104 protein-coding genes, 1 tRNA gene and 1 other RNA gene (1 of these 106 running past the window's edge) are annotated in these 115,343 nt (G+C 50.9%); 65 read left to right on the top strand and 41 right to left on the bottom strand.

The genetic code is table 11. From position 1 onward, the window contains the following. The 3 genes from AC5JO6_RS00530 to AC5JO6_RS00520 all read right to left on the bottom strand — a co-directional run. A protein-coding gene (locus AC5JO6_RS00530; RefSeq protein WP_496079075.1) for a hypothetical protein crosses the window boundary here: on the bottom strand, window positions 1-11 show its start. The gene continues 1,015 nt to the left of window position 1, outside the view; 11 of the gene's 1,026 nt are visible here — the first part of the coding sequence; it begins with the start codon at window positions 9-11; its stop codon lies off the left edge, out of view. Window positions 12-53: 42 nt separating this feature from the next. Continuing rightward, a complete protein-coding gene (locus tag AC5JO6_RS00525; protein ID WP_496079074.1) occupies window positions 54-821 on the bottom strand; it encodes a TIR domain-containing protein in 768 nt (255 codons plus the stop codon). Window positions 822-916: 95 nt separating this feature from the next. After that, the gene (locus AC5JO6_RS00520) at window positions 917-2,842 is read right to left on the bottom strand and encodes a DUF3352 domain-containing protein (protein ID WP_496079073.1); all 1,926 of its coding nucleotides are present in this window, start codon (window positions 2,840-2,842) and stop codon (window positions 917-919) included. Window positions 2,843-3,487: 645 nt separating this feature from the next. Here AC5JO6_RS00520 and AC5JO6_RS00515 point away from each other — a divergent pair. Continuing rightward, on the top strand, window positions 3,488-4,240 hold the full coding sequence (locus AC5JO6_RS00515; RefSeq protein ID WP_496079072.1) for an alpha/beta fold hydrolase: 753 nt from the start codon (window positions 3,488-3,490) through the stop codon (window positions 4,238-4,240). Window positions 4,241-4,764: 524 nt separating this feature from the next. Then, window positions 4,765-5,736, top strand: coding sequence for a LysR family transcriptional regulator (locus AC5JO6_RS00510; protein WP_496079071.1), 972 nt, complete (start codon window positions 4,765-4,767; stop codon window positions 5,734-5,736). A gap of 189 nt (window positions 5,737-5,925) precedes the next feature. Here the strand turns inward: AC5JO6_RS00510 and AC5JO6_RS00505 are convergent, their stop codons facing one another. Beyond that, on the bottom strand, window positions 5,926-7,119 hold the full coding sequence (locus AC5JO6_RS00505; RefSeq protein WP_496079135.1) for a Coenzyme F420 hydrogenase/dehydrogenase, beta subunit C-terminal domain: 1,194 nt from the start codon (window positions 7,117-7,119) through the stop codon (window positions 5,926-5,928). Window positions 7,120-7,376: 257 nt separating this feature from the next. Here AC5JO6_RS00505 and AC5JO6_RS00500 point away from each other — a divergent pair, with 257 nt between their 5' ends. Further along, window positions 7,377-8,063 carry a hypothetical protein gene (locus AC5JO6_RS00500; protein ID WP_496079070.1) on the top strand — a complete coding sequence of 229 codons (687 nt, stop codon included), beginning with the start codon at window positions 7,377-7,379 and terminating at the stop codon, window positions 8,061-8,063. A gap of 601 nt (window positions 8,064-8,664) precedes the next feature. Here the strand turns inward: AC5JO6_RS00500 and AC5JO6_RS00495 are convergent. The 3 genes from AC5JO6_RS00495 to AC5JO6_RS00485 all read right to left on the bottom strand — a co-directional run bounded on the left by AC5JO6_RS00495 (window position 8,665) and on the right by AC5JO6_RS00485 (window position 10,155). Next, on the bottom strand, window positions 8,665-8,865 hold the full coding sequence (locus AC5JO6_RS00495) for a hypothetical protein (RefSeq protein ID WP_496079069.1): 201 nt from the start codon (window positions 8,863-8,865) through the stop codon (window positions 8,665-8,667). A 2-nt stretch (window positions 8,866-8,867) separates the two neighbouring features. After that, window positions 8,868-9,056 carry a type II toxin-antitoxin system Phd/YefM family antitoxin gene (locus tag AC5JO6_RS00490; RefSeq protein ID WP_496079134.1) on the bottom strand — a complete coding sequence of 63 codons (189 nt, stop codon included), beginning with the start codon at window positions 9,054-9,056 and terminating at the stop codon, window positions 8,868-8,870. A gap of 460 nt (window positions 9,057-9,516) precedes the next feature. Next, window positions 9,517-10,155: a Uma2 family endonuclease gene (locus tag AC5JO6_RS00485; RefSeq protein WP_496079068.1), complete on the bottom strand. Its 639-nt coding sequence runs from the start codon at window positions 10,153-10,155 to the stop codon at window positions 9,517-9,519. Between the two features lie 988 nt (window positions 10,156-11,143). Between AC5JO6_RS00485 and AC5JO6_RS00480 the strand changes: the two genes are divergently transcribed. From AC5JO6_RS00480 to AC5JO6_RS00465, 4 genes are all read left to right on the top strand, one after another. Beyond that, window positions 11,144-11,692, top strand: a complete 549-nt coding sequence (locus AC5JO6_RS00480; protein ID WP_496079067.1) for a hypothetical protein — start codon at window positions 11,144-11,146, stop codon at window positions 11,690-11,692. Window positions 11,693-11,704: 12 nt separating this feature from the next. Then, window positions 11,705-11,989 carry a hypothetical protein gene (locus tag AC5JO6_RS00475; RefSeq protein WP_496079066.1) on the top strand — a complete coding sequence of 95 codons (285 nt, stop codon included), beginning with the start codon at window positions 11,705-11,707 and terminating at the stop codon, window positions 11,987-11,989. A 68-nt stretch (window positions 11,990-12,057) separates the two neighbouring features. After that, window positions 12,058-12,264 (top strand): type II toxin-antitoxin system HicB family antitoxin, encoded by a 207-nt coding sequence (locus AC5JO6_RS00470; RefSeq protein ID WP_496079065.1) that lies wholly within the window; start codon window positions 12,058-12,060, stop codon window positions 12,262-12,264. Beyond that, window positions 12,264-12,488 (top strand): type II toxin-antitoxin system HicA family toxin, encoded by a 225-nt coding sequence (locus tag AC5JO6_RS00465; protein WP_496079064.1) that lies wholly within the window; start codon window positions 12,264-12,266, stop codon window positions 12,486-12,488. Before AC5JO6_RS00470 ends, AC5JO6_RS00465 begins: the two co-directional genes overlap by 1 nt. Before the next feature lie 209 nt (window positions 12,489-12,697). Here the strand turns inward: AC5JO6_RS00465 and AC5JO6_RS00460 are convergent, their stop codons facing one another. Next, entirely contained in the window at window positions 12,698-13,039 is a 342-nt protein-coding gene (locus tag AC5JO6_RS00460) for a winged helix-turn-helix transcriptional regulator (RefSeq protein WP_496079063.1), read from the bottom strand. Between the two features lie 150 nt (window positions 13,040-13,189). Here AC5JO6_RS00460 and AC5JO6_RS00455 point away from each other — a divergent pair, with 150 nt between their 5' ends. Further along, window positions 13,190-13,966, top strand: coding sequence for an SDR family NAD(P)-dependent oxidoreductase (locus AC5JO6_RS00455; protein WP_496079062.1), 777 nt, complete (start codon window positions 13,190-13,192; stop codon window positions 13,964-13,966). A gap of 152 nt (window positions 13,967-14,118) precedes the next feature. Here AC5JO6_RS00455 and AC5JO6_RS00450 read toward each other — a convergent pair whose 3' ends face one another. From AC5JO6_RS00450 to AC5JO6_RS00440, 3 genes are all read right to left on the bottom strand, one after another. Next, entirely contained in the window at window positions 14,119-14,253 is a 135-nt protein-coding gene (locus AC5JO6_RS00450) for a hypothetical protein (RefSeq protein WP_496079061.1), read from the bottom strand. A 4-nt stretch (window positions 14,254-14,257) separates the two neighbouring features. Further along, window positions 14,258-17,002, bottom strand: a complete 2,745-nt coding sequence (cphA, locus tag AC5JO6_RS00445) for a cyanophycin synthetase (RefSeq protein WP_496079060.1) — start codon at window positions 17,000-17,002, stop codon at window positions 14,258-14,260. 307 nt (window positions 17,003-17,309) lie between these two features. Further along, window positions 17,310-18,134: a cyanophycinase gene (locus tag AC5JO6_RS00440; RefSeq protein ID WP_496079133.1), complete on the bottom strand. Its 825-nt coding sequence runs from the start codon at window positions 18,132-18,134 to the stop codon at window positions 17,310-17,312. Between the two features lie 413 nt (window positions 18,135-18,547). Between AC5JO6_RS00440 and trmD the strand changes: the two genes are divergently transcribed. The 6 genes from trmD to AC5JO6_RS00410 all read left to right on the top strand — a co-directional run bounded on the left by trmD (window position 18,548) and on the right by AC5JO6_RS00410 (window position 22,077). Continuing rightward, window positions 18,548-19,276: a tRNA (guanosine(37)-N1)-methyltransferase TrmD gene (gene trmD, locus AC5JO6_RS00435; RefSeq protein ID WP_496079059.1), complete on the top strand. Its 729-nt coding sequence runs from the start codon at window positions 18,548-18,550 to the stop codon at window positions 19,274-19,276. 66 nt (window positions 19,277-19,342) lie between these two features. Then, window positions 19,343-20,443, top strand: a complete 1,101-nt coding sequence (locus tag AC5JO6_RS00430; RefSeq protein ID WP_496079058.1) for a DUF1517 domain-containing protein — start codon at window positions 19,343-19,345, stop codon at window positions 20,441-20,443. A 73-nt stretch (window positions 20,444-20,516) separates the two neighbouring features. Further along, on the top strand, window positions 20,517-21,155 hold the full coding sequence (locus AC5JO6_RS00425) for a DUF1517 domain-containing protein (protein ID WP_496079057.1): 639 nt from the start codon (window positions 20,517-20,519) through the stop codon (window positions 21,153-21,155). Between the two features lie 203 nt (window positions 21,156-21,358). Beyond that, window positions 21,359-21,553, top strand: a complete 195-nt coding sequence (locus tag AC5JO6_RS00420; protein ID WP_496079056.1) for a hypothetical protein — start codon at window positions 21,359-21,361, stop codon at window positions 21,551-21,553. Continuing rightward, on the top strand, window positions 21,547-21,858 hold the full coding sequence (locus AC5JO6_RS00415; protein WP_496079055.1) for a hypothetical protein: 312 nt from the start codon (window positions 21,547-21,549) through the stop codon (window positions 21,856-21,858). Before AC5JO6_RS00420 ends, AC5JO6_RS00415 begins: the two co-directional genes overlap by 7 nt. Window positions 21,859-21,903: 45 nt before the next feature. Next, window positions 21,904-22,077, top strand: a complete 174-nt coding sequence (locus AC5JO6_RS00410; protein ID WP_496079054.1) for a hypothetical protein — start codon at window positions 21,904-21,906, stop codon at window positions 22,075-22,077. Window positions 22,078-22,301: 224 nt separating this feature from the next. Here AC5JO6_RS00410 and AC5JO6_RS00405 read toward each other — a convergent pair. The 5 genes from AC5JO6_RS00405 to AC5JO6_RS00385 form a co-directional block, all read right to left on the bottom strand. Beyond that, window positions 22,302-22,375, bottom strand: a tRNA-Arg gene (locus AC5JO6_RS00405). Window positions 22,376-22,486: 111 nt separating this feature from the next. Continuing rightward, window positions 22,487-22,984, bottom strand: a complete 498-nt coding sequence (scpB, locus tag AC5JO6_RS00400; RefSeq protein ID WP_496079053.1) for an SMC-Scp complex subunit ScpB — start codon at window positions 22,982-22,984, stop codon at window positions 22,487-22,489. Between the two features lie 218 nt (window positions 22,985-23,202). Beyond that, window positions 23,203-24,054 carry a heme ABC exporter ATP-binding protein CcmA gene (gene ccmA, locus AC5JO6_RS00395; protein WP_496079132.1) on the bottom strand — a complete coding sequence of 284 codons (852 nt, stop codon included), beginning with the start codon at window positions 24,052-24,054 and terminating at the stop codon, window positions 23,203-23,205. Between the two features lie 130 nt (window positions 24,055-24,184). Then, a complete protein-coding gene (locus AC5JO6_RS00390) occupies window positions 24,185-24,928 on the bottom strand; it encodes a phosphatase PAP2 family protein (RefSeq protein ID WP_496079052.1) in 744 nt (247 codons plus the stop codon). A gap of 184 nt (window positions 24,929-25,112) precedes the next feature. After that, window positions 25,113-25,346: a hypothetical protein gene (locus tag AC5JO6_RS00385; RefSeq protein ID WP_496079051.1), complete on the bottom strand. Its 234-nt coding sequence runs from the start codon at window positions 25,344-25,346 to the stop codon at window positions 25,113-25,115. Between the two features lie 157 nt (window positions 25,347-25,503). On the opposite strand from AC5JO6_RS00385, the gene AC5JO6_RS00380 reads away from it, so the two are divergent. Further along, window positions 25,504-27,684: an NAD(P)/FAD-dependent oxidoreductase gene (locus tag AC5JO6_RS00380; RefSeq protein WP_496079050.1), complete on the top strand. Its 2,181-nt coding sequence runs from the start codon at window positions 25,504-25,506 to the stop codon at window positions 27,682-27,684. A 67-nt stretch (window positions 27,685-27,751) separates the two neighbouring features. Here AC5JO6_RS00380 and AC5JO6_RS00375 read toward each other — a convergent pair whose 3' ends face one another. Then, window positions 27,752-29,590, bottom strand: coding sequence for a hypothetical protein (locus AC5JO6_RS00375; RefSeq protein WP_496079049.1), 1,839 nt, complete (start codon window positions 29,588-29,590; stop codon window positions 27,752-27,754). Window positions 29,591-30,004: 414 nt separating this feature from the next. Between AC5JO6_RS00375 and crtA the strand changes: the two genes are divergently transcribed. From crtA to hpsJ-A, 3 genes are all read left to right on the top strand, one after another. Further along, complete coding sequence (crtA, locus tag AC5JO6_RS00370; RefSeq protein WP_496079048.1) at window positions 30,005-30,880, top strand: cyanoexosortase A; 876 nt, start codon at window positions 30,005-30,007, stop codon at window positions 30,878-30,880. After that, the gene (locus AC5JO6_RS00365) at window positions 30,873-31,556 is read left to right on the top strand and encodes a cyanoexosortase A system-associated protein (RefSeq protein ID WP_496079047.1); all 684 of its coding nucleotides are present in this window, start codon (window positions 30,873-30,875) and stop codon (window positions 31,554-31,556) included. Before crtA ends, AC5JO6_RS00365 begins: the two co-directional genes overlap by 8 nt. A gap of 121 nt (window positions 31,557-31,677) precedes the next feature. Further along, the gene (gene hpsJ-A, locus AC5JO6_RS00360) at window positions 31,678-32,355 is read left to right on the top strand and encodes an HpsJ-like protein, cyanoexosortase A-associated (RefSeq protein ID WP_496079046.1); all 678 of its coding nucleotides are present in this window, start codon (window positions 31,678-31,680) and stop codon (window positions 32,353-32,355) included. A gap of 133 nt (window positions 32,356-32,488) precedes the next feature. Here hpsJ-A and AC5JO6_RS00355 read toward each other — a convergent pair whose 3' ends face one another. Continuing rightward, the gene (locus AC5JO6_RS00355) at window positions 32,489-33,493 is read right to left on the bottom strand and encodes a phosphoribulokinase (RefSeq protein ID WP_496079045.1); all 1,005 of its coding nucleotides are present in this window, start codon (window positions 33,491-33,493) and stop codon (window positions 32,489-32,491) included. Between the two features lie 631 nt (window positions 33,494-34,124). Between AC5JO6_RS00355 and cpcD/petH the strand changes: the two genes are divergently transcribed. From cpcD/petH to prmC, 5 genes are all read left to right on the top strand, one after another. Next, window positions 34,125-35,366 carry a bifunctional rod-capping linker CpcD/ferredoxin--NADP reductase PetH gene (gene cpcD/petH, locus AC5JO6_RS00350; RefSeq protein WP_496079044.1) on the top strand — a complete coding sequence of 414 codons (1,242 nt, stop codon included), beginning with the start codon at window positions 34,125-34,127 and terminating at the stop codon, window positions 35,364-35,366. A 543-nt stretch (window positions 35,367-35,909) separates the two neighbouring features. Beyond that, entirely contained in the window at window positions 35,910-36,266 is a 357-nt protein-coding gene (locus AC5JO6_RS00345; protein ID WP_496079131.1) for an HU family DNA-binding protein, read from the top strand. Window positions 36,267-36,592: 326 nt separating this feature from the next. Then, window positions 36,593-36,787 (top strand): hypothetical protein, encoded by a 195-nt coding sequence (locus tag AC5JO6_RS00340; protein ID WP_496079043.1) that lies wholly within the window; start codon window positions 36,593-36,595, stop codon window positions 36,785-36,787. A gap of 347 nt (window positions 36,788-37,134) precedes the next feature. After that, window positions 37,135-37,932, top strand: a complete 798-nt coding sequence (locus tag AC5JO6_RS00335) for a Tic22 family protein (protein ID WP_496079042.1) — start codon at window positions 37,135-37,137, stop codon at window positions 37,930-37,932. A 17-nt stretch (window positions 37,933-37,949) separates the two neighbouring features. Then, window positions 37,950-38,912 carry a peptide chain release factor N(5)-glutamine methyltransferase gene (prmC, locus tag AC5JO6_RS00330; protein ID WP_496079041.1) on the top strand — a complete coding sequence of 321 codons (963 nt, stop codon included), beginning with the start codon at window positions 37,950-37,952 and terminating at the stop codon, window positions 38,910-38,912. A 29-nt stretch (window positions 38,913-38,941) separates the two neighbouring features. On the opposite strand, the gene AC5JO6_RS00325 is transcribed toward prmC, so the two are convergent. Beyond that, a complete protein-coding gene (locus AC5JO6_RS00325; RefSeq protein ID WP_496079040.1) occupies window positions 38,942-41,392 on the bottom strand; it encodes a tetratricopeptide repeat protein in 2,451 nt (816 codons plus the stop codon). A 487-nt stretch (window positions 41,393-41,879) separates the two neighbouring features. Here AC5JO6_RS00325 and AC5JO6_RS00320 point away from each other — a divergent pair, with 487 nt between their 5' ends. The 3 genes from AC5JO6_RS00320 to AC5JO6_RS00310 all read left to right on the top strand — a co-directional run bounded on the left by AC5JO6_RS00320 (window position 41,880) and on the right by AC5JO6_RS00310 (window position 44,210). Next, window positions 41,880-42,932, top strand: a complete 1,053-nt coding sequence (locus tag AC5JO6_RS00320; protein WP_496079039.1) for a cysteine peptidase family C39 domain-containing protein — start codon at window positions 41,880-41,882, stop codon at window positions 42,930-42,932. A gap of 277 nt (window positions 42,933-43,209) precedes the next feature. After that, complete coding sequence (locus AC5JO6_RS00315; RefSeq protein WP_496079038.1) at window positions 43,210-43,617, top strand: response regulator; 408 nt, start codon at window positions 43,210-43,212, stop codon at window positions 43,615-43,617. Between the two features lie 461 nt (window positions 43,618-44,078). Continuing rightward, window positions 44,079-44,210, top strand: coding sequence for a hypothetical protein (locus AC5JO6_RS00310; protein WP_496079037.1), 132 nt, complete (start codon window positions 44,079-44,081; stop codon window positions 44,208-44,210). A gap of 65 nt (window positions 44,211-44,275) precedes the next feature. Here the strand turns inward: AC5JO6_RS00310 and AC5JO6_RS00305 are convergent, their stop codons facing one another. Then, the gene (locus AC5JO6_RS00305; RefSeq protein ID WP_496079036.1) at window positions 44,276-44,401 is read right to left on the bottom strand and encodes a hypothetical protein; all 126 of its coding nucleotides are present in this window, start codon (window positions 44,399-44,401) and stop codon (window positions 44,276-44,278) included. Window positions 44,402-44,421: 20 nt separating this feature from the next. On the opposite strand from AC5JO6_RS00305, the gene AC5JO6_RS00300 reads away from it, so the two are divergent. The 4 genes from AC5JO6_RS00300 to AC5JO6_RS00285 are packed head-to-tail and all read left to right on the top strand — an operon-like array spanning window position 44,422 to window position 46,216. Then, complete coding sequence (locus AC5JO6_RS00300) at window positions 44,422-45,405, top strand: alpha-ketoacid dehydrogenase subunit beta (protein WP_496079035.1); 984 nt, start codon at window positions 44,422-44,424, stop codon at window positions 45,403-45,405. 11 nt (window positions 45,406-45,416) lie between these two features. Then, entirely contained in the window at window positions 45,417-45,641 is a 225-nt protein-coding gene (locus AC5JO6_RS00295) for a hypothetical protein (protein ID WP_496079034.1), read from the top strand. A gap of 31 nt (window positions 45,642-45,672) precedes the next feature. After that, window positions 45,673-46,005, top strand: coding sequence for a DUF4258 domain-containing protein (locus AC5JO6_RS00290; RefSeq protein WP_496079033.1), 333 nt, complete (start codon window positions 45,673-45,675; stop codon window positions 46,003-46,005). Continuing rightward, the gene (locus AC5JO6_RS00285; RefSeq protein WP_496079032.1) at window positions 45,992-46,216 is read left to right on the top strand and encodes a hypothetical protein; all 225 of its coding nucleotides are present in this window, start codon (window positions 45,992-45,994) and stop codon (window positions 46,214-46,216) included. The genes AC5JO6_RS00290 and AC5JO6_RS00285 overlap by 14 nt, the downstream gene beginning before the upstream one ends. A gap of 93 nt (window positions 46,217-46,309) precedes the next feature. Here AC5JO6_RS00285 and AC5JO6_RS00280 read toward each other — a convergent pair whose 3' ends face one another. Continuing rightward, window positions 46,310-49,474 carry an MFS transporter gene (locus AC5JO6_RS00280; protein WP_496079031.1) on the bottom strand — a complete coding sequence of 1,055 codons (3,165 nt, stop codon included), beginning with the start codon at window positions 49,472-49,474 and terminating at the stop codon, window positions 46,310-46,312. A gap of 495 nt (window positions 49,475-49,969) precedes the next feature. Here AC5JO6_RS00280 and AC5JO6_RS00275 point away from each other — a divergent pair, with 495 nt between their 5' ends. The 6 genes from AC5JO6_RS00275 (at window position 49,970) to AC5JO6_RS00250 (ending at window position 56,603) form a co-directional block, all read left to right on the top strand. Continuing rightward, complete coding sequence (locus AC5JO6_RS00275; RefSeq protein WP_496079030.1) at window positions 49,970-51,784, top strand: ABC transporter ATP-binding protein; 1,815 nt, start codon at window positions 49,970-49,972, stop codon at window positions 51,782-51,784. 447 nt (window positions 51,785-52,231) lie between these two features. Continuing rightward, complete coding sequence (locus tag AC5JO6_RS00270) at window positions 52,232-53,434, top strand: acyl-CoA dehydrogenase family protein (RefSeq protein ID WP_496079029.1); 1,203 nt, start codon at window positions 52,232-52,234, stop codon at window positions 53,432-53,434. Beyond that, window positions 53,415-54,167, top strand: a complete 753-nt coding sequence (locus AC5JO6_RS00265) for a PIG-L deacetylase family protein (protein WP_496079028.1) — start codon at window positions 53,415-53,417, stop codon at window positions 54,165-54,167. Before AC5JO6_RS00270 ends, AC5JO6_RS00265 begins: the two co-directional genes overlap by 20 nt. Continuing rightward, the gene (locus AC5JO6_RS00260) at window positions 54,164-54,769 is read left to right on the top strand and encodes a class I SAM-dependent DNA methyltransferase (protein ID WP_496079027.1); all 606 of its coding nucleotides are present in this window, start codon (window positions 54,164-54,166) and stop codon (window positions 54,767-54,769) included. Before AC5JO6_RS00265 ends, AC5JO6_RS00260 begins: the two co-directional genes overlap by 4 nt. A gap of 143 nt (window positions 54,770-54,912) precedes the next feature. After that, window positions 54,913-55,932, top strand: a complete 1,020-nt coding sequence (locus AC5JO6_RS00255; RefSeq protein ID WP_496079026.1) for a DNA-methyltransferase — start codon at window positions 54,913-54,915, stop codon at window positions 55,930-55,932. Window positions 55,933-55,937: 5 nt separating this feature from the next. After that, entirely contained in the window at window positions 55,938-56,603 is a 666-nt protein-coding gene (locus AC5JO6_RS00250; RefSeq protein WP_496079025.1) for a hypothetical protein, read from the top strand. Window positions 56,604-56,909: 306 nt separating this feature from the next. On the opposite strand, the gene AC5JO6_RS00245 is transcribed toward AC5JO6_RS00250, so the two are convergent. Then, entirely contained in the window at window positions 56,910-58,232 is a 1,323-nt protein-coding gene (locus tag AC5JO6_RS00245; RefSeq protein WP_496079024.1) for a glycosyltransferase family 2 protein, read from the bottom strand. Between the two features lie 225 nt (window positions 58,233-58,457). Here AC5JO6_RS00245 and AC5JO6_RS00240 point away from each other — a divergent pair, with 225 nt between their 5' ends. Both AC5JO6_RS00240 and AC5JO6_RS00235 read left to right on the top strand, forming a co-directional pair. Continuing rightward, a complete protein-coding gene (locus tag AC5JO6_RS00240) occupies window positions 58,458-59,684 on the top strand; it encodes an MFS transporter (protein ID WP_496079023.1) in 1,227 nt (408 codons plus the stop codon). 707 nt (window positions 59,685-60,391) lie between these two features. After that, window positions 60,392-62,275: an FAD-dependent oxidoreductase gene (locus tag AC5JO6_RS00235; RefSeq protein WP_496079022.1), complete on the top strand. Its 1,884-nt coding sequence runs from the start codon at window positions 60,392-60,394 to the stop codon at window positions 62,273-62,275. A gap of 47 nt (window positions 62,276-62,322) precedes the next feature. Here AC5JO6_RS00235 and AC5JO6_RS00230 read toward each other — a convergent pair whose 3' ends face one another. The 3 genes from AC5JO6_RS00230 to AC5JO6_RS00220 all read right to left on the bottom strand — a co-directional run bounded on the left by AC5JO6_RS00230 (window position 62,323) and on the right by AC5JO6_RS00220 (window position 64,475). Beyond that, window positions 62,323-62,607 (bottom strand): DUF1816 domain-containing protein, encoded by a 285-nt coding sequence (locus tag AC5JO6_RS00230; RefSeq protein ID WP_496079021.1) that lies wholly within the window; start codon window positions 62,605-62,607, stop codon window positions 62,323-62,325. 100 nt (window positions 62,608-62,707) lie between these two features. Further along, window positions 62,708-63,718 (bottom strand): 23S rRNA (guanosine(2251)-2'-O)-methyltransferase RlmB, encoded by a 1,011-nt coding sequence (gene rlmB, locus AC5JO6_RS00225; RefSeq protein ID WP_496079130.1) that lies wholly within the window; start codon window positions 63,716-63,718, stop codon window positions 62,708-62,710. A gap of 355 nt (window positions 63,719-64,073) precedes the next feature. Next, window positions 64,074-64,475: a Mini-ribonuclease 3 gene (locus AC5JO6_RS00220; protein ID WP_496079129.1), complete on the bottom strand. Its 402-nt coding sequence runs from the start codon at window positions 64,473-64,475 to the stop codon at window positions 64,074-64,076. A gap of 425 nt (window positions 64,476-64,900) precedes the next feature. Here AC5JO6_RS00220 and AC5JO6_RS00215 point away from each other — a divergent pair, with 425 nt between their 5' ends. After that, the gene (locus AC5JO6_RS00215) at window positions 64,901-66,022 is read left to right on the top strand and encodes a hybrid sensor histidine kinase/response regulator (RefSeq protein WP_496079020.1); all 1,122 of its coding nucleotides are present in this window, start codon (window positions 64,901-64,903) and stop codon (window positions 66,020-66,022) included. 80 nt (window positions 66,023-66,102) lie between these two features. On the opposite strand, the gene AC5JO6_RS00210 is transcribed toward AC5JO6_RS00215, so the two are convergent. The 3 genes from AC5JO6_RS00210 to treS form a co-directional block, all read right to left on the bottom strand. Then, window positions 66,103-66,699 carry a sulfite oxidase-like oxidoreductase gene (locus AC5JO6_RS00210; RefSeq protein WP_496079019.1) on the bottom strand — a complete coding sequence of 199 codons (597 nt, stop codon included), beginning with the start codon at window positions 66,697-66,699 and terminating at the stop codon, window positions 66,103-66,105. A 30-nt stretch (window positions 66,700-66,729) separates the two neighbouring features. Beyond that, entirely contained in the window at window positions 66,730-66,909 is a 180-nt protein-coding gene (locus AC5JO6_RS00205; RefSeq protein ID WP_496079018.1) for a 50S ribosomal protein L32, read from the bottom strand. Between the two features lie 135 nt (window positions 66,910-67,044). After that, window positions 67,045-70,539, bottom strand: a complete 3,495-nt coding sequence (treS, locus tag AC5JO6_RS00200; protein ID WP_496079017.1) for a maltose alpha-D-glucosyltransferase — start codon at window positions 70,537-70,539, stop codon at window positions 67,045-67,047. A 362-nt stretch (window positions 70,540-70,901) separates the two neighbouring features. Between treS and malQ the strand changes: the two genes are divergently transcribed. From malQ to AC5JO6_RS00185, 3 genes are all read left to right on the top strand, one after another. Continuing rightward, window positions 70,902-72,410 carry a 4-alpha-glucanotransferase gene (malQ, locus tag AC5JO6_RS00195; RefSeq protein WP_496079016.1) on the top strand — a complete coding sequence of 503 codons (1,509 nt, stop codon included), beginning with the start codon at window positions 70,902-70,904 and terminating at the stop codon, window positions 72,408-72,410. A gap of 602 nt (window positions 72,411-73,012) precedes the next feature. After that, complete coding sequence (locus tag AC5JO6_RS00190) at window positions 73,013-75,487, top strand: FG-GAP-like repeat-containing protein (RefSeq protein WP_496079015.1); 2,475 nt, start codon at window positions 73,013-73,015, stop codon at window positions 75,485-75,487. Window positions 75,488-75,916: 429 nt separating this feature from the next. Beyond that, entirely contained in the window at window positions 75,917-77,206 is a 1,290-nt protein-coding gene (locus AC5JO6_RS00185; protein WP_496079014.1) for an S-layer homology domain-containing protein, read from the top strand. A gap of 129 nt (window positions 77,207-77,335) precedes the next feature. Here the strand turns inward: AC5JO6_RS00185 and prmA are convergent, their stop codons facing one another. Beyond that, complete coding sequence (prmA, locus tag AC5JO6_RS00180) at window positions 77,336-78,226, bottom strand: 50S ribosomal protein L11 methyltransferase (RefSeq protein ID WP_496079013.1); 891 nt, start codon at window positions 78,224-78,226, stop codon at window positions 77,336-77,338. A 109-nt stretch (window positions 78,227-78,335) separates the two neighbouring features. Next, window positions 78,336-79,916, bottom strand: a complete 1,581-nt coding sequence (gene serA / locus AC5JO6_RS00175; protein WP_496079012.1) for a phosphoglycerate dehydrogenase — start codon at window positions 79,914-79,916, stop codon at window positions 78,336-78,338. Window positions 79,917-80,352: 436 nt separating this feature from the next. Between serA and AC5JO6_RS00170 the strand changes: the two genes are divergently transcribed. Next, complete coding sequence (locus AC5JO6_RS00170) at window positions 80,353-80,868, top strand: hypothetical protein (RefSeq protein ID WP_496079011.1); 516 nt, start codon at window positions 80,353-80,355, stop codon at window positions 80,866-80,868. A gap of 195 nt (window positions 80,869-81,063) precedes the next feature. Here AC5JO6_RS00170 and AC5JO6_RS00165 read toward each other — a convergent pair whose 3' ends face one another. Further along, window positions 81,064-81,246 (bottom strand): high light inducible protein, encoded by a 183-nt coding sequence (locus tag AC5JO6_RS00165; RefSeq protein WP_496079010.1) that lies wholly within the window; start codon window positions 81,244-81,246, stop codon window positions 81,064-81,066. A gap of 285 nt (window positions 81,247-81,531) precedes the next feature. Further along, window positions 81,532-83,100: a peroxidase family protein gene (locus tag AC5JO6_RS00160; RefSeq protein ID WP_496079009.1), complete on the bottom strand. Its 1,569-nt coding sequence runs from the start codon at window positions 83,098-83,100 to the stop codon at window positions 81,532-81,534. A gap of 345 nt (window positions 83,101-83,445) precedes the next feature. Between AC5JO6_RS00160 and AC5JO6_RS00155 the strand changes: the two genes are divergently transcribed. The 9 genes from AC5JO6_RS00155 (at window position 83,446) to AC5JO6_RS00115 (ending at window position 89,284) form a co-directional block, all read left to right on the top strand. Continuing rightward, complete coding sequence (locus tag AC5JO6_RS00155; protein WP_496079008.1) at window positions 83,446-83,670, top strand: DUF2997 domain-containing protein; 225 nt, start codon at window positions 83,446-83,448, stop codon at window positions 83,668-83,670. Window positions 83,671-83,679: 9 nt separating this feature from the next. Then, window positions 83,680-84,249 (top strand): nucleotide exchange factor GrpE, encoded by a 570-nt coding sequence (locus AC5JO6_RS00150; protein ID WP_496079007.1) that lies wholly within the window; start codon window positions 83,680-83,682, stop codon window positions 84,247-84,249. Window positions 84,250-84,376: 127 nt separating this feature from the next. Then, window positions 84,377-85,969 (top strand): Hsp70 family protein, encoded by a 1,593-nt coding sequence (locus AC5JO6_RS00145; protein ID WP_496079006.1) that lies wholly within the window; start codon window positions 84,377-84,379, stop codon window positions 85,967-85,969. 28 nt (window positions 85,970-85,997) lie between these two features. Continuing rightward, window positions 85,998-86,132, top strand: coding sequence for a hypothetical protein (locus AC5JO6_RS00140; protein ID WP_496079005.1), 135 nt, complete (start codon window positions 85,998-86,000; stop codon window positions 86,130-86,132). 123 nt (window positions 86,133-86,255) lie between these two features. Next, window positions 86,256-87,218 (top strand): TIR domain-containing protein, encoded by a 963-nt coding sequence (locus AC5JO6_RS00135; protein WP_496079004.1) that lies wholly within the window; start codon window positions 86,256-86,258, stop codon window positions 87,216-87,218. A gap of 284 nt (window positions 87,219-87,502) precedes the next feature. Then, a complete protein-coding gene (locus AC5JO6_RS00130) occupies window positions 87,503-87,754 on the top strand; it encodes a DUF2281 domain-containing protein (RefSeq protein WP_496079003.1) in 252 nt (83 codons plus the stop codon). An 84-nt stretch (window positions 87,755-87,838) separates the two neighbouring features. Beyond that, window positions 87,839-88,483, top strand: coding sequence for a Uma2 family endonuclease (locus AC5JO6_RS00125; protein ID WP_496079002.1), 645 nt, complete (start codon window positions 87,839-87,841; stop codon window positions 88,481-88,483). 126 nt (window positions 88,484-88,609) lie between these two features. Continuing rightward, window positions 88,610-89,101 (top strand): hypothetical protein, encoded by a 492-nt coding sequence (locus AC5JO6_RS00120; RefSeq protein WP_496079001.1) that lies wholly within the window; start codon window positions 88,610-88,612, stop codon window positions 89,099-89,101. 42 nt (window positions 89,102-89,143) lie between these two features. Beyond that, window positions 89,144-89,284 (top strand): hypothetical protein, encoded by a 141-nt coding sequence (locus tag AC5JO6_RS00115; RefSeq protein ID WP_496079000.1) that lies wholly within the window; start codon window positions 89,144-89,146, stop codon window positions 89,282-89,284. Between the two features lie 311 nt (window positions 89,285-89,595). Here the strand turns inward: AC5JO6_RS00115 and AC5JO6_RS00110 are convergent, their stop codons facing one another. Next, window positions 89,596-89,946, bottom strand: a complete 351-nt coding sequence (locus AC5JO6_RS00110) for a cupin domain-containing protein (RefSeq protein WP_496079128.1) — start codon at window positions 89,944-89,946, stop codon at window positions 89,596-89,598. A 78-nt stretch (window positions 89,947-90,024) separates the two neighbouring features. Here AC5JO6_RS00110 and AC5JO6_RS00105 point away from each other — a divergent pair, with 78 nt between their 5' ends. Then, entirely contained in the window at window positions 90,025-90,768 is a 744-nt protein-coding gene (locus tag AC5JO6_RS00105) for a type 1 glutamine amidotransferase (protein WP_496078999.1), read from the top strand. A gap of 82 nt (window positions 90,769-90,850) precedes the next feature. Here AC5JO6_RS00105 and AC5JO6_RS00100 read toward each other — a convergent pair whose 3' ends face one another. After that, on the bottom strand, window positions 90,851-91,684 hold the full coding sequence (locus tag AC5JO6_RS00100) for an ABC transporter permease (protein ID WP_496078998.1): 834 nt from the start codon (window positions 91,682-91,684) through the stop codon (window positions 90,851-90,853). A gap of 131 nt (window positions 91,685-91,815) precedes the next feature. On the opposite strand from AC5JO6_RS00100, the gene AC5JO6_RS00095 reads away from it, so the two are divergent. The 4 genes from AC5JO6_RS00095 to ssrS all read left to right on the top strand — a co-directional run bounded on the left by AC5JO6_RS00095 (window position 91,816) and on the right by ssrS (window position 95,275). Continuing rightward, the gene (locus AC5JO6_RS00095) at window positions 91,816-92,727 is read left to right on the top strand and encodes an ABC transporter ATP-binding protein (protein WP_496078997.1); all 912 of its coding nucleotides are present in this window, start codon (window positions 91,816-91,818) and stop codon (window positions 92,725-92,727) included. Window positions 92,728-92,916: 189 nt separating this feature from the next. Continuing rightward, window positions 92,917-93,933, top strand: coding sequence for a fatty acid desaturase family protein (locus AC5JO6_RS00090; RefSeq protein WP_496078996.1), 1,017 nt, complete (start codon window positions 92,917-92,919; stop codon window positions 93,931-93,933). A gap of 131 nt (window positions 93,934-94,064) precedes the next feature. Beyond that, window positions 94,065-94,964 (top strand): DMT family transporter, encoded by a 900-nt coding sequence (locus tag AC5JO6_RS00085; protein ID WP_496078995.1) that lies wholly within the window; start codon window positions 94,065-94,067, stop codon window positions 94,962-94,964. Window positions 94,965-95,092: 128 nt separating this feature from the next. Beyond that, window positions 95,093-95,275, top strand: a non-coding RNA gene (gene ssrS / locus AC5JO6_RS00080) — 6S RNA. A 362-nt stretch (window positions 95,276-95,637) separates the two neighbouring features. Here the strand turns inward: ssrS and AC5JO6_RS00075 are convergent. The 4 genes from AC5JO6_RS00075 to AC5JO6_RS00060 all read right to left on the bottom strand — a co-directional run bounded on the left by AC5JO6_RS00075 (window position 95,638) and on the right by AC5JO6_RS00060 (window position 102,250). After that, a complete protein-coding gene (locus AC5JO6_RS00075) occupies window positions 95,638-98,310 on the bottom strand; it encodes a DUF3536 domain-containing protein (protein WP_496079127.1) in 2,673 nt (890 codons plus the stop codon). Window positions 98,311-99,223: 913 nt separating this feature from the next. Further along, window positions 99,224-100,129, bottom strand: a complete 906-nt coding sequence (locus AC5JO6_RS00070) for a DMT family transporter (RefSeq protein ID WP_496078994.1) — start codon at window positions 100,127-100,129, stop codon at window positions 99,224-99,226. A gap of 71 nt (window positions 100,130-100,200) precedes the next feature. Next, a complete protein-coding gene (locus AC5JO6_RS00065; RefSeq protein WP_496078993.1) occupies window positions 100,201-100,656 on the bottom strand; it encodes a GNAT family N-acetyltransferase in 456 nt (151 codons plus the stop codon). 55 nt (window positions 100,657-100,711) lie between these two features. Next, a complete protein-coding gene (locus AC5JO6_RS00060; protein WP_496079126.1) occupies window positions 100,712-102,250 on the bottom strand; it encodes a phytoene desaturase family protein in 1,539 nt (512 codons plus the stop codon). 741 nt (window positions 102,251-102,991) lie between these two features. On the opposite strand from AC5JO6_RS00060, the gene AC5JO6_RS00055 reads away from it, so the two are divergent. Next, entirely contained in the window at window positions 102,992-103,432 is a 441-nt protein-coding gene (locus tag AC5JO6_RS00055; protein WP_496078992.1) for a hypothetical protein, read from the top strand. Window positions 103,433-103,472: 40 nt separating this feature from the next. On the opposite strand, the gene AC5JO6_RS00050 is transcribed toward AC5JO6_RS00055, so the two are convergent. Then, window positions 103,473-107,093, bottom strand: coding sequence for a WD40 repeat domain-containing protein (locus tag AC5JO6_RS00050; protein WP_496078991.1), 3,621 nt, complete (start codon window positions 107,091-107,093; stop codon window positions 103,473-103,475). Between the two features lie 337 nt (window positions 107,094-107,430). Between AC5JO6_RS00050 and AC5JO6_RS00045 the strand changes: the two genes are divergently transcribed. The 4 genes from AC5JO6_RS00045 (at window position 107,431) to AC5JO6_RS00030 (ending at window position 110,209) form a co-directional block, all read left to right on the top strand. Then, window positions 107,431-108,072: a hypothetical protein gene (locus tag AC5JO6_RS00045; protein WP_496078990.1), complete on the top strand. Its 642-nt coding sequence runs from the start codon at window positions 107,431-107,433 to the stop codon at window positions 108,070-108,072. 270 nt (window positions 108,073-108,342) lie between these two features. Further along, window positions 108,343-108,999, top strand: a complete 657-nt coding sequence (locus tag AC5JO6_RS00040) for a PTPA-CTERM sorting domain-containing protein (RefSeq protein ID WP_496078989.1) — start codon at window positions 108,343-108,345, stop codon at window positions 108,997-108,999. Window positions 109,000-109,193: 194 nt separating this feature from the next. Next, window positions 109,194-109,529, top strand: a complete 336-nt coding sequence (locus tag AC5JO6_RS00035; protein WP_496078988.1) for an S-layer protein — start codon at window positions 109,194-109,196, stop codon at window positions 109,527-109,529. A 230-nt stretch (window positions 109,530-109,759) separates the two neighbouring features. Continuing rightward, window positions 109,760-110,209: a DUF2127 domain-containing protein gene (locus AC5JO6_RS00030; protein WP_496078987.1), complete on the top strand. Its 450-nt coding sequence runs from the start codon at window positions 109,760-109,762 to the stop codon at window positions 110,207-110,209. A gap of 10 nt (window positions 110,210-110,219) precedes the next feature. Here AC5JO6_RS00030 and AC5JO6_RS00025 read toward each other — a convergent pair whose 3' ends face one another. Next, entirely contained in the window at window positions 110,220-110,819 is a 600-nt protein-coding gene (locus tag AC5JO6_RS00025) for a Uma2 family endonuclease (RefSeq protein WP_496078986.1), read from the bottom strand. Window positions 110,820-110,874: 55 nt separating this feature from the next. Further along, the gene (thrS, locus tag AC5JO6_RS00020) at window positions 110,875-112,713 is read right to left on the bottom strand and encodes a threonine--tRNA ligase (protein WP_496078985.1); all 1,839 of its coding nucleotides are present in this window, start codon (window positions 112,711-112,713) and stop codon (window positions 110,875-110,877) included. Window positions 112,714-112,990: 277 nt separating this feature from the next. On the opposite strand from thrS, the gene AC5JO6_RS00015 reads away from it, so the two are divergent. The 3 genes from AC5JO6_RS00015 (at window position 112,991) to AC5JO6_RS00005 (ending at window position 115,284) form a co-directional block, all read left to right on the top strand. Continuing rightward, entirely contained in the window at window positions 112,991-113,320 is a 330-nt protein-coding gene (locus AC5JO6_RS00015) for a DUF2605 domain-containing protein (RefSeq protein ID WP_496078984.1), read from the top strand. 175 nt (window positions 113,321-113,495) lie between these two features. Then, window positions 113,496-113,828 (top strand): DUF2973 domain-containing protein, encoded by a 333-nt coding sequence (locus AC5JO6_RS00010; protein WP_496079125.1) that lies wholly within the window; start codon window positions 113,496-113,498, stop codon window positions 113,826-113,828. A 112-nt stretch (window positions 113,829-113,940) separates the two neighbouring features. Beyond that, a complete protein-coding gene (locus AC5JO6_RS00005; protein ID WP_496078983.1) occupies window positions 113,941-115,284 on the top strand; it encodes a YcjF family protein in 1,344 nt (447 codons plus the stop codon). Window positions 115,285-115,343 lie beyond the last annotated feature (59 nt).

Genomic DNA, 115,343 nt, shown 5'->3' with positions numbered 1-115,343 from the left:
AGCGTGGGCATTTACAGAAGGGGAGCTATGCTAACGGGGACACAAGTATGAGACTAATGTAACTGGCTTTCAATGTGATCCAATCGCTGTTCCACCACTTCCAGATCAGCGGTGGTTTCTTCAATCTGCATATCTAACTTCAGCTTGACAGCCACATCAGTTTCGATCGCCCGCGCCTGTCGCAGATGCTTGAGCTTGCGATTGAGCAAGTCATACTCTTGTTGTTGCGATGCCAGATCGTCTTCCAGTCTGCGGCGCTGGCGGCTGGTCAACCCACCTGTTGCTGACGGTGATGTTGTTGCTGTAGTAGAAGCCGTGACAGCAGGACTTAAATCTACAACTGACGCGTTTGGTTTTGCTTGCGCGATCGCCTCTACTGCTTTGCGAATACCTTTGGCAACATCCAAAAACGCCTCATCGGGATTTGACCAAGTGGTGACAGGTTGAGCATTCTTGGGCAATGCCTGTAGTTTGCTAAACGGTGCACCGCTCCAATCGACGGGCTTCAAGATAATGGGGATTACGCAAGCGTCTCCGGCTTCATGGCGTTCGATCGCCCGCCTCAATTCAATATCCCAGCAGTAATCTGATGCTAAAAAATCCGCGCTAATGAGTAGTAAGATGACTCGCGCGGAGTTGAGATGATCGTCGATCGCGCCTGCCCATTCGCTTCCTGCCGTGATCTGGCGATCGTGCCACGCCGTAATCACACCCTGACGCTTCAAGATGCTCAGGTGTTTTGCCAGTTCATCACGCAGCGTTTCATCTCGGTGAGAATAGGAAAAGAAAACCTCGATCGCGGTGTTGGGCGCAGTACTCATTCATCAAGCTGAACCGTATTAGCAGATTAGATTCAGTCTCCTGCACGTAAGTTACTCGATCCAACGCGTAAATGCGAGGTCGAATCCGGAAACCCCTACTTCGGCTGCTTCACTGGAGTTAAAACCCAGAGTCCATCCATCCGCTCTGCTTGAGCGGTGGTGGAATTGGACGTGCTGATGCTGCGCACTGACCCAACAATCCGCTGTGCCTCCTGCACATAGGACGCATAGATCTCCGGCACAGACGGGAGGAGGAGGTTATAGAAGAAGGACAGCGTCGCACCCATATTGATGTAGTAGTAGCCCTCATTGGGTATTGGGAAACTGGCAGTGGCAGTTTGAAAAGTGTAGTTGCGATCGAGGGGCAGATACGGCTTGGGGTTAAGCGTTGCCATTGGCTGTACACCTGTTGTTAGGAGCAGCGTTTTGTCATCAACCCAACCATGAGACAAGATGCTGATGACTTTGCCCTTTTCTTTGCCTTCCCAACTGACGATCGGCTGACCCTTAATGCGTCGGGGGACGATCGCCACTTCACCCTTCGCCTGTGCTTTAACAAACTGATCGAGCTTTTTTAACGCCGCTTCGGCAGCGGGGCGATCGCTCGTTTGAATCATTAACCCCACGCCCAGATTGAGCTTGTTGTAAAAATAGTTGAACAGTCCGCCAGTGGTGGGAAAGAAGAACAGTGCATACTCCCCGTCCATCCAGGAAATCACGTCTTTTTCGGGGTCTAACCCGGTAGCCTTGCGGAAGGAATTGCGGAGGCTGGCGATCGCCAACTGGTTAGGCAAGTCATCCTGTACAGAGTCGAGCGCCGTTTGCCACTGCCGCTTAAAGTTGCGGCTGTTTGCCGATAAATAGGTGGTGGCTGGTAACCGCGTCAAAAGTTGGTTTGCATCGGGAGAGAGTATCGTTGCCTTATCAGGCTGAGGCGTGGTGTAGTAAAAGTTTGATTGGCTGCGAAGCCCCTCTGGTTGCAGCCAGATGTGGGCATCAGCGGTATCGTACAGCTTCGTTAAACTACGTAGCTGACCTTCGCTGAAAGTCGGAAAACCAAAGAGTTCGGCGGATGACGGTGCAGCCTTCGCGATCGCAAGGACGAATTTTGCAATTTTTGCGACATCACCGTAACCCATCAGCAGCGAGCGTCCCGTTTGCGAATGCCGTAGTGTTCGCTGAAACAGGGGATTTTGCGCCAGAGGGGTATTCTCAGAACGGGCATCAATCAGGTCTTCTAACGTATCCGCCTGCACCGCGATCGCGATATTACCAGGCAGCAGCGCGATCGCCAGTCCACGCGGCTTGCTAAATTCTGACGGATCAGGGACGGCTGGTTCTGCTTCAGTAGGCGTACTCGGCTCTGGTGGCGTTGCTTTTGGTAGAGGCGCAGGTTTGACGACCTTACCTTGAGAGACGCTGGCTACCGTCCAGGGCAATAACAATGAGTGTGGCTGTGTAGATTGCCCCGTGGGCAGCGGCTGAATGCGACGGGTTGTGGAGTCGGGTTCGGGCTTAGATGGCTTGTCTTCAGCGGGTGCAGTCCATTGCAGAATGGTGATGCCTTTGTACTCCCGCTCTACTTCGGGTTTGCCTCGCGTGGCTTTGAATTTGTTCAGAAAGGTATCGAAGCGATCGCGATCTTTAATGGGTGCCAGCAAAACCGCGCTTGCATCCAGCGTTTGTAAAACAGAACGCTCGATCGATCCCGCCGTTGGTACTAAAGCGATCGCCACTTCGTCCCCCAACCAGGGCTGAATATGTTGTGTGAAGTCAATCTTAGCTGGCAAAAACGGAATTTTGAGGGGCGTTCGGAGCGATTCGGGCAACGGGTTAAAGCGATCGACCTCTGACCACACGGCCGGTGTCGCATTGACGAGCACCAATCCTGGCGTGTTGGCTGGCAGCACAGTCGTGACAGCAGGTGGGGATAGCTGTGGTGCTGGCACTGCACGGACAGGGGCGCAACTGGGTGTGACTGCTACAGCAACGAGAAATGATACAGAAACACGACGGAACAATGCTTTCTCCTCCAACCATTAATTAGTTCAACCGTCAATTAATTAGGAACATGAACCATTCCAGCACCCAATGCTCAGGCAACCCTAGCCTAATTTTGCTACCACTGCCAAGATTTGCGTCGAGTGATTTTAAGATGCCCAATGCGTAAGGACTTGTAGCGTCGATCGCTGGATTGCCTCACTGCAACCGTTGTGATACCAAATCCAAAAACAGGCGCTACAGATCAAGCAACCTAGCCGCCCTCACCCTTACCCTCTCCCTTTCTTGAATGCCCATTGGGCTATAGGGGCGAGGGGACTGGATTTTAGCTCCCTTCTCCTTCGGGAGAAGGGCTGGGGATGAGGGCACTCGAGCGTACGCACACGAATTATTCAACCTGCCTGCTGTTGAAATGGTTGCCTTGGATCACGATTCATCAGAGGTCTAACGCACGATCGCCTGTTGAGAACAATAGCAGTAAAGAATGCGTGTTTGATGGCTGTAGCGATCGCGCAAAACTACTTTTATGCGGTTCCTCCTAGACGGGGTAGTACTGAATTTATATATTTAACAATTCACTATTGATATTTAATCTCAATAGCTGTGATAGGATTATCCCAGCTCTTAGTCCTCCCATACTCACGCACTCACCCTTCAAAACCCCCATGACTCTCTCGTTCGATGTCCTGTGGTTAAACGCCAGCCCCAGCTTGAAACATTTTGACCAGCCGTTGCTGCGATCGCTCTCCCAGCATCATACTGTGGCGCAGTGGGCTTACAGGCAGTCTCTCGATGAAGCCAGTTCACTGGATCATGCCGTATCGCTATTGCACGACTATCTGCAATGCCAGCCGCGCCCTGTCCATCTAGCAGGTCACGGCATCAGCGGCGTTGTGGGATTAATTTACGCACGGCGCTTTCCTGAGCAAGTGCGATCGCTAACATTGCTGGCAGTTGGAGCACAACCCGCGATCACGTGGCAAGCGCACTACTATGTTCAACGTCAACTCATTACCTGTAGCCGTCAGCAGCTACTAGCGTGTACAACCAAAAGCCTTTTGGGTCAGCAGTTTTCTTACCCCACCAAGGCGCTTGTGACATCGCTTGCCCGCGACCTGGAAGAGGCTCCTTCACCGCACTCCTTATTTAGCTTGGCGACCCTGCCCAAAGGCGGCGTGACGATGCCTTTGCTGGTTTGTGGGAGTAAGACTGATCCAGTTGTTCACCCACCCGTACTACAAGAGTGGCTGGCTTACTTCAAGTCAGACGACACGCTTTGGCAGTGCCCCGATGGTCGTCACTTTTTTCATTCTTTTCAGCCTCAGTTGGTTGGAGAGCAGATGATCCGGTTTTGGCGCTGCTTGGAGGCGCAACAGTCTTCAACTCACCGTTTTCCTCTGAAAATCAACCACCATTAAGGCACCCTTATGTTGTTCAATGAGCTTCACGATCGTTTGTTTTGACATCCTGCAAGAAGCGGCGACAGAATGACCATTCTGGGTGCGTTAGTTCTGATTGTTGATGCCACTGATGCCACGATTCAGTAGGCTAGGGGCTGTCATCAATTACGACTACACATGACTTGCAACAAGGGTTCCAGCCCCTAGCCTGGTGTGTTGGGACGGGCGCGACAATGCTGATACCGTAAGGTTTCGGAGCTAAATTGATGACGCGCCTTAGCGGACGTGAGGCAAGAAAACCTGCGAAGAGAAAGGCGTTGCATATCAGCGAGCAACAGTTGCGGTCAGACTATCTCGTCTGCGAGTAGACAGGTCGGCATTTGACCGAGTGAACTCAACTGCTATGCACCTATACAACGCCGTTTGAAGGGAGTATTGAACTCATACCAACGATCATACTGTCGAAACCCATAGACATAAATCACATATTCTTCTTTATAGAATAGAATAGAATCTATGGTCAATTAGACGGGGGAACGCACTTGAACAATGCAACGCTCCATCAGTTGAAAGTGTTTGAGGCAGTCGCGCGCCACAACAGCTTTACTCGGGCGGCTGAAGAACTCTTTCTCACGCAACCGACGGTTTCGATGCAGGTAAAGCAATTGTCAAAATCGGTCGGCTTGCCGCTCTTTGAGCAGGTAGGCAAGCGACTCTACCTGACTGCTGCTGGCAAAGAGCTTTACACCACCTGCCAAGACATTTTTACTCGCTTATCTCAGTTTGAAATTGCGATCGCTGACCTCAAAGGACTCAAGCAAGGCGGGTTGCGGTTAGCCGTTGTAACGACCGCAAAGTATGTGGTGCCTCGCTTACTAGGACCTTTTTGTCAGCGGTATCCTGGTATTGATGTCTCGCTGACAGTGAATAACCACGAGTGGGTTTTAGAAAGTTTGGCAGCTAATCGTGATGACCTTTACATCCTGAGCCAGTTGCCTGAAGACATGGATGTGCAGGTGCATCCGTTTTTGGAGAACCCTCTGGTTGTGCTGGCGCAACGCAATCATCCTCTAGCGCATGAGCGGGATATTTCGCTGGAGCGATTGGCAGAAGAGCCGTTCATTATGCGCGAACCTGGTTCGGGTACCCGTAAAGCGGTTCAAAAACTGTTTGATGATCAGGCGCTGCCACTTAAGGTCAAGCTCGATTTAGGCAGCAACGAGGCAATTAAGCAGGCGATCGCAGGTGGTCTCGGTATTTCTGTGCTGTCACTACATACATTAGCGCTAGAAGGCTCCAACAGCCAACTGACCATTCTGGATGTCAAAGGCTTCCCAATTCAACGCCATTGGTATGTCATCTATCCCTCTGGCAAGCAACTATCAGTCATTGCCCGCACCTTTCATGACTATCTGCTCAACGAAGGCAAACGCGTGGCTGAAGAAACCGCTTTTCAGGGAGTGTTCAGTAAAGGGCTGAAGCCAAGAGGACACGATTTAGAAGGCAAGGGTTAGACGAAAACATAGTTTTAGCCGGGAGTATGTCACCTTTGCGCCCTCACCCTAAATCCCTCTCCCCAGGGAGAGGGACTTTGAATCCTTGCTCCCTTCTCCTGGGGGAGAAGGGTTGGGGATGAGGGCAGAATCTAGCACTTGCGAAAGTGACATGCTGCCGTTTTAGCCTTCTGCCTTCTGCCTTCTGCCTTACTCAGGCAGCTTGTACTGTTGGACGATCCGCTTGGCATATTCAGGCACATGCGCGTCTAGCTTTTCGGGATAGTTGCGCTTGACGTATAGATAGTTGCGGGTGAAGTGGGAGTCGATCGAAAAGCGGGCATATTCTAACCCTTTAGGTCCTGTTTTTTTGATGACAATGCCCAGCAGCTTGGCTACCCACATCGGTAGCGTTACCCCTTTGTCATAGGCAGAAATACTTTGCTGCACAGCATCGTGACGATCGCCCTGCGACATCACGGGTTGCGTCTCAATCTGAGCCTGGACAAGATCGAGCATTTCCTGACCGCGATCGTTCCGCACGACGATCCATTGCCAGCCGAAGGGTGCGCCCATATACCCTACAACCAGATCAGCCAGGGAGTTAACGTAATCAAAACAGCTCATGCAGGACGGTGCAAACACGTCTTTAAGCTGGTTTGTCTTGAGACCAAAGAACGGTACTGTCTCACTGGAACCATCTTCGTGCTTGAAGTGGACGCGGAAGTCCTGCATGAATTCGTAATGCACTACGGTGGCGGGCGATCGGCTAGTAGTATCGAGAAACTTCTGCAACCCAGCGCGAGTCACATTATCGACACAGGGCGTTCCCAGTACGTAGAGCTTCTCTAAACCCAGTTGCTTTTCCACTGCCCGAAGCGCCTGAATTTGGCAACCCACGCCAATCACCAGCAGACGCTTCATGCCCGACTGCTCGATTTCTTCTAGCACGGAGAGGTTGGGCGACAGCGTGGGCTTATTCACTTTTGCCGCCAAAATTTCTTCTGGTGTGCGAGCCAGTATAGGTTTAGGCTGAAAGCGATCGTCCTCCGTGTTTTGCACACAAACGACACCTTCGACCATACCGCGAGTGAGCATTTCAATGGCGATCGTGCTGACAATGCCTGTCCACTGTGCGCCCTCTACAGGCTCTAGCTTGCGTGCCGCCATCATGTCCTGGCTGACCCCAAAGTACCATTCATCCGGATTGTCCAGATTGCGGCTGCGATCGTGGATTTGCGCTTCTAGTTCAGCAATCTGCTGATTCAGGAAGGCACAGGCATCTTTGACGTAGTGAATGTAATAGGTGTCACAGAGTCCGCATTCGCTGCACAGTGCTTTGGCGGGGCGGCGACTGGTGGGCTTAAGAGCTTTCGCCTTTTTGTGGGAGGGCGCTACGGTCATGGCGTGAGGTGTGCAAAGGTCACTGTTGATCACAATAACGTACTGCTGCCCCGTGATGTAGGGTTTTGTCGTTTGATTCCCTAGCCAACTTAGATGAGTGAGCGCTGCGATCGACCAGATTGTAGGGTTGCACGCTTGGGATGCTGACCCTTGACAAACTGCCTTCGGAGAGAGGTCACTTTCTTCGCATCAAGGGCAAACTCTAGGTTAAACGTTCGCAGACCTAGACGATCGCGCACCCATCCCTAAAACAGACCATGAAACGGCTGCTGACTTGCTTTGCTGGGCTTCTAGCGTTAACGACCTCAAGTTGTGCCCTTGCGTCTCTTCTAACTGTCACTCCCAAAACGCTGATTGATCAGACTGTTAATTGCCCAACCGATGAGAACTTAAAAGCAGAGGGCTTCAAAGTTTTGAGTACACAAACATGGTCTCAAGGCGTGATTGTGCTTTACACCGCTCTTTGTCCCACAGATGACTCAAAGACCGCAATGCGTCCAGTCTTTGGTCATAAGGTTGTCAAGCGGAACGGCACGATATGGCAGGTAAGCGGCAGTGGCAGCTACAGAACAGCAAACGAATCAGCCCCATCAGAAGAGTTGGTAGAGTACGGCATTGGTCGCTCTTCAAACCAGCGCAGCGGTAGCGCCCCTTCTCAAAAAGCCCCTTCTCAAAAAGAAGAACCTTACATCATTCTGTATGGTCGAGTGCTCAAGCCAAGCGTTGTCGCTGTAGAAGCCACATTTGATAATGGCAAGATTGTGCGCGATGAGAGCAGCAATGGTGTATTCGCACTGCTTGCTGCTGGAGCCAGCGGAGTCTGTGAAGTGCGCGTCTTAGGAGCAGATAATCAGATCCTGCGACAAGAGGATTTAGCAATGCCGAAGCAACGTACCCGCAGTGAACCGATAATTCGGTGCCTGCCGATGTCGCATCAGTTGTAAGTAGCAAACATAACCAGTTGTAGGATGTGCTAGACGCAGCCGTGACGAATTCGACCTCCGAGCAACACAGATTCCCTAACGTTGAACCGCTATGTATGCCGCTTTGAAAATATTAATCTTCATTTAGATAGCCATGCCAGTCAACAAGGTGCCCTAGCACGGTCATACGCCTGTAGTCCTCCTCGGTAACTATGCAACGATCAAATTTTGCCCTTGACTTTCGTTGCGGTTGCAATTTTTGCTGTTGAGCTTTCGGCTTTTGAGCTTTAGTCGAATGACTTAAAGGGGCAATCGATTTGTTGGACGCGCTTTGATGCTTAGTTTTAGCAACGGAAAAATTTTGGTTGTTAAGAGGACGCTTTAAAAGTCCAGATGCTTGTAGCATTGGCGACTGAAGTCGCGGCTACAGAGGCACTAGCGCAGCCATGCCCGAAGGACTTTACCCTGCCGTTGCAGGTGATAAAACCCTTACTCTGCGGTAGTCCGCACAGGCGGACTTTGTTTACGTGGTCGCAGTTTTAACCGCCAGACACTTTTCAAACAACCTCTTACGTCTACCAATGCCAACCACTAAAACAAGAATTTGCGTTTGCTCAACCCTCTAGACGATTCGATAGCGTTGCCCCACTGCCCTCACGCTGCGAAAGCCTGAAAGATTATCCACCAGTGCTTTCCCCTGTTTCTCAGGCTCAACTTTGAGCTGATCAATGCGCTCACTCAGCTTCTCTTGTTCACGTCGATCGTTAATGGCAGTCAGCGTTTCTAAGGCAAGGGGAGTGAGTTGAATCGTGTATTCAACCATTGCTATAACCCTAGCGTTGTTTTTGCACTCTCCCAGGAGACGGTGTTGCCTTGTTCTGCTTGAAGAAGGCTCTGACGGAGTTTAGCGACGAATTCGGTATCGGTCAGGATGTCGAGGGTTTCGAGTAGCTCAGTGAGGTGCGCGTAGCTGAGGGCGACAATGACCGGCACACCATCTTGAGTGATGATGATGGGTTCGTCGGTCAGTTCATCGGGAAGGTTGGGAAGTTGCTACTGTGCTTGAGCGATCGTCCAGTTGTTTGGGCATACCGCAAGAGAGGAGTCAGGGTGAATTCACTCTAACACCCGCTTTCAGGGAAGCAGCCGCATTCTCAGTTTGGGTTTGCCACACGCGATCGCGATTCTGAGAAGAACAAGAGCGAGTTTATACGCAGGCAGAAAGCAGGATTGTCTGGAAGCGCTTTACGGTAACTTCACCGTAAGTAACCACAGCTTTACCGTTAGTCACCACAGCTTCATCATTACTAACGATCGCTCTAGCGTCAGTAACCACAGCTTGAACGTAAGTAACGACAACTTGTGCAGAAGTAACCACAGCTTGAGCGTAAGTAACCACAGCTTGTGCATAGGTAACGACAGCTTGAACGGACGTTACCAACGCTCGTTCTAAGGCAACATCAACAAGTGTTGTTTAAGGGCGGTGGCGATCGCGGATGCCTTGCCGAAACGCCTTTGCTGCCGCCAGTGGATTGGGATTCTGCACACAGTTACTCAGCAACGTCATGTCCAGGTTGGGGAGCAGTTCACTCTGGTCGATCGCCTCATAGCCAAAGGTTTGCGTCCATTGCTCCTGGTTCTCTGTACGCAAGTGGTAAAGCAGAAAGCCGTTGTTTTGCCAGAACCAGACCTCCTGTACTCCCAAGCGTTGAAACCGTTCCAGCCGATTAATGCTGCCGCTTGTCACCACCACTTCAATTGCCAAATCAGGAACCGCTTTATCGGTGCCGATGCAGTAGCTTTCATCGGGTTCCGTTCCAACCCGTTTGTCTGCATTGCGAAAGGTCGTGGAGCCTGTGGGGAAATATTCGGTATCCGTTTCCAGAAAATAAATTTCTAAGAGCGTCCCAATGCGAGTTTTGCCACTTTCATGCCGACGGCTGGGTGCCACAATTTCCAGGACTCCATCCAAATAATTGATGCGATACGCTAGACTATCTCCCATTCTGGTCAGCAGCGCTTCGTACTGTGACCAGGGGACGTTGGTAATCACGCGCCGTTCTTCCGGGTCATCCAGCTTTAACCATTGAGAGAGGTCTTCCAGCAGCAGCATCGCCCGTTCCTCGTTGCCCTTTCACTGATTCTAATGCGGATTCTAACCTCTGCTCTGATACCTCTCGGTACTGCTACCCTGCTAAACCAACCGCTGGTGTTTTCAGTCACAGGGCAAGGTTGACCGATGGGGTGCAGTCAAGATCAGATTCAGCGGAAGTAACGACAGCTTGTGTAGAAGTGACGATCGATCGTGCCGAGTCAACATCAGGAAGAACCGCCACTATAAAGGTAGAAGAGGAAGTACAGCCCTCGCAACACGTTAAAATCCTTAAGCTTTCGATTTTATCCTTTTCACACGGATAACATGCAGACAAGGTGCTGTCTATTCAGCTTGATCGAGATTTTAGGCTGCAAGATTTTAGCCTAATCGAAATCTGCCTAATATTACAGTTAGTGATTCAAGCCTTTGGGTGAAAGGTGCGTTCAGATTGCTATAGTCCTTTAGGGATTAAGTTATTCTAAGGATATCGGTAGGGGCATCGCTTCAAGGTTATTAGTGAGATGGTTGGTGTAAACGGTGCTTGGAAGCTTAGGCATGAATCTCCTTAGTGACTTGAGTCGATGGTTTTTTATTAATGTTGTTCTGGCTCTATTGCCACTTATCGTAAATTTGGTAGTTATCTCAATGTTTAAGGAGGAAGAACGACGTAAATGGAAATGGGTTAGTCTTTTTAGAGATGGTGAATTGTTTTTCTTTTCAAGCACTATATCTGCGACATCAATGAGTGAGGTGGTTTTAGGGAACAAATCAAATTCGCCCAATTTGGGATATTTGCATACATTTACCTTACTGCCAATAATGTTGGTATTATTACTCTCGACAGTGATATTTGGATGCGCTGCATATACCAAACTACAAAAACAGCTAACAGGGAAAGGAGATTCGCTACTAGATGATTTTCGGTTTTCATATGGATCAGTCGCTTGTGCAATTGCCTCAGTAATTCTCGGCTACGTAGCATTTTTACAATCAAGAATCTAAACTTATGAGTGAGACAAGCAAAAAAGTTGAAATTCTAATGAGAGCATCTTCAGGAATAGCTCTAGGTGCAGCATTGGGATCTTCTCTTGGTTTAGTAATTGGCTCTGCTGTTGGCAGTTTAATTCTTCCAGGCGTAGGGACTTTGGTTGGAGTTGCTGGAGGGGCTTTTCTTAGCTCACTTTTAACAAGGAACTTAACAAAAAATGCTAGGAGTGGCGAGGAAAAGTTGACAGTAGTTCTTGATTCGATTGCTGAGAATGATGATCCTTTAAAAGAAGATATTTTAGTTGTTTTAGAAGCAAAGATTAACTATACAGAAGAAGATGACATAAAAGAATCTCTGATTAAGATGCGAATTTCAGTTAATGCAACTAATCTTCCACGTCCTCAAAAAAAAGAAATGGCTGACTACATAATCACAGCACTCAGAGAGATTGAACGCAGAGATACATCAAGCGCTAAGTATTCCTTGGGCAAGGTAGCTGACTTGGCTCAGGATTATCCAAATATTCTCAATGCTTTGAGGGAACTAGGGAAATATCTTTCAAAATGACCAGACCGTAAAGTGAATAGGTGCGGTAGGGCAAGCACTGCCCATTTCTACTTTCATGCACTGACTACAATCGCCCTCCCTTTCTCTACGATCGCTCACCCCTCCGTTACTAAAAGCTTCAAATCCATCAAACGATCGGATGGTGCTGACAAAACCAACGATCGCGCGGTGGCAGATGCGGCTGAAACGATAGGGTGCGATCGACTAGTAGTGCGATCGGGTTGCTGGCAAAACACCGATCGCACTTTAGCAAATGTAGCTGAAATGACAACGCCTGTAGACAATGGAGAGATGTAGCAGGATTGGGCGTTTGACGGCAGAGAGATAAAATGTACAGTAGTACCTTTATTGATCAGAAGGATTTTATGAGGTTTAGCGTAACGCTCGATCGTGATGAAGATGGCGTTTGGATTGTGGAGTGTCCCAGCATTCCGGGTTGCGTGAGCCAGGGGCAAACACGACAAGAAGCCCTTGAAAACATTAAAGATGCTATCTCAGCTTGTCTACAGGTTCGAGCAGAGCGTGGGATGCCGCTTACAATTGAAACGTATCAAGTTGAGGTCGTAGCGTAGTGGGTTCTGCCCTTCCTGTAATGAGTGGGCGTGAGGTCGTGCGCGTCTTTGAATCTTTGGGTTGGAATGCTGTGCGGCAGACAGGTAGTCACATCATTATGGTTGAAGACGAGGAACTTGTGACGCTTTCGGTTCCTGATCATCGTGAAGTAGCAAAAGGAACGCTGCGAAGCCTCATTCGTACTGCTGGATTGACCGTAGAAGAATTTGTTGCCGCCAAGTAGCACGTAGTTCTCAGGCTAACGAGACAGTGTTAGGGTAGGCACTGCTCATCTCTACTTTCATGCGCTGGCTACAACATCCTGTCCTGTGGTTACGATCGCCTAACCCTCTGTCACTAAAAGCTTCAGCTCTGCCAAATGATCGCATGGTGCTGGCAAAACAACGATCGGATGGTGGCAGATGCGGCTGAGATGGTAGGGGGCGATCCGGGTTAATTTCGCAAGCTTGTAGAACCAGCGTCTATGTCATGCTGCAATTTTGCCACTGCGTCTAAAATAACAACGAAGCGTTGTCCAAATGCGGTGAGCTTGTATTCAACCCGTGGTGGAACTTCTGGGTAAGAGCGTTTTTCTAGAATACCGAAGCTGACCATCTTGTTTAGACAATCGTTTTGCACTTTGGTTGTGAGTCCATCAATCGAGCGGGTAATGGCTCCAGGGCGATCGACTCCCTGACAAATCAAGGTCAAAATTTGAATTGACCATTTACAACCCACAATGTATTCCACCATTGCAGCGGCTGAAGTTGGCTTACTTGCTTGCTGGCTGTTCATCTAACGCAATCTATTTTTTCTAACCCCTGTCTTAATTTCTACCAAAAAGTGCCTACCGCACCAAGAGGTGCTTACTTTCGCGCCCAATTTAAGTTGCTTAAGATGCTTGCTGTGGGCGGATCACTTCAAAACCTCAGCAGGAAAATCATTATGTACCAGGAATTTAAGCATCAGCAAGCGTTGATCGTTGGCGGTAGTAGCGGCATTGGACGGGCGATCGCAGAAATTCTTTTAACTCATGAAACAACTGTAACCATTGTCGGACGAACCACTGACAAGCTTCAGGCAGCCGCATCCCACCTCAAGCAGTTCGGCACGGTGCAGACGTGGCAGGCAGATATTAGCGATCGTCAGGAGGTATCCCAACTGGTTGAACGTATTGCTTCCGAACTATCTAACGTGCGTTATTTAGTCAATGCTGCTGGCGTTTTTCTGCCAAAGACATTTCTTGAACATTCCGAGGCAGACTACGATCGCTACCTCAACATCAATCACGGCACCTTCTTTGCGACTCAGCAGGTTGTTCGCAATATGGTTCAGTACGGGCAAGGCGGCGCAATGGTCAATATTGGCTCCATGTGGGCACATCAGGCAGTTCTCGCTACACCCTCCTCTGCTTACTCAATGGCGAAAGCTGGCTTACACTCTCTCACTCAGCACTTGGCGATGGAGCTTGCCCAGTACCAAATTCGCGTTAATGCTGTTGCTCCCGCAGTGGTCGAGACTCCGATTTATGGAGCCTTTATCAAGCCAGATGACATTCATACGACGCTTCAGGGCTTCAACAGCTTTCATCCGCTTGGACGTGTTGGACAACCGCATGATGTTGCAGAGGCGGTGGTTTACTTGCTCTCCGGTCGAGCCTCTTGGGTCACGGGTGCAACATGGAACGTCGACGGTGGGGTTATGGCTGGACGTAATGCTTAAGACCGAACATCAATAGGCACTCGTCCGCGCAATTCCACGAAGGACTGGCGGTCTAACAAGACGTTTTAGTGTATGGACACGTCGAAGGGTCGGGATGGATGCCGATAGCGTGAAGACGATCAAAGGCGGTTCGACTATCAACTGCTGCTGGTTTAAAGACGGTGAGCCGAAGACAATAAGTCATCGGCTACCAGCTTGGTAATGTCTAAAAGGGGCGATCGCCGCTCGGTGAGCCGTGGCTCAATTCCAATTGGCTCCCTTTCCACAGCCGCGATCGTCTTACACAAACCATCAGCGGCTGAAATTGACGTATTCTACGGATTCTTCAGGGTTGACTTCTGAGACCGCTTGCGACTGTTCTGAGTAGTTAGCCGCCTGACCATTCTCGACTGGCTTGACGGCGACGGGAGTAGGCGAGGGTGCTTGCTCTGGGCGACGGGCTTCGATCAGGCTAATAGCACGAGTCACGCTTTCGGGCAAGATGACAACTAACCCATTGAGCGAGGCGGCATCCAGGGCAGTCTGAATGGCGGTCACTTCATCAAGGATAGTTTCGTACCGAGCATCTGGCTTTGCCTGGACAATGCCCTCAGTAATGAGGCTGGCAGCTTCTCCACTCGGTCTACCACGGGTGTCGCCGTCTTCTTTGATGATGATGCGATCGAACATTTGCGCCGATAGTTTGCCCAGCGTCACGAAGTCTTCATCGCGGCGATCGCCAGGACCACCCACCACACCAATCCGCTCACCGGGCCAGTTTTTCACAAAACCGCCTAACGCTTCGTAGCTGTGGGCATTGTGGGCATAATCAACAAGAGCATGATAGCGCCCAAGATTGACCAGATTCATCCGTCCTGGCGTTTGCTCAGTCGATGCCTGGAAGGTCATTAGCGCGTCTCGAATGTCTTCAATACGAACACCCTGAGCGAAGGCTGCCAAACTTGCTGCCAGCGCATTCGCAATCATAAAGGGGGCACGTCCTGCCAGCGTTAACGGGACATTCACTGCCTGTTCGATTCGCAACGTCCAGTCGCCTTTGAGGATAGAGAGATAGCCATTTTCGTAAACGGCAGCAAGACCGCCCTGCTCTGTGTGCGATCGAATTAACGCGCTATCCGGTTTCATCGAGAAGTAGGCAACTTGCCCCTTCACACGGTCTGCCATCGCTGCGACCAGGGAATCATCGGCGTTGAGCACCACGTAACCGCCTGGCATGACCGTTTCAGCGACTACGCCTTTGACCTGTGCCATTTGCTCGATCGAGTTGATGTCCCCGATCCCCAGATGGTCTGCGGCAACATTGAGCACCACGCCCACATCGGAGGCAGTAAACGCCAGACCAGAGCGGAGAATGCCACCTCTGGCGCTTTCGAGTACAGCAACTTCCACCGTTGGATCTTGCAGAATTAGTTGAGCGCTCTGCGGTCCGGTATTATCACCCGGTTCGACTAAGTAATCACCAATATAGGTGCCATCTGTGGTGGTGTACCCAACAACTTGCCCGGTTTGCTTGAAAATATGAGCAATCAAACGAGTTGTCGTGGTCTTACCATTAGTGCCCGTCAGCGCGATGATGGGCACACGGCTAGGCGCACCAGGCGGGAACAGCATACTCAGCACTGGTTCTGCGACATTGCGAGGAATGCCCTCGCTGGGGCAAACGTGCATTCTGAACCCAGGAGCCGCGTTAACTTCGACAATCACGCCATCGACTTCGCGCAACGGGCGAGAAATATCGGGCGTGACCACATCGATCCCCGCAATATCTAGACCGATAATTTTGGCAACGCGTTGTGCTAACCAGATGTTTTCGGGGTGTGTATCGTCGGTGCGATCGACCGCAATGCCGCCTGTGCTCAAGTTAGCCGTTGCTCTCAGGTAGAAAATCTCGCCCGCTGGCAGAACAGTCTCAAGGGTATAGCCCTGTTTTTCAAGCAACTGCCAGGTGTTGCGATCGACCTCAAGCTTCGTCAATACATTCTCGTGCCCTTCACCCCGACGTGGATCTTGGTTGGTTTGCTCAATGAGTTCATCGATCGTCAGTCTGCCATCACCAACTACATGCGCTGGCACTCGTTCTGCAACCGCGACCACTTTACCGTTGATGACCAGTACACGATGATCCCGCCCTTGATAGAAGCGTTCGACAATGACTTCTTTGGAGACTTCCTTCGCGGCATCATAGCCAGCTTCCGCCTGTTCCCAGGTGGTGATGTTAATCGTGATCCCGCGTCCATGGTTGCCATCTAGAGGCTTGATGACGATTGGGTAGCCGCCAACATCGGCGATCGCCCCTTCCAGTTCATCCAGATAACCAATCACCGTACCGCGAGGCACAGGGACACCTGCTTCCCGCAGAATCTGTTTTGTGCCTTCTTTATCCGATGCCAGTTCAACCGCCAGGATGCCCGTGCGATTGCTCAGGGTTGCCTGAATGCGTTTCTGGTGTACCCCATAGCCAAACTGAATCATGGCACGAGCGCTGAGTTGAAACCAGGGAATCCCCCGCGCCTCCGCCTCTTTAATCAGCGTTTCGGTACTGGGACCGAGCGAGGCATCTGCCCACAGCGCCTGTAAATCTTGCAAATCCTGATCGAGTTCTTCCTGCGGATAGTGACCCGTTTCGATAATGCTCTGACAGAGGCGTACTGCCGCTCTAGCCGCGTAGCGCCCTGCTTGCTCATCCTGGTATTCAAATACGACCTGGTACGTACCAAGATTTGCCGTTTCGCGAGTACGCCCGAAGCCGACGACCATCCCCGCCAGTTCCTGCAACTCTAAGGCAACATGCTCAATAATGTGCCCCATCATCGTGCCTTCTTTGACGCGACTCAGAAACCCCCCTCGACAGCCCGGTGAGCAAAAATGCTCAATCAGGCTAGGCAATGCTTCTGTCAATCCCTCATAGAAACCAGGAATCACGTTGGAGGGCTTGTCTGCCAGATCCTCTAGATCCAGACGCATCACGATCAGCTTTGGTCGTCGGATGCTCCAGTAGTTGGGACCACGTAATGTCTGTACTTTGAGTATTTTCATAAGACTGATTAGGAGGAATTCTGGTGCGGCTAACTGAGTACCAGTGACAAATGTTGTCTACAGCTGTGACCTAAAACGAAGAGAACAATGACACAGTTTCAAACTCTCAAAAGCCGATAGACTGTTCGTGACGAACATTCTTAGTCTGAAATAGAGACCGTTCTGGCTCAAGACTCCCATGTAACGGAGGATGCAAACTGTATCAAGGGAGGGTAGAAAAGAAAATTTCATCCTGCACCAAAGAAACACTTGACCCTGTCCATAAAGAGACATCGGTAGAGGTGCCCGTCCCTCGCCAACGTAGCCGCTAGGCGATGCCGCAACCGGAGAATAAGGGCATCCGTTTATGCAAATCATAGCGATCGCTGTGGCTCAGAATGTGTAACCGGAGGTTCCCAATGCTTAGCGGCTCGGTTGCACCAGCCTTCGTTTGATTGGTGTAGCACAGTTCGGTCGGGTCTAAAATGGTTACGGTTCCTTTACCAATCACTTGCAGCGTACCATCTCCCTCAAATAGAGCACAGGTGTCTTCATCGATCCCAATGCCCATCCGATCAGGGTGAGCGGCGATCGCGCTCATCAGACGAGCCATCCGATTGCGATTGTGAAAGTGTTGATCCACGATGACTTCAGGAATAATGCCCAGCCCAGTCGTCATATCGACTAGCGATCGATTGGGCGATTCGCCACTGCCTCCACCAGCAATCATATAGTGACCCATAATGGCTGCGCCTGCACTGGTTCCTGCCAGCGTCAGATCGCCCCGCTGGGCACGTTGTCGCACCGTTTGCATCAGCGGCGTGTCAGCCAGCAGCCCACAGAGACGCAACTGATCGCCGCCTGTCATAAAAACGCCCGTGCAGTTTTCGACGTAGCTTTGCATCAGCGGATCTTCGCACTGTTCACGATCGCGGATATCCAGGATTTCAATGCCTTTTGCACCCATCTCCCCAAAGATCGTCAGATAGCGATCGCCAATAATGGCAGGCTCACGAGAGGCAGACGGAATAATGGCAATGCGAGCCTCAGTAGCGCCTGAACGACTGAAGAAGCTCTGTAGAATTTCTCGTCCATGAACTTTATCCTCCGCGCCCCCAATCACCATGATGGCAGTTTTCGTAGACTGGGGCATGTTCTCTCCAAGGGACTGAAATTCGATTTGCGCTGGTTCATCCCCAGGCAAAATGGGAAAAAAGCGCTCCCATAGTTTCATGACTGAGGTGTAGACGCTGCTTTTGTTCATGTTGCCGCCTGACCGCTCATTGTCCTCATCATAATGGTTAGCTTGACACAAGCGACTGAGAGGACTGGATGAAGAGGCTGAGAGCGATCGCTGGTGCAGGTACATTGACCGCTTAAGCTGCATACGCTCCCAGGCTTCATCATGCCAGATTGTTGAAAAGTAATTTAAACGACTAGGAAATTTTATGCAATCTTTTGATATGCCTGCTAGGGTTTAGACGGCTTCAGGCTCTAGATGATCCCGACCGGGTAGACTGCCGTGCTCTTTCGAGTTTACAGTTCATAGTCTAGAATCCAACTGCGATGCGCTTCGATCTGGTCACTCTATTCCCTGATTTTTTTACTTCGCCCCTTCGTTCGGGTTTGCTCGGCAGGGCGCTGAACAAAGCGATCGCGACAGTGCACTTCACCAACCCACGTGACTTTGCGCTTGATAAACATCACCGGGTAGACGATGAGCCATATGGCGGTGGTGTAGGGATGTTGATGAAGCCAGAACCCATTTTTGCTGCTGTAGAGTCGCTGCCAGTCTTACCCCGACGCGCGATCGTTTTGATGACACCGCAGGGCGAACCGATGCACCAGGCAATGTTTCAGCGACTGGCGATCGACTGCGAACAGCTCATCATGATCTGTGGGCATTACGAAGGGGTCGATGAACGAGTGCTCAATCTCGTGACTCAAGAAGTCTCGCTAGGCGACTTTGTGTTGACGTGCGGCGAAATTCCAGCGCTGGCACTTTTGAACGGCGTGATCCGCCTGCTGCCAGGTACAGTGGGCAAGGCAGAGTCTCTGAAGGCTGAGAGTTTTGAAGATGGGCTGCTAGATTTTCCACAGTACACGCGCCCCTCTACGTTTCGGGAATGGGACGTACCAGCGGTTCTGCGATCAGGAAATCACCAGGCGATCGCGCAGTGGCGCAAGACACAGCAGATCCAACGCACGCGCGATCGTCGCCCTGACCTTTATAATCGTTGGCTTGAATCACAATCAGGTCAAGAATCATACGATTCGGAGCCGCATGAAGGCTGATTGCTTAGAATGAAGTGAGGGTAGCCTTAGGGTTAGAGATCGGGCTTACATTCACAGCTTCAATTTATGAGATATTCCAAACTCCGACGCTACTGTGCGATCGCAGCCAGCACCCTACTTGCCAGCACAATCAGCCTTCACCTGCCTACGGAGACAACCCAGTTAAGCCTAACAGTCGCCTCTGAAGCGTCTGCCCGTAGCAGTGGTGGTCGCAGTGGTGGCGGCTCGTTCCGCTCGTCTCCATCACGTTCATCGCCTTCGCGCTCATCCCCTTCACAATCGTCTCCTTCCCGCTCCTCTGGCTCTAGCGGTTTTAACAACAGCCCCTCCTATCAGCGCGATCGCTATTACAACGGCGGGGGCGGTCCTGTCATTGTGCCAGTGCCTGTCGGACCTGGTATCTACAACGACCCTTACCGCAACAATGGCTACAGCAACGGCTACAACAACAGTCAAGCCTCGACGAATGCAAATGACAGCGGTTGGATTGTCGGACTCATCTTTCTAGGTGTTTCGGCGATCGTGGTTTTTGGGCTTGTCTTTCTCGTGTTCAGAGCCATGCGGAGCACAGGTGGAGCCTCTGCCAACCGCGAACTTGACAACGATATTGTGACCGTGAGCAAAATCCAGGTGGCATTGCTGGCAGAGGCGCGCACGATTCAGTCTGAACTGACTGACCTCACCCTGGAAGTTGATACTGATACGCCAGAAGGGTTGCTACAACTGGTGCAAGAAGCGGCGTTGGCGCTGCTAAGAATGCCAGAAAACTGGTCACACGTACTGACAGACTCGCAAACGGTTAAAAGCCGCGAAGAGGCGGAGGCACTTTTTACCAAGCGTTCGATCGCTGAGCGCAGTAAGTTTAGCGTCGAGACACTGACAAACGTTGGTGGCAGAGTCAACAAGCGCGATGGCTTTAAGCCTGACCCGGATGAGGGTCCCGCCTCATATATTGTCGTAACGCTGCTGGTTGGCACAGCCCACGACAAGCAACTGTTTAACCAGGTACGTACTCAGCAAGACCTTAGCAATGCTCTAGAGCAATTAGCATCGCTCCCGTCAGACTATTTAATGGCGTTTGAGCTGCTCTGGAGTCCGCAAGACGCATCCGATAGTCTCACTTACGACGAGCTACTGACGGAATATACAGAGATGGTGCAGCTTTAAGGGCATTCAGTGAGAGAACCAGTCAACCGTTCAAGGCACAACGTTACAACTGAATCGTTAAAACTAGGGTGTTATGGAACAAGATTTGCAGGCAGCATCAGCGATTCAAGCGGCTGACAATACCGAACTGACCAACGACGAACTCACAAACGACATTGTGACGGTTAGCAGGCTGCAAGTCGCACTGCGATCGCGGGCAAAGCGTCTGCAAACCCAGTTCTCGGACATTGCTTTACGGGCAAACACTGCAACCCCAGAAGGGCTTTTTGAACTGCTGCAAGAGACCGCGAGTGTGCTGCTGGAGAACGCTGATTTCTGGACACACGTTTTAGCCGGATCACAAACAGTGGATAGCCGCGAAGAAGGAGAAGCGTTATTCAACCAATTCTCTTTGCAAGAGCGGGCTAAATTTAGCGCTGAAACGTTAGTCAACGTGAATGGAGTGGTGAGCCAGCAGCTACCAACACCACAACCTGGCAATCATCCGGCTTACATTGTCGTCACGCTGTTGCTCGGCACTGCCAACGACTCACCGTTGTTCAACGAAATTTATTCAACGTCACTGCTGCGCGATGTGTTAGAAGACATTACATTGCTGCGATCGCGCTTTCTACTGGCGTTTGAGCTTCTCTGGACACCCCAAGATCCCGCTGATAGCCTGACCGAAGCCGATCTTGCAGCCAACTATGCAGACCTGGTGCCAATTGCCTAGCGGTCGGCGGTCAGCGGTTAGCGGTTAGCCTTCTTTGGGATCGCTGGTGTGGCATTCTAACTGAAATTTTGCCAGCAGACTGAGACTAAACGCTTTGCCTGCTATCATCTCCGATGCAAGCCCTTTCAAAAATCAAGCTGGATTCCTATAGAAGCCATTTGAGATCTCAGGAAGATGTCAAATGGCTTCTATAGAGGTCTCTCATGATGAAACACCTTTTGATCAACGCTGCCCTTGGTCTAAGCCTAATGAGCCTCATACCCTTGCCAGCCATCGCTGCCCCAGCCTACCAGGTCATCAGTCATGAGGCGGCGATGCAGAGTGCCGTAGAGGTGCAGGTGGGACCAGGGCGATCGACTTTAGTCAAGCTCACGAGCGCATCACGTATGTTTTGTTAGCCGATCCCTCGCGTCTGGTTTATGGTGCGAATGCTTCGATTCCATCCAGGCAAGCAAACACACTCTTTTTGCGCCCCATTCGTCCCCTAACGTTCCCCGGTGCCACCACCACTAACATCACCAATCTGAGTGTCCAAACCCTTGATCAGACAGGACAGCAGCGACTCTATAACTTTAATGTTCGCCATGTGACGCAACCCCAGTATGTGGGAGTAGTGATCAGCCCTGACCAGGTTCGGCAACAGCAAGTCAGCCTTCAACCGAAGCTCAGGCTGGATTCGCTTGATCCAGACACCTGTTTATAAGGCTACCTTTCAGCACTTCTTCTTTGCCTACTTCTGGAGAGAACGATGAATCTTCCCATCAGCGATGCCATTTTGATTACAAAGCACGAAGCCGCAAGAATTTTGGGCATTCACCACACCACATTTCGCTATCTGAGAAACAATCCAAATGCGGCAATGATCGAAGGACTGCACTGGGTGGTAATGCCGTTTGCCGATGTGAGAAAACACAAGCTGTAGATGCCCATGAGAAAGCTTGATCTGTACAGACCTCTTAGCAGCTTTATGTTTTGGCGCTTTGGAAGGCATGGAGTAATCACTTTATCTCTACCCCAATTTCTGGTCGAAATTACCCCAAAAATGTCAAAAAAAGCCTGCAAGTGTTAGTCAAACTGAACCAAAATTCTAATCGTTCAGCGATCGGAAATGCCTGCAAGCCTTAGCTCATGTATACTTTCGTTCGACGGGACTGGCGGGATTCGAACCCTCGACCTACCGCTTAGGAGGCGGTCGCTCTATCCAGCTGAGCTACAGCCCCAGTTGTTAGAAATTATAGCAGGCGCTGAAAAGGCGATTGACCGTTTGTAACGTCATGGCACTTCTGACATAGGGAATTTTTTCTGTCTTCCTTAGCAGCCCAAACCATTGTTTAAGGCTTTGCTTTGACGTGTTGATCAAACTCCTGCGGCAGTTGATGCATTTGAAAATATTGATGGAACTTGTTGGTGACCTGTAGCCAATAGGAGCGCCCATCTGATTGTCGGCGTTTGCGAACAAAACCCAGTTCGACCAGCTCTGGCACGTGCTGATATGCACCGGAGCCGCGCAACTCAACTAACTCTGTCTGCGAAATGGGACCTCTGAGCGCGATCGCGGCAAGTGTTCGCAAGGCACCCAAACCTAAATCAGCAGGGACTAATGTCTGTACCAGATGGTGAAACGTTTCGCGTAGCTGTAATGTATAGCCGTTGGGTGTTTCTGCCACTTCCAGCGCACTATCTCGATGGGCGTAGTCGGTTATGAGTTCGAGTAACCCTTCTGCCGCAGTCTCGCGATCGCAAGCTGCAAATTCAGCAATTTCGGCAACAGTGAGCGGCTGCGCTTTCAGGTACAAAATGGCTTCGATTTTACTAGCAAGGCGAGGCATGGGGAAGGCAAAAGTATAAAGGCTGAAGTATAAAGGCTAAAGGCTAAGTTACAGCAGACTTCAGGAGTCAATGACGTTAGAAGGAGTCAGAAGTGAAAATGGTCAGGACTATAGCGTTCGGTCTAAGAGGTGTACTTCATTTAGCTGCGAACTGCCGTAATTGACTAATCTGAAGGCAACCGTCCATTTTTTATCCTTCATACTTTAGCCTTTAGCCCTCAATCTAAATTTCGTCCTGTCAATTCCACAAAAATATCTTCCAAATTAGACGGTCTTACCATCATGCCAGTTTTATCTGGCTGCTGGTTGAGATAGGCGTTGGCATCATCAATCGTGGGAAAAAATTTGTAGTCCCAGCGATCGTCGGTTTGCTGCATCACCAGACCCTCGCCGTGTTTTTGGCGAAAATCTTGCAGGGTGCCGAGTTCGATGAGCTTACCAGCGTCCATAATGCCAATGCGATCGCACAAGTACTCCACTTCATCCATGTAGTGGGTGGTGAGCAGAATCGTCATACCCTGGTTGTTGAGGTCACGAATGATTTCCCAAAGGCGGCGACGGGTTTGAGGATCAAGACCGACTGTGGGTTCGTCCAGAAACAAAATGTGGGGCTGGTGCAACAGCGCACGGGCAATTTGTAAACGGCGTTTCATGCCACCAGACAGGGTTTTGGCAAGATCATCCCGCCGATCGCTCAGTCCCACATACTCCAGCCAGCGATCGATGTCTTGCTGCCGTTGAGGATTAGGAAGATGGTGCAACCGCCCGTGAAATTCCATGTTCTCCCAGACCGACAAATCGCTGTCAACGCTGATTTGCTGAAGGACAACGCCAATCTGCTGCTTGACCTGCGATCGCTGGCGCACGACATCGTAACCCGCTACCTGAATCCGCCCTTCTGAAGGCTTAGTCAGCGTTGTCAGCATCCTAATCGTGGTGGATTTGCCCGCGCCATTTGGTCCCAGCAAGCCAAACATCTCACCTGGTTGAAGCTCAAAAGACAGATCGTTGACAACGGGCGCTTTGTCAAAAACTTTATAAACATTTTGGAGTGAAACAGCAGCAGTCATGAGGGTGAGGAGTGAGGGGTAAGGGGGTGAGGGAGTGCCATTTTCTAGGTGTTGGTTGTTGGTTGTTGGTAAGAAACCTTCCTTGTCTTCAGAGCCTTCTCTCTTCTGCCTTCTGCCTTCTGCCTTTCTCCTACTTCCGGCTTGATGCTGAGGTGAGCGATCGCTGCTTAGTGGGAATCTCACGATAACGGCGTTTCCAGATCTCAAGGCTCAGGATGCAGGCAACGAGCCAAACAGTGCCAGCAGCATAGCCAGCGGCAATATCGGTGGGCCAGTGAACGCCGAAGTAAAGGCGACTAAACCCGATCGCACATACAAGCAAGACTGTAACAGTGACGATCGCGCTACGCCAGCGTGGCACATGCGTTGCCAGTAAGTAACCGATGATGCCGAAAACGACTACAGACATCATGGCGTGACCGCTGGGGAAGCTATAGAAATTAACTTCAACCGTGCGCTGCCACAGCTCTGGACGTGAACGTGCAAACAGTGCTTTCAGCACAATGTTGAGACCGAGTGCACCGATCGCCGCAATCGCCAGGGTGACTGTTTCTGCTTGTCGTTTGCGCCAGAGCAAAAACGCTGCCAACAGCAAACTTGCTACTAGCAGCACTGAGGGATTGCCGAGATTGGTAATGACCAGCATGAGTCGATCGAGGGGTAGCGTGTGCCATTGTCGAATCGCTATTAGGATCCGAGTATCGATCGACTGCGTTTCTTGCTCTAAAACCTCCTCTGCAATCTCGTAAAAGCCCCACAGGGCAAATATGGCAATCAGCAGACCAATGAAACGAACCGTCGTCAGCAACGGCAGGATTCGAGATCCAACACGCTCTCTCCAAACACGAAGAATTCTCCGACTTAGCTCATACATTGGGATTCAAGGTGCAGTGATACCTTTCTTAAACAGGTTGTAAACAGTCATACTGCCACCAGTCTATCGATCCGGAGTTTGAAATGTCTCAGATGTCAGCAAAAGATGGTATCTGCACACTCTAAACTAAAGGCTGTAGTCGTCGATCGCTGCCCCTAGATGATTGCTGACCTTGAAGGCACCCTCAGAGCAACTGCTCCCATGCCACTGCAATAACTTCGCTTAACCAGCGTCGCTGTTCAGAATCAAGCAAAGCGTCATCTGCTAGAACCTCGGCTGTTAGCTCTTCGATCGATTGACCATTAGACCGCGCCACATCAACGACCCCAACGATCGCGGCTGCAATCAGTTCCTCATCGACAAACTTTTGTCGAAGGGCATCACCTTCTGGTGTAAACGCTGAAATAGGATAGTTCATGGCAGATTCAATATTGTGACGAATGCAGGCAGCCCCAAGAGATTTATGAGAGACTTGTAAAGTTTATTAAGCTCATAATGTGACTTGAAGTTTAGCGCACTTTGGCAATGCTTATCCTCGTCTTCTTGAGTAGTTCATTAAAGCTTGGCTCCCCTAAATGAAGGAAGTTCTTTATCTGGAAGTCCCTACCCCCGACGTAGAGGCTGTCAAACTCTGGTTGCAGCAGGAGTTTAAACCCCGATCGGGTGTAAAAGTCGTTGGCAGCAGTGGCATTCACTTAACGTTCCCCCAAGCGACAGTTCCGGCAATCCATAGGGCGGAAACTCAGGCAGGGGAAGCCGTTGCGCTAGTAATTTTTGTCTGGTCGCTCCAACGCACAACGTATCTCAAGGTTTTTCGGTGGTCAGAGCAGCCAGTGCCTCAAGAAAAAAGCTTGCTAGAGCAGCTTACACAGGCTTTACGCGATCGCTTTCCCAATCAGTATCCTCAACCGCCCGCGATCGACCTCTCTCGCCAATCTATTTTCGATGCTCTTGCTGAGCAGTATCCGCTTACGGTCAAATATTTCCAAAGAATGCCCGATGGTGAGTACGATCTCACCCGCGTCTATTGGTGGGAGCAGCGCTGGCGTGAGGGTGTGCAGAATCCGCAACAGCCTCGACAAGTTGTGTTTAGGGGAAGAGGGCAGAGCAGTCAGCAGTCAGCGGTCAGCGGTCAGCGGTCAGACTCAACCGTACAGCCCCATCCCCCCATCTCCCTATCTCCTCATTCCCTCACCCCTCACCCCTCACCCTCCTACGACCTGATCTACATCGGCGGTGCGCTCGGTGTCATTCACGCAGCGGTAATGGCAAAATTGGGCTATCGGGTGCTGCTGTTAGAACGCTTGCCATTTGGCAAAATGAATCGGGAGTGGAATATCTCGCGTAGTGAGTTCCAGAGCCTGATCAACCTGGGGTTGTTTACTCCCAATGAGTTTGAAAGCGTCATCGCCAGAGAGTATGTAGACGGGTTTCACAAATTCTTTGATGCCAATAATCCACCAGAGTCAAAGGCACCTGTACTGCACACGCCGACGGTGTTGAATGTGGGGCTGGATGCTGAAAAGCTGCTGCGAACCTGTGGCGAGAAGTTGCGGAGCTATGGCGGTGAGATTTGGGATGAAACGGAATTTACCCGTGTTGAAGTCGATCGCTCACAGGTAACGGTTCACGCTAAGCACCTACCAACAGAAGCGCTGCGATCGGTGAGCGGACGGCTGCTAGTTGATGCGATGGGGACAGCTTCTCCGATCGCGTGGCAGCTTAACGGTGGGCGCGCCTTCGATAGCGTCTGTCCAACCGTTGGGGCAGTGATTGCTAGCGGCTTTGAACCAGGCGTATGGGATGCTCGCTATGGCGATGTGCTCAATAGTCACGGCGACATCTCACGAGGGCGACAGCTCATCTGGGAACTGTTTCCAGCCGATGGCGAAGAACTCACCTTTTACCTGTTCCACTATCACCAGGTGCATCCTGACAATCCTGGTTCGCTGCTGGAGATGTACGAGGACTTTTTCACAATTTTGCCGGAGTATCGGCGCTGTGACATGGACAAGCTGGTCTGGAAGAAGCCAACGTTTGGCTATATCCCAGGGCACTTTACGACGGGTAGGGGCGATCGACTGGTTGCATTCGATCGCCTCATTGCATTGGGTGATGCCGCATCCTTGCAGTCACCGCTAATCTTCACAGGCTTTGGTTCACTAGTGCGGAACCTACCCCGCCTGACCCATCTACTCGACACAGCGCTGAAGCATGATCTGCTGAGCGTCCAACACTTAAATCAAATTCGTGCGTACCAGAGTAACGTGGCTGTTACCTGGCTGTTTTCTAAGGGCATGATGGTACCAACCGGGCGAAACCTGCCGCCCGAAAGGGTCAACGCGATGCTCAATACCTTCTTTGGCATTTTGGCAGACCAGCCACCCGCGATCGCCGAAGCCTTCATTAAAGACCGAGTTGATTGGCTAACCTTTAACCGCATGGCGCTGACTGCCGCCTGGAAAAACCCAAAGCTGTTGCTATGGATCTGGGATATGGCAGGAGCAGTCGCGTTTGGGCGCTGGCTGGGCAGCTACTTCGACTTTACCATCACTGCCTTTGTGAGCAGCCTCGTGAGGGGGTGGTTCCCCGCGTTCTTGCGTCAAAGCCAGCCGTGGCTAGAAACTAGCTTTCCAGGCTTCTGGCTATGGTTGTTGACGCAAAGCTACACATTAACTGACGGTGTTGGACGACCGCAGACACCGCAGCCTGAAACCATTGAAACGGTGGAAGAGCAAACCCATGCATCGGTCTAGGGTTCGTTTGTCCCTCTACCTTCTACCCCTTACTGGAAAACCCCATTGAGCCGATCGCAGACGAATTCTAGCGTTTGGGAAATGTGGGTAGGTCTACAGCCGCTAATGAGGCTAGCTTTTTGGTGGCGCGAAGGGGATACACGATCGGAGAGGGTGCTACCGTCGCAAAGGGCGCTGACATGGACTCAGCATGGCTGGAAACGCTCACTGTCTGCTGATTTACCGTCTGCTGACTCACTGTCTGCTGACTCACAGAACTGAGCGCCAGCAGCTTAGCTGGACTCTGAGTTGCTTTTTCAGATACCACTCTCTCAGGTAGTGCTTTTTCAGGTGCAACTGATTGCGGTCTGCTGGCTTTTTCCAAGCGATCGCGCCACGTCCAGGCAGCGATCGGTTGAATGCTGGTGCCACTGACAGGGTCTAAATCCAGCGCGTCGTTTACACAGGTTGGCTCTACGACTGACGTAACCTTGCTACTTTCGACCTTGTTTGGAGGATCGATCAATGCTGCCAGGTTATCCCAAAGTGGATCGGTCGTGCGATCGTCAGGCAACGCTAAAGTCGAGACGTTGTCGATCGCGCTGGCGTTCGGCGGCACAGCATCTTCCTGTTGACTCACGGCTTCAGTCACTTGAGGAGATTCTGTTGCCCAGCCTGTAGACTCAGTCGAGACTAACTTATCTGGACTGGACTCATCAGATGGTGTCGCGTCAGCAGGGACAGTTCCTGTGCCTAAAAAAGGACTTCGATCGAAAATTGGCTCTGCCTGAAGCGCATCAGTTGTAGATGCCTGGTGCTCAGCGTTAGCGGGAAAGATGAGCTGCATCAACTGCGTGACAAACTCTGGATCGTCAGAGTCGAGCAGGGCTGATGGGTCAGCAGGAGTCGGAAGCGTGTCTTGAAGTCCGCTGCTTTCATTGCTCTCAACTGACAGCCCATTCAAGAGCTTAAACAGGGGTTTCGATCGCTCTGTCTGGTCTTGTTCTGGCTCGTGCGCTTGTCGAGGTAGCGACCAGGGCTTCACGGGTTGGTTTTTAGGCTTGAGTAAGGCAGTAAGAGCGTCTGGAGTTGCGGCACTGTGATCGATCGCCATGTCAGGCATCACCTGTTGCCCGTAGGCAGTTGGCATTTCAAGACATTTTTCGAGCGCCGCTTTGAATTGCAGTGTCTGCTGCTGCTGGCGATGCAGGCGCAAGCGCAAATCCCGGCAGGCACCTTCTGCTTGTAGCACTTGCTGCACCTGTTCGTTATGGCGCTGCTGAGTCAACGCACAGTCCCGTTCTAATTGGGCGATTCGTTCCTGGCTGCTCTCCAACTGTTCGGTCAGCGTTTCGACCAAAATTTGCTGTCGTTGAGCGGCTTGGTGCGATCGCTCTAGCTCTTGCAAGAGCTGGCTCAAGCGTTCATTGATCGGCTCAAGGGTGGAAGACTTGATCACGCCTGCCGACGCTGCTGTAGTGACCGCTGCTGCCTCGGATTGAGTTTGTGTGTGTGCTGACTCCAACTGCCATTCGATTTGCTGTTGCGCCAGATCTAGTTCCATCTGGGCAAGACGATCGCGCAAGGCAGCATTCTCATCCTGTAACTGCTGCCGTAATGCTGCGTCGTCCGGTCTTTCAGCAGAGAACGCAAACGGAGTTGCCTGGTCGATTGCAGCGCTGCTGTAGTGAATAACCCCCTGAGAAATGAGCGTATCCTCTGCCAATCTGGGTTTTACAGGTTCTGCAAGTCTGTGCGGAATCGCATCAACACTCGTTGCTCCAGGGAAATCAATGGTTTGCCAACCTTCGCTGTTATTTGGACTCGGCACCGCAGCAGCGGCTGAATCAAGGGCAGCGCTTAACTCGACTGGCTCGGCGGGTGCGGGCGAACCAGATTGGTCGTTGGGGCTATCAGCTTCACTCATGGTTCTAATCCTGAAGGTGGCTCATCCTGAGGATGGAGATCTTTAGCACGTCACTGCTGCAACGCTTGTCATTATATATTCAGCCTTCAAAGTTGCGCGACGGTTTTGTCGTCGTATTCCTTTAGGTAAGTCGTGAGGGGTTGGATCAGGTTCCAAAAAGAGGGTTTCAAACACAAGCTTGATTGCCCGTGCTGGCTCTAATCAAGAGACAGGTTCGCCGTTAACCGACTGTTGCCCCTGGCTAACGCTGTTTCGTTGCGCTGAGTACTATTGAGTATGAACTTTTTATGAAGGTGTGGTTTTGCTCGTCGTGTTGGCAGAGACTTTAGGTGTGCGTATCTTCCTTTAAGGGTAATTGAGGAGCGATCGGCAGTCCCTCTTTCGATCGCAAGCAGGCTGTTAAACTAAATACCCATGATGGACTTACTCAATCGCCTCCAAAAGCCAGCCTTCTGGCTGCTTGGCACAACGGTTGCCATGATGGCGCTACATTTAACGCTGCTAAGTCGCACCAGCGATCCAGAGTTGGCGCAAGAGCTGTTTGCCACGTACACCTTGCTGTGGTTTGCGATCGGTTTTTTGGTGTGGGAACGGCGACACGTTCTCATGCTAGACAGTGGCGCGATCGGCGGCACGATCGGCGGCGGTTTGCTGCTAGGGCTGCTGCTCCTCAGTTCAACCCTGCCCACATCAGGCTCTTTTCTCAGAGGTTTTCCGGTCGTGACAGTGCTGGGATTGGGGCTGCTTGCGTCTGGTCTGGGCGGGTTGCGTCAATATTGGAAGGAGCTACTCATCTTTGGGCTGCTAACGCTCAATCCACTTCTAAAGTTGGGCTTGGACTTGATCAATTTGCCCAGGCTCACGGCTCAGGTGGCTGCGTTTATGCTCTGGTATACCGGGTTTGATATCCGCCTTGAGGGTCTATCACTGCTGCTACCAACAGGACGTGTGGATGTCTACGGAGCCTGTTCTGGTGTCAGCAGCATGTTGCAAATGCTATACCTCTCTGTGCTGTTTGTCATGATGTTTTCGCTGCGTTCAGTGGGGCAGCAACTGTTTTCCGTGGTGCTGGCAGTCTTGATTGGGTTTCTGGTGAACGCCGCACGGGTAGCGCTGATGGCAGTGCTAGTCGCATTCTCACAAAAAAGTGCGTTTGATTACTGGCATACAGGTGACGGTTCGCTCATTTTTGCTGCGATCGCCGTGGGGCTTTTCGGCGGTTTTTGCTGGCTGGCGTTCTTACGTACTCCCCCGACGCTTCCAGATGCAGGTACCCAGTCCAATGGTTAACACGGTCTGGCAACCCGCCCGGATGACTTTGCTGGTGCTGAGTTTTGGTAGCGCCCTGTTCGTATTAGGCAGGGCGATCGTGGCTCCCAAAGCAGCCGAAACGCAGCCCTCCTACAGTCTGCCAGCGACAATCCCCTTACCTGATTGGCAAGCCACCTCTAGTGCCGTGCTGCAGCCGCTTCCAGAAGCGATCGCGGGGCAGGAGTATCAATATCGTCGGAGTGATCAGTCGCTCAAGGTCGAACTGCGCTATATGGCAGGAGACGGCGACGTGAACCGCTTTCTGTTTGTCCATACTCCCATTCGGCAGGACAACAACCGTCTTGTCTTAAAATATCAGCCCAAGCTTGGGTTTTATGGTGTGCTGCCGCATCAAGGACGTGCCTATCTGAGTGCTTGCATCAGTCCACGAGGCGAAAGCACTGTGACGGCACAGCAGTTCGTGCAAAATCTTCGCGCCCATGACCTCACACCGACCCGCGTTCTACCGTGGCTGGCTGGAAAACAGCCGCTGCTCGATCGCCGCTGTTTATGGACTCTCATGTCTGTGCCGCTTGACACTAAGGCTGACACAGCAACGCTAGACAACACTTACAAAACACTAGAAACTGCCTGGTTCTCCTGGTACCGTTGGTGGCAGCCCAACTTTCCACCCGCTGAGCGCGGCGCGGTGTAGTCTAACCATAGCGCCTGCATGTAGGGTGGAAGAAAGCAACCAGTTCGGGTTCTTGGCGGAACGAACCCTTTTGTGGGTGTAGTGTCAACTTGCCTATCTTGTCAGAGGAGACCCCAGCGTTATGGCTGAATCAACGACTGAAAATCGATCGATCCACAGATTCCGTTGGATTGGCTATGGTTTGCTCGGCTACGCCTTCATGGATCTAGTCCAGGTGTTGTACCCGCCGAAGTTTTTAAATCCTGCTTGGGAGGTTCAGGCGATCGGCAGCCTAATTGAGCGGGTAGTTGTGCCTCTACTGGGTATGGCACTCGTCTTTTTCGGTGAGTTTTACGATCGCAATCGACTCGAAAAAGTTCTGCTCAAGGTGCTGTCCTGGGTTTGTTTGGCGTTGGCGATCGTCTGTTTGCTGGTAATTCCCTTGGGTGTGTTCGGTACGGCTCGTTTGGATTTTCAGAACGATCAGCAAGTAAATCGACAGGCAGAACAGCAGCTTTCCCAGTTCAACAAAATCGAAAGCCAGCTCAACCAAAGCAACCCTAGTGCGATCCAGGCGCTGGCAGCAAAAGCAGGCATTCCGATCGACCCAACTAAAGAACCACAGGCGTTAAAGACCGAAATTCTTGCGCGGTTGACCACTGTTCGCGCAAAAGTCCAGACTCAGATTGAAGAGAATCGCGCTGCACAAAAGCAAACTCTTTTCAAAAACTCAATCAAATGGAATCTGGGTGCCTTGCTTGCCAGCACCCTCTTTTTTATTCTTTGGAAAAGCAGCGACTGGGCACGGAAACCGTCGTAGAGTTTGCCCGTTGATTGCGATCGCCAGCACTCAACTAGCTGTGCGAAAGCAGACTGCTCCTAAAGAAAAAGGGACGCGTTAACGTCCCCTTTAAAGGCTTGAGCACTCATTCAAGGCGCTTGAGCGCCAACGGCTAGACTCTAGCCGCAATCTTGGCTTCCGTCGCCGTTAGGCGTTCATAGGTTGCCCGCATTTTTAAACCTGTCAAGACCTGGAATAAGCCCGTACCGTTGGTCGAACCAGGATATTCACGGTGATGCAGCAGTAGTTCTGTCAGTTCGCCGCTGTACTTAACCGATGTCTTGCTAAGGTGCTGCTCAATGTAGATGACTTCTTCGAGCTTGTCGAACTGTCCATCAACTTCTAGTACCGAAACGCTATGACCGTAATAAACATCCGGTCCATAGTGCATTTTGATGCCGGGATAGGAGCAGGTGAGCTTGCGACCACAAGGAACCCAGTCGATCGTAGAGCCTTCGTCGAACAAATAGGCAGGCTCAAACCCTGCCACACCATCGCGTTGAATCATTTGGACACGTAGCACCTTCCGCTCTTTATCGTCTTTGATCAGTTCGGTCGGCAAGACCTGAATCACCACATCCGCAAATTCTTTTTGCGGGTCAATGTACGCCTTGAAGTCAGGGCGACGAGAATTAATGGCTGCTAACACGTCCTCATAGGTATGTCCGCGTTCGGACATATCGCGCTGAATCTTCCACGCAATTTTTACTTCGTCACTAATGTCGAGGTAAACGCTGAAGTCGAGCAGACTACGGACACGTTCATCATACAGAGGGTGCAAGCCTTCAATCACCACGATGTGGTTAGGCGAAACCCCTTCAGGCGGGTCGATCAGACCCGTTTCATGGTTGTAAATCGGCTTGTTGATCACTGCACCATGTTTGAGCGCTTTGATCTGCTCATACATGAGATCAAAGTTATTTGCCCGTGGGTCGAGGGCAGTGATCCCTGTCTCTTTGCGCTGCTTCCGATCCAGACTGTGGTAGTCGTCCAGGCAGATGACCGTTACGAAATCTTCCCCAAACAAATCGGTTAGTCGGCGCAGAAAGGTGGACTTACCGCACCCGGAATCTCCGGCAACGCCGATCAGAACCACGCGGTCTGGCTTACTGGTCATAGGTTTCCTCTAAGCGAAAAGATGTCTACTAACTATGTCTTGAGTTAAACTGCAACAGCGATGCATTAGTGATCGGACCAGTCTGCAAAAAGTCATGCCGAAAGCGACCGATCGCAAACTGTAAAGGTTCTTACATCACAGTATCAGGAAGCAGGTCACCAGAAAAGCAAAAGCTACCCTCAGTCATGGTGAACCCTGAACCGAATCGAGTAAGTATTTAGTACTACCGCTGATTTCATCTTACCAAAAACGGGATCATCATCACAAGGCTTAGTAAGAATTGATTTTCACTGCTCAGATTGTAAGTAAACATTCATTGCAGCAGAGGGGTAAGTTGCTAGAGCCGCTTTATAGCCATCGTGACTAACGTTCTAAAGCTGAAGGCTTCGGCAGCAAGAGCCAGTTGGTTGGATTCACCTTCATGACAGAGTGATTCAGGGCATGACAGAGTGATTCAGGACTGTAGAACGGCTTGGGCACTCGTATGTTGGTTAAACAGTGTAGGTTAAACAGAAGTTCCATATCAGGACGATCGCCAGCAGCACTACACCGATCGCAAACACACCCGCCACAGACCAAGATGCGGCACAATAGCAACAAATGAGGTCTGGTTCCGGAGAAACTGAGCAAAATGTACAACTCAAACGCAGTTGGTAGTACTGCTAATACGGCATCTGGTAGCCGCGTCTTTCGTTATGAAGTGGTCGGATTGCGGCAGAACAGCCAAACCGATCGCGTCAGCTACCCTATTCGCCAAAGCGGCAGCACCTTTATCAACGTGCCCTACAACCGCATGAACGAAGTCATGCAGCAGATTACGCGATTGGGCGGCAAAATTGTCAGCATTCAACCGTTGGATGCCGATTCTAAAATCAATGGGAACGTTACCCCAGAACAGAATGAAACTGCGGTAAAAGTAGAAACTGGAGAGGGTAACCAACCAGGAGCAAAGAAGAAGCCTATGACTCAAGCCAAGGCTAAGACAGATATTCCCGTGAATATCTATCGTCCTAACAGCCCCTTTGTGGGACGGGTGATTTCTAACGAACCACTTGTCAAGGAAGGCGGCATCGGTATTTGCCAACACGTCAAGTTCGATATTTCCGCAGGGGATTTGCGCTATCTGGAAGGTCAAAGTATTGGGATTATTCCCCCTGGTACCGACAAAAACGGCAAACCTGAAAAGCTACGGCTTTACTCGATCGCCTCTACCCGTCATGGTGACGACGTAGATGATAAAACAGTTTCTCTCTGTGTGCGACAGCTCGAATACACCCATCCAGAAACCAAAGAAACCGTCTACGGTGTCTGCTCTACCTACCTTACCCACCTGAAGCCTGGGGACGAGATTAAAATTACCGGACCCACGGGTAAGGAAATGCTGCTGCCAGAAGACCCGGATGCCAAAGTAATCATGCTGGCAACTGGCACTGGAATTGCGCCCTTCCGTGCTTACCTGTGGCGCATGTTTAAGGACAACGAGAAAGCCGCTAACCCTGACTATCAGTTCAAAGGATTGGCATGGCTGGTCTTCGGTGTGGCAACAACGCCCAACGTGCTGTACAAAGAGGAACTGGAAGAAATACAGGCGAAGTACCCTGATAACTTCCGCGTTACGTATGCCATCAGCCGGGAGCAGAAAAACCCCGAAGGCGGCAGAATGTATATTCAGCACCGCGTAGCAGAACACGCCGAAGAAATCTATAAACTGCTTGAAGACGAGAAAACCCACGTCTATATCTGCGGTCTGAAGGGCATGGAAGACGGCATTGACGCTGCTCTCTCGGCTGAGGCTACTAAAGAAGGCAAGGACTGGAAAGTGTACCAGCGAGAGCTAAAGAAAGCTGGTCGTTGGCACGTGGAAACCTACTAGCGATCGACGACGGCAATCATTCGCCATGCCGACAAAGCAGATGGATCTGTAGATCCGTCTGCTTTTTTATTTTGCTTGAGTAAAATTGCTCAAAGCAGCAGCCCGTTTTGTTGATTGCGTATGCTCACCCTCAGCAAGGCTGGGTCTGTCAGCGATCAGGAGAACCCTTTCTTGCGCTTAGATGCGATCGTGAACATTGGTTCAAAAGTCTGAAAACCCTGTCCTGAAAGGCTTTAAGAACAGCAAGTCAGATCTACAGCTTAGCTCGTAGTGAGCCATAACAGGATTCATAGCATCAAAATCTACGCCAAGTGCATTACCTTTTACGGTGAAATTGGGCTGGCGGCAGCAGGCGATTCTTACGTTACATCCGGTAATATTTGTGCGGTTTGTGCCCTGTCATTCTATGGGGTACCGAGCCAGTGAATCTTACAGTGAGTAGGGATACTATGAATAAAACGTCATTAACAATGATTGAATCTTGATTTATTGCTCCATCTGCAAATAGCTGAACTATAATCACGGCACACATTTGAATCAACAATACTAAGGTCTCACGCCATGAACAAGAGTGAATTAGTGGACGCGATCGCAGCAAAGGCATCAATTACCAAGAAAGATGCGGATGCAGTACTGAGTGCGGCAGTCGATGCAATTATCGAAGCGGTCTCCGCTGGCGAGAAAGTGACCCTGGTCGGATTTGGCACGTTTGAAGCCCGCCAGCGTCAAGAGCGCGAAGGACGCAACCCCAGCACAGGCAAGCCGATTAAGATTCCTGCAACCACTGTACCCGCCTTCTCGGCTGGCAAGTTGTTTAAGGAAAAGGTCGCTCCAGCCAAAGAGGAGAAAGCAGAAAAAGAGGAGAAAGCGACTAAGACAAAAGCGAAAGCGAAGAAGTAACCACTTGATCGCCTACTTAGCGCGACTGTCTGCTCACAGATTGCCCCGTACCGCTGGTAAGAAGGCGTTGTGTGCTTGCTGTTCCATTGCTTAGGCGCTCAAACTTTTTTGCAACCATGGTGTTTTGAGTCCGGGCAGGTTGATCGATCGCCACAGTGTCAAGCCAGAGGCGAACGTAGTCTGCCCTTCTAAACTTGCTAAAGCTCTACAGGTAGGCTGAATCTGTAAGCTCCTTGCTTGCGCACAGGGATCGATTCATGGCGTAGCGGAGAGGGATTCAGTTGAGTGCTTCGGTGTCCTCTCGATCCGAAGTGTAGGGCAACCTGATGAGCGAACAATCTTCTCTAATCATCGCTAGCACACAAGAAGCGATACCTCTTGCCATTTACTTTGGAACTATTTCTCGCCCGGTGCGGTCAGTGGGGATGAGTGCGGACGATGCTTGGGTGACGTTGTGTTCCGAAAACTTGTTCTCGATCGCACTGTTCGGTGCCAGCAACTTATCGATGCCAGCAACTTAGCTCAATGTTTCTACCAGGGCGCTCTGCATGGGAAGGGTCTGTCTCGTCGCAGTGTAGCGATCGCCCACTGAAGGCACGCGTTAGCACTGAACAGGTAGGCGCTACACTTTCAACGTTGAGTCAGTCACGATCGCATAGAGGTCAAAGCGGACTCAACATTTAGGCAAAGTTCGTTTGGACATTCATCAGTAGCCCGCCACTGCGTTAGTTTTACAAATTGCGCTGGATGCATCAGAATGGGTAGGCAAACAAGCGCCATCGAGTTTAGTCGTCTCTCCGTTCACCTGGATTAAAGTCTGAATCCAGTTCCCTGTAAACTTTTTGCCGTTTTAGTGCCAGGAGCAGTCATGAAATCATTGGTTCGCTGGAGTGCAACCGCTGGGCTAGTTGGAAGCGCTCTTATGGGGTCGTTTTTAGCAGGTACCTTGCAGGCGCTTGCCATTCCCCAAGAGCAAATTATCCAGAAGCTTCGCCCCGTCCCTGTCTTTACGATCGCTAACGCGCAGGGTGCCCCTCTAGTTGCGTCTCCTCCCACTGGGCAGAAAGGAGCAGCGGTCGCAGGGGTATTCATTAATCAGAAAGATGCTCAGACCTTTCTGGACAACCTTAAGACTAAAAACCCGGATTTGGCAAAGAACGTCAAGGTGGTACCCGTCTCGTTAGCTGAGGTCTACCAACTCAATCAAACCAACAAAGGTAAGCCTGAACAGCTCGACTTTGCTTACGTGCCGTCCAAACAGCAAGTTGATACGGCTGTTTCGCTGTTAAAGCAACAAGGTGGACAACAGCCGCAGCAATTTAACGGCACACCGCTCTTTGTTGCCCGTGGTGGCAAGGACAAAGGGTATTTGACGATTCAGCAAGATGGCAAATCAATTATTCCTATGTTCTTTAACAAGGAAGAATTGCAGAGCCTGCTCGATCGCTTTAAGCAACAGCAGCCCGCTATGGCATCAAGCATTGAAGTGCAGGTGCTTAACCTGGAAGGGTTGATGGAGGTCTTACGGACAAAGGATGATCCCCAACTGAACCAGATTGTGCTGGTGCCGCCGCAGCAATCGATCGAATTTATCAAATCGATCGCGCCGCCGCAAGGCGCACCCGGAACCAACAAACCCGCAGCGGCTCCTGCTCCCAAAAAGTAGGTCGTGCGGAGGGATGAGTGATCACTAGAGAAGACTCAGACCCGCTCTCGCCTCAGTCGTTGAGGCGAGAGTTTTGTGTATCTGGGCAAAGACTCTGGCAATGGCGAGAAGCTGCCCGTCAACAGGCGATCGCTGCCGATATTCCCCTTGAGGAAGTAGACTGGCTGCTGCAAGACTTGGCTGGGCTAGACCGACCATCGCTGCGGCTAGAGACTTTTAAAGATAAGGCAGAAATTCTGCTCCGCTTGCCCCTCTCTGAACTTACAACACTCTGGGAACACCGTATCCGCGATCGTGTTCCAGTGCAGTATCTCACTGGCGTTGCCCCCTGGAGACAGTTTTTACTTAACGTTTCACCCGCAGTACTCATTCCCCGACCTGAGACGGAATGCTTGATCGACTTGGCGATCGCGGCAGTACCCCCCACACCCCACACCCCACGCCCCACACCCCACCTCTCCCACCAACACTGGGCAGATCTAGGCACGGGCAGCGGCGCGATCGCGATCGGTCTAGCAACAGCCTTTCCGGCAGCAACCATTCACGCAGTCGATTGCAGTGCAGCAGCGTTGGCGATCGCGCAGTCCAACGCCCAAACGCTTCACCTGACAGAGCATATTCAATTTTATGAAGGTTCCTGGCTACAGCCATTGGTTCACCTCAGAGGCAGGTTAAGCGGCATGGTTGCCAATCCACCCTATATTCCCAGCGAGATGGTGCCAGCACTACAGCCAGAAGTTGCCCGACACGAACCTCATCTGGCGCTAGACGGGGGCGCTGACGGACTCGATTGTCTTCGACACTTGGTCGCAGTGGCACCAGAGTATTTGCAGTCTGGTGGCATTTGGCTAGTAGAAACGATGGCAGGACAGGCGATCGCAGTCGCCGCTTTGCTGCAACAGCAGGGAAACTACGATCAGATTCAGATCCACCCTGATTTAACAGGCATTGATCGGTTTGTTCTAGCCTATCGCTGTTGAGCAGCCGTCACTGAAGAGTCTAAAAGGCTTTAGACATTGCTCTGTTGCAACCCGTTAACGCGATCGATCGCCTCTTTTTGCAGCGCTTCTTTACCCTGGGCTTTATAGAGATCTGCTGCCTTCTGTAAATTGCTGATTGCCCCAGAACGATTACCCAACGCCTGTTGTGCCAGCCCAAGATTGTAGTAAGCATCGGCATAGTCTGGCTTCCGACGAATCGCCCGGTTGTAGTCTCCGATCGCGGCTCTAGTATTGTTAAGCGCAAGTTGGGCATTCCCTCGGTTATTGTAGGCACCCGCTAGAATCGGCGCGGGCGGTTTGAGCGCGATCGCCTGGGCATAATCCCGCATCGCACTGTCATAGTCACCTTTTTTAGACCGTGCATTTGCCAAATTGATGTGCGCTTCTGCCGAACTGCCATTTAGCGCAACGGCTTGATTGCCTGTCTCCAGTGCTTTGTCATAGTTCTGGCGATCGTAATAGGCATAGCTAAGATTGCTGTAGAGTACGGCAGACTTAGGATCGAGTTTCAACGCTTGCTCATAGTCTCTGATCGCGGCACCTGTGTCACCCAGTCGGTGATGGGCAACCCCGCGATTGATATACGCCGACACATCATTAGGGTTTTTCTCAATGGCTTGGTCATAGTCAGCGATCGCGGCTTTGTTGTCGCCTGCCTGCGCTTTTCTTCGCCCCTCACTGTTGAGACGCTGGGCAGCAGCAGGATCAGCAGGTGTTTGTCCAAATTTGAGCCACCCCGGACGACTGGACGATGGCAGAATCGCGGCTACCAGCCCAATAATTGCCGCCAGGAGGATCGCCGGAATGATCAGAGCTTGATAGTTAGAAGCAGAGCGTCGAACTCTATCCATAAGATTTGGCTTCGCGTCAGGCAGAATAGGAAGCGGTTCTTCTCGTACAGGTACGGGGTTCAGCGGTGTTTCTGCTAGCGACGCTGGTTCTAAAGGGGATGTCACTGGTTCGTTCATGTTGAACAACCGTTGCAGCACTGCCTCTTTAGCCCGTGAGTCGTCGTGAGAAGCCCGTGAGTCGTCGTGAGAAGCCCGTGAGTCGTCGTGAGAAGGCGGTACAGCCGTTGGGAGCGGTGCAGCAGATGGTGGTGGCGATGAGCTGAACGCTTTTGGTGCGGGCGAAACTGGACTGGACTGGCTGGTAGCGCCAGCATCTGGGGTGTTTGCGGTTTCTGACTCTGGTTTTTCACTCAAGTCAGCTACAAATTGCTCTGTTTGGGTGGTGATTTGCGCTTCGATGGTTCTAGTGTCATCATCCCCTAAGTGCAGTGTCTGCTGCAAGCGTTGGAGCATCGTGCGATCGCCCTCTCCCAACGGAGACTGACGCTGCATTGCCCATAGTAAAACCTGCTGGTACAGCGCCTTTTGACGTTGATGCTCGACTAGAGATGGTGCGATCGTCATCACGGCAACATCACGATCATTCAGGTACAAGGCGTGCTGCAACTGTTTCAAGGTCTGACGCACTTGCGGGTGGTCAGTAGCGTGCGATCGCGCGTGTTCTGCCACCTGTTCCTGATACAGCGTCACACGTTGACGATACTCCCGTGTGGGACGTAACACTTGTGCCTCTAGCGCCTCAGCCTCCTGCGGCGACACGCCTAAACGCTGGCGCATCTCCTCCAAGAGTGGTAACCCTTCCAGCACAGGAGCACCTGACACATCGATCGCGATCGATGCCGTCTCCAGAACTTTGCGATAATGCAGTCGTGGGTCGTTGTTTGGCACCTCTAACAGAGGCATCTGAGCCGTTTCGGCACTGCCGTGCAGTTGGGGCTGTAGCGTGGGGGCTGCCACTTGCAGCTTTTGAGCAGCATAGTGATGCAAATCAGCCGCCGTCACGATACCGTCATCATCAGCATCGGCAGCACTACTCTCAATACCTTCTGCCAGATAACGTGGATACGTCCAAACATCAAGTGCTTCAGGTGTTAGCGCTGGTCGGCTAACGTTTGAAGCCGCTAAGATGACGCGCCCCGCACCACCGAAAGGAGCCGTCAGATCAGACATTGGCTCTGCTACAGCAGACTGATCCAGCAGTGGCGGGCTGTAACGATTCAAAATGAAAACTTGCTGTTTGGCAGGGCTACTGTTCATTGATTCCAGCACAGCGCTGGCAGGTATCGTTTGCGCTTTAACGATCGCACCCTGATCATCCAGTTTAGTGCTGGGTGTCGCAAAATACAGTTTGCCATCCGCATCGGGCAAGAGGTAGCCACAAAACAGAAACACCAGTTGATCATCACTGCGCCGCTGCTTAAAGAACAGCTCAATGGTTTCCTGCATCTCTTGCAATGGGCGATCGCATAAGCACTGTACAGACTCAAACTGAAAGCGCGGCTGCTTCAGCAATCGCTTGATCAGTTCCACGTCTTTTTGCGCGTCGGGCAAGGGGTCTAAACCCGTTGGATACCGACTCACTCCAATTAGCAGCGCTACCCTGGACATCTCATTACTTCTGGTTTCCCTCAGCACACATTAAGCGGCACACATGAAATTGCCAGACCAGTTAGGGTTAATCTCCTAACCTGATCCGATCGACTCCAAACGCCAGTTTGCACTCGCGCTCTCAAGTCGCATCCAGGCGCTGCAAGAGTCAGTTGCCACCTGTCAAATGAACCTATGTAAGGATACTGAATCCTTTTCCAAATGAACTATTAATTACGGATTCCCTCAGCAAAGCGGTGTAAAGCATTAAAGCGTCATCCAGCAGCGAGTGTCATCCTGCCTTTTCGGTGTTGTGACGGATTTAGACGCTCAACTTCAAGCGTTACACTCAAAGAAACGCCTGGTTCCCTGTAAAGGCAACTGTGCTGGGGCGGTAGAGCTGCCATAGCTTACTACTTGCAAAAGCACAGGCGCTTATTTCACAAGCCGTTTAGCCATCTGCCTTTTACGCTCTGCTGTCTGACACTCAATACATGCGATCGCCAACATGCTGCTAGAGATCATCGCTACATTACTGCTGGGTGGTCTGCTCTTTCGCTGGGGTATGCGTATTGGCAAGCTGTTTCTACGTAAAGGCGCGACAGCAAACGATTTATTCAAAGGTAGAACCTCCCTTTCGCTGCTGTTTTTAGGGCTTTACGTTGGGCTGATTGTGCTGGCACTGAATGTGCCTCAAATGCAGTTCCTACCAGTCGAGTGGCGTGTCTATGGTATGCGGATCACCTGGACGATTATGCGTGCCGTCCTGCTAGGGTTTTGTGGGCTGGCATACATCGTCAGTTGGCAGACGGCACGCGTACAGGTGATTGCTGTAGCGCTGATTGGCATCATGGGAATCACTGGATTCAGCGCTTCCGAAGCCTATTTTCTAGCTCCGATTTACACTACGCTTTACAACAACTTGCAGCCCAATGGGGTGTATAAGCAAACCTCCATGAGTAGCTGCGCGCCTGCGGCTTTGGCAACCGTGCTGCGACGATGGCAGCTTGACGCTACGGAGTCGGGTGTTGCGCGGCTTGCAGGCACCAGTCGTCTAGGCACCTCAATGCCGCAGTTAATTGTCGCTGCCCATGAGCTAGGGATGGATGGGTTGGAACTAGCGCCTACCTGGGAGCAAATGCAACGGATTAACCGTCCTGGCGTGCTGGGTGTTTGGTTGCTGGATGGCGGGCGAAAACTGCCTCATGCAGTCGCTCTGCTAGAAATGAGCAATGAACTGGTTGCGATCGGTGATCCAGCGCGTGGCAAAATTTACACCCTCAACCAAACCCAGTTTGCTGAAATTTGGCGAAAGCAGTACGTACCGATCTTCCGAGCCAGCGATCGCACCCTTACGTCAGAACAGGCAGCCGACTATCTACAGCGCCTCGGCTATCTCAGCCCACCCTCAAAGGATCTCGGCAAGGCAATCCGCCGCTTTCAAACGGCTGTTGGCATTCCTATTACAGGCGAACTCAATATTGAAACAGTACTCTCGCTAACAGGTTCCTTTTTGGAAGGTGTGCCGACGCTGACACCAAGTCAGCTCCCTCCACAGTAGGGTGAGCAGCCCTTACAGCGGTTCTCATTTGGAGTGCAGTACAAGTTTTAGGTTTTAAGGCAGAAGGCAGAAGGCAAGAGGTAGGCAGGAGGAAAGCTGTAACTCTTTTTGCTTCTGCTTCAAACGCTGCACACTTTAGAACAGACAGAGCGATCGCTTGAGCAGATTCTGAGAAAATCCTTCTTGAGCAGGAGCATATGAGCAATGGTTAAAGCTATACCTAAGGACTGCGAAGCATTTTTAAAACTCTTATCACTTCATACAACTCTTTTTTGTGATGGCATTAATGACGAAACCACTTTTTCAAGGAAGACAACAGGTCAAGACTGGATATATTCTGGTTGTTGACGACATGGCAGATAACTGCTTTTTACTCAAAGCAATCTTAGAAGGAGAAGGCTACAGCGTTGAAGTTGCCAGCAACGGCATGGCTGCGTTAGCAAAAGCAGAGGCATTGCCGCCTAAGCTCATGCTGCTGGATGTGATGATGCCTGACATGAATGGTTATGAAGTCACTCAGCGCGTGCGACAGAGCACCAAACTGGCAGATTTGCCCGTGGTACTGATCACAGCACACGGTAAAGAAAGTGCAACGATCGGAAAAGCGGCTGGCGCAAACGACTGCATCTCCAAACCCTTCGATTTTGACGAGTTGATTCGGCAAGTTCAGATTTACACCCTTTAGTCATGCGGCGCTATCAACATCGTTTCCTAAGTAAGAAACTTTAGATCACACACTTTTCAGAGAAAAATCACGTTGAGGCTGCGCTGTCAGTCACGCGACTCCTCTTAAAGCTGTTCCATATTGTAGCTATGTTTACAAAAGGAACGCCCCCTATATGCAACTTCTACCTCGTACACAAGAAACACAATCTGCTGAATTTGCCTCCAATGTTGAATCAACTGCTTCCAGATGTGCACGTAAACCGAAATTGACAATGGTTTGGATGACTGAGTCAATCGGCGATCGTACCCGTCTCGTTGCCCGCTGGACGACACAAGACTAAGGGCACATTCAACTTAACGCAAACAAAAATCCCCTCGCAGTAACGGCTGAGGGAATTTTTGTTTGCTATTTTTTCGACAATTTGGCTGATTTTTTCGCTGCTGCCAGAAGAAGGGAGTAGACGTTAACTGGTAAGCAAAATGGTCAGACTCATTGGCACAGGGCTACTTCTGGTTGGCATAGTGGTTGTGCTAATCAACCCGATGCTCGTTCAAATCTGGGTAGCCGCGATCGCGTTAGGGCTACTGTCACACTGGGTTACTCAAAATTGACATTGAGCGGTGGAGGATGGATAAAGGAGATAGAAGGCAGAGGGCAGAAGGCAGAAGGCTAAAGGCTAAAAGCTGATGGCTGACCGCTGACCGCTGACCGCTGAAAGCTGATGGCTGACCGCTGACCGCTGACCGCTGACCGCTGACCGCTGAAAGCTAAACGCTATAGACTCCTGTAAAATGACAGACATTGCCGCAACTAGAGGAACCAATGGCAGAAACACTTTTCTTTAATGCCCTGCGCGAAGCGATCGACGAAGAAATGGAGCGCGACCCAACCGTAATGGTCATGGGGGAAGACGTAGGGCATTACGGCGGTTCCTATAAGGTGACGAAGGATCTGTACAAGAAGTATGGTGATTTGCGGTTGTTGGATACGCCGATCGCCGAGAATAGCTTTACTGGCATGGCTGTAGGAGCCGCGATGACCGGTCTGCGACCCATCATCGAAGGGATGAACATGGGCTTTTTGCTGCTGGCATTTAACCAGATTGCCAACAATGCTGGAATGCTGCGCTATACGTCTGGCGGCAATTTCAAGATTCCGATGGTGATTCGAGGCCCTGGTGGTGTGGGTCGGCAACTTGGCGCAGAACATTCGCAGCGGTTAGAGACGTACTTCCAGGCAGTGCCGGGGCTAAAAATCATTGCGTGTTCCACTCCCTACAATGCGAAAGGGCTGCTGAAGTCGGCGATTCGTGACAACAACCCCGTGCTGTTTTTTGAACACGTCCTGCTCTACAATCTGAAGGAAGATTTACCAGAGGGCGAGTATCTGTTGCCTCTAAATAAGGCAGAAGTGGTGCGATCGGGCGAAGATGTCACGATCATCACCTACTCCCGGATGCGGCATCACGTGATGCAGGCAGTGAAGACCCTAGAAAAAGATGGCTACGATCCAGAAGTGATCGATCTGCTGTCGCTGAAGCCACTGGACTTTGACACGATCGGCGCATCCATTCGCAAAACCCATCGTGTGATCATTGTGGAAGAGGCAATGCGGACGGGCGGCATTGCGGCAGAAGTGATTGCGTCGATTAACGATCGCCTGTTTGACGAGTTGGATGCACCCGTTTTGCGGCTCTCATCTCAAGACATTCCCACCCCTTACAATGGCGGTTTGGAAAATCTGACGATCGTCCAGCCCCAACAAATTGTCGAAGCCGTCCAGAAAATGGTGGCGCTCAAAGTTTAAGCTGGACGCTGATGAAAGCAGATCACGACCAACTCATTCATTTCGCTTTGTGCCTTAACAATGAGGGCTACAAAGCTTCACTAGAAGTCGGAAAACTGTATCGCATGATTGCTGATGAGCAAGCTACAGCACATGGGTTGGTACGGATTGTGGATGGAAGCGGTGAAGATTATGCTTTTTCGACGAATCGTTCCATCCAATCCCATTACCGCAAAATGTGGAAGCAGTTCTGCTAAAAGCATCTTAAGCCTGTAAGAGAATAGTCCCATGACTTCTCTCATTGAAGACATCCGCCAGAAAATTGCTGATGAGCGATATGAGTTTTCCAAACATGCTGTTGATCAGTCAATCTTGAGACAAATCCAGGTTCAAGAAGTCAGAGAAACGATCGCCAAGGGTCAGGTTATTGAGCATTATCCAAACGATAAGTATGGTCCGAGTTGTCTTATTAGTGGCGTGACTCAAACCCAACGGAGACTTCACATTCAATGTAGTTATCCGCCTCGTCCCTTGCTGAAAATTATCACTTTATACGAACCTGACCCGCAGCGATGGAATGCTGACTTCACACAAAGGAGGAACCGCAATGATGAGTTATGAGCAAGAAACGTTGGTTGAAAAACAAGTGACTTACACGCTCCAACTGAATGGGCAAGTCTTTGTCATTGAGAATGTACCTGCTCGCATCAATGAAGAAACTGGAGAACAGTTTTTTTCTCCATCAACGGTAGAGCATTTGCAGCAAATTATCCTGACTCGACAAGAGCCAGATCGCTTTGCAGAAGTCCCTGTATATAACTATGGGACTTAATCACGATCACTGTAGTGACGCGACTTGTCGAATTCAACTATAAAAAAGCCTCTCCGAAGAGAGGCGATGGTGTGAGCCTTTTAAGGAATGGGATTAGACACCTTTGACGGCGATCGCGCCTGCTAAGGCAGCAGCACCAGCCGACACAAGTGCAGTGCCAAACAACCACCAGGCAGCACTGGCAGCCGCTTTTTGGGTTTCCTTTACCTGCTTCTGCGCCTGATATTTGACCTCTTCCAGTCGTCGTTGTGCTTCGCCTTGCAGACGCTCTGCACGACGCAATACACTGCTGCGGGCATCTTCGACCTGATCGATGATGTGATTTGCTTGCTCTTCGGAAATATCATCACGAGAACTCATCACGGCGACCAGCGTTTCGCGGTTGAAACTGCCAAGCCGATCGCGCATTGCGTCAAAGCCAGCCTGGGGATCGTAGAACATGGTGCGAACGTCGCGCTTGATGCCGTCGTAGTTGAGTTCGGGGCGATCGAGCGCGTTCAGGTAATCCCGAATGCGCGCCAGAATGCCATCGATCACCGACTGAATGCGGTTCTGGATCTTTTGAATCTGAGCCGATACCTGATCGCGTACAGCCAACACCTGATCGACAATCCGTTCCGCTTCTGCTGTAGATATATCCTGGCGTTGAGAGAGCAGCGCCACGATGGTTGACCGATCGACCTGGCTGAGGCGATCGCCCAAGCTGCTGGCTCCTGAGCGGGGATCATTCAGCAGCAGTTGCAGATCGCGCTTAATGCCGTCAGGGTTGAGTTCATCCTTGTTGGTTTGGAGCAAGTAGCTTTCCACGTTGGTCTGGAAATCTTGCACACGCTGTTTGGTGCGCGATGCCAGACGACGCGGTGAGCGGACAATACGACGAATCGCTTCCTGCACCTGATCGATAGACTGGTTGACTTGCTCTTCGGTGAGATCATCTCGTTGGCTAAGCAGTTTGACCAGCGTTTCACGATCGACCTGCGAGAGGCGTTGCCGTAGCGCGATCGTGCCCTGTTTTGGATCATCCAGCAGTGTCTTCAAGTCGCTCTGAATGCCATCAGGATCAAGCTCCGATAGGTTAGTGCGTCGCAGATAGTCGGCGATCGCGGTACTCACCTGGTCATACTGATCCTTCGCTTTATCCGCCACGATTTGCGGTGCATGGAGGACGCTATACCGCACGTCTTCAAGCTGAGTGATGATGCGATCGGCTTCCTCGGGTGTCATATCCTGCCGCTGAGCGAGAAGCTGCACGAGCGTATCACGATCGACCTGGCTGAGGCGCTCACGCAGGGCATACCGTCCCGCCTGCGGATCATCTAACAGCAGTCTAAAGTCGCGCTTAATGCCGTCGGGGTTGAGTTCTGACTTGTTGGTATTTCGCAGATAGTTTTCGACGCGATCGCGCACTGCCAATGCCTCTGCCTTCACGCGCTCTTGAGATTCATGCGCTGTACTTAGAACATTGTCACGAGTGCTTTCAAGTTGGCTGACGATGCGATCGGCTTCTTCGGGTGTGGTGTCCGGTCGCTGCGCGAGTATGGCGATCAGCGTATTGCGGTCAAATTGGCTGAGTCGAGACTGCAAGGCATCAAAACCAGCCTCGCGATCGTCCAGCAGCAGACGAAAATCTCGCTGAATACCGTCAGGGTTGAGTTCATCTTTGCCAGTCGATCGCAGATAATTTTCTACTCGACCGCGAACATCTTTGGACTGCTCATCAGTTGCCGCTGCCTGTACAGTGCCAAGCACCGAAACGCGAATCGTTTCGAGCTGATCCGCGATTTCCGACACTCTTGCAGGTGTGAGGTCACTGCGTTGCGACAGCACCTCCACAAAATAGGCGCGATTCAGTTGTTCCAGTTGGCGTTGCACCGTCACTGGGTCGGCTTCAGGATCGTAGATGGCATCCCTGAACTCGGTTTGCAGCGTTTCGCGGTTGAAGTGCCAGTAGTAGGTGTTCAACAGGTAGTTTTCAGCATCTGCCTTGACCGTGTTGAAGGGTGCTCCTGGTACCTTTTGAGCAATCTGCTTCGTTGTATCGCTGACTTTATCTTTGGCTGTCTGAAGCTGACCAAGAATTTTTTCGACGCTCAGATCAGACAAATCACCGCGTTGCAGCACTGTGCCCATGAGAGTCGTAAAGCCAAGCTGGAGCGCTTGACTGACTGGACTAACGTCTGCCTTGGGCGATTGTGCCAGTTGTCCTGATGATGCCAGACTTCTTTGCTGACGAACCTCTTCAGTCAGACGATCGATCTTGGCGTTTAGTTCGCTAGAGTTTAGCGCCTCAGGCTGAGCAGACTTGAGGTACTCCACCAACTCTGAGGTTGGGTCTTTCTTCTGAAACTGGTTGACGACCGTTTGCCAAACCGATTCAAGCTGACCCACGACACGCTCAACATCTCGGCGGGAAAGATCGGTGCGGCTGCTCACCAAATTCATGAAGGTGGCGCGATCGATACTCCGCAGGCGATCGGCGATCTCTACTGGCGAACCACTACCCGCAATCTCTTTTAACTCTGGATCGTTGACCAATTTCTCAAATTCGCCCCGGATCTTGGACATATCCAACCCTGCTGGGCGCAAAGCATCCAGATAATCCTCAATGGAATCCCGTACGCTGGCTGGGTCAAGCCCTGTACCCAGTTCTCGCCGGACGGCTGCTGCCGCTGCTTCTGCGGTTGAAACAACCTGACTGTTTACAGCTTTAGCTCCGAGAGCCGCGGTTGCCGTCCCGAAAATTGCTTGAAATCCTGACACGGCAGTATTCACGACCGAGCCAGCCAGAGAGCCAACAGTTAACGAACTAAATAAGACTAACAAAACGAAGTAAGCGCCCCAAATAACAACGCCGACGATCGCGCCTAAGGCAGAACTGGTAATTAAACTCAGCTTCACCGCTAAGAGGCACGCCAGAAACAGCGCTACGCTAACTGTAAGCAGCGTCCATAGACCGACAGCAAAGCCAATTTTCTTGACTGTGCCGCCCAGACTGCCCGACTCATGGCTGTCAGAATCAGAATCATCGCTCGACGATCGCCCAAGGTACGAAATACCCGCTGCTACCGAGAGATTGGTAAGCAGTAATTGAAAAGCAAATGCCAGAACTAAACCTGCAATTAAGGCGATAAAAAATTGAGGTCCTGAGAAAACTAAAGCTGCCCTTTCCGGTGTACTGACTGCCCCATCCAAAGGCACCTGCGCCATCCATATCGGAAGGCGATCGAGATCCAACGCCATCCTAAAGTCATCAATCATACGAATTTTCCTCGTGAACGCTCAACTGAAGCCGCCCTTAATCTGTAGAGAGCTGACACACCGTTTGAATCATGTCTCCCGTTGTAGATAGAATCGCCGAGTGCGAGGCTCTGCTTCATCTCTCCTGAGGGTGAGGCGATCGTTCCCAAAGGGATGAAATGAGCCTGAGCGCAGAAAGCAGAGACTTGGGCATTGAAAATCAAAGCACACCGGATATTTTCTTCCTTGCGATTTTGAGAAAGCGTTTCTCTCGTTCGGGAATGTCACCCAGTGTGCTGTATTTGTATTACAATACTACTTTTGTAGTATGAGCAAGTGCTTTGTGCGAAGAGGTTTGGGAAGCACAATCGTTTGTTGCCTGGATTGAAGCGCCTGGACTGAAGCGAACGTCCATTAGCGGAAATCAGCAAAATCTAACGTTAACAGGTGGTGGTTAGCGTTGGGTTAACTGAATTGCTCGACACAAACCTCGCATCGACCGTTTTAGGAGGAATCATGGCGAAATTTCAAGACCTTATTCGCTACTACGATCGGTACTGGCGAATCTCCGTCTTCAGCGTTGCAATGATGAGTGCCTTTGAAGTGATTGATTTATTTGGTCCCTACGCGATCGGGCAAATTCTCAACGTGCTGTCCAAGCAACCCGTCGATCAGCCTGTGCAGAACCTGATTACAGGCGTTGCCAATGTGACAGGACAACCCCAAGGACAAACGCTTTCGTTGGCTGTGCTGTTGGCGTTGGTCTGCCTTGTCTCGGTGGGGCGGGCACCCATTCAACCCTGGCTGGGTCCCTGGTTTAACTGGGATACTGCCTTTCGTGCGCGTCGAGATCATGCCCAGAAAGCGTTGGAAAAGGTGCTCACCTTGCCGCTGGAGTTTTACGACGAAAATAATCCTGGGCGGATTGCAGCACGGGTTGCCAAAGGTATCTCTAACCACACCTGGACGTATCCCGAAATTACCGGGCAGTTTTTGCCCAAACTGTTTCGGATTGTGGGCATTTTCACCGTGATCTGGTTGATCGATTGGCGCATTGCGATCGTGCTGCTGATCTCGTTTATCGGCATTCTCAGCTTCAGTTTGTCTGGTTTAACCAAATTAACCAAGCAGGAGGAAAAGCTCGATCGCTACATTGAAGACACCGAAAGCCGCAACTCGGAAATCATCACCAACATTAAAACCGTGAAAGCCTTTGCCACCGAAGCGCAAGAGCTGACCCGACAACGCCAACGGTTCGATCGCGAGTTCAAGGTGGTGGATTATCGTATCCACAAAGGCTACGTCATGCTGGGCATGTATGAGCGGACGATCGTGCAAAGCTGCGTCTTTCTGGTGCTGGTGTTTACGCTCATGGCAGCAGTGCGGGGCGAAATCTCGCTGGGGCATTTTGTCACCACGCTAACGGTTTCTAGCATGGCGTATGCCGAAGTGGAGCCGATTAGCCAACTGGCGGAAGTTTTTGCGCGTCGCTATGCATCAATGATTCGCTTTCACGAATTTATGCAGCTTCCGGCTGGCAGAGATGCGGGTAGTCTGGTGCGAGACAAGGATGCCGAGCCGTATCAGTTCACAGGCAAAGTGGAATTTTCGCACCTAACCTTCGGGTATGACCCCGATCGTCCGGTGCTAAAAGACATCAACCTGCTGATCGAACCCTATCAAACAGTGGCGTTGGTGGGGCGTTCCGGCTCTGGCAAGTCCACACTGGTCAAGCTCCTGTTTCGCTACTTCGAGCCAAACAGCGGCAGCATTCTCATGGATGGTCACGACCTGCGCCGCCTGGATGTGACAGGCTACCGGAAACGGCTGGCGATCGTCCACCAGGAGGTAGACATCTTCAACGGTACGTTGATGGACAATCTACTCTACGGCAACCCCAGCGCCACTCCAGAGCAAGTCCGAGAGGCGTGTCGCATTGCCCAGGCAGACGACTTTATTCGGCACATGCCTCTGGGCTACGCCACAGTCGTTGGTGAACGCGGTGTACGACTCTCTGGTGGTCAGCGTCAACGAGTCGGCATTGCCCGCGCCCTGATTATGGAACCGGATGTGCTGATTTTTGACGAAGCGACCTCCAGTTTGGATTACGAGTCGGAGCGATCGATTCAACTGGCGATGCGCGCTATTCTCGGCACCCGCACGCTGATCATCATCGCCCACCGTCTCAGCACCGTCCGCGAGGCAGACAAAATTGTCGTTCTCGAAAACGGTCACATCGTCGAAGTCGGCAACCACGACGAACTCCTGAACCGCGAAGGTATCTATCGTCGCCTTCACTCCTTGCAAGAAACAGGAGAATTGCTTGCTTAGCGCACGAATCGAAGGCAATAGCGGGTGAAACGCGCATACACTTGGCGATGTTCGATAGAGCCAATTTATATTGGACATCGCCTACTGGTAGTCTTTTGTAGTAAAGGATGTAGAAAAGGTAGGGAGCAACCCAGGACTCTAGAGACAAAATTGAGAATGAGCGAAAAGAGGCTTCAAGCAGCAAAAGCACTCGTCAAGCGGCTCAACCCAAGCAAGTAGTCAAGAAGATTAATGGAGAATACCAAAAATGCGTTTCAAAGGACGGCTGATTCGATTAAGGATAGCTTGACTCCCGACGAAGATGCGGTTTAATAGCGGTTTGTTTAGCGGTTTAGTATCTAAAAGCATTCAAAAGGCAGAGGTTTTTACAAGTAATTTTGGTGCAACATCTTAAGTATTGACTCTAACGAAAGATTAAGTGAAGTGCTGCCAACTCTTGTTGACTCCTTGCCAAGTTTGATTGGTAAACAAAGCGGCTTGCCCCTGGATGAACTGCTAGTTCGAGCGACTAAAGTTGCTGATTTTTGTGCGACTAATGCGGCTGCGATCGATCACAACGGTGCCTTTCCAGTCGAAGAATTTGAGCTGATTGCGAAAGCAGGTCTATTGGCAGCACCCTTGCAGCCAGACTTAGGCGGGTTGGGCGTAGGGCTTGACGCAAGCCTCACCTGTGAATTGCTTATGCTCCTTAAACAGATGGGACGCGGTAATTTAGCAGTGGGTCGCCTTTACGAAGGGCATGTAAACGCACTGCAACTCATTCAAACGTTTGGCACACAAGCGCAGATGGAAGCGTATGCCAGTGATGCCCGCGATCGCCATAAAATCTTTGGCGTTTGGAATGCAGAAGCAGAAGATGGAGTCAAAGTGCATCCTCTGGAAGGTGGTCGGTATCGTTTAGACGGTTCAAAGACGTTCTGTTCCGGTTCTGGCTTTGTCGATCGCCCATTTGTCAATGGACCGTTGGGAGATAAACCCTGGCAAATGTGTATCGTACCAATGGAAGCGGTGGCGACGGTGAGTGATCCTACCTGGTGGCAACCGTCAGGGATGCGAGCCACTGCCAGTTTTAAGGTGGATTTTAGCGGTGTCGAGTTGGATGCGAGTGCACTGATTGGACAACCGGGTGATTACTTTCGGCAGCCCTGGTTAACGACTGGCGTGATTCGCTTTGCAGCCGTGCAGTTAGGAGGCGCAGAGGCGCTCTTTGATGCGACCCGACAATACTTACGCGACTTAAATCGCACCAGTGATCCTTACCAGCAAGAACGGCTCGGTCGGATGGCGATCGCGCTTGAAAGCGGCAATCTCTGGCTACACGGCGCAGCGGAGCTTGTGCAATCGTATGCTCCCATTTTTGGTGGTCATCCCGATCAGTCGTATCAGCAGGCAGAGAAGCTCGTTGCTTATGCCAACATGGTGCGAACAGCGATCGAACAGATCTGTATGGATGTGATGCAACTGTGTGAGCGATCAGTTGGCACTCGTGGCTTACTGCCGCCGCATCCAATGGAGCGCATTATTCGAGATTTGACCCTCTATTTGCGTCAACCTGTGTTTGATGCGGCTCTGGCTAACGTTGGACAGTATGCGTTATCCGAAGCAAGCGCCACCCATTCACTATGGTCTTATGAACGCTCCGATCGCTAGCCAACCGCCCCTTTTCAATCCTGCTACATTGCCGTTGCGATCGGTACATACCATCACGGGATCTGCGTTGGTCGTTGCGCCCCATCCTGATGATGAAACGTTGGGCTGTGGTGGCGCGATCGCGCTACTTAGAGCCTTGGACTATCCAGTCTATATCTTGGTGATTAGTGATGGAACGTTGTCCCATCCTCGATCGCTCAAATATCCCGCTCCACGATTGCAGGCATTGCGGCAGGCGGAAACGTTAGAAGCACTGTCTATTCTGGGAGTGGAAAAGACGGATGTGATGTTTTTGGGTTTGCAAGATGGCTCGATTCCCACGTCTGAATCCCCCGGAATCCAGGAAGCAGTGGCGTGTTGTCGCACGTATTTAGAAGCACTGCTGCCTGAAACCATCTTTTTACCGTGGCGAACTGATCCACATCCCGACCATCGAGCAACATGGAAACTGATGCATACAGCATTAGTCTACTTAAATTACTCACCCCGAATCATTGAATATCCCATTTGGGATTGGGATCCAGAGCAAGGCACGTTCACCAGCCTTGAACAGGTTGTAGCGTGGCGATTGGATATTCAGGCTGTGCTAGAGACAAAGCTGAGGGCGATCGCGGCGTATCGTTCTCAAACAACTAACTTGATTGATGATGACCCAGAAGGGTTTCAGTTAACACCAGAGATGCTAGTGAACTTCACGCGTCCCTGGGAAATGTATTTGGAGGACGTTCAATGAATTCACCCCAACAATCTTTGACACCTGACTACTTTGATTCGCTGTACAACGCCGATGCCGATCCCTGGAAGTTTGAAACCAGCGATTACGAGGCAAAGAAATACGCCGCTACGTTGGCAGCTTTACCCAACGCGCGTTATCGATCGGCGTTGGAAATAGGGGGGTCAATTGGTGTGTTGACATCAATGCTGGCAGAGCGATGTGAGTCGTTGCTATCAATCGATGTGTCAGAAATGGCTCAGCAAAAGGCGATCGATCGTTGTCAAGCTCTATCACACGTCCGCTTTCAATTGATGTGCGTTCCAGAATCCTATCCTGATGAACAGTTCGATCTCACGGTGCTATCAGAAGTTGGCTACTACTGGTGCCGGGAAGACCTCCAAAAAGCACAGCAGTTGATGCTACAGCATCTTGAACCAGGCGGACATTTGCTCTTAGTCCATTGGACTCCATACGAGGACTACTATCACAATCCCTTGAGTGGTGATGACGTGCACGACTCATTCCTATCGTTACCCTCACCGCAAATCAAACATTTAAGGGGCGATCGGGCAGAGAAATACCGCCTCGATTTGTTTGAGCGGGTTGACGAAACCTTATAAATTAAAAAAATGAGAAGTGGTGAGTTAAAAGCACTAAGATTTGGTAAACTGAGTGGTTTGTTGTCTGACCAGCAGATGTACCACAACAAAGTCTGTGCACTCTATTGTGTTTGCGACTCTGTTTCTTGTATTAGGAGTTGAAAATGCCAGAAAGCAAAGAACGCGCCCCTCGCAATAGAACGATTACTCTGAATAGCGAAGAACAAGTTAAGTACAAAAACAGGCTACTGCGATTGAATATGCCTATTGAGTTGCAAGATGTTATCAATCGCACAATTCATCAAGACCTGCTTCAGGTTTTAGATTACTTGCCAAAACAGTCAGTTGATTTACTTTTTATTGATCCACCTTATAACTTAAATAAAACCTTCAACTCTAATAACTTCAAGAAAAAGAATTTGGATACGTATGCTGATTGGCTAGACGCTTATCTTGATAAACTTGAGGCTGTTTTGAAGCCTACCTCTTCAATTTATATATGCTCTGATTGGCAATCCTCACCTGCGGTTTATGCGGCAATAAAAAATCGTTTTCAAGTTCGTAATCGCATTACATGGGAAAGGGATAAAGGGCGTGGAGCTAGTAAAAACTGGAAGAATTCATCAGAGGATATCTGGTTCTGCACAGTTTCTGATACCTACACATTCAACGTAGATGCTGTGAAACTAAAGCGCAAAGTGATTGCCCCTTACACTGTGGATGGTACTCCTAAAGACTGGGACATAACAGATAAGGGAAACTATCGCCTTACGCATCCATCTAATTTATGGACAGATCTGACCATTCCCTTCTGGTCAATGCCAGAAAATACAGATCATCCAACTCAAAAACCGGAGAAGCTGGTTGCAAAGGTTATCCTTGCAAGTTCTAATTTTGGAGATGTTATTTTTGACCCTTTTCTTGGATCAGGAACGACATCTGTGGTCGCAAAGAAGTTAGGCAGAAAATACTTTGGTGTAGAGCTTGATGAAATGTACGCCTGTTTAGCTGAAAAGCGTCTTGAAATTGCTGAAGCTGAGCTCTCAATCCAGGGCTACGCTGAGGGAGTGTTTTGGGAAAGAAATACTCTGAATGAACAGGTGCGCTCTATTGACAAGAAGCGCAACTCTCAACATGACAAAACACTTCATCAGCAAGACTTGTTTCTCCTAGCAGAAATGTAGATCTCATGGAAAAGAGTCAGATCTTCTACAGCGAAAAGTTCAGCGAAGTCAACGAAGCCATCAAAGAATTTCTCAACTCTCAAGAAGATTATTTGTCTCTCTCAACCGCAAATAGCCCAAGAGCAGTTGGTGACGCTATTCAGGACGTTCTAGGCAGCAATTTGCAACAAGTGCTTGGGGAGGAGAATTGCAAGAACTACTCAGCTGATTTTGCTCGAAGAGCAATGGCTGATTTAGCTTTCGAGGACGATAACGGTTTTTACTATGTTATTGACATAAAGACTCACCGAATAAGCACAAAGTTCAATATGCCAAACTTGACATCTGTAGAACGGCTATCTCGTTTCTATGAGAATGACAAGAACGTCTTTGCAGTTCTGATGGTTGCTTACGATGTTGAAGGCACCCGCTTAGAGGTGGAAAGGGTTACGTTTGTACCGATCGAGTTTCTAGGTTGGGATTGCTTGACGATAGGTGCGTTAGGTTGGGGACAGATTCAAATTGCCAACTCAAACTCAATAACTGTTAACCCTGGTTATTCACGTAAGCAATGGATGCTAGAACTGTGCGATACCTTGTCAAACTTCTACCCAAGAGAGGTTGCTAAGATTGAGAAACGGCTGAGTCATTTTGATAAAGTTAAACAGTTTTGGCTCAATCACACTGACTAAATTTATCGGTTGTAGTGTCAGTAATCAGCAATGCGAAGGAGAGGACAATATGATCGCCAGTTTCGTAGATCAAGTTGCCTCCTAGGAAACTCAACACCCTTTTCTACTGACGGTCAAAGTCGCTTGCATTATTACAACGATCGCACCGCTCGAAGCTTAGCGTCATTCGGTTGGCATGACTTATCCTATGGTTACTAACGCTCAAGCTGTCGTTACTAACGGTGAAGCTATGGTTACTAACGCTCAAGCCGTGGTTACTAACGGTGAGGCTATGGTTACTAACACTCAAGTTGTCGTTACTTCCGCTCAAGCTGTGGTTAGTAATTGTGAAGCTGTGGTTACTTCCGTTGAAGCTGTGGTTACTAACGGTAAAGCTTTTGTAAAGGCAGAAGGTCTATTTACTCTAGAACGTAGGGGTTCTAGCAGCAGACGCAGATCGTAAATTGCTTGCTCGATTTTGACGAATGACCACCGCTGTTGCCATATTTCTTCCTGTGTCTGCCGTTGTTCAATCTGCTCAAACAGTGCACCCAACGACGCGTGTTGCGTTAGGGCAGCGATGAGCCAACCACGATCGACCCCTAACTGACTCGCGGGCAAGGCAATCTCCTGGGGAGTAGGCTGGCGACCATTTAGAAAGCGTTGCCAGAGTAGCCTTAATGTATAGCGCGCTTGCAACCGAGCGACGATCGCGCCTGCTGGCTCAACCAAAAACGGTTGGTGCTGCACTCCCATCGCTGACCATTGCTGAAGCTGATTGGCTAAACCATTCTGCGCGCGTCCAACTTGCCGCGCTGATGTGGTTACTCGTACGAGTGGACTGTGACGAAAGCGGGCATTCACTCGAACTAACGCCCGATAGAGTGCCACATCCTCTGAAGTCCTCACGGGTGGCAAACCACCTGCCTGTGCATACATCTCTGCGGTCACTGCCAAACTGGCACCGTAATGTTGAAAGTGACGGGGTAACCCATCAAATGGATCAGGGTCTAGATGTGTTTCTAGTTCAGCAACCAGAAAACGATAGCCTACTTCTCGTAAATGGCAGGCTCTCGCGTAAGGATCAAGGGCGGCGCGATCGCAGCGATCGGTCACAATCCGTCCGCCGACCGCATCAGCGCCACAGGTCATCTCATATAGAATTGCAGCAATCCAATCAGGAGCTACTTGTGTGTCGCCATCCGTGGAGGCAATAACTCCTCGGTTACGTCCCAATCGCATCAAGCGGCGATGTGCCTCATCCATCAATCGCTGCCGCACCCAGCCAATGTAAGCTTGAGACGCAGGTAACGTTCGTTCAACAATGTGCAGTACTAAATCCGGATGCTGTATGGCAAACCGATGTGCGATCAATACAGAATCATCGCTGCAATTATTGGCAAACAGAATCACTTCGTAACGGTCTGCGCTCAACGGGTGTCCATTTAAATCAACCTGGTGTGCAAGAGCTGCAAGCGTCTGCTCCAGTATCTCTGCCTCATTTCGCACAGGTAGAATGACACAGACTTCACATTGAGGAAGTGGAGGCGTTTGAACTAACGGATGAAATTTAGTTTCAGGAAGTAAGGAAAGGAAGGAAGTTGATGGAGCGGTGATTGTTCTCAGGCAATCATCTTTCACGTAGCCCACTGCTATATCTCCAAGGCAATCAAGCGGTTGCAGCAAGCTGAGTTATGGAAACCTCTTCATGCTTTGTACTTGTATTGTGAAGCGTTGTTCTAACGACAAAATCCGTCCCTTGATGGAGATCGTTCTCTAACCTTGTAACCTCAAGCAGCAATGACTCAAAAGGTGGAGGGCTTCGTGTAACAGGGGTGTGATGATTAGGTTTGAAGCCATTACGCGTTTACGGTTGTGTCAACAGAAACGTCTTGGCGATCGCCTCGCCGCAGCCTCAAAGCACTGGATCGTCTTAATTTCACGTTGGGTGATGTACGAGATGTTTTTGAACCGTATCTGGCAATCTTTCTAGCAACCGAGCGTCAGTTGAATCCTGCCCAAGTCGGTATTGCCATCGCTATCGCTAACCTTGCGGGTATTATCACCCAAACGCCCCTTGGCGCTCTGGTTGATGCTTCCAAACACAAGCGCCAGTTAATTGCGATCGCATCGTTTGTCATTGCAATTAGCTATTTGACCATTACATCCGTTCAGGCGTTTCCGATCGTGCTGGTCGCACAAGCAGGTATTGGTATAGCTGCCGTGACGATCATCCCAGCAGTCTCAGCTATTTCATTAGGGCTGGTTGGACAAGACCGCTTGAATCAACGCATTGGTCGAAACGAAGCGTTCAATCGAGTGGGAAACGCGATTACAGCCGTGATTGCTGGCGTTTTGGCACAATTTATCGGGCTGACCTGGATTTTTTATCTATTGGTGCTGTTGTGTCTTGCCACCATGATTCTGATCTTTCGAGTTCAGAGTCGCGACATAGACAACGCCGTTGCTCGCTCTGATGATGCAGGTGACACAGACCAGGAGCAGAGCCAGCCGCGGACAACGATTAAAGATTTGCTGCACGATCGTCCGCTCTTAATTTTCAGTTTGTCGGTTTTCCTGTTCTACGCTGCCAACGCTGCTTTATTGCCTTTAGTAGGGCAGCAGCTTACAGGTGGTCATTCCAATATGCCTTCTGCGTTTCTCTCTGCCTGCATTGCCATCTCGCAATTCACAACCATCCCTGTAGCGGCATGGGCTGGTAAAGCCGCCGATCGTTGGGGTAGAAAGCCCCTCTTACTGCTCGCCTTTGCTGCGACAACGCTCCGGGCTTTCCTATATGGGCTGAACGCAAATCCCTGGTTCACTGTGGGCGTTCAAACTCTTGATGGGATTGCATCGGGCGTTTTTGCTGTCTTGCTTGTGGTGGTAGTGGCTGATCTTACAAAAGGAACCGGACGGTTCAATCTGGCACAGGGAGCAATTTACACCACGATCGGGGTTGGTGCCGCACTCAGCAACCTTGCGATCGGCTTTTTAGTCAAAGTTGCAGGCTTCCCAGTTGGTTTCTTCACTCTCTCAGCCGTGGCGGCAATGGGGATGGTTTGGCTGGGGTTAGCCATGCCAGAAACAAAAGAGACGTAACGCAGTTAAGTCATGACTGTTGACTGATCAAACGTCCAACTCAACGATTTGTGTCTGTATTGCTGTGCCGTTAAGGTACAGGCGAGCTACGCGATCGGAAGCTTGAATCTTCGCGGTTCTGCGCTACCTGCATTGAGAAAGAGGACACCGTTATGCTCCCCTTAGGAACAAAAATTCAATCACACCGAATTTTGTAGGATGTGTAAAGTCTACTCTTCGAGAAGCAAGCTACGGCATGGCTTCGCTAAAGGTGCTAGCCGTGACGCATCAACGCCCCGGAAGCGATGCGTTACGCTACGCTGACGGCATCCTACGCAGAATTACAGGTCATTTAATCTACGATCCTTGGAACCAGTGAGGGCATTCACCGCTTCGGGGCTGCTGCTTTAGGATTGAGATCGATGGTCATGGCAATCGCTCATACTTGATCAATCGATTTCATAGGCGCTTCATAGGACAGGAAGTGGCGATCGCGTATGCACAGTAAGGCAAACGAAGAAAACTCCCGCAAAATGGTAGCGTCATCCGACACAAGGGAACCTCTCACAAGCAGAAAGGCAGCGGTTCTAAGTCTTTTCTGACTTCAGACTTTGTTACTGCTCAGACTTTGTTACTGCAAGGAAAGATAAGATAAGCAATAGTCAAACACTCAGGTGCGAATCGCGCCATAGTCTCTGCTCCGTTATACCGATCAGTTACGCCAAAAAATGCAAGCACTGATAGCCGATGTTTTAGTGGTGGGTGGTGGGACAGGTGGTACCGCAGCAGCGATTCAAGCAGCACGACGAGGAGCCAAGACGATCTTAGTCAGCGAGTTCTCGTGGCTGGGTGGAATGCTGACGAGTGCTGGGGTATCGGCACCTGACGGCAATGAGTTAACCGCACTTCAAACAGGGATTTGGGGCGAATTTCTACGTGAACTACAGCAACGACAACCAGAAGGCTTAGATCATGGTTGGGTGAGCTTCTTCACCTATGATCCTCGTCTTGGCGCTCAAATTTTTGCCGATTGGGTAGCAGCATTACCGAACCTAAAGTGGATCGCTGGGCAAACGCCGGAAAGTGTCTTTGTTCAAGAGCACCGCATTACTGGAGTACAGTTTCAAGATTTCACGATTCGCGCAACGGTGACGCTTGATGGCACAGAGTTGGGAGATTTGCTCAATCTAGGTGAAGTGCTGTATCGCTGGGGCTGGGAGTTACAAGCGGAGTTTGGCGAACCCAGTGCGCCTGTCGCTCCAAGCAAGCTCACGCAGCAATATCCTGTGCAGGCTCCAACCTGGGTCGTGGTGATGCAGGACTACGGTGAAGGTGCAACAGCTAACGAAATCCTTGCGCCACCAAACGATGATCCCGATCGCTTTGCAAGTGCGTGGGATCACTACGGGGGCGATCGCTTTCTCAACTATGGACGCTTACCTGGAAACCGCTTCATGATCAATTGGCCCATCCACGGCAATGATTATGGTGAAGGTTTAGAGCGTTTATTGTCAGCCGAACAGCGTTCAGCCTTTCTCACTGAAGCACTATGGCATACCCAAAGCTTTGCCCGCTTCATTCAACAACAGTTAGGTCGTCGCTATGGGTTGGCGATGGACGTTTTTCCTCTCAAAGAGAGGGGAGAGGAGAGAGGGGAGAGGAGAGAGGCAAGTTTCGGTGGTGGTGCTTATGCGCTGCATCCGTACTATCGGGAAAGCCGACGGCTGCAAGGGCTAACAACCGTGCGTGAGCAGGATATCCTCCCCCTAAGCAACGGATGTGTGGCACCCCTACCGATCGTCGTCTCTGGGCAGGGCTGTATGCAGGCAGAAACGGTCTGTGATGCGATCGCGATCGGCAACTATGTCAACGATCACCACTATCCCAGTGGAGACATTGTCTTGAAGCCAAAGTCGATGCGCTGGGGTGGACGTTGGACGGGCACTCCGTTCACCATTCCCTACCGAGCACTGGTGCCAAACAGCACTGATGGACTGCTGGTTTGCGAGAAAAATATCTCCGTTTCCCACATGGCGAATGGTGCGACTCGCTTGCAGCCACTGGTACTGGGGATCGGTCAGGCGGCAGGCATGGCTGCGGCGCTTTGTGTGGAGCAGGGGTGTGAGCCACGGGCATTGAATGTGCGATCGCTCCAGGAAGCATTGCTGACCGATTCGATCGCGCCAACGGCTGTTATCCCTCTGCTCAATCTGCTTCCTACCGATGCTGACTGGTTGTACTGGCAGCACTATTACCTAAATCAACCAGAAGCTTATCCTGCTAGCGGCAATTGCCCTACTCAGCGCCAAGCGCGATCGACCAGCCAAGCTCCTGCCCAGGCTGCTGATTTAGCCTCAGCAGAGACTGTACTCAGAGCACAATCTCTATCCGGCGTTTTTCGACAAGCAGGCGAGCAAGCTTACACGATGCAAGTAGAGAAGCCATCTGTACTCGAAAAGGCAATGATAAGCCTGGTTACTCTCGACCCAGTGATCAATGAAGCTCTTGCTACAGCGTCAGTAGAGCAACCGATCAGTGTGTCAGGCAGGCTGAACACGGCTGGAAATTGGTTTCTAGTAGAAGCAATCGAGTTTTCCGCAAGTACGCTGTAGTTGCCTGCGGTATCGTCTGCGATCGTGCCAATTTGGAGCCAGAGAGGTTACTGGAGCTGACCACGCAGCGATCGTGCGGCTCCCTGGCTAGGCTTCTCCCCCAAGTCATCAGCAACCGTTAGCCTGCTGGGCTTGAAGCGCTTCAGTGTTACCTTAATGCCTTGAGCGCCTTCTTGTTCTAAATCTTCAACGTAGCCACTCTTGGCAGCGGTAGCGGCTTTAGCGCTCAGAAACGGACCAAAGTAATAGGTGCAAGTCGGCGTGTCTGTAATGACTTCGACCCACCACGCAAACCCAAACAGATTGAGCAGATTTAACAAAAGATCTTGCATTAACATCTTTACAGATTTACCAATGGGTTAGCAAAATGGGTCACAACCTCACGTGAGGTTGTAAGGGCTGACTCTTTACACTTTGTATACTACTTGCGGCTCACTTTTTCAACCGCACAGCCTTTTCCACTGTATCCAGGTGCAATGTGTTCGACCAGCGCTGACGAAAGATTTCATAAAGCGCCATACCTGCGGCAACAGACGCATTCAAACTGGGAGTATTGCCGCTTAGAGGAATCGAAACTAGACTATCGCAGGCACGCTGAGTTAACATGCTTAGTCCATCGCCTTCTGCACCAACGACCAGCACCACAGGACCAGAGAACTGCACGGTTGGTAGCGCTTGACTGCCGCTGCTGGCAGTGCCATAGATCCAGAAGCCAGCAGTTTTAAGCTCTTCTAAGGCGCGACCAAGATTGACAACACGTGCGACTGAAAAGGTTTCTAGCGCTCCCGCCGCCACTTTGACCACCGTGGAGGTGACTCCCACCGCTCGCCGTTGGGGGATCACCAAACCCTGTGCTCCTAACGCTTCTGCCGTCCGAACGATGGCACCGAGATTATGGGGATCGGTGATGCTATCGGCAACGATGATTACTGGCTGGTCAGAAGCCGCTTTCGCCTGCGCGATCAAGTCTTGCAGATCCATATACGCATGGGGTGCAACCTGGGCGACAACGCCTTGATGGTTTGCCCGAAAGGTGAGTTGATCTAACCGCTGTGGTTCTACTTCATCAATGACCGTGCCGTTTGCTTTTGCCTGAGACAAAAGGTCATGAAAGCGATGATCGTAACGGAGTTTGGCTGTAATCCAGATGCGGTTGAGCGATCGCTGACCTTCTAGTGCTGCCAAAACCGGATGGCGACCATAGATCAGATCGGCTTCTTCAAGAGACGCTGGCGCTGCGATCGCAGGATCGTGTCCTGGTTCAAACTGCTGCCTTGCTTCAACAGGTGGTAGCGATCGCTGCTGGCGTGGTGCAGTCGATCGTTGCTCATACCGTGATGAATGCCCCGCACGTCGATTTGGCGCAACGGTTCCCGCGTCCCGCGACGGACGTGGGCTATCAGCTTTATAGTCGGAATTTAGCTCTCGTGAGGGCTTTGGCATCCCGGCTGGGCGATCGCTGCTGGGTCTCCGCACTCGTGGTCTGGCAGAGTTGCGGTCAGAGTTCCCATCGGTAGCCTTAAAATCAGTGCTGGCTTTACGCGCTGGACGTGGTTTACCAGCTTGAAAATCGGTACTCCCTTCCCGTGACAGCCGCGGCTTACCAGCTTTAATCGGCTGGGATCGCCCTTTTGATCCCACTGGTTTGATACGGGGTTTGGCAGAGCGGGTCGAAAGTGTGCGCTCTTGGGGATCGTCGTGATGTTTTTTGGCAGCCATGATGTTACGGAAGAAGTAAGCGAATAAGGCGTTTGAACGGTCTGAGTGACTGGTTTAGATTTGGCTTAATTCACTGGTGTTACAGCTCAGTCGGTGTATCAAGCTCTAGCTGTGCTAACAGTTGTGCCAGACGTGTTGGGTTGGTGAGGTAAAGATAACCAATCAAGGTTTCTAAACTGGTCGCTTGCTGATAAACGCTGGGATCAACTCGTTTGGGTCGTCCAGTTGCCGCGTTACGTCCGCGTTTCACAAGCTCCAGTTCGGATTCTGTCAAGGAAGGCATGAGCGATCGCAAATGCTCAGCCTGGCGTTCTGCCCTTACCTGAGCCACGACCTGAACGTGATAGGACTGAAGCCGCTTAGGTGGTAACAGATAAAGGCGACGAACGTAGAGTTCGTAAACAGCATCTCCTAAATACGCCAGGGCAGCAGGCGGCAACTGTTGAAGGGATGTCTCAACCAATGGAGGGAAAGACAGCATGAAGGCAACTTCGTCAAGCGATGCGGTCTCGACACAGGGCTGTGAGCGATCGCCGTGCCGAGCTGTATCCGTAAGCGCTACCTCCCATCTCATTTCTGCATTCACCAACCTAGCGATCGGATTCAGGACACGCTCATGAATCTGCCGAGTCAACCAAATCAGCCTACTCATCTTAGCTGGATTTCTAGTTGGTTGGCGGACTCTCGCAACAAGTCCTCACGCCTGTTTTATTTATCTATACTAGAAAATCTCTCCTAAGAATGACAGATGCAACGGTATCACCGTCTAAGATTGCGTCTGTGAACCGATGAAAAATGATACAGACAAGACCAGCTACCCGTAGAGAATCGTTCCCGTTGAACAGCGCTCAACTGTAGCTACAGTCTGCTTTAGATAGTCCGACCCTTTCGCCCAGATCTGTCAACATGAACCAGCCGCCCCTGGCTCGCCTTGCTAGAGTCGATCGCATCTTGGTTGTCGATGATCATCCCGATAATTCGTTCTTAATTCAAACGCTTTTGCAGCAAGAGGGTTACCACATTGATATAGCCAACAGCGGTAGTGAGGCACTGAGCTACATTGAAGCGACTCCACCCGATTTGCTGCTGCTGGATGTGATGATGCCAGGTATGGATGGGTATGAAGTGACGCGCCGCATTCGGCAGAACACTGATCTGCCGTTTCTGCCGATTTTACTGATTACGGCGCATGACCAGCCCAGCGTTGTACGTGGGTTAGGGTTAGGTGCCGATGAGTTTATTCGTAAACCAGTTGAGTTTGATGAGCTGGTTGCACGGGTGCAATCGCTGCTGCGCTTGAAGCACAGTGTTGATGAGCGCGACCTGATTGCCCGCCAGCGCGAAGATTTTGTCTCTCGTTTAACGCACGACTTGAGGACACCGCTGGTTGCCGCCGATCGCATGCTCACGCTCTTTCAGGAGGGTGCTTTAGGCGAACCGCCGCCTGCTATGAGCGAAGCTATCGATACCATGATCCGCAGCAATCAGAATCTGCTGACGATGGTAAACATGCTGCTAGAAGTCTATCGCTACGAAGCAGGGCGGAAAACACTCAACTTCACGCCTGTCAACCTGCTGGAACTGGTCGAAGCGGTCATTGCTGAACTGTCGCCGATCGCGATCGAAAAAAAGCTGGCGCTAACGCTTGATCAAGCCGCGCTACAGAACAACCAATTATCAGATACTGTCATGGGCGATCGCATTGAGCTGCGGCGCGTCGTGACCAATCTATTGGGCAACGCGATCAAATTTACCGATGCAGGCTCGGTCATAGTGCGCCTGATTACCTCTAACCAGAAGCCCGCGACAATCGCTTTGGAAGTCGAAGATACGGGTCCAGGTATTCCGATCGCAGACCAACCCAAACTGTTTGAAAGTTTTATGACGGGAAATCACAGACGCTCTGGCAGCGGCTTAGGATTGCATCTCTCACGTCAGATTGTTGAAGCCCACCAGGGGCAAATTTACGTCCAATCAGACGTTGGCAAAGGCAGCTTGTTCACAGTGCGCTTGCCTGTCCAAGCGTGATTAGCCAAGCTGCTAATCCAGTGATTTTACGGGCAACGAACGCTAAACTGGCACACAGTCTGCTGAGCCTTTGACGACTGTCATCCGTTGCTATAGCGTTCTTCTGCCCAGGGTTCACCGCGTTGATGATAGCCATTCCGTTCCCAGAAGCCCAACGCTTCATGGTCGAGAAACTCTAAACCATTGAGCCATTTAGCGCTTTTCCAGGCATACAGATGAGGCACCACCAGCCGCAGCGGTCCACCGTGTTCAGTGGGAAGCGGTTCGCCAGATAGTGTATGCGCGAAAAAGTTATCCTCGCGCAGAAAGTCATCGATCACAATATTAGTTGTATACCCGCCGTAGCAATGCTCCATCAAATGCACTGCTTTAGGGTCAAGCTCTACATGGCGCATAAAGTCAGACACCTTGATGCCTGTCCACTGCACATCCAGCTTTGACCAGGTTGTCACACAGTGGAAGTCTGCAGTGAAGTGGCTTTGAGGCATCGCCATCATATCGTCCCAGCTAAAGGTGACCTCCTTTGCCAGTCCCCATACACGAAGATGCCAGTCGCTAGTGTTAACGACAGGTGTTTCACCGTAGGTCAAGACCGGAAAACCTTTAGCGAGATGCTGACCGGGGGGCACGCGGTCTTGTAGCTCTGGATCGGGCTTCTGAAAAAACTTTCCCAGCATGGCAATTGGGTTAGTAGCGTTTGGACTGCGTTACGACTCTTCTTCGTCTTCGGCATCGGCTTGTGGGTAGATGAAGCCTTCAGCCCGCCCGGTCAAGATCGATTTGCCGATCGACAGTGCCCGTTGTGCCTGCAAGTTTGCTTTACGCTTCCAGGTTGCTTTGCGCTGATCGCGCTTACCGTTGGAGGTTTTCTTCTTAGGAACAGCCATAGCAGTGGGAGTTTGATTTGACAGCTTTTCTATTCTAGGGCATTGAGCCTTGATCCAGATCTTCTCGCTGAAGATTGGTAGCGTAATCTCAGTAGCTTAGGATCGCCTTCCTGTTTCTACGGGGTTACCCGATCGTCAAGCCACTGCGCTTGATCCGTCTGCTTCGTCGGCGATCGCCAATAGCTGAAGTATCCGTCGCAGTGGAATGTGAGCTTGCTCTGAACGGTTGGTCAACTCGCGCCCCAGGTCATAGATGGCTTGCTCCACCAGGTAGTAATCTAACAGCACCTGTAATTCCTGGTGGGTTTGTGGCAGAAAGCTGCTCTGCTTGGCAGTCGTCAGGTACTCCTTGAGGAAGGTCATGCTGACCCAACGGTGCCAGAAGGTTGCCCATTGCTGTAGCTGTTGTCGCTGCTCAGGTTGGCTCATGCCGCTTTCGATTTCACGATCGAGTGCCACGTTAGTAGCATAGTAAAAGGATTGAAGCATTCCTGCCACATCTCGCAGGGGCGATCGCTTCATGCGGCGTTCGCTGAGACTCCGAGCCGGATCGCCTTCAAAGTCAATGACATAGAAGTCTTTGCCCGTATAAAGTACTTGACCCAAGTGGTAATCGCCGTGATAACGCGTGCGTAGAGCAGTAATTTTGTGGTTCAAAACCAACTGGAACCGCTGCAAACAGGCATCATGCTGTTGGAGCACCAGGTTCGCTAGGCGTTGTGTGTCGGGTGAGAGGGTACTCAACCGATTCTTCAAAGACTGGAAGACATGACCGGATAAATTGCGGCTGTACTGATAAATCGATCGCTGATACAGCGAGGTAAATGGTTCTGGCGTAAAGGCAGGCTTGCCCGGAGCAGAAGCCAGTGCAAGGTGCAGTTCTGCGGTGCGCTGTCCCAGCAGTTGAATGTTTGCGAGGTAGGTGTTGATCGCCTTGCAAGCAGGGATTTGCGTGGACGAAGGAGTCACAGGACAGGATGGTAACGGAAAAAACACGTCCGTTGCTTCGGGACTGGTGGTTAGTGACTCTGTTGCGATCGCAGTCAGCAATTCCAGCAGCGAACCAGATGGCATGGGCGCGTCGGCAATATCTGCTGGATGCATCACCACCAGTTCAAAGTAGTCGCGCAGGTTGTCGAGCGTGTAATCCCAGGCGCTGCGTGTATCTGGAATGAACTCTTGCAGAATACCCACCGTCATCGGTTCGGCATTGGGACGGTGGTATTCCAGGGTGCCTGCGATCGACGGAATGAAGGCAAAGCGCTGTTGTTCATCCAGAAACTGTCGTACTTCCAGATCGGGCTGAATGCCTTCCTCCACTTTTTGGAAAAGTTTGAGAATGAAGCGATTTTGTGCTACTACCCCACTGCCGCTCACATCGCTGTAGACGATCGACAGATTGTTGTGATCGCCTCTGAGCAATGCCGAATCGAAGTAAAGATTGCCGCCGCTACGTTCAGCAAAGAGCTTTGTTGACGTGGCAACCAGTTCACCAGCCGTGTTTTTGTAGCGATGCTTTTGAGCAATACCATCCAGCAGGGTGCTCAAGAATTGCTTGTCGGCGATCGCGTCAAACAGCACTGCGACCTCATCGCTGCTCTGCGATCGCAGTCGCGCCATCACCACTTGGGGCGTTTCGGTGAGTAGCTGTAGCGCCTGTTCACCTGTGGCACACGCCAGAAAGAAGAGATAGGTCTGGGGACTGCCCTGGATATAGTCCACCTGCAAGGCAAGCATTTGCGCGTAGCTATCTTTATAGGGAATGGCGATCGCGTCTGCAATGCGAGCCGTTTGCACTGTGCGCGTTCTGCCACCAAACCACCGATGGCTGGCTAGATACTCTGGCAGCAGCGACTCTAGCGCTGTGGTGAAACTGCGCGTTGGTGCTGACTGCAATTGAGAGAATGCCGTCTCCCAGGTACTGCTCATCACCAGTGTTGGCAACTCTACTTGTGGCTTCGAGGCTTGCAGAGAACTGGGTTGCAGCTTAAGCGTGAACCAATAAATAGCGTAGGGTCCAATGCTAAGGAAGTAGGGAGCATCGCCGATCGCTGGGAACTCAGTGCGTCCAAAGATTTCAACGGGTACCCGATCGTTAAATGCGGCTAGATCCAGCGCCACCGTTTGCACAAAGCGCGACAGGTTCGCCACCACCAAGATTTGTTCATCTTCATATGTGCGCGTAAAAGCAAGCACTTTACGGTTTTCGGGATGCAGGATTTGAAAATCACCACTGCCCAACGCTTGAAAGCGATTCCGCATGGCAATCAACCGCTTTGTCGCATTGAGAAGCGAATTGGGATTCGTTCGCTGTGCCTCAACGTTGACGGTCGCATAGTGATATTCTGGCTCGACGATGAGGGGCAGATACAGCCGTTGGGGGCTGGCGTTGCTAAACCCTGCGTTACGATCGAAGTTCCACTGCATCGGTGTGCGAACCCCATTGCGATCGCCGACGTAAACGTTGTCGCCCATACCAATCTCATCCCCGTAGTAGAGTACAGGTGTGCCAGGTAGCGACAAGAGCAGCCCATTGAGGAGTTCGATCTGACGGCGATCGTTCCCCAGCAAAGGAGCCAGCCGTCGTCGAATGCCCAAATTCACCCGCATCTCTGGGTCTTGGGCATAGACCCGATACATAAAATCCCGATCTTCATCCGTCACCATTTCCAGCGTCAGCTCGTCGTGGTTCCGCAAAAACAAGCCCCACTGGCAGTTGTCCGGAATGGCTGGCGTTTGCTGCAAAATATCCGCAATGGGAAAGCTATCTTCCATCCGCAGTGCCATAAACAGTCGCGGCATGAGCGGGAAGTGAAAGTTCATGTGGCACTCATCGCCATCGCCGTAATAAGCAGCAGCATCTTCGGGCCACTGATTCGCTTCTGCCAACAGCATTCGGTTGGGAAACTTTTCGTCAATGTGCTGGCGCAGTTGCTTCAAAAATGCATGGGTTTCGGGCAAATTCTCGCAGTTTGTACCATCCCGCTCATACAAGTACGGTACTGCATCCATCCGCAGCCCATCCACGCCCATCGCCAGCCAAAAATCCATCACATCAAACACTGCCTGACGCACAGCAGGATTGTCATAGTTCAAGTCGGGCTGATGTGAGTAAAAGCGATGCCAGAAGTACGCCTTTGCTACAGGATCCCACGCCCAGTTAGACGACTCAAAATCTTGGAAGATGATCCGTGCTTCTTGGTATTTTTCGGGCGTGTCGCTCCAGACATAAAAATCTCGCTCCGTACTGCCTTTAGGCGCTTTGCGTGCCCGTTGGAACCAGGGATGCTGATCAGAGGTGTGGTTGACGATGAGTTCGATAATGACCCGAATGCCCCGCTGATGAGCAGCTTCCAGGAGTTCCTTAAAGTCGTCTAATGTACCGTAGATGGGGTTGACATTGACGTAGTCAGCAATGTCGTACCCATCGTCCCGCAGCGGAGAGGGAAAAAATGGTAGGAGCCATATAGCCGTCACGCCCAAGTCTTGAAGATAATCCAGCTTGCCAGTCAGCCCACGAAAGTCGCCGATACCGTCATTGCTGCTGTCAGCGAAGGCACGCACAGGCACTTCGTAGATAATGGCGTTCTTAAACCAAAGGGGATCATTCTTCAAGGAATCGTTCTTCAAGGTCTGACCATCCACGCGTGAGTTCCGTAAACAAGTTAGCGGAAATAGTTCGCTTCGTCATCGTACAAAGGTAGGAGCGATCGCGTCACGGTTCACCACTATCGTCGTACCAGCATCAAAACACGCTTTCTCGGCACAGGAACTTTACATGATCCAATCCCAAACTATCCAGTCCTCAAGAGGGATGCATTCGCTACGCCTTTGCTTTTATGAATGACGTTGCTGAGTAATGGTGTAAAGAAGCGGCACAAATCCCCAACTTCTTTGTATAGTCCTGATTAGTCGGCTCAATCTAGTTAGAAGTCAGGAATCTAGCCTTTCCTGAAACAATCCATTTGATTTTTATAAGAGCGATCGCTGATATGAGTTTTCAACGCGCTAGTGGTGTCTTGCTGCATCCAACCTCTCTACCCAGTCAGTTTGGTATTGGCGATCTCGGTCAATCTGCTTACAGGTTTGTTGATTTTTTGGCTAAGAGTGGTCAAACGCTCTGGCAAGTTTTGCCGTTAGGTCCGACAGGCTATGAGCATTCTCCTTACATCATGAATTTCAGCACCTTTGCTGGTAACCCTCTGCTAATTGATCTGGAGCAATTAGTGAGCGATAAATTGCTTGATGCAAATGAATTAACACCGCTATTAGATGTTGATCTAGAGCGAGTTGATTTCGATAAGGTGATTGCTCACAAAACGCGGTTTTTGAAACTGGCACACGATCGCTTCCAGAAAGCGCGATCGCCCGAACAGGGCAACCAATTCGTGCAGTTTTGTCAGGAACAAGCCAATTGGTTGGATGATTTTGTGCTGTTTATGGCATTGCTAGAAGCAAACGACGGCAAAAGTTGGCATCAGTGGGAACCTGCGATCGCGCGACGAGAACCAGATGCGCTTAAAACACAAATAGAAGCATTACAAGAAAAGATTCAATTCCATCAATTCTTACAGTTCAAATTCTTTGACCAATGGCAGGAACTACGTCAATATGCGAATGCCAAAAACATCAAAATCGTTGGCGATATTTCCATCTACGTCTGTCACAACAGCTCAGACGTTTGGGCAGATCCAGAGCTATTCAAGCTTGATCCAAACACCTTTGAGCCTGCGTTTATTGCCGGGGTGCCGCCCGATTATTTCAGCGCGACCGGACAACTCTGGGGCAATCCGGTTTACAACTGGGAGCAAGCGCAAAAAACGAATTTTGCCTGGTGGATTAAGCGCTTTCAGGTGACATTGCAGTATGTCGATATTGTTCGCGTTGACCACTTTCGCGGCTTTGAGGCATATTGGCAAGTGCCTGCCGATGAAGAAACTGCTATTAACGGCGAGTGGATTAAAGCGCCGGGTGAACAATTCTTTGAAGCGCTGAGTCAGGCACTGGGAACCTTACCCATTCTGGCAGAAGATCTCGGCATTATTACACCCGAAGTGGAGGCATTGCGCGATCGCTTTGACTTCCCTGGAATGCGAATTCTCATGTTTGCGTTTGGCGATGATTCAAACAATGCTTACTTGCCTCACAACTACGTCAAAAATACGGTGGTTTACCCTGGTACACACGACAACGACACTACGATCGGCTGGTGGCAGCAAGCCAATGCAACCGAGAAACAGTTTCTCGCACGCTATTTAGGCTACGACTCACCTGAAGCAATTAGTGACATTAGTTGGCTGCTGATTCGCACTGCCTTAGCCTCTGTTGCCGATCTCGCAGTGATTCCATTACAGGATTTGTTGGATCTAGATGGTCGATCGCGCATGAATGACCCAAGCCACAACGATGGCAACTGGCGCTGGCGTTATCGCAGTTCGGATTTATTGACGCAGGAGTTGAGCGATCGGCTTCTTGCTCTCACGCAACTTTATAGTCGCTAACGGCTAAGTTGAGCGGCGGTTAGTATCTTTTGCCTCCCCACCAAGATCTTTCACCTGCTTTCGGCTTGCTGCTTTTGTAAATCAGCAAAACCGTCTACACTGATTTCCTCAACCGCTTGCCCCACTTGCGGCAGCGCAAAGGTCAGGGTCAGTTTCTTCATAAAGCAGGGCTGCGATAGCGCGTGCGTGGGCTTGAATTTGGGCTTTTTTGTCAACGTCCATAAGGCTCTGTTAGGGGCAGTGAACTGCTCACAGTTAGCCTTAGCGCAGCAAGTTAAATCTAAGTATTTATGCTCGTCGCAAAAGTGGGATGCACCAAAGCTAGTGGCTGACCGCTGCTCGCTCAATGCTTAAATTCCCGCTCACAAATGATTTGGGACTGCTATAGTTCTATTTCAATTTGGTAGATAGAATCTTGTCCAACGTTGAATTTTTTAGAGACGATTCTGATTGCAAACAGCAGCGATCGCTCTCTCAGTAAAAATGCCGAAGTCTCCGTATAAACCACATTGGCGCAAAGTTCTTATGAATCTATAAGCATCATGTTCGTTCAATATTTAATACCGGGAACGCTAATAATGCGAGCGTCGAAGGTATAAGTAATGGCAGATTCTAGTATTTTTGATAACAGCACAGCGACACAGCGATTAATTACTGCTGCGTCCGGTACTCAAACGTTTTCCAACACGTCGGGTGATACCAGCTACTCACTTGACTCAACCGATACACAGGACTTTTTCCGTCTGCGCCTTAGCCAGCGTAGTAGTGCTGTCCTCACACTGACCTCTCAAAATGCAAATGCTGATATTGCTATTCTTGACGCTGGCGGCGTTTTGCAACAGTCTACCAATGGCGGTACCCTAGCGGATGCGATCGCCACAGGACCACTCAACGCTGGCGACTATTACATCCGAGTTTCGTTGGCTGATACCAGCACTAGCACCAGCTATACGCTTAAAGTTAACCCAACTAAAGCTGCTCGTGCAGATCTCCTCTGGCGAAACTCCAACAGCGGACAAAATGCAGTCTGGCTAATGGATGGAACCACCTTGGTCAGCAGCTTTTACACTATTCCCGTCGGCGACCCTAACTGGAAAATTCAAACGACGGGTGACTTTAACGGCGATGGGACTTCCGATTACGTTTGGCGTAACTACAGCACTGGTCAAGATGTCATCTGGCTGATCAACACGGATAATACCTACCGCACCTCAGCGTATTTTAACGGAGTCGGCGACCTCAACTGGAAAATTGCAGGCGCTGGTGATTTTGATAGTGACGGGAAAACTGACCTTATCTGGCGCAACTATGCCACAGGCGAGAATGTTTGCTGGTTAATGGATGGCACAACCTTCAGAACATCGGTTTCATTGTCGAGCGTACCTAATATCAATTCACGGATCAATAGTGTCGGAGACTTTAATGGCGACGGCAAGCCTGACTTGGTCTGGCGAAACTATCAAACTGGGCAGAATACCATTTGGCTGATGAATGGACTCTCTCTCACTTCAGCCGTCTCGCTTCAAGCCGTTGGTGACGTTAACTGGAACATCGTCGGCGTTGGAGACTCTAATGGCGATGGTAAGCAAGATATCGCTTGGCGCAACTATTCAACGGGGCAAAGTGTTTTCTGGTTAATGAATGGCACCGCCTTTTCGACAAGCGTATCGCTTCCTTTCATTGGTGACACAAGTTGGCAGATTAGCGGAGTCATCACGGGGCAGCCACCGAGTATATTGGCTGGCAGTAGCATGGGATCTGCCTTTAACATTGGCACTCTGAACAATACAGGCAGCTACAGCGACAGCGTTGGCGGAGTGACAACTCCAAATGGTTACTATAAGTTCAACTTATCGACTGCTAGTGTACTGAATTTATCCCTTACGGGTTTAAACGTAGGCACGAATGCAGATCTACAGGTGATTAGAGACACAGATGGTAACGGTGTCATTAGCAGTGATTCGGAAATTATTGCTAAATCGTTGAATTTAGACAATGCAGATGAACTTATTTCTAATCTTTCATTAGCGGCTGGCACTTACTTTATCCGAGTCCTCTCTTCCTCGGCTCAAGGCTCAACGTACTCTTTGGGCGTTAGTTCAGCCACTGCTCAACAGATTGATTTGGCACCAAATCCGTCAAGCACGTTTACCGTGACGCGCACGAATGGAAGCGCCCTACCAGCGACTGTGAGCCTTAATACTGGTAGCAGTAACTACGTCTCTGCAGTTAGAGTCAACTACTCGATCCGCAATACCAGTGCGGGCAATGTCACTCCATCGTCGTTCAAAGTCTCGTTTTACCTGTCGCGGGATAATGTGATTACAGCCAGCGATCTGCTTCTGGGCACGATCGACCCCAATACTGGCAACAGTGACAGAGATGTGTTTGTGCCTAACCTGGCACCGGGTGCCAATTGGACGAGTCAGCAAACACTTAATCTGATTGCACAAGCCGATTCATGGTGGGGCGGTGACCAGGCTTACTACATTGGCATGATCATCGATGCGGGCAATCAGGTTGCTGAGTCGAATGAATCGAACAATACAGCGAGTGCGGCGATCGCCATCCGAGACACACTGCAACCAGATTTGTTGGGTGGTGGGCTGACCATTGCCCAAGCAACAGCATCACCAAACCAGGTAATCAGCTTTACTGGAATGATCAAGAACATTGGTAACCGAGTGGCTGGTTCGTCACGTGCGCTGGTGCGGTTCTACTTCTCTAACGATGACATTCTTGATGGTAGTGACACTGTGATCGCTGTTGCCAACATTGCGCCTGTCGCAGCGCAGGGCAGCGTGTCGTTTAATACCGCAACTGGACCACCGACTGGAGGCACGCTACCCCCTGCTTTCTTCACCACGCCCAGTACCAGTATTCTGACTCCAGATTCCAGTTGGGAAGGGTGGCGAGGGAATAATCGGTACTACCTCTGCATGTACGTTGACTTCTTTGATGCGGCTGTAGAAGGCTACTCCAAAGAAAATAATCTAAATTACGGGAGAGTAAATGGTCAATACACAGACTATGACTTTATTGACATTACGAATGCTCCTAACAATACGCCTGTGTAGAGGTTAGAGCAATTTTGTAAAGGCTACACCAAGAGATGACCTTTAACTTTTTCAAAGGTTATCTCTTGGTCTGTGATGCGAAGACGTTTAATTGTGAGTGAGGGGTGTGTGAGCAACGCCCCACACCCCTTTTGATCTCAATGTCCTAAGCTCTGTAACACAGTTATATCTATCGTTTGTCACACTTTCTAAGGTCGATTGAGCGAGGTAGTTAAAAAGTCCTAGGAACAAAGCCATAGTATTGCGGTCAAGTTCACTAAGTGCTTAATAGCTCTATCATCGAAACCAAGTTATCGGGTTGCACGCAAGCCACGGTTGCATCACCAATTCTTATTGAGCCTGTAGGCAGTACTCAAAAAGAAACGATTTTTTGCTATCGCTCATACGTGTCATTCATCAGTATCGCTTCAGCGTTTACGGAGTTTTTTTATGTCTCATGTTCGTCATTGGTCTTCGGCAAGTGCATTCATGCTGGCATTGGGTGTAAGCTCAAGCGCCATTGCGCCGTTCGTCGTTTCAGCTCCGGCTACAGCGGCTAACTTTTCCGATACCCGCTCTCACTGGGCACGCCCCTTCATCGAAACGCTGGCTGAAAGGCAGATTATTGCAGGTTTCCCCGATGGCACCTTCAAGCCCGATGCTCCAGTGACCCGCGCTCAGTTTGCGGCGATCGTCAAAAATGCGTTCAGCAACAGTTCAGTGCGTGTCTCGCGCGGCTTCGGTGATGTTCCTGGCTCGTACTGGGCAGCAACGGCGATCGGCAAAGCGTATGAAACAGGCTTCATGAGTGGCTATCCCGATGGTGCCTTCAAACCAGAACAGCAAATTCCGAAAGTGCAGGTCTTGGTCGCCCTTTCCAGCGGCTTGAACTTCACGCCCGCACGCGCTGCCGATACAACTCTGGCAACGTTTAGAGATGGCGGCGAAATCCCTGCCTATGCGAAAAGTGGCGTAGCAGCAGCGGCAGAGCGGAATGTAGTGGTCAATTACCCCAATGTCAGCTTTCTCAACCCCAACGAAACCGCAACTCGTGCGGATGTTGCTGCCTATATCTATCAGACTTTGGTGAATCAGGGCAAACTGGCTCCGATCGCCACTAGCGAAGGCGCAAACAACTACATTGCCCGACTCAACGGCAGCACACCAACTACAGGTAGTAACCCAACGCCAACCACGAATCAAACGGCGCTAAATCCGCGTTATCTGGTGCCTCAAGGTACGTCAGTCAACATCCGCTACCTCGGTTCACAGAAAATTGTAGTGACTCCTGGTGAAACCATCAATAATCTGACGCTACGGGTGGTTGATGATCTCAAAAATAATCAGGGTCAAGTCGTCATTCCCAGAGACAGCGACATTGCGGGTCAACTGATTCCGGTCAGCAGCAATGGTCAAATTTTGGGTACGCAGTTTATTGCCCAACGGGTGACGATCGGCAGCCAGTCCTATCCCTTTAGTGCGCGATCGCAAGTGGTCAGTGGGCAGCCCGTGACCCAAAACACCAACCCTGGCACACTTAAAGATGCGGCGACCTCTGCGGCAACCAGCGCCGTCCTAGCAACCATTCTGGGACAAAAAATTGATCTGGGTACCATTCTAGCTGGTGCCACTGGTGGACAAACTGCCACCCAAACACAAACGCCCCAAAACTTAATTGTGATTGACCCCTCAGCCGATCTTCGCTTAACCGTCAGTAACGATTTCTACGCCAATCCATAATTGGCATAGATGATGTCATCGAGTCTCTTATCGATCGCATTGAATTTAAGAAGCCCAGCATCGATCGTGGTGTTGGGCTTTTGATGGTCTATTCACCCATCAGGTGAGCGATCGCGCTTAGGTTTTCTCCTACGTTCGCCTAACGTTCATGCAGCACCAGTCCTGGCGCTTCCAGAGGGCTGCGACCACCCAGCCGTTTTCTTCGAGCGTATCGGCGACGGGTTTTGCCTGATCGAGCAGAATGCCGCTAAAGATGCCCCAGGTGTGCGGATGGGCGATCGCGGTCATCTGTGGGATCAGGTCAATAATGACCTCAGCAAGAATATTGCAGACAATGCCATCTACAGGCGCAGCGATTAACTCAGCCACGCGATCGACGCTGCCTTGTTCCACAATGAGATGGTGTGCATCAATGCCGTTAAGGTCGCGGCTCTCGCGTGCTGCCTTCACAGCCAGCGGATCGGTATCAACCGCGTAGCCTTGCTTTGCACCCAAAAGAATAGCACCGATCGAGAGAATGCCCGAACCGCAACCAATATCGGCAATGATTAGATCAGCAACATCACTGCCCAGGCGCATTTCGAGTGATTCCAGGCAGAGTTGCGTTGTCGCATGATCGCCCGTGCCAAAAGCAACGCCGGGTTCAAGCTGAAGAATGATGCGATCGGTCTGCTCTGGTTTCGGCAACCAGGCAGGATTGATGAGGAAGCGATCGCCAATTTCCTGCGGTTGCCAATGCTCTTTCCAGGTGCTTGACCAATCTTCTTCGTCAATCAAATCCCACTGCACGGCTGGAATGGGTAGACCAATGCAAAGAGCATCCTGCCGTAATGCCAGCGCCAAGGCTGCCAGATCAAGCACATGCGCCTGTTCCTGCGGTAAATAAGCACTGATGAGAGACGAGTAACCTTTCACTTCACTGGACATACCACGGCAACCGAACATCTCCAGTCGCCAAAAGATGGTTTCTTCCAGCGCGGAGTCACACAGAATCTGAATTTCCCACCAGCTATTTGCCATAAGAGCGGTCAGCGATTAGCAATCAGCCATCAGCTTGTGTTGTTGTGTATTTCTCGTCGCTCATGCCGTAAACACAGGCGACTAACGGCTGAGCGCTGACAGCTAATAGCTATAACGTTACCGTATAGGCATCCCGAATACCCGACACCTTCAAAATCTCATCTAGAATCCCGTCAGGCAGGGGATCGTCAATGCTAAGTACCATCACGGCATCGCCACGCACAATTTTGCGTCCCACCTGCATACTGGCAATATTGACGTTGAAGTTGCCTAAGAGTGAACCAATATTACCGATAATTCCTGGCATATCGCGGTGCAGTGTGAAGAGCATGTAGCGGTTGGGCGGCACGTTGACTGGGAACTCATCCACGTTAGTAATGCGGATTTCCGAGTCACCGAGTAGCGCTCCGGTAACGGAATGTTCGCCTAGTGAGCCTTTGGCAGAAAGATGCAGCGATCCCGAATAGTCCTTGATGGATGCATCACGAGTTTCAATAACACGAATGCCACGCTCTTTTGCCTCCAGGCTGGCATTAACGTAGTTGACCCGCTCTTGCAGTGCATGAGACAGCAAGCCCTTAAGCGCGGCTACGACGATCGGCTGGCTTTGATTGGTCGCCAGTTCACCTTGAAGGCGCACCGTGAGCGATTCGACTCGTCCGCCTGCCAGTTGCGCGACCAGATTGCCTAGTGTCTCCGCCAGTTGCAAATAGGGGCGCAGTTGTTCTAGCAAATCGGGGCGCAGTCCGGGAATGTTGACTGCCGATCGCGCAGGTAACCCCAACAGCACATCCCGAATTTGCTCGGCTACATCGATCGCCACATTTGCTTGTGCTTCTTCAGTTGAAGCGCCTAGATGAGGAGTCATCACCATTTCCTTGCCGAGCGATCGCAAAGGCGATTCGCCCAGTGGCTCTTGCTCGTAAACATCCAGCGCGGCTCCAGCAATTTTGCCGCCTTTTAGAGCCTCTGCCAGGGCAGTTTCATCGATAATGCCACCCCGAGCGCAGTTGATGATGCGTGCAGTCGGCTTCATCCGTGCGATCGCTGCTGCATTAATCAAATGAGTGGTTTCCGCTGTTTTAGGAATATGCAGAGTGATGTAATCTGCCTGCTGTAGCAACACATCCATCTCGACGATGCGGCAACCTAACTGCTCTGCGCGTTCATGAGAAATGAAGGGATCGTATGCCAATAGCTTCATGCCCATCGCACGAGCAACCGTCGCAACATGGGCACCAATCTTACCCAGTCCAACGATCCCCAGCGTTTTCTTATACACTTCAACGCCCGTGAACTGCTTACGATCCCACTTGTTTGCTTTGACTGACTGATTTGCTTCAGGGATGTAGCGTGACATTGCCATCATCATCGCTAACGTATGTTCGGCAGCCGCGATCGTGTTACCTTCAGGTGAATTAACCACCACAATGCCTTTGCGGGTTGCTGCCAGCACATCCACGTTGTCAACGCCAACGCCTGCTCGACCAATGATTTTCAGTTGCTTTCCCGCTTCAATGACCGCCTGAGTCACGCGAGTACCCGAGCGAATCATCAACGCATCATAGTCAGGAATGATCTGGATCAGGTCGTCGGGCGACAAATCTGTTTTCACGTCAACCTGAGCCACCTGAGAGAGGATATCGATCCCTACCTGGTCGATCGGATCAGAAACAAGAACTTTAGACATAGCCACCAGTGAGGGTTAAACGCAGAGCGCTCTAGAACAACAGGGATTATTTCTGGCTCAGCCATGACACCAAAAGACCAGTCAAGAAGGAAGACGCAAAGGTAACTCCGACTAACTTAAGATGAAAAGAGCTGCTGATACAGACCATCTAGAGTACGCCATTTTAAGTCTCACTTTGCCTAAACTGCTTGTTTTTTTAATTTCAATTTCTGTTTCGATCAATAGGAGCCGCTAGCGGTACAACCTTTAGGAGTCAGCAGTCAGCACAAGATGAATGATGAACTAGGAAATGATGAAAAGCTGGCGGAGCATTACTTCGTATGACTACCAAGTTAAAGCTTTTAGGATCAGCAAACAGTTTCTCCAAGCTGACCGCTGACCGCTGACCGCTAAAATGCATTACATCTACTCCAGTCGTGTCCGTTTACCTATTTCTATGAATTATCTTGTTGCCGTCTTGAGCGATCGCATTCGGGCAGAAGAAGCCTACTCAGCGCTAGAAAGCCAAGGCTTGCCGATGACCAAGGTCGCCATCCTCGGTAGGGGCTACAAAAGCGCAGACGAGTACGGGCTGCTTGACCCAAACCAGCAGGCAAGTAAGCAGGTCAAGCTACTGGCTATTTGGCTTGTACCCTTTGGCTTCGCTGCTGGCTATGTCTTTAACCTGATCACTAATCTCGATACGTTTGCTTGGGCGGGAAACATTGGCAGTCACGTTATTGGTGGGCTGTTGGGTGCTGCCTCAGGTGCCCTGGGTAGTATTTTTGTGGGTGGGGGAGTTGGCTTGATCACTGGCAGCGGTGATGCCCTTCCTTACCGCAATCGACTCAACGCTGGAAAGTACCTGGTCGTCGTGAAAGGCTCAGAGGCTCTGACACGTCAGGCAACAACTATTTTGAGGCAGTTCGAGCCTGAAAATATTCAAGGCTATGTTGATACATCGGAAGCATAAGCGATCGCCCTGTTGCCTATTGCCCATGCATTTTTCGCTTAGATGCGATCGATCCATGTGACCGTGCATAAACACTCGCTTTAAAAAGATGATAGCTGCTGTTTCAACCTAATGCATGGGTCGAAACAGCAGCTACTAAGAGAGATTAATGATGACTGGCTTCCATTGACCGAAAACCTGAAAGGTTCAACGAACCTACAGTAAACCCCAGAAATGTAGAACACCTTGACCAGAGTAAAGCTCAATTAGTAGTACAGCCGCAAAGCCAATCATGGCAAGACGACCGTTCCACAATTCTGCTTGGGGAGTGAAGCCAAACTTCCATGCGTTGCGGTCTGTTTCGACGATCGGAGTGGTTACTTTTGTTGCGTTAGTCATGATTATTGCTCCAATTACTTCAGATTGATAAAGGTTACGGATCAACGAACTAGCGCTGTCAAAGAGATGGGGCTAAGCCAACTGATGAAGCTTCGTTAAACTATGTAAACCAATATAACGAAAAGTTTCAGGAATGGCTAGTGATCCTTCATAGATCTTTCCAAAGACGCGGAAATGTGTATTGGGAGCAAGTCACTAAAGGTTCCTGAAAAACGAAACGGACTGAAGCAATGTTCAGTCCGTCTGCTTGGGTTATTGATCTTGGGCTAGTCGCGATCGCAATGCTTAAGCTTCAAGACCATCGATCGGGCTAATGTCTCCCATAAACCGCAGCATGTCTGCAAAGGTAAACTTTCCTGGCACTTTAGAAGGTAGCGTTGGCTTCCAGTGGCGATTACGCACAAAGAAGGAATTGCTATCGCCCTCAAAGAGACCCAAAAACACCTCCGCGATAATACGGCTACCCACTTCACCCAGACGTAAGCCCTGCTGTTGCACTTGCGCTTCTTTCAAGATGTAGTACCAGAGCGGCGTTTCCTTGTCAAAGCCATGACGAACAACCACATCAACATCAGGACCCGGAATCGATGTAAAAGCACTGGAACTCAACGGCTTGAGATCCAAGAATTTAGCCACACTTTGACCCGACGGCAACCCTAGACTGCGCCCTCGAATCAGGTTTCTGACGGCAAGCGAAGCGGGTGCTGGAACGTTTGGCAAGTTCTTCAGCGGATTCACCAGGAATGGATCGAATTTGCGGGCAAGATTCACTTTGATATCTGTATCAAGCTCGAAGAAGCGTCTCCAGTCAATGATCCAGTTGCTTGGCAGGGTCGCATTTAAACCAGGAAACACGATATCGCCATCGCCAGATTTAGCGGTAAACGTAAAGAGCAGTTCCAGCGTTGCGTCGGTCAGCCGACTACCATCCGATCGATCATTAAAGGTGAATGCGCGGTTGTAGTCGTAGGTGCTGCGGATCATGCTGTGACCCAGGCGATAGGCAGCCGTCGAAAACTCAACCGGGATGAATGGAAAGGTGTCGAACTTGTAAAACTTACGCCCCTCGTTCAGCACCTTATTGATCTGGTTGGGGTCGAGAATGCGATCGAGGAAGTCATAGACCACAAGCCACTGATAGTGCCACACCACCAACTGTCTGGCTTCTTCAAAAATCGATTTGTCGATCGCTGCCTGACGCGGAATCGAACCATCATTGAGTCCATCCACAATCTTGTTGTGAAATTTGAGAAACGCAAGGTGCGTCTGCGCCACAATGAGATTTTCGTCGTTCCGAGGATCGCCTAACAGCGCGATACTGCTGACAGCACGAGGCAAATCGTGGTCATTTTGCTTGAGCGCAATGATGTCCTCGACTGCATTGGGGTTCTCAGGTGTCGGTTTCGGCTTTCTCGTGCCGCTGGGCGTGTTTGTGCCAACGAGAAACTTATCCTTATTGCCCAGTTCATACAGATAGGGTTGATCATCAGGACCAGCGCCGTAGAGACTGTCTAGATCGAGCGCGGGTGTGCGGAAGTTAACCAGTGCTTGAGGATCAACCCGCTTCTCTTTCAGCGAGGTGGGGTCAAAGGTAATGTCGTGGTCGATGAACTGCCCAAAATAGGTAAGTCCTGCTGAAACGTGGGGATTGTCTCCATCGGGGTGATCTCGTTTTGGCTCTTTCGGATCAGTTCTATCGTCCGTCATCGCGTTGCCCAACGCCGTCAGGCTGTCGATCGATGGCGTAAAAGCTGGAAGCTCTGGAAACATCCTGCCGAATTTACCAGTTTGGGCAAACGCGCCTTGAGGCGTATTATCGCCATTGCGAACACTAAAACCATGTTTGGGTGACATAAGTTTTCCCTCTAAAGGTTTAAATCTGACTCGACTACGGAGACAGCCTAAACTGAATGACAAACGTTTGATGGTACCCGTTTGGGTTATTTTTCTTTGAACGATCGCTGCTTGCACACGCGCCGCTCTCTCACGGTTGTCATCCTACGAACCATTCACCAAAATGAAGGAAAGGGCGAAGCATCACTCTCTTGACTGCGTGTTGATTGGTGAGGAGTTGTACAGAAACAGCATGGTCTGTAGCCGTCAGCCGTCAGTGAAAAACTGATCGCTGATCGCTGATCGCTGAGCCAAAAGTGTGCAGTTATTTTTTAGCAAGCTCTTAGATGAAAGAAGGACAGCTTCATGGCTGAGTATCAAAAAATTGAATACCGCATTGGCAAAGATGGCAAGGTCATTGAAACCGTACTCAATGCCGCTGGCACAAGCTGTACGACGACAACAGCAGCGATCGAACAGGCACTCGGCACCGTAGAGTCACAGGAGTTTTTGCCTGCATACTATGAAGGTGAGGAAAATTTGCCTGTAGACACAACCCAGTCGCTACAACAGAAAAATTTAGAGTCATGAGTCAAGGCTATGGTGGATGATCCTGACCTTTTCTGGTTTGGCTGCATGTTGACGCTAGTCTGCCTTTGCTTCACGCTCAGCCTGATCAGCAAAAACCCCAAAACATCTGCAAGCTCACACGCAACGACGATCGCGCCCCCTGTCGCTGACGCTACCGTCGATGCCCAAATCGCAGCGTTGCAGCAGCAGTGTTCGCGCCTACGTGGTGAACTACAGCAGCAAAAGGCTCAACTGCACGAAGACTTTCAGAGCCACAGCTTTGCCCAACTGCAACCGCTGCTCACTAACTATCCCAGCGCTTGCAAAATGGCACAGGTCAAGCCCGATCTGCCTGCCCGTAATCTGGTTGCGCTTTTTAACCCGTTAGAGAATTTGCTTGAAACCTGGCATATTGCCCCGATCGGTTCTGTCTGGGAGCAAGTGCCCTTCAACGCCCAAAACCATCAGCCTGACACAGATGATCTTGTAACCGGAGAACCTGTCTATATTCGCTTTGTTGGCTACTGCCAGGGCGATCGTATTCTCTGCCCCGCCAAAGTAAGCCGGACGTTGCCGGGAGGGATGAAAGGTGCGGAGTGAGGGGTGAGGAGTGAGGAGTGAGGAGATGGGGAGATGGGGAGATGGGGAGATGGGGAGATGGGGGGTGAGTTAGCCTTGACTACTGACTTCTTCTAATGACTAACAACCAACAACTAAAAACTCCTCCATGACTACGATCGCGATCGACTTTGGCACCAGCAATACGGTTGTCAGCCTTTTGGAGCCGGATACACAAACACCGAAGACGCTGAGGTTTCCAGGTCTTTCGCGGATGTTTCGGCTGACCCAGAAGTCAGGAGATGTACAAGAAATTCCGGTGGTGCCAACGCTGGTGTTTGTGGAAGATGCGGAAACCCTGATCGTGGGAGAACAGGTGCGATCGCAGCGGTTGGGATTGATGCAACCCGATCGACTCTTCAAAGCGTTCAAACGTGATCTGATTGCTGCGTTTCAGCCGCCGTCCCGTCAAATCGATGGGCAAACCTATAGCGCTGAGTCTGTTTCAGAGCAATTTTTGCAGGTCATCTGGCAACAGCTTCAGGAACAGCACATTCAGCCGACGCAGGTGATTTTCACGGTGCCGATCGGTGCCTTTGAGAGCTATCTGGGCTGGTTTCGGGATGTGGCAACACGGCTTGGTCTACTGACTGTGCAGTTGGTGGATGAGGCAACGGCGGCGGCATTAGGTTATGCGATCCAACAGCCCGGTTCGCTAGTGCTGGTGATCGACTTTGGCGGCGGGACGCTTGACCTGAGCCTGGTGCGAACGATCGCCGCTGCGCCTGATACAGGTATAGATGACTCTTTGGTACAACGAGCTGAAGTCTTAGCAAAGTCTGATGCGTACATTGGTGGAGAAGACATTGACCTTTGGCTTGTGGAAGACTACCTTCACCAAATCGGTTCGTCGCGCGAGGCTGTGGGTGCAGTCGGTTGGCAAAATCTGCTTGCCCTGGCTGAGCGGCTGAAGATGAGGCTTTCTGGCGTTGAAGTCGCGAAGGAAAGCTGGCTGGATGAGGAAACGTTCATGTCTTGCGAGTTTGCGCTCGATCGCGATCGCTTCGAGTCCATTCTGGAAGCGCGGCAGCTTTTAGAGCAGTTACGACAGGCATTGGATGAGGTGTTGACGATCGCGATCAGCAAGGGCATCAGTAAAGCAGACATCGAACAAGTCTTGCTGGTGGGTGGCAGTTGTCTGATTCCTGCCGTGCAGCAGTTGGTGCTGTCGTACTTCGGGCGGCAGCGTGTGCGACTCGACAAACCGTTTGAAGCGATCGCGCATGGTGCGCTGGCAGTGAGTCAGCTTGCAAGTATTGATGATTATCTCCGCCACAGCTATGCCATTCGCCTCTGGGAACCGTATGCGGGCACCTATACCTACGTGCCGCTGTTCCAACGGGGCAGTCGCTACCCCTGCCAGCGATCGGAGCCTCTGACGCTGCAAGTTGCCACTAATGGACAGTCAGAAATTCGGCTGGAGATTGGCGAAGTTGCCACGATCGCCCAGGCAGAGATGACCTACGATGCTCAAGGCAGAATGACCAGCGCACCACTGCGCCAACAGGAAACCTACCGTTCTCTAGACCGCCAGCAGGAAGCCGTTTGCATCGCTCATCTCACTCCACCTGGACACGTTGGCATCGATCGCGTCACTGTCCAATTTGAAGTGAACGATCAGCGCATACTCATCGCTACAGTGCGAGATTTGTTGACGAACGTCTTGTTGGTCAATGGAGCCGCGATCGCAAAACTGCGCTGAGTTCGCTGCTGAGAGCTGCTTGCGTTTTGTGCTGATTGTGTGGAAGTGCGATCGTCACTTGAAAGAACGATCGCAGTTTGCTTCAGCAGAGGCACATCACCGTTTTATTGAGGCGCACGACGAGAATCACTCAATGAATCAAGCATCAACCACTGATGAATAAGGCTCAAGGCTTAGAACTGGGTTTCTGAAGGCTGGGACTACATTTTTTCAGAAGCCCTGTAAGCTATGACGAGAAGATTACAATGAGCCAAAAGCACCATTTACATTTTGCTGGAAGAACAAGATGGCAGAAGAAGCCGTTAAAATCTTCTATTCTTATTCGCGCAGAGATCTAGAAATGCGGAATACGTTAGAAGATCACCTGGCAGGACTAAGAAGAGCCAGGAAGATTAGTACTTGGCATGACCTTGAACTGGAAGCTGGCAGTGAAAGGGAGCCGAATATTCTTAATAAACTCAACACAGCAGACATCATTCTTTTATTGGTCAGTAGGAACTTCATTGCTTCCGACTACTGCTTCGGCACAGAAATGAAGCGGGCGATAGAACGACATAACAGTGGGGAAGCCCGTGTTATTCCGATCATTCTGCGCCCATGTGACTGGAACCATCCTGATGTACCTTTCAGTAAATTGAATGTCCTCCCAACCTACGCTAAACCGATCACAAGTTGGGCAGACCAGGATGAGGCGTTTACAATCGTGGCTCAGCGTATCCGTGAAACAGCCGATCAGCTAAGAGCAAAAAAGATTGTTGACCCACCGCCAACATTGGTGCAGCCAATCACTCGAAAAGAGCTACAGAAATGTGATCCAGCAAAGATCCTTTTTATTAAAAACGTCAAAAATCCAGAGGGATGGGCTTATTTACTGGATCAAAGACAACAACCAGAAAGTAGAACTTTTGAGTTGATGTGGCGGTTGGGAAGTCACGGATTTCAAACACCAGTGACAGGAGATTTAATGATTTTACATCAACGTGCAAAAGTCACCCATGTTGTTGAGTTCTTGAGTAATGAAGTCCGTAAGACGGACACAGGCTTTTTTCGTCAGGTTAAAGCGGTATGGATACCAGAGCAGGATTGGAGCCAACTTCCTCACCAAAAGGAATTTTTAGGATTCAGCCCTAGATACGCTGATGGCAACACCCATTCTCTAAAGAGTCCCGGTTTTACAACCTTTCATGAAGCCTGGAGCAATTTAGAAGAGTTCCAGAATCACATTGCTAATGAGATACAGCAGTCCTAAGCCATTTGTGAGAAGACGTGGCTGCAAACCTAGTAGATTAGCTTGACGGAGAAAGCTCAAACCCTTCAGATAAAACTTTGCGCCTGGTTTTTCGTCAAGCGCTCATGAGAGACGTAGACGAGCCAAACTCTTACCTCGATCGCCCAAGCTCGATCACAAAGCACGGACGTTAGAGCTGATTGAGTATGTGACTAAGCAATTGAGAGTGACGATCGCTTAAAGAGCAGAGGATGTGGAGTCACGGGTTAGTGTATTAGAAGCACTGCATTGGGAGGGACGATCGTATGCAGCCAATTCAGCAGAGAGTGGTAGAAGGCTTACAAACGCTCTCCTCACGTGAACAGCAAGAAGTGTTGGATTTTGTAGAATTTCTTAGAAGTAAGCAGCAGCACGCAGTACGCACCAAATCATCAGAAAAAGCTGGCATGTCTGTCTTGGAAGCTGCTGGTGAGTATGTTGGTTGCTTAGAGGGTGGTCGCTCTGATCTATCGACCAACAAAGCTTACATGGAAGGCTTCGGGGAAGATCGTCAGTAGATTGCTTGCTCTCCCCCAAAGTTAGTTCAAGAACATCGCTATTCTGCCTGAGATAATAAGGGTAACCTTCTTGCACGTATAGCCATGTTTGCGATCGTCTCCCGCGAGCACATTCAACTTCGACCCGGTGCAGTGCTGCGTCTACCCGCCACCTGGGACGAGTACAAGAGTTTGAGCCAACAGCGGGGCGACGGTTCGCTGCCTCGTCTCAAGTACCGTAATGGAGAAGTGCTTCTCATGTCTCCGCTGTTCCATCACGGGAAAGATGCCAGTTTGATCGCTGATGTCACTACAACGCTGCTGGATCACCGTGAGCGTGACTACGATGCTTTTACCCCAATCACAATGAAGCTGCCGGAGGAAAGCGGGATTGAACCAGACTACTGCTTTTACATTGACAACTGGGAAGCCGTCTCAGGTAAAAGGCGCATTGACTGGCGCATCGATCCACCACCTGATCTGGTGCTTGAGATTGATGTCACCAGCTACTCCGATGTCGATGATTATTTGCCCTATCGGGTTCCAGAAGTGTGGCTCTATAAGCGGCATCAGCTTCGTATTCATCAGCTTCAGGACGATGCCTATTGCGTGTCAGCCCAAAGCCGTTACTTCCCAGGAATCGATCTTCAGGCTGTGGTCGATCGCTGCCTCCAACTTGCCTACGATCGCAACACCAGCGCCGCAATCCGTGACTTGAGACAGCGGTTAAGCAGTGACAGTACGCTATAGCCGACTCATACGATGGCAATGTAGATGGTTCTAATGCCCGTCGGCATCACTTTTGAAGACGAAAGTTTTTGAGCAAGGCAATTTGGGCACTCTACGGTAGATTATTTTTTACTCGGAGTTTCAGCCATGCCCTACCAGGACATCAACACGACCCTTTCAGACAAAGACCTGCAAGACATTAAGCAAGCGATCGCGACCATTCAGCAGAAGATGCCCTTTCTCGTGACGCTGAGTGCTGAAGAGCGCAAGCGTTTGTATAAGATGGGCGATCGTCGTCTCGCCTTTGTGCAAAATAGCTTTCAAGCGGCTCAAAGCAACCGCAACATTCTGCCAGCCAGCTTTGACTTTGACGGTTTTGGCAATGACTATCGGCTTTCCAGCAACCTCACCGAGTTACTCATGCTGCTGCGCCAGCTTACCGAACAGGTGGATGATACTCTGATGGCAGTCGGCAGTGAAGCGATGAGCAGCAGCCTTACGGTGTATGACTACGTGAAGACGGCTGCGAAGAAGACACCCGGACTGAAGGCGATCGCCGAGCAACTGGGCACCTTGTTCAAAGCACTGAAAGCCAGAGCCAGCAAAGCAACGAACGACCAGTCTGCCCCATCGCTGTAAGGTTGCCATGCTCTGAGGTTCCGTCACTACCCTACAGCGATCGTGCCCGAACCTCAGAACATCGTCAGCCATGCTCAGAGCATCGCCAGCCATACTCAGAGCATCGTCAGCCATACTCAGAGCATCACGCGTGAACCTCAGAGTATCGTCGTTCATGCTCAGACCATCGTCAGCCCTACTTAGAGTATCGTGCGTGAACCTCAGAGTATCGTCGTCCATGCTCAGAGTATCGTCGTCCATGCTCAGACCATCATCGACGAACCTCCGGAGCATCGCGCGTGAACCTTAGAGTATCGTCAGCCCTGCTCAGAGTATCGTCGTCCATGCTCAGAGTATCATCGACGAACCTCCGGAGCATCGCGCGTGAACCTTAGAGTATCGTGCGCGAACCTCAGAGTATCGTCAGCCATGCTCAAAGCATCGTGCGTGAACCTCAGAGCATCATGCATGAACTGCAAGACATCACAGAGGAACCTGGAACTGGCACGATCGCCCTACACTGCTACAGACTCGACCCGCAGCCCAAAGTACGTGAGAATCAGATCGGTCGAGCCAGTGTTGCGAACTTCGTGTTTTTCTCCCGCTTCTACAGCAACGCAGGTACCGCTTTGCAACGGGTAGGGCACATCATCAACCCAGATTGTGCCTTCGCCGGATTCGACGAAAAAGACCTCGCACATATCTGTATGGCTGTGAGCGCTGGCGATCTGTCCTGGGGCAAAGCAGGCTTGTGAGAAGTTGGTCAAGTGCGGCAGTTCGCCCAGGCTCAGCATGACCTTTTTTTTGATGGCTAGATTGTGAGAAACGGCTTGTTCAGGCAGGGTAGAGAGTGAGGTAACTTTCATAGAGTGGTGGCGATCGCGCAAAACTTCCTCTACACTAACCTCGCGCTCACTCACGGCAAGGCGACTCTCAATCCATTCATGACTAAACAACGTGCTCAGCTCAAGCTCCTTCTATTGCAAATCCGGGATGATGCGGAGACGTGTCAAGAAGAATTCGATGAGTTCGTGCGCTACAGCCGTCTCAACGCTCACCAGTTTGCGGTGCTGAATGTCTTTGCTACCCCTGAATTTGACTCAACCTGTATGGAGGGCTACGATGCTCTATTCGTCGGCGGTTCCAGCGATGCATCCGTGACGCAACCAGAACTCTACCCATTCGTTGCATCGGCAAAGCGGCTGCTGGTTCACTGTTTAGAGCAAAGCATTCCGGTGTTTGCGTCTTGTTTTGGCTTTCAGGCGGCGATCGAAGCGTTGGGCGGGCAGGTGATTGTCGATGTGGCAAACATGGAAATGGGCACCTATCCGCTGCAACTGACTGAAGCGGCTGCGGTAGATGTGCTCTTCCACGATGTTCCCAACGAGTTTTGGGCAGTGTCGGGACACAAAGAGCGCGCGGTTTCCCTACCAGACGGAGCAATTCTGTTGGCGTACTCAGATCTCTGCCCATATCATGCGTTTCGGATGGAGGGGAAGCCGTTTTATGCCTTTCAATTCCATCCCGAAATCGATCCAGCCGATCTAACCGTTCGCATTACCCGCTATCAGCACCGCTATTTAGACAGTGCAGAGGCGCTGGATGCCATTCTTCAGTCGTTGCAAGCAACACCGATCGCGAACCAGTTAATGGAGAAGTTCGTCGATCGCATTTTGTTGGCTGAGTAGGATTAGAAGCCCCCCAACCCCCAAGGCTGGGGGCGCTGGATTTCTATAAAGTCCCCCAGCCTTGGGGGATTTAGGGGGCGCTCTAAGACGATCGCTCTGCCCAGGGGGTGACGAGCTTAAACAGCAGCTTGAACGCAAAGTCTGTCAGTAGTCCAATGAGACCGATGATGGCGATCGTAAACAGCACCTTGTCAGTTTGGAGGTAGCGCTGTGACTGCACGACACGAAAGCCCAACCCATTCTCAGAGGCGATGAGTTCTGAAATCACCAGGTAGTTCCAGGCTCCAGCGACGTTCACGCGCAGAGTGTCAATAATGCTGGGCACGATCGCGGGTACAATGACTCGCACCAACACATCGAAACGATTTGCCCCTAGCGTATACGCCACACTCAACAGCTCGTTGGGGATAAACTTCACGGCATCTGCCACCATGATGGCGTTGAAGAATACAATGCCGAGAAAAATGATCGTTACGCGGGTCGGCTCATCTAACCCCAGCCAGAGTATGATAAGCGGCACAAACGCTGCTACAGGCATATAGCGCACGGTGCCGACGATCGGGCTAAAGAGGCTCTCCATACTGGAAAACGTGCCCATCGCAATGCCAACTGGGACACCGACCGCAGCCGCCAATAAAAACCCTAAAAAGACACGATACGAACTGGCAAACACATCCAGCAGTAAATTCTCTTCCGTGAACATCTGAATGCCAGATTGCAAGACGGCTGTGGGCGTGGGGAGAAAGATGGGTGTCACCCAACCGCCATAGCTCAGCACTGCCCAAACCAGCAACGGTACCACCAGCGCTGTGATTGAAATGAGCAGACTCAGCCAGCGTGGAAAGCTCTGACGGATGCTCCAGAAGACAGATGGGGTCAAATACCGTTTGCGGGACGTGGGAAGAGATTTGAGCACGGCGGTCGTTGAAGTGGGGTGAGTTGGCAACGTAGTCCAGATTGTCGAGGGCGGTCAGGAGAGTAACCGTAGCGATCGCCACAATTTCAGACTTCAGGCATTCGTTTAATGAAGGTAGGATCACCAGTGGCATGTCGCAGCCGCAGATGTTTGAATGGACTGGCGTGGCTCAAACACCCTCTTCTCGATCGCCTCGCGCCACGAAGACTTTGAGTCCCACCTTGAATGCGAGTAATCACTTGACTCTTACTAGCACATCTCCCACACTCGTTCACTCAGCCGAGTGCCCCAAACTGGAAGTACAGGGCGTGTTCAAACGCTTTTCGCAGAAGGGCAGAACTGTGACGGCGTTGCAGAACATTGATCTCCATCTGCAACCGCGAGAATTTGTCTGTATTGTCGGCGCGTCCGGTTGTGGTAAATCGACGCTGCTCAACATTGTGGCTGGCTTAGTGCAACCCTGCTCTGGCAACGTGCTGGTAGACGGTGAGGCAGTGCCGGGTCCCGGAGCCGATCGCGGTATGGTCTTCCAAAGCTACACGCTCTATCCCTGGCTCACCGTCGCAGGCAACATCGCGTTTGGGCTGAAGCTGCGCGGTTTACCCAAAGCAGAGATCAAGCAGCGGGTGTCCTACTATTTAGATGTGGTTGGGCTGACCAAGTTTGCGAAAGCTTATCCCAAGCAACTGTCTGGCGGGATGAAACAGCGAGTGGCGATCGCCCGCGCGATGGCAAACGAACCAGAAGTCTTGCTGATGGACGAACCCTTCGGTGCGCTGGATGCCCAAACGAAGGAGCAAATGCAGAAATTTCTGCTGGAATTATGGGAGCAAACCCACACAACCATTCTGATGATCACGCATGATCTAGAAGAGGCTGTCTTTCTCTCACAGCGCATCTATGTAATGAGCGCTCAACCCGGTCAGATTAAGCAAGAAGTCCACGTACAACTGCCCGAACATCGTGACCTGGAACTGAAGCTCGATCCCGCCTTTATTCAAATCAAACGCGCCATCATTCATGCTCTACACGACGATCATTAACGTTACTAAGGGCAGAATGGAAAAAACAATGCTGTTGAGCTATCAGCTATCAGCGGTCAGCGGTCAGCGAACTCTTATGAAGAAGCAAGCCACAGCAATCAGTTGCTAGACCTGTATTGATAGCTGATAGCTAATAGCTGACCGCTAACCAACTATCAACTGAACGAACATCAGGGGTTCAAAACCGTCATGACTACTGGATCGATCGATATCAACCGCTATTTACATCAGAAAAAGTCGCTGTGGAATAGCCTTGCCATCCTTTATACGCTGGTTGGCTATGTGGGTAGCATCGCCTTGCTTTTGGCAGCAAATGGCTGGCTCAATGGCTTAGGAGTCGTGCTGCTGACGCATAGCCTGCTCTTTTCAGCTTATCTAGCGCACGACTTTATGCACAGTGCCCTTTTTGAAAGCAAAGCGTGGAATGTTGTGTTCGGCAACGTGATGCTGTGGCTGAATGGTGGCTGCTATGCCCGTTTTGAAGATTTGGCACGACTGCACATTGCTCATCACGTCAATCGAGTCGATTTTTGCCGCTTTGACCTGACGACCTTCCTGAACGCGATGCCTGCGCCTGTACGATCGCTCCTCCTGGCGCTCGAATGGCTCTACTTTCCCTCGCTGGCGTTTCTGCTGCGGATTCGCTCGATCTTTGCGCCGTTTTGGGAACCCGATCGCACGGACGATCGCCTGCGAAACGTGCTGATGCTGCTGATTCGGGGTAGCTTATTTGCGATCTTAGGTATCGTGTCGCCGAAAGCACTGTTGCTCTACTTCGTGTCTTACATCGGTATGCTGACCATTCTGCGGTTTGTGGATGCGTTTCAGCACACGTATGAAGTCTTTGCAGTTGGTAGCGCGATACCCAAGCGCGATCGTGCCCATGAACAGGCAAACACCTTCTCAAATGTGATTTCACTGCGTTACCGCTGGCTGAATGTGCTGTTGCTGAACTTTGGCTACCACAACGCTCATCACGAATTGATGAAGTGCCCCTGGTACAATTTGCCAGACCTCGATCGTGCCTTGTTCAACGGCGATGAAGTGCAGTACATCACCCTGCCGGAACTCCTGATGAACTATCACCGCTACCGAATTTCACGCCTTTATTCTGGTCAAGGGCGCGGTGTGGATGAGGACGGTAAGCGTAGCCTGGAGACGTTCTATGGCGCGATCGAAGTTTCATTCCTGGTGTTACCAGCTTAGAAGCTGCAAAGAACCAATGTCCTGAATTGGCAGCGACTAGCTGCTAGCTGACCGCTGCTAGCTGATGGCTCGTAGCTGACCGCTGTTCTAACCATGTGCAATGATTCTTTAACAAGCTCTCAGGCAAATTTGTGACCCAATTAAGCTTTCGGGCAGCTTTGCCAGGTGTGGGCTTTGGCATGAGCACGGCGCTCTTGTTTGGTGGCACTACGCCTCTAGCCAAGCTGTTTTTAGATGATGTACAGCCCTGGATGCTGGCGGGTCTACTCTTTTTAGGCGGTGGTTTAGGACTGCTGCCGATCTATCTGATTCGCAGCCGACTGATCTGCAAACGACAGGTGCCGCCGAGCGATCGCTTGCAAAAGCATGATTGGCGCTGGCTGGGAGCCTCGATCGTCGTTGGCGGCATCATCGCACCCGTCCTCTTGACGCTGGGCTTAGTGCAGACGACTGCGGCTGCTGCCTCCTTACTACTGAACTTTGAGTGCGTCTTCACAGCACTACTGGCGTGGACTGTCTTTGGCGAAAAGTATCGCTGGCAGGTGTTGATTGGCATGTTGGCGATCGTGGCGGGAGGGATTATTCTCTCTCATGCCGAAAACGCCAGAGTGGGTCTTACGTGGGGCGCACTGCTGATTTTAGGCACGTGCTTCTATTGGGCGCTGGATAGCAATTTCACTAGCAAAATTGCGATGAAAGATCCCTTGCAGATAGCGATGCTGAAAGGTGGAGTCGCTGGGGCAATGAATGTGGCGATCGCCCTAACCATTGGGCAATCCTTACCGCCACTGCCCATTCTATGTAGTGTTTTAGGCGTGGGCTTTCTCACCAATGGTCTGACGCTGTTTTGCTTTGTCATGGCATTGCGCCATCTGGGAGCCGCACGTGCAGGTGCGTATTTTGCTCTTTCGCCTTTTGCTGGAGTTGCCGTCTCAGCGCTCTTGCTCAAAGAAAGCCTGAACGAATCGCTGGCAGTTGCGGCTGTTTTGATGGCAGTCGGAGCCGGATTATGTGCAAGGGTTGCGGATTAGCTCGTGAACGGTAACGTACACTGCGTAAGCTTTTGGATTATTTGAACGCGCTGAATGAAACCGATGAGTAGAAACGATCGTCGCCAGAGGTAGGCAGTTTGCAAGGGGAGCCGTTAAAATAGTGGAAGGTTCATCTGCGGCGTTGGTGACTGCCAATAATGTTTTTTGACTATGCCTTGTTCAAAAGGGAACCGATCGCCGGACGGCAGTAGACCGGGCTTGTACCCGGAAACTTTAAGTCACGGCACTAGGTACCCACCTGGTTTTTTACCAGGTCAAAAACTGAGGTAAGACGGCGCTGCGGGGAGCTTTAATTAATCATTTCGAGTAGGGTTGTATGAAAATGCAACCCTACTTGCGTTTAAAGACCTGAGCTAGAAACCGGGTTTCTAACCAAGGCATGTCATTAGCACCTGATTGACTGACAAAAGTCCTGCAAGGCTGATGGCTTCGTTGCTCACCCGCCCGTGATTAAAATCCGGGCTAATGGTAGAAAACCCGTTGAAACGGGTTGCAGCCCCTTGCAGTCCTCCTTTAGAGGACTTACTGCTGTTAGCCCGTACTTCGAGTGCAGGGCGGGGCGGGCGATCGCTGAAAGATTTGTCAGTCAACCAGCATTAGCACATAACCACCGCAAGAAACCCGTCTGAAGCTGACGGCTGATAGCTGATAGCTAGACAGGTAACTGTTTCAGCCAGCCTGATACATCGACTGCTAGTGTGCGTCCCAAAGCAAGCAACGATCGCAGATCGGCTAACGGTATGGTCACCACGCGATCAGGTTTGGATTGTCCTGCATTGCTCAACCAATGGACGCATTCGGGAATGATCCAGTTCTGCAACCGCTGAAAGTAGAGTTCTTGCGCTTGAGCCAACGAAAGATTGAGGTGCAACTGCTCACCAAGGATCAAGAGTCGTTCCAGTCGATTGAGTTCAGTTTTGCAGGTGTTAGAGTCAAAGTGGTAGAGGAGTTGCCAGAGCGATCGCAGCACCAGTCGTTCGAGCGTTTGTCGTGCTTCCGGTAGATTGAGCTGGCAATGGAGGTGAGTCGCTTCGGTGGCGATCGACTCCAGCTCTAAAAGGCGACTTGCGGCGGCTGGCAACGTTGAGCGATCGCTGCTCTCCTGCTCCAACGCTCTTAAAGAAAGCATGACGCGATGGCTCAACGCGATTTCAGCCGCTACTTGAAGCTCTCGCGGTACGGCTAACTCGTCTCGATGAAATGCTATTAAGACACCGTAGTTATCCCGGTAGACCTGGGTATAGAGCTGATCGAGCCGTGTTAGCGTTTCGTGGGTCAGCAGACGCATAATGCGGTGACGCTCCTCCGCGAACAGGCTCTGAAGACTGTGAGACTGGCTGCCGAAGAGCGCATTCATTGCCAGAATCGTTTGCGCGGCGCTAGCTTGTTTGATCGACTCAAACAATTGTTCTTTCATGTCGGCATAGTCGCGCCGTCCCGAGAACGGTTGAATACAGCAATGAAAATCCCATCCACCCAAATGAACGACAGCAAACACGAGATGCGTACTTTCACGCGTGATATCTGAAACCAGTTGAAGCTGCCCGATCGCCAGCGTCAGAGAACCCATCCGCTGCAACTGGTAATCAAGCTGCTGGGCGGTATAGCAATAAATTTGGTGTTCTTGGCTGTAGGTGGTAAACAGCGAACTGATGGCATAGTGAGCCGCAACTTGCTCCATGCTAATTTGCGCTGTCCTCACCAGTTGGTCATAGACCTCTGCACCATGCTTAAAGCATTCGACATTACTAGGGGCCAATGCCAATCGTCTCACAAAAGCCTTTTCGAGCTGAATGCCCGTCACTTCGCCAGCGAGTTCGAGTGCGCGAACCGCGTAGCGCAGAAGCTGCACCCCTTCTGGACGGGACAATTCCTCAAAGAACCAGCCGCAACTGGTATACATCAGGAGGGCATGGCGCTGCATTTCGAGCAAATGTAAGGCATCCACGCGCTCTGAAGCAGTGAACTTGTGGGTCTGATGCCGTGACAGAAAACCATCAAGGCTGGTCAGGCTACGATCGCGCACGACCTGGATGTATTCATCCCGCGCCAGCCAAGGATCAGAGAACAGCTTTTTGCCTGCCGCTTCATATACGTTGATCAGTTGATCCCGTAGCCAATCCAATGCGTCTCGTAACGGTCGCCGCCACTGTTGGTTCCAAAGTCCACCGCCGCCGCAGCCACAGTCATCTTGCCAGCGATCGACCCCATGGCTGCAACTCCAGGCTGTGACGGGTTTTAGCTCTACTTCCCAGGTCGGTGTATGCAGTGATAAGTAGTGGGCAAAGTTAGTAACTGTCCAACCGCGATCGGGGAACTCATAGGCAAACGCATAGGCAAGACATTTTTCGGTGCCACCTTTGTGGTGTCCAAACGTTTCACCATCTGTTGCGACCGAAATTAACTGCGAGGGACGCTGATCCCCGCGCACTGCTTGCCCTAATCGTCCCGCTAGGTGGTGAGAACTACTCAAGGCACTGTCAAACCCCATGTCACGAGAAATGGGTCCATCGTAGAAGAAAATGTCGATGAAGGGTGTGGGGTGTAGGGTGTGGGGTGTAGGGTGTGCGTCCTCATGCTTCAGGAAACAACGATAGGGACGGGTGGGATCGATTTGCCCGCCGCCGACTTCTAGCCACTCGGACGCTGGCTGGTCATGCATGGACAACGATCGACAGCGCTGGGCTTGAGACGGAGCCAGGACAATAAATTTGATCCCTTCGGAAACGAGTGCCTCTAAAGTGGCGTAGTCAACGGCTGTTTCTGCCAGCCACATACCTTCGGGATCGCGTCCAAAGCGGGAGTGAAAGTCTGCCTTACCCCAGCGAATCTGAGTCAGCTTGTCGCGATCGTTCGCCAGAGGCAAAATGATGTGGTTGTACGCCTGCGCGATCGCATTGCCATGTCCATTCAGGCGGGCACAGCTTTTGCGATCGGCATCTAAAATGCGTTGATAGGTTTCGACATCGTGCCGTTCCAGCCAGTTCATAAGCGTGGGACCGATGTTGAAGCTCAAAAACTCATAGTTATTGACGATCCCCAGCACGTCTCCCTGTTCGTTGAGAATGCGGGCAAAGGCGTTGGGGCGATAGCATTCGTGGTGAATCCGCTCATTCCAGTCGTGAAACGGTGCGGCACTGGGTTGACGCTCGATCGCATCCAGGTAGGGGTTTTCGCGCGGAGGCTGGTAAAAATGTCCGTGTATAGTGACGTACACACCTTGAGCGGTTTGTAGGGGATCACTGTGGCAGCGATCGGTTGGCGAAACAGCATCTGCCTGCTCATTGCTCAAGTACTGTGCTTGAGTCGGTTCACCCTGCTGCATCGTCTGCCCATTGACAAGCGCTCTTGTAAGCGCAGATGCAGTCAAACGGGGATCAAAATTTGAAGTCATGTAAGAAAATCCAAGGGGTAGAAGTTCGCTGTTTGATGCCATCAGCCGTTAGCTGACAGATGCAAGCGCACTGAGCGAGAGGGAGTTTGAGTAGAACTGTGAGTTCTTGCGGGTTCGCAAATCTCTGCACCCGACGATCGTGCTAAGCGCGGTTTCAGAATGAAGACTGGAGGCAAGTATCAAGGTAGTAGTCGCTACTCGTAGTGTCCATCCTGTGAGCGAAGAATCATAGCGACAATGACTTTAGCAGCCTTAAAAGGTTAGATATATCTAACTAAAAGAGTAGAAAAACGGGGATCGCTGCTGCACCGACTAAACCCAACCAGGTTCAAACGCGATTGTTAGCGTGGTTCTCGTTCTACAATCCACTCATACACTCAGCAACAGTCCTATGAGCAGTCGTCCGATACGGATGCAAAGTAGTAGTTAGTACCAAAACTCTCAGAGATTTGAGAAAGCTGCTGTAACATAACTGATTCAACCGCGAATGAGAGACGGACTTAACAGTAACTTAAGCTTTTATGACAAAAATTACAGTTATGATGGCAAACTACACGATCGTTTACGCTTAAGCCGATGCATCTTTAAAGGGTTCCTGCATTACCTGCATTAATATAGCGGTTCCTAATCCAGTGAAGTACAGTTGCAAAGAGGCGGAAGGCAGGCTTCGACGTGAGCTTTCAGCCGAAGGGCGCTCAGCCGAACGTAAGCAGAAGGAAAGCCGCCGTTCTCTTTAACTTCTGCCCTCTGCCTTAAAACCTCAGCCCTTGTACCGCCCTCTAATGGGAACCGCTAGATCACGCCATTCACCAGGACATTGCAGTGGAGCATTACAAACGTTCACTCATTGCCAACTAAATAGTAGCCAGATACCAATGATGGCGATGAGAACGCCCACAATTGCTTGCAGGCTGACTTTTTCACCTAACGCGATCGCAATGGGAATGACAAACAACGGGCTGGTCGCACTCAGCGCCTGTGCAATGCCAACGGCTGTATATTTCAGTGCCACTTGCTGGAGCCAAATTGCCAGATATGTGCTGGCAAACGCAACTCCGACTAGAAGAGTCAGAAAGCGTCTGGAGCCTAGTGGTTTCAGTGACTGTTGAAGGGATTGGATGGGCTGTCGTCGGCACAGCAGCCAAACTAACAGCGCCAAGCTACCTGCTACAAGGCGAAGCAAAGAACTCCACAGTGGGTCGATGGTGGTACTAGCCAGCACTGCCCTGGACAGCACCACTCCACCTGCCTGCCCCAAGGCTGCTAACAAACCAAAGACTGTGCCCTGCCAGAGGTGACGCGGGGGTTGATCCTCTACAACTGTGCGTTCAGCAACAACCCAGGTAACACCGACGATCGTCAGCGCAATGCCAAGCCATGCACTCACCGCAAGGCGTTCTTGCAAGAAAACCAATGCCATGACCGCCGCTAACGGGGGAGCGACAGATTCTAATACAAGCGCTCGTCGTGCGCCCAGGCAATTGAGCGCCTTGAAGTAAGCCGTGTCGCCTATCCCAATACCAACGATGCCGCTAAGGAAGAGAAGCCCCATCGCTGGCAGGCTGATCTGAGGCAGTTCTCCACCCTGCAACCATAAGGTAAGGAGAAGAAAGGCGATCGCAATCACCCCTTTAACCAAATTCAGCACTAACGGCGCTAACTGCCGCCCAATGCCGATGTAAATGACAGAGGCGATCGCCCAAATCAGCGCTGCACTCAACGCTGCCAGTTCGCCACGAAATGTGAGCAAAGATAGAGCCACTGCAAGCCACAAAGAGAAGAGGATACACCGTTGATTGACGGATCTGAAGCGTCAGCCGTTTAGAGAATCTCCTCATACATTAAAGAATCTGAAGGCTGCATCCCTAACGACTGATAAACCGCTTGTGCTCTTGCGTTGTCTTGATACACATAGAGACGTAACCCACAAACGTTGGACAGGGTTGCCTGGTCTTTCAGATATTGATAAAGGGAGCGGAAAACGCCTTGCTGACGGTAGTTTGGCTCTACGTAAACGTCTTGCAGCCACCAGAACCAGGCATTTCTAAAATCGCTCCATTCAAAGGTCACTAAGACGGCTGCAACAACTTTGGCTTCAACTTCAGCAACGGTATAGAAGCCACGATCGCCATCATTCAGCACCGCTTGCACACCCTTCTGAAGCGTTGTGGGATCAAGGTCTTTCCCCCGTGCCTCTTTGACTAGAGACAAATTGAAGTTGACGATTGTTGCCAGGTCTTGGAGTCGTGCTTTGCGAATGATTGGAGCGATCGTCATAAATAGTCATCAGGAATGATGGTGCTTTACCCTCTATCACATCGAACTGTTTCGGTTAGTGCGATCGATGGTTTAGCAATTCTACTGTTTGCTTTGGCTGTACCAATGTGTTGGCACACAAAATCCCAGAGGCAGCGACCGCAGGCACGCCAATCCCAGGCATAGTGCTGTCGCCAACGCGGTACAAGCCGGAAATGGGGGTTTGGGTGCTGGGAAACATGCCCTGACCAGCGGCGATTGCTGGACCATACGTCCCCAGATGACGGCGCAAGTAGCGGGCATGGGTGAGCGGTGTGCCGATGAGTTCTAAGACGATGCGCGATCGCAAATCAGGAATGACTTTTTCTAACGCCTGAAAGAGTGGTTCTGCGCGTGCGTGCTTGCGTTCCGCATAGTCGCTGTCCTTTTGCCAATTGGCGTGAGGTTCCAGCGTATAGGCATGAACGACGTGATGACCGGGAGGAGCCAGAGTCGCGTCCCATACAGAAGGAATGGAAAGCATGCAGGTATTACCGGGAACGGTGATGTCTCGATCGGCATCGTGCAGAACCACATGATGTCCCGTAAGGTGCTCCAACCCATCGGCTCGAATGCCTAGATGCAGATGCATGAAGCTATCTACGGCTGGGGTTTCTAATGCTGTTTGACGATAGTTCGCAGGTAAATCTTCTGGTTTCAAGAGGTGATTGTACGTGTCCCAAACGGTGGCATTGGAGATGACGATCGCCGCCTTCAAGATTTCGCCATTTCGCAAGCGCACTCCAACGGCTTTGCCAGCTTCCACCAAAATCTGTTCTACGTGAGTGCCTAACCGCAGCGTCCCGCCCCATTTCTGCAAGCCTCGTACCAACGCCTGCACGATCGCGCCACTGCCACCGATGGGATAGTCGATCACCGATCGTGTCCGTTCGCCAAACATAAAGGCAACTTCGGGGGCGATCGTTCCCTCAGCTTTCAGACCAGAGAGCAAAAAACACTCCAGATCAATTAAGCGTCGCAGCCAGGGATCATGCAGATCGTGCATCAAGTCGGCGACGGAGCTTTGGACGGCACCCAGTTGGGGCAGGAGCTTGATCAAGGCAGGCAAATAACGACTCAACAGCAGAGGCACCAGCTTAAAGTCTGCCCGTAGCGCCAGGGTAGGAATGCCTCGCAGCGCTTCATACAAACCCAGCAGTCGTTTCTCTAGCCGAGCCAGTTCTGCGGCACCTTGAGGCGTAACTTGTGCTATCGCCGATCGGTAGCGATCGGCATTGCCATACACCGGGAAGGTGCCTTCAGGAAAGTGGTAGTGTCCCATTGGGTCGTAGGCGATCGCGGGCACCGTCTCACCCAGCACATCCAACACCTGTCGCAATGGATTTAGCGAGTGGCGATCGCTCAGACCGCAGTAAAACGACGGACCTGAATCAAACTCAAAGCCCTGCCGCGAAAAACTGTGAGCCGCGCCACCGGGAATCGTGTGGCTTTCACAAACTAGAACTCGCTTCCCGTAACGAGCCAGCAGCGATCCTGCCACCAGTCCACCAATCCCGCTACCAATGACGATGACATCGAAATTGCTACCATTCCGATGTTGTGTTGCTTGCCCCATACCTGCATCAATGTCCCAGAAACGCGCCTCTGGATTGTAACGACCTGTACTATGAAATTGGGAGAGATCGTACCTGGTTACGCGAGTTGATTGTTTCTCAAACCTCGAAAGTTTAGCTAAAAGGCTCACCAGCGATCGCATCTGACCAGTCATCTTTCAACTATGCCCCCACCAATAACTGGAAGCGGCATGATTATTAATAGACTGAAACGTAATTGGGCGATCCTCTTGTAGAGACTCTCCGCGAACGCGCTTTAATTGGCTGTCATTTGAAGAGACTGCAAAACGACGATCGGAGCTACGAAACAATGTCCTGGGTCTAGGAAATCGCTATTGAGGTCTGTAAAGCGATCACTGAGGTTCGCATAACGATTGCTGAGGTTAACGAGACAGTTGTTGAGGTTCGCACAACGACTGTTGAGGCTCACGAAACGGTTACTGAAGCCCCCAAAACGATTTCAAGGGTTTGGGAAACGATTGTTGAGGTACAGAAACCAATGATTTGGGTCTACGGCACAGTGATCGAGACGTAGAGATCGATGATTGAGGGCTAGGAAACGACTATTGAGGGCTGGGAAACGACTATTGAATCCTTAACCGGAGGAATTTACGGAAGCAGACAGCGATCGTCGGCTGCAAATTCAACTAAATTACAAACTTTTACGGATCTCGTAGAAATTAACACCGGGCTAGAGTAACTCCATCATCAGTCCAACATCTAGCCACTGAAGACCACTCACTATGACCTACCAAAAACGGCGTTCTGCCACTCTGGAAAAAGCACAGTCACGCTTAAGCGGGCTGCAATCGGTTCATTTCACCATCAATCTAGGCAATGGGTTAACGCTACAAGACTACGCTGCTTTGATTGCCACCGCAGACACCCAGTTGCAGACTCACAATCTTGCCCTTGCAGAAGCCGATCGCACCCGCATTGAATTTGCCGAAACCGAAGCCGCCTTAACCGCTCTGTCATCACGTCTTTTGAGTGCAGTGGTGGCGATGTATGGCAAAAACAGTAAGGAATACGAAATGGCAGGTGGGAAGCCGCCAAGTACATACAAACGCTCCAAGAAACAAGCTTCAACCACAAGCTCAACCGCTGCTCAGAATGGAGATACTGCCTCTACCAATGGAGCCATAACGAACGGTGCCACAACAGCAGCGCCTTTACCGCATTAGCAGTTGGTAACGCAGCCACTCCTTTAGCCGCGATCGCCTCTCACGCGAGTAGTTCACACGACTCGATCGCACCTAATGCCTGAAGGGTAACGTTCTGTGCGTCTGTCAAGCCTGTTGCCCCTGCAATGAGAGTGCCTTCGTAGGGTCGGGGACAGCGCAATGTTTTTAAGTGGGTTCCCGTCTCAAGATGCCACGCCTTGATGGTTTCATCCTGGCTACTGCTCAAGAGAATGCCGTTTTGGGGATCCTGTGCGAGTGACCAGACCCAGCTTTGGTGTTGCTGGAGCGTAGTTATACAGCCGCCTGTCGTGAGATTCCAGCGCCGAATCGTTTTGTCAGCGCTGCTGCTGATCAGACTGGTGTTATCAGCATGGAACAGGAGTGATACCACCTGGCTTGTGTGTCCTTCAAACGTTCTGACGCACTGACCCGTTGCCACATCCCACAGCTTGACGGTGCGATCGTCGCCACCCGTTGCCAAGTAGCGGCTATCAGGACTGAACGCGACTGCCCAAACGCGATTCAGATGTGCCTTTAATGTGTTGAGACACTGCCCAGTTTTAGAATGCCACAGTTTGATCGTTTGTTCATAACCGCCGCTGGCTAACCACTGCCCGTCGGGGCTAAAAGCAACGGCTAAGACGGAACTGGTATGCTCTTTGAGTGTTTGCAAGCAATCGCCTGTAGCAACATCCCAGAGTTTGAGGGTGTGGTCGTAACTGGCACTGGCAAGTTGTTTGCCGTTGGGGTGAAAGGCGATCGCCCAGACCCAACTGGTATGCCCATGTAATGTCTTCAAGCACTGTCCGGTGTGCGGATTCCAGAGTTTGATGGTGCGATCGGCGCTGGCGCTGGCAAGCATCTGACCGTCTGCACTGGGCGCATGGGCTAGTGGTGCAAAGGTAATCGAGAAGATGCGTCCGGCATGTCCACGCAAAACACGAAAGGGCTGCGGGTTTGATGTTGGGTTCAAAGTTTGCGGATGAAAATCCCAGAGCTTGATAGTTTGGTCTTCGTGTCCACTGGCAAGCAGATTTTGGCTCGTGCCGAGGACGTTCCCGCCAGGGTTTGTCAGGCAAATCGTATAAATGGAGTTGCTGTGCCCCTGCAAGGTTTTAGTGCATTGCCCTGTTTGTAGATCCCAAAGGCGGGCTGTGTAGTCTTCGCCGCCACTGGCAAGCAGCGGTTGAGTGGGATGGAAGGCAACCGACCAAACAAAATTCGTATGTTTCTGAAGCGTTTGCAGACAGTGTTGGGAGGCAACGCACCAGAGCTTGAGGGTTTGATCATAGCTGCTGCTTGCCAGGGTTTTACCATCGGCTCTGAACGCAACAGCCGTGACGGGTTTGTGATGACCGCTTAAGGTCGCTAGACAGTTGCCTGTAGTCACATCCCAGAGTTTCAACGTTTGGTCATCGCTACCACTAACGAGCTGTTGTCCATCGGGACTGATGGCGATCGCTCTAACCCAGTGTTGATGTCCCGTCAGCGTTTGCACACACAGTCCACTTGCAATCTGCCAGCGCCGGATTACATTATCTTCTCCCGCACTGAAGAGGGTTTTGCCATCGGGATGAAACACGACACTCCAAACACAGGCAGCATGACCATACAGCGTTTGCACACACTGCCCAGTCGCAACGTTCCACAGACGAATGGTTTGATCGCCGCTGGTACTGGCAAGCCACTGACCGTCGGGGCTGAAGGCGACAGCGGTAGCGATGCCGATGTGTCCCTCCAGTAGTTTGAGGCATTGCCCCGTGTTGCTATCCCACAACCGCACTTGATGATCCTGACCGCAACTCGCCAGCAACGGCTGTGAAGGACTGTAGGCAACGCTCCACACCCAGCTATTGTGCCCAGTGCAAAGGGCAAGTTGTTTGCCGTGCGTCAGACTCCAGAGCTGGATGCTGCCGTTGGTGTCGCTGGTTGCCAGTTGACGACCATCCGCACTGAAAGCAACGGACGTGACCCCGCCAAACGTAGACGCAAAGGCGCAGTTGACGAACTCAGCCTCGGTAAAATTCACCTGATGCAAATTGACATCTTGCAGGTATGCCTGCCGAATGCTCAAGCAGGAGAAGTCGTAGCCTGTGAGATCGGTTTCTAATTGGCGACATAGGTTTAGCAAATTGCCTGCACCGTAATTTGGCTGCTGGGCACAGTGGGTTCGCAGGTATGCTAACAGGCGACTCAGTTTAAGCTCTAGTTGCTTGGGTGAGCCGAGTTGTGTTAGCAGGCGATCGATGAGTGGTTTCAGAATGACTCGCATCTGACTATCGCGGATGTAATCTTTTACCTGAGCTTTGATGAGCGCATGGCTAAGAAAGACCTGTGGCTGCTCGGTCACAATTTCATTGGTAACCTGTTCAAGCAATGATTCGGTCACAGATTCCATCACGACTGGTTGCTGGGTAAAGCCGATCGCGCTGCTTTCAATCAAACTCCGCCAGCGTAAGGATTCCATCACTGCCATCAGCGTTGATTTGGGCAACTCAGACACCAAATCTGCCTGAAGATCTGCAAGGGTGACGGGTTCACGATTGATGGCAAGCCAGTGCATGACCGCTTGCTCTAGCGGTGACAGGCGATCGCATTGCTGCTGAAGCAAGTGACCAATGCCATTAAAGGCAACCGTATTTTGCTCCAGAAAGGGGGCAATGTGACCTGCAAACAAGTTTTGAATTGAGGTGGCTGCCATCTTCAGCGCCAGTGGGTTCCCCCGATAGTGAGCAATCAACAGTTCCCGATCGTCGATGGCACCGTGCAAGCCTTTGGCATCCAGAATGTGTTGTCCTGCCGCAACATCCAAACCGACGAGCGGCAAAGTTCGCACAGGCAGACGATCGCCCTCCATTGTGCCGACTTCCTGCGGCTTTTCTCGGCTCGTCAGCACCAAGCAACTCTGATGCGCGATTTCACCGACGCGCTTGAGCAGCTCGCCATACGTCTCATAGCCTTCGCGGTACGTTCCAGCACACTTGCCGCCTTGCAACACCGCTTCAACGTTATCGAGAATGATGAGACAGCGCGATCGCTTCAGCAGTTCGATCAGGTGAGAAAGCTTGCCGCCCAAGCTATCTGGCAAAGCGGTGTCTTGCTGTTGGGCAAAAAACTGAATCAGCGTGGTCAGCAGTTCGTCAAGCGGGGGTGCATCCCGCAGCGATCGCCAGATCACGCATGCAAATTCACTTTGGATCTCCTCTGCTAGTTTGACTGAGAGCGAGGTTTTGCCCATGCCGCCCATGCCAAGCAGCGTGACCAGTCGGCAACGGTCTTGCACAAGCCAGTGCTTGAGGGTAGCGCGTTCTTGGGTGCGTCCATAGAAGATGGAAACGTCGATCGCGTCGCCCCAATCGGTTCGCTTTTGGCTTGCTTCCTTGTTCTCTGTCCTCTGTCCCCTGGTTACGACTGTCGCGGTTCGCTGCAAGACACCGCGAAAATTGAGCTTGGTAATCTTTTCACCCGAAGCCGTTGAGAGCGATCGCCAGAGTTCAGACCCAACATCTTTAATGTAACCAGGGTCGTAGCCAGAGCTGTGGGCAATTTCCATATACGACTGCCCTTCCCAGGACTGCCGGAACACGAGTTCTTGAATTTTAGTGAGTCTTGCCTGCTTCAAAACTTTTTCTACGAGAGCGATCGCGTCTTCAGAATTCATGGTGAGATTCCACAGGGAAGTAGATTGACTGAGCTAGCCGCCTCTACTCACCTTTACGCCCACTGATTAGTATTTCCGCACAGATAATTATGAAGCTCAGCTTTATGCGGGAACTTTTAGTATCAAAGTTGCGTAAATTTACGCCCGATCCGACCTTGATCCGACCTTTTCCGACCGTCAAAGCCCTTACACACAAGATAAGCTTTGTTCAAAAGAAATTCCAGCACCGTTGAGTCAGGCTGACATTGCAGAGACTCAGTGAGCCGCGATCGCATTTTAGGGTACTACCAAGCTAATCCCAGACACCGTTACAGCATATCGAAGGATAGTTAAACCCATGACACAAGAAGCACCCGCCAATCTCAACATCAGTTCAGATTCACTCAGCACCGATTCAAAACCCTGGTGGCAGTTATTACTCATGTCTCCCGTTTTAGTTGCCCTGATTGCCAGTGGCATTCCATCAATTAGTAACCTCATCACCGCTTTCAAAGCAGGAGTTTCGCCTGAAAAAGCGCCTCTAGCAAGACAACAGGAAAACCTATGGGAGAAGAATGCTCACTGTCTTGTTTCTGGCAAGCACAGCCAGATTACGACCTCTGAGAAAGTCAGAATTGATGTGTTGACCTGCCCGTCTGGCGACATTTTGCTCACCAGAGCGCTCGATTCACAAGAACCGCAACGGCAGTGGATTGCTTTTGCTACTGCCTCAAACACTGCATTTACTGACATCTTAATGCCAAGGGCAAACGCTGCAACGTCAACAACTGCAACACTAACGAAGGTGAACCAAACAGTACCATCAACGCAATTAGCCCAGGCTGGAACGGTTATTTGCACCAAGATTTTAGGAGAAGGTCGCTTGCTGCAACGGCTCCGCAATTCCAACGGTCAATGCGTTGATGAGGTGATCAATACTTTCACAGGAGATCTTGTCAGTCGCACTCCTGGCTCTTGCAGTAGTAATTGCGAACAATAGTTCTTGAAAGTTAAGTATGGTGCGATCGCCTTTTCCATACCAAAGAAACGATCGCGTTCAACCCCTCCTCTAACTGGCAAGATGCCGACCTTGATCCGACCTTTTCCTGACCTTTCACCGATGTATTTAAGGCAACTCAGTAGTTACTCTAGAAGCAACAGAGTGCAAACGGCTACCACCACAACGACTGAATCTTTGCCAGCTTGACGATCCACTGCCAAACAAGGGTCTCTACCATTCACCACTACCCTCTTTGGAGTTCTTCAGTTCATGTTTAGCATTAAACAGTTTTCACTTTCTGCTGCAACGATCGGCATCGCAACCAGTACGGTCTGTACTGTGTTGGGGACTTCAAATCCTGCTAATGCACTCAGCATAGTAGATTCCGTCAATGCCGACAAATCACCTGCGGAAAGAGTGAGTTGGGGTGCTAGTGAAGTTGGCTGGTCTTATACCCCCACCTTTTCTTACGATCTGAGCGGAATTAACACAAAATTTGGTGCTAGGTCCGTTGGGTCAAAAACTGTAACGGTTGAGGTATATGACAAAGCCCCAACAACAGGCGGCACATTGCTACGGTCAGCAAGTTTTACATCTCTCGCAAATGCATTTTCAGGAGGAACATTTACCGCTCTAAGCCTGCTGGCAGGTGAGGATTATTTCATTGGCTTCCGCGACGTTGATGGATTAGATGTCAATGTCACACAAGATGCAGGAGTTGTCTCCCTACCCTACCGATTCGGGTCTTCTGGTTCTTATGAAACTGCTTTTTCAGGTAGCTTTTTTGTAACACAACCAATCCTACAATTTGTGGGTGAGGTGCCCACTGCTATTCCCACTCCTGCTTTGTTACCGGGCTTAATTGGGCTAGGGTTGGGTATTCTGCGTCAGCGCAAGGCTCAAGCGGCAGCAGTTTCAGAAGAGTAGCAAGCATAAAACATAATCGCGATCGCTCCTGCATCAACAAAAGGGGCGATCGCTTTTCTATTTCTATACACGTATAACTGTTGAGGTGTTCCTGCAAATCTAGCTTATCTCTGCAACAATAGTCTTATGGTTACACTGGCGATGGGGCTACCTCTACAGCCAAGGCTCAATCAATCCTTCTCAGCGGCTTTCCGATGAAATCTAAATCTTTGATGAGAGCGACAGTATTAGCGATCGCCAGCTTAGCCATTCCCTTAGCCACGATCGCATCCCCGTCAAGTCAGCAGCGTAATGCGATCGCTCAAGCTCAGGCTGAACCGACAGCAAGACAGATCCTCGAAGCCTGCGTCCAGAACCGAGCCGACACGCTACCCAATCCGTTTGTCGATGTTCCTGCAAACCATTGGGCGTTCAAGGCGGTTTTGACGATGCATTACTGTGGGGCGTACCGTCAGGCAACACCACCTAGCCTGATTGAAAAACTGACAGACCAACAGTCTCCTGCACAAACATCGCCATTGGCGCAATAAAACGCAAGGCTCTTTTTACCAGAGTCCAAGCGTTAGGGCGTGTATGCTTGGTTGAGAAAACAATTGCTTAGGATCGTGGATTAAATCATCTGTGTAGGTTGGGTTGAGCTTTGGCAAACCCAACGCTCCGGAGGTGTTGGGTTACCCTGCGGGAAGCAAGCTACGTGCCTCAACCAACCTACAAAAATCGGTGCTACTTAATTCTCATTCCTTAGCCGAAGAGAAGAGAGATGCTGACGAAGCGCCCTTTTGGATTGCTTGCGATCGTTTTTTATAAAGCATTTGTCGCGTCGCTTTTAGCCGTTACGTCTCTTGCACTGCTGTTAGCTTTAAAGAACTACGACAGCCTGTCAGCTTTTGCTGATGCTTATACGCTCGAAGGCAAGAGTCAAATCATTAATTGGGTTTTAGATAAAATCTTAAACTTGAATCCAAGAACCCTGGAATTTAGCGGTATTGGTGCAGGCGTTTATGCCCTTTTGACGGCGATCGAAGCAGTGGGCTTGTGGTATGAAAAACGCTGGGCGCACATTCTCGTCTTAGTACTAGTTGGAACCAGTATTCCACTCGAAGTTTATGAATTAGCTAATGGTTTCACAGTGCTTAAAGCGATCGTCTTTGCAGTGAATATCGTTGTCTTCTGGTACTTATTGAGTCATCCCAACTATAAAAGCTCATGATCAGTAGCGATTAGCTGTACTGAGATTGACGTAGCATCGAAATAAAGCTTTTGACGGCTTGGGGTTGCTCTTGAGGGGTGACGTATCGAGCCAGTAAAGCAATATCCAAATCTGGAAGAAATTGGCTACGACTGGCAACAGTGAGACTATCCCCTCTCAAGTCATAGAGAACAAGCTGGTTATTCTGCCAGAGTAAAACCTCCGGAATCTCCAATCCTTTATAAACATCTAATTTATCCAATCCACCACTGGTCAGAATGACTTCGATCGCAAGATCAGGAATGTCCTTTAACGAACCAATGCAGTAACATTCGTCAGGTTCTAGTCCTCTGGCTTTTGCCTCTTTACGAAACGTAGTAGAGCCGTAGCCGTGCAGAGGAATGTCTAATTCTTCAGCGTATCGCTCTAGCAAGCGAGCAATGACCTTCTTGAGCATTTCGTGTTCAGAGGAGGGCATTAGTAACTCTAATCCGCCTTCAAGGTAGGTCATTCGCAGCCCTGGAAAATCTCCTAGCGTTGCCAAAAGATTCTCATATTGCTGCCAGCTTACGCCAAACAAGACGACTTGTTGATCGGTTTGCTGAATGAGCGGCTCAATAAGGTAAGCCATACGCGAATGCCTTGAGGGTTTGCTTTCGTCTGATCCTAACGACTGACGCACAAAATTAGAAGGTGATATGGTTTTGGTTTGCCAACTTCAGCCGCTCTAGAACCGCATCGACTGAAATTGCGCCCAGTTCACCAGAGGCACGAGTACGGATACTAAGCGCATTGGCTTCGACTTCCTTTGCACCGACGACTGCCATCACGGGGATTTTGTCTTTTTCAGCGTTGCGAATCAGTTTGCCGAGACGATCGCCGCTTGTATCGACCTCTGCCCGCACATCGATCGCCAACATTTGACTGACCACCTCTTTTGCAAACGGAAGCTGCTCTTCACTCACCGCCAGCAGACGCACCTGGATGGGAGCCAACCACACCGGAAAATCGCCTGCGTATTCTTCAATCAGAATCCCAATGAGCCGTTCGAGAGAACCAAAGGGCGCACGGTGAATCATGACAGGACGTTTACGGGTGCCATCTTCGGCTACGTACTCCAGGTCAAAGCGTTCGGGTAGGTTGTAATCGACCTGGACGGTGCCCAGTTGCCATTCGCGATCGAGCGCATCATTAAACATAAAATCCAGCTTTGGACCGTAGAATGCCGCTTCGCCAATGCCTTCAAAGTGCTCCATACCAATCTTTTCGACCGCTTGACGGATGGCACTTTGGGCTTTTTCCCACGCCTCATCAGAGCCAATGTACTTATCAGAGTCAGGGTCACGAAAGCTCAGACGTGCCCGAAACGAATTGCCCAGTTGCAATGCCTGAAACACCGACTGAATCAGATCCACCACCTTAAGAAATTCGTCCTCAAGCTGCTCTGGAGTGACAAATAAATGAGCATCATCTTGCGTAAAGCCGCGCACCCGCGTTAAGCCACCCAGTTCGCCCGACTGCTCATAGCGGTAAACAGTGCCAAACTCTGCCAATCGCATGGGCAGTTCCCGATACGATCGCAGTTCGCTTTTATAAATCTGAATATGAAAGGGGCAGTTCATCGGCTTGAGCACAAAGCCTTGCTCCAATGCTGCTGACTCTGCATCCTCTGCCATGAGCGGAAACATATCTTCCTTATATTTTTGCCAGTGTCCGGAGGTCTTGAACAGATCGACACGGGAAATATTAGGAGTCACGACGGGCAAGTAGCCCCGTTTGAGTTGTTCTTTTTGCAGAAATTCTTGGAGGGTCGATCGCAGCACCGTTCCTTTCGGTGTCCACAATGGCAAACCGGGTCCAACCAGATCTGAAAAGATGAAAAGTCCCAGTTCTTTGCCTAGCTTGCGGTGATCGCGCCGGAGTGCCTCTTCTTTGCGCCGCTTGTATTCCGCCAACTGTTCGGGCGTTTCCCAGGCAGTGCCATAGATGCGCTGGAGTTGGGCTTTAGTTTCATCGCCGCGCCAGTAAGCGCCAGCCACACTTTCTAGCTCGATCGCGTCTGGCTTCAAATCGGCAGTGTTCTCTACATGCGGACCCGCGCACAAATCCCACCACTGGTCGCCCAGGTGATAAAGCGTGATTGGCTCTTCTAGCCCTTCCAAAATTTCAAGTTTGTAGGGTTCGTTGATTGCCTGAATGCGGCGCTTTGCCTCGTCCCGGCTCACTTCTTCCCGAATCACAGGCAGCTTGCGGTTGATGATCTTCGTCATCTCCTTTTTAATCGCCTTCAGATCCTTCTCAGTAAATGGCTCTGGACTGTCGAAGTCGTAGTAGAAGCCGTTTTCGATCCAGGGTCCGATCGTCACCTGCGCTTTGGGGAACAACTTCTGCACCGCCATTGCCATCACATGAGAAACGGTATGGCGAATCTTTTGCAGCGGTACCGATTCGCTGGTGCGAGGCAAATGAATTTTTTCGGGCAGATCGTCGTCGGGGGAGGCGGAGAACGGCATAGGAGATGGCATCGAGACAATAGACACTAGAGGGCGAGCAGCAGACGGACAAGCGTCGCACATCAATCAAAGCATGATCGGAATGCAGCAAACTCTAGACAGATCTAGTCTAAAGTCCGGTGCTGCAAGTCCACATCGCTAGCTAAGACTACAACCTCTATCTTACTGAATCTTATTGATCCCCTCTTAGGGCTGATGATTTTGCGTTACTTAAATCTATGTAAAGAAGGGTTGCGAACCTGAGAAAGCGCTAAAATGGGAAGATGGATACAATAAGTCAGTTTTAGTAATGTTTGATTCCAATTCATCCAACTCAGACTTGCTCCGATCGATCCTGGAGCCGCTGTTAGAAGACTTTCAGTACTGGTTCGACCGATCACAACTGCTCTTAGAAACAGAAACGCTCTCTTTTTTGAGCGCTGAGAAACGTGCGGAACTGCTGGCACGAGTCGCCATAGCACAACGAGAAGTGAGCACGGCACAGATGCTTCTTAAAGCAACTGATGGGCAGGTTGGCGTTGAGACAGCCGTGATGAAACCCTGGCACGATCTCGTAGCAGAATGTTGGCAAGTCGCTGTACGCTTTCGGCTTCAAGAGTCCGGCGAGAAGCAACTGTAACTGACCGTAGAGCTGAGCCACATTTGAGCTGCTAAGTAGCATCATGAAGTGACGCTCTGATTCACGTCTGCTGGTTTGGTTGAGCGATCGTTGAGTACCTGAAATTTTAAGCATCCATAAAAACGCACTGATGTAGCCCTTACTTAAGGCTGCTAATCCTGAGGAAACCCCTATGATCCTACATTTGCTTTACATTATTGCCTTTACAACGCTTGCTTTCCTTGCGGTCGGAAACTTGATTCGGAATTTGATGACTCTGGGTGTAGAATCGCAGCGCAGTCAAGCGCCTAGAAACTGGGCAATGGGTGATCCGCAGGCAGCAGGAGCAGGACGGTTGCGGATGGTACCGCATCCAGAACTCCTGGACACAGCCGGGAATGTGATCAACGAGCCGCTTCTAGTCATGCGATCGATGAGCGTCGAAGATGCACGCGAACAGCTAGATGCCCTCTACGAATCTTCACCAGGGGCAAATGCGTCAGGCGGCGATCGTCGTGACGAGACCTGATCGGTGGCAGCGTTCTAGATCTGCTTGACTGCCATGTCAATCATTGGGTGGTGTACCCACACACAATTTGGAATTATTGTAAGGATGTACACCTACTCATTGTTAGACATTCATGTCTGAGCCATCTGAGGTACAGCCTTCAGACGTTTCCCACAAGCCGCATGAAGAAACTGCGATCGTTTCTGTTGAACCGACCAGCGAAAACATCGATCGTAAATCGTCTGCGCTAGAAGCGTGGGGCACCTTGAATGAACAGTTGGGCGGCTGGAAGCGATTCGCTCCTGTTCAGTGGCTTACAACGACGCTAACATCCTGGTTTAGCGTTAGCGAGGCTGAGGTCGTTGAGATTTTAGAGCAGGTACGGTCAGAATTGCCGACGACCGAAGCGCTCATGGTGGGCAAACCACAAGCGGGAAAAAGCTCGATCGTTCGTGGTCTTACTGGAGTTTCAGCCGAAATCGTGGGTCAGGGTTTTCGACCCCATACGCAGCACACACAGCGCTATAGCTATCCGACCAACGACCTGCCGCTACTCATCTTTACTGATACAGTTGGTCTAGGCGATGTGTCTCAAGAAACAGGGGCGATCGTGCAAGAACTCGTGAGCGAACTCCAACCTGATGAGAACCGCCGCGCCAGAGTGCTCATTCTCACTGTTAAGATTAACGATTTTGCGACTGATACTCTGCGTCAGATTGCCAGCCAACTTCGCAAGCAGCATCCCGAAGTACCTTGCCTGCTGGCTGTAACCTCTCTCCACGAGCTTTATCCAGCCGCGCTGAGTGATCATCCTGCTTACCCACCGGATGTTGAAGCAGTCAGCCGAGCCTTTACTGCTGTGCAGGAATCGTTTAAAGGTTTGTACGATCGCGCCGTGATGATTGACTTCACCCTAGAAGAAGATGAATTTAACCCAACGTTCTACGGTTTAGAGCCATTAGTCAACGCACTGGCAGATTTATTGCCCGAAGCGGAGGCTCGCACCATGCATCAACTTCTAAATGACGGTGCCGGAGAGCAACTGGGCAACCTTTATCGGGATGCAGGTCGCCGTTACATTTTACCGTTTGCAATCATGGCAGCAACACTTGCCGCTGTCCCGTTGCCTTTTGCCACAATGCCCGTACTGACGGCGTTACAAGTTTCCTTAGTCGGTCTTTTAGGGCAACTTTACGGACAAACACTGTCTCCGTCACAAGCGGGTGGAGTCGTCAGCGCGATCGGGGGTGGTTTTTTGGCACAGGCGATCGGGCGTGAGCTGATCAAATTCATCCCTGGCTTTGGTAGCGTCATTGCCGCATCATGGGCAGGTGCTTACACTTGGGCACTCGGCGAAGCTGCCTGCGTGTACTTTGGTGACCTGATGGGTGGTAAAAAACCTGACCCAAGACGGATTCAGCAAGCGATGAACGAATCCTTTACAGCCGCGAAAGAGCGCTTTAAGCAGAAAAGCTAAGCAGGCTATCAGCTATCAGCTATCAGCTATCAGCTATCAGCTATCAGCTATCAGCTATC

This window comes from Tildeniella sp., assembly GCF_059505325.1.
Note: the sequence above shows the minus strand (reverse complement) of the source record. Positions and strands in the feature narration are given on the sequence as shown.

Coding starts and splice junctions, on each gene's coding strand:
- AC5JO6_RS00480 (WP_496079067.1), top strand. CDS start 11,144: ATGAGTGAGACAAGCAAAAAAGTTGAAATTCTAATGAGAGCATCTTCA.
- AC5JO6_RS00455 (WP_496079062.1), top strand. CDS start 13,190: ATGTACCAGGAATTTAAGCATCAGCAAGCGTTGATCGTTGGCGGTAGT.
- AC5JO6_RS00150 (WP_496079007.1), top strand. CDS start 83,680: ATGGTGGATGATCCTGACCTTTTCTGGTTTGGCTGCATGTTGACGCTA.
- AC5JO6_RS00050 (WP_496078991.1), bottom strand. CDS start 107,093: ATGAATTCTGAAGACGCGATCGCTCTCGTAGAAAAAGTTTTGAAGCAG.
- AC5JO6_RS00105 (WP_496078999.1), top strand. CDS start 90,025: ATGACTAAACAACGTGCTCAGCTCAAGCTCCTTCTATTGCAAATCCGG.
- AC5JO6_RS00015 (WP_496078984.1), top strand. CDS start 112,991: ATGTTTGATTCCAATTCATCCAACTCAGACTTGCTCCGATCGATCCTG.
- AC5JO6_RS00065 (WP_496078993.1), bottom strand. CDS start 100,656: ATGACGATCGCTCCAATCATTCGCAAAGCACGACTCCAAGACCTGGCA.
- AC5JO6_RS00235 (WP_496079022.1), top strand. CDS start 60,392: ATGCAAGCACTGATAGCCGATGTTTTAGTGGTGGGTGGTGGGACAGGT.
- AC5JO6_RS00285 (WP_496079032.1), top strand. CDS start 45,992: ATGATGAGTTATGAGCAAGAAACGTTGGTTGAAAAACAAGTGACTTAC.
- rlmB (WP_496079130.1), bottom strand. CDS start 63,718: ATGCCAAAGCCCTCACGAGAGCTAAATTCCGACTATAAAGCTGATAGC.
- AC5JO6_RS00525 (WP_496079074.1), bottom strand. CDS start 821: ATGAGTACTGCGCCCAACACCGCGATCGAGGTTTTCTTTTCCTATTCT.
- AC5JO6_RS00095 (WP_496078997.1), top strand. CDS start 91,816: ATGTCGCAGCCGCAGATGTTTGAATGGACTGGCGTGGCTCAAACACCC.
- AC5JO6_RS00500 (WP_496079070.1), top strand. CDS start 7,377: ATGAAACGGCTGCTGACTTGCTTTGCTGGGCTTCTAGCGTTAACGACC.
- AC5JO6_RS00055 (WP_496078992.1), top strand. CDS start 102,992: ATGACCTACCAAAAACGGCGTTCTGCCACTCTGGAAAAAGCACAGTCA.
- AC5JO6_RS00470 (WP_496079065.1), top strand. CDS start 12,058: ATGAGGTTTAGCGTAACGCTCGATCGTGATGAAGATGGCGTTTGGATT.
- AC5JO6_RS00185 (WP_496079014.1), top strand. CDS start 75,917: ATGTCTCATGTTCGTCATTGGTCTTCGGCAAGTGCATTCATGCTGGCA.
- AC5JO6_RS00210 (WP_496079019.1), bottom strand. CDS start 66,699: ATGCTGGGAAAGTTTTTTCAGAAGCCCGATCCAGAGCTACAAGACCGC.
- AC5JO6_RS00035 (WP_496078988.1), top strand. CDS start 109,194: ATGAAATCTAAATCTTTGATGAGAGCGACAGTATTAGCGATCGCCAGC.
- AC5JO6_RS00090 (WP_496078996.1), top strand. CDS start 92,917: ATGACTACTGGATCGATCGATATCAACCGCTATTTACATCAGAAAAAG.
- AC5JO6_RS00255 (WP_496079026.1), top strand. CDS start 54,913: ATGCCAGAAAGCAAAGAACGCGCCCCTCGCAATAGAACGATTACTCTG.
- ccmA (WP_496079132.1), bottom strand. CDS start 24,054: ATGACTGCTGCTGTTTCACTCCAAAATGTTTATAAAGTTTTTGACAAA.
- AC5JO6_RS00220 (WP_496079129.1), bottom strand. CDS start 64,475: ATGCTGTCTTTCCCTCCATTGGTTGAGACATCCCTTCAACAGTTGCCG.
- scpB (WP_496079053.1), bottom strand. CDS start 22,984: ATGCCTCGCCTTGCTAGTAAAATCGAAGCCATTTTGTACCTGAAAGCG.
- AC5JO6_RS00260 (WP_496079027.1), top strand. CDS start 54,164: ATGAATTCACCCCAACAATCTTTGACACCTGACTACTTTGATTCGCTG.
- AC5JO6_RS00135 (WP_496079004.1), top strand. CDS start 86,256: ATGGCAGAAGAAGCCGTTAAAATCTTCTATTCTTATTCGCGCAGAGAT.
- cpcD/petH (WP_496079044.1), top strand. CDS start 34,125: ATGTACAACTCAAACGCAGTTGGTAGTACTGCTAATACGGCATCTGGT.
- AC5JO6_RS00215 (WP_496079020.1), top strand. CDS start 64,901: ATGAACCAGCCGCCCCTGGCTCGCCTTGCTAGAGTCGATCGCATCTTG.
- AC5JO6_RS00430 (WP_496079058.1), top strand. CDS start 19,343: ATGAGATATTCCAAACTCCGACGCTACTGTGCGATCGCAGCCAGCACC.
- AC5JO6_RS00290 (WP_496079033.1), top strand. CDS start 45,673: ATGACTTCTCTCATTGAAGACATCCGCCAGAAAATTGCTGATGAGCGA.
- AC5JO6_RS00410 (WP_496079054.1), top strand. CDS start 21,904: ATGAATCTTCCCATCAGCGATGCCATTTTGATTACAAAGCACGAAGCC.
- AC5JO6_RS00120 (WP_496079001.1), top strand. CDS start 88,610: ATGCCCTACCAGGACATCAACACGACCCTTTCAGACAAAGACCTGCAA.
- AC5JO6_RS00075 (WP_496079127.1), bottom strand. CDS start 98,310: ATGCAGCAGGGTGAACCGACTCAAGCACAGTACTTGAGCAATGAGCAG.
- AC5JO6_RS00420 (WP_496079056.1), top strand. CDS start 21,359: ATGATGAAACACCTTTTGATCAACGCTGCCCTTGGTCTAAGCCTAATG.
- AC5JO6_RS00320 (WP_496079039.1), top strand. CDS start 41,880: ATGCTGCTAGAGATCATCGCTACATTACTGCTGGGTGGTCTGCTCTTT.
- AC5JO6_RS00155 (WP_496079008.1), top strand. CDS start 83,446: ATGGCTGAGTATCAAAAAATTGAATACCGCATTGGCAAAGATGGCAAG.
- AC5JO6_RS00045 (WP_496078990.1), top strand. CDS start 107,431: ATGACACAAGAAGCACCCGCCAATCTCAACATCAGTTCAGATTCACTC.
- AC5JO6_RS00125 (WP_496079002.1), top strand. CDS start 87,839: ATGTTTGCGATCGTCTCCCGCGAGCACATTCAACTTCGACCCGGTGCA.
- AC5JO6_RS00060 (WP_496079126.1), bottom strand. CDS start 102,250: ATGGGGCAAGCAACACAACATCGGAATGGTAGCAATTTCGATGTCATC.
- AC5JO6_RS00325 (WP_496079040.1), bottom strand. CDS start 41,392: ATGTCCAGGGTAGCGCTGCTAATTGGAGTGAGTCGGTATCCAACGGGT.
- serA (WP_496079012.1), bottom strand. CDS start 79,916: ATGTCTAAAGTTCTTGTTTCTGATCCGATCGACCAGGTAGGGATCGAT.
- AC5JO6_RS00425 (WP_496079057.1), top strand. CDS start 20,517: ATGGAACAAGATTTGCAGGCAGCATCAGCGATTCAAGCGGCTGACAAT.
- AC5JO6_RS00515 (WP_496079072.1), top strand. CDS start 3,488: ATGACTCTCTCGTTCGATGTCCTGTGGTTAAACGCCAGCCCCAGCTTG.
- trmD (WP_496079059.1), top strand. CDS start 18,548: ATGCGCTTCGATCTGGTCACTCTATTCCCTGATTTTTTTACTTCGCCC.
- AC5JO6_RS00280 (WP_496079031.1), bottom strand. CDS start 49,474: ATGATTGATGACTTTAGGATGGCGTTGGATCTCGATCGCCTTCCGATA.
- AC5JO6_RS00460 (WP_496079063.1), bottom strand. CDS start 13,039: ATGAACAGCCAGCAAGCAAGTAAGCCAACTTCAGCCGCTGCAATGGTG.
- AC5JO6_RS00145 (WP_496079006.1), top strand. CDS start 84,377: ATGACTACGATCGCGATCGACTTTGGCACCAGCAATACGGTTGTCAGC.
- AC5JO6_RS00305 (WP_496079036.1), bottom strand. CDS start 44,401: ATGTCTGTCATTTTACAGGAGTCTATAGCGTTTAGCTTTCAGCGGTCA.
- AC5JO6_RS00440 (WP_496079133.1), bottom strand. CDS start 18,134: ATGCCCCAGTCTACGAAAACTGCCATCATGGTGATTGGGGGCGCGGAG.
- AC5JO6_RS00110 (WP_496079128.1), bottom strand. CDS start 89,946: ATGAAAGTTACCTCACTCTCTACCCTGCCTGAACAAGCCGTTTCTCAC.
- AC5JO6_RS00300 (WP_496079035.1), top strand. CDS start 44,422: ATGGCAGAAACACTTTTCTTTAATGCCCTGCGCGAAGCGATCGACGAA.
- AC5JO6_RS00205 (WP_496079018.1), bottom strand. CDS start 66,909: ATGGCTGTTCCTAAGAAGAAAACCTCCAACGGTAAGCGCGATCAGCGC.
- AC5JO6_RS00315 (WP_496079038.1), top strand. CDS start 43,210: ATGGCATTAATGACGAAACCACTTTTTCAAGGAAGACAACAGGTCAAG.
- AC5JO6_RS00040 (WP_496078989.1), top strand. CDS start 108,343: ATGTTTAGCATTAAACAGTTTTCACTTTCTGCTGCAACGATCGGCATC.
- AC5JO6_RS00190 (WP_496079015.1), top strand. CDS start 73,013: ATGGCAGATTCTAGTATTTTTGATAACAGCACAGCGACACAGCGATTA.
- AC5JO6_RS00030 (WP_496078987.1), top strand. CDS start 109,760: ATGCTGACGAAGCGCCCTTTTGGATTGCTTGCGATCGTTTTTTATAAA.
- AC5JO6_RS00335 (WP_496079042.1), top strand. CDS start 37,135: ATGAAATCATTGGTTCGCTGGAGTGCAACCGCTGGGCTAGTTGGAAGC.
- AC5JO6_RS00380 (WP_496079050.1), top strand. CDS start 25,504: ATGAAGGAAGTTCTTTATCTGGAAGTCCCTACCCCCGACGTAGAGGCT.
- AC5JO6_RS00365 (WP_496079047.1), top strand. CDS start 30,873: ATGGTTAACACGGTCTGGCAACCCGCCCGGATGACTTTGCTGGTGCTG.
- AC5JO6_RS00385 (WP_496079051.1), bottom strand. CDS start 25,346: ATGAACTATCCTATTTCAGCGTTTACACCAGAAGGTGATGCCCTTCGA.
- AC5JO6_RS00170 (WP_496079011.1), top strand. CDS start 80,353: ATGAATTATCTTGTTGCCGTCTTGAGCGATCGCATTCGGGCAGAAGAA.
- AC5JO6_RS00355 (WP_496079045.1), bottom strand. CDS start 33,493: ATGACCAGTAAGCCAGACCGCGTGGTTCTGATCGGCGTTGCCGGAGAT.
- prmA (WP_496079013.1), bottom strand. CDS start 78,226: ATGGCAAATAGCTGGTGGGAAATTCAGATTCTGTGTGACTCCGCGCTG.
- malQ (WP_496079016.1), top strand. CDS start 70,902: ATGAGTTTTCAACGCGCTAGTGGTGTCTTGCTGCATCCAACCTCTCTA.
- hpsJ-A (WP_496079046.1), top strand. CDS start 31,678: ATGGCTGAATCAACGACTGAAAATCGATCGATCCACAGATTCCGTTGG.
- AC5JO6_RS00275 (WP_496079030.1), top strand. CDS start 49,970: ATGGCGAAATTTCAAGACCTTATTCGCTACTACGATCGGTACTGGCGA.
- AC5JO6_RS00485 (WP_496079068.1), bottom strand. CDS start 10,155: ATGCTGCTGCTGGAAGACCTCTCTCAATGGTTAAAGCTGGATGACCCG.
- AC5JO6_RS00265 (WP_496079028.1), top strand. CDS start 53,415: ATGAACGCTCCGATCGCTAGCCAACCGCCCCTTTTCAATCCTGCTACA.
- AC5JO6_RS00310 (WP_496079037.1), top strand. CDS start 44,079: ATGGTCAGACTCATTGGCACAGGGCTACTTCTGGTTGGCATAGTGGTT.
- AC5JO6_RS00005 (WP_496078983.1), top strand. CDS start 113,941: ATGTCTGAGCCATCTGAGGTACAGCCTTCAGACGTTTCCCACAAGCCG.
- AC5JO6_RS00495 (WP_496079069.1), bottom strand. CDS start 8,865: ATGGTTGAATACACGATTCAACTCACTCCCCTTGCCTTAGAAACGCTG.
- cphA (WP_496079060.1), bottom strand. CDS start 17,002: ATGAAAATACTCAAAGTACAGACATTACGTGGTCCCAACTACTGGAGC.
- AC5JO6_RS00165 (WP_496079010.1), bottom strand. CDS start 81,246: ATGACTAACGCAACAAAAGTAACCACTCCGATCGTCGAAACAGACCGC.
- AC5JO6_RS00230 (WP_496079021.1), bottom strand. CDS start 62,607: ATGCAAGATCTTTTGTTAAATCTGCTCAATCTGTTTGGGTTTGCGTGG.
- AC5JO6_RS00505 (WP_496079135.1), bottom strand. CDS start 7,119: ATGACCGTAGCGCCCTCCCACAAAAAGGCGAAAGCTCTTAAGCCCACC.
- crtA (WP_496079048.1), top strand. CDS start 30,005: ATGATGGACTTACTCAATCGCCTCCAAAAGCCAGCCTTCTGGCTGCTT.
- AC5JO6_RS00025 (WP_496078986.1), bottom strand. CDS start 110,819: ATGGCTTACCTTATTGAGCCGCTCATTCAGCAAACCGATCAACAAGTC.
- AC5JO6_RS00295 (WP_496079034.1), top strand. CDS start 45,417: ATGAAAGCAGATCACGACCAACTCATTCATTTCGCTTTGTGCCTTAAC.
- AC5JO6_RS00250 (WP_496079025.1), top strand. CDS start 55,938: ATGGAAAAGAGTCAGATCTTCTACAGCGAAAAGTTCAGCGAAGTCAAC.
- AC5JO6_RS00375 (WP_496079049.1), bottom strand. CDS start 29,590: ATGAGTGAAGCTGATAGCCCCAACGACCAATCTGGTTCGCCCGCACCC.
- AC5JO6_RS00340 (WP_496079043.1), top strand. CDS start 36,593: ATGAGCGAACAATCTTCTCTAATCATCGCTAGCACACAAGAAGCGATA.
- AC5JO6_RS00390 (WP_496079052.1), bottom strand. CDS start 24,928: ATGTATGAGCTAAGTCGGAGAATTCTTCGTGTTTGGAGAGAGCGTGTT.
- AC5JO6_RS00130 (WP_496079003.1), top strand. CDS start 87,503: ATGCAGCCAATTCAGCAGAGAGTGGTAGAAGGCTTACAAACGCTCTCC.
- AC5JO6_RS00160 (WP_496079009.1), bottom strand. CDS start 83,100: ATGTCACCCAAACATGGTTTTAGTGTTCGCAATGGCGATAATACGCCT.
- thrS (WP_496078985.1), bottom strand. CDS start 112,713: ATGCCATCTCCTATGCCGTTCTCCGCCTCCCCCGACGACGATCTGCCC.